Source organism: Isoptericola sp. NPDC056578 (assembly GCF_042793275.1).
In the GTDB taxonomy this organism is placed as follows: Bacteria; Actinomycetota; Actinomycetes; order Actinomycetales; family Cellulomonadaceae; genus Isoptericola.
Genome location: NZ_JBHTVC010000004.1, coordinates 70,300 through 154,345, shown reverse-complemented (window position 1 = coordinate 154,345; position 84,046 = coordinate 70,300). Strand labels below are relative to the sequence as shown.

The window sequence follows — 84,046 nt, the reverse complement described above, 5'->3', positions numbered from 1 at the left end:
ACGTATCCCTCCCGAAGTGGAGGGCGCCCTGGCGCCCGTGAACGCGTCCGCGCGAAGGAAGCATCCCGCCACGCTCGATCTTCGTCAGGCGGTGTCGCATCGCCGCGGCCTCGTCTCACGTCGTCACGGGAACCGTAGGGGGATGTGCTGGTGGCGTGGGCGGGGCGTGATGGGATGGCCTCGTGACTGAGACCTCCGAGCCCGAGCAGCCCGCGCTGCTCGGGCTCGACGACGTCCCGGCCCCGCGTGACGCCGCGACGAAGGGGCGCCGCAAGCCCGGGACGGGCGGCAAGGGCGGCAAGGCTGCCCTGGGGGCCACTCCCGTCGCCGAGGAGCTGCCCGTCGCGCGGGTGGTGCTCGACCTGCAGCCCGCGCACCTGGACCGCCCGTACGACTACCTGGTGCCCGCCCCCATGGCCGACGACGCCCGGCCGGGGGTGCGGGTGCGGGTCCGGTTCGGGCCGCAGGAGGTGGCGGGCTACGTCGTGGAGCGTCGGGAGACGTCCGACCACGAAGGGCGGCTCGTGCCGCTCAAGCGACTGGTCTCGGCCGACCCGGTGCTGTCGGAACCTGTGCTGCGGCTGGCCCGCGCCGTCGCGGACCGGTACGCGGGCACCCTCGCCGACGTGCTGCGCCTCGCGGTGCCGCCCCGGCACGCGCGGGTCGAGAAGGAGGTGCTGGCCTCCCTGGCGGAGCCCGTCGAGGAGGCGGGACGGGACGGCACGGACGGCACGGACGGCACGGACGACGCGGGTGACGCCCGGGACCGCCCCCAGGACGCCTCTGACGGCGCTCAGAGCGACTCCGGGGCGCCCGCCGGGGACCTGGCGGTGCCGCGGCCCGTTCGTCCCGTGGCGGCGGGCTCCGTGGCGGCGTGGGAGTCGTACCTCGGCGGGGAGGCGTTCTGCCGGCACCTGCTGGCCGGGCAGGCGCCGCGGGCCGTCTGGACGCCGCTGCCCGGTCTGGCGCCGCCGACCGACGACGGGCCGGCCCACGTGCCGCACTGGGCGGCCGGCGTCGCGCAGGCGGCCCGCGCCACCGTCGCCGGGGGGCGGCGCGCCCTCGTCGTCGCCCCCGACGCCCGGGACGTCGAGCGCGTCGTCGACGCCCTGGGCGAGGCCGGGCTCGACGACGTCGTGCGCCTCCTCGCCGACGACGGCCCCGCACCCCGCTACCGCGCGTTCCTGCGCGCCCGGCACGGCCTGGCCGACGTCGTGGTCGGGACCCGGGCCGCGATGTTCGCCCCGGTGCCCGACCTCGGCCTCGTCGTGCTGTGGGGGGACGGGGAGGACACGCTCGCGGAGCCGCACGCCCCCTACCCGCACGCCCGCGACGTGCTCGCCCTGCGCAGCGACCTGGAGTCCGCGGCGTACCTGCTGGCGTCGCCGGGCCGGACCGTGCAGGCGCAGGCGCTGCTGGCGTCCGGGTGGGCGCGCGAGATCGCCGCGCCCCGCGACGTGCTGCGCGCCCGCGCACCCCGCGTGCGCGCGCTCACGTCGGTCGAGCTCGCCGCCGAGGGGCCGGGCGCGGCCGCGCGGCTGCCGACCGCCGCCTGGCGGGCCGCCCGCGACGGGCTGACCCGCGGACCCGTCCTCGTGCAGGTGCCGCGCACCGGCTACCTGCCCGTCGTGGCCTGCGCGCGGTGCCGGACCGCCGCCCGGTGCGCCGCGTGCCACGGCCCCCTCGGCATGACCCGCACCGGCAGCGCACCGCAGTGCTCCTGGTGCGGCCGCCTCGCCGGCGGCTGGCGCTGCGAGGAGTGCGGCGACACCCGGCTGCGCGCCGTCCGCGTCGGGTCGGACCGGACCGCGGAGGAGCTCGGCCGGGCGTTCGCGGGCACGCCCGTGCGGGTGTCCGCGTCCTCCGCGCCCGCCGGGGTGCTCGACCGGGTCGGGCCGGAGCCGGCGCTCGTCGTCGCGACGCCCGGGGCGGAGCCCGTCGCCGACGGCGGGTACGCCGTCGCCCTCCTGCTCGACGCCGCCGTGGCCACCGCGGGCACAGGGCTCGCCACTGCCACGGAGGCGCTGCACCGCTGGCTCGCCGCCGCGGCCCTCGTGCACCCCGCCCGCGCCGGCGGGCAGGTGCTCCTCGTCGGGGACGCCGCTCCCGCCCCGACCGGGGCGCTCGTGCGCTACGACCCCGGGGGCCTGGCCGACCGGGAGCTCGCCGAGCGCCGCGAGCTCGCGCTGCCGCCCGCGGTCCGCGTCGCGGCCGTCTCCGGCGACCGGGGGGCGGTGGACGCGGTCGTCGGCCGCGTCGCGCTCGCGGGGCCCGACACCGTCCTCGGCCCCGTCGAGCAGCCTGACGCCGACCCGCGACGCGGAGCCACCCTCGAGCCCCAGGTGCGCACCGTGCTGCGCGTCCCCCTCGCCCAGGGGGGCGAGCTCGCCGCCCAGCTGCGCGCCTCCCTCGCCGTCCGGTCCGCTCGGCGCGAGGGTGGCGTGGTCCGCGTGCAGGTCGACCCGAAGGAGATGCTCTGATGGCCCTCGCCCCCGCCGGGGCCCCCGTCGACACCGTGGTGCTCGACTTCGGCAACGTGCTCGTCGGGTGGGACCCCTACGGGGCGTTCCCCGGCCGGCCGCGCGCCGAGGTGGCCAGCTGGATGGCGGAGATCGACTTCCCGGCGTTCAACCTCGCCCAGGACGCCGGCCGCAGCTGGGCCGACGCCCGCGCGACCCTCGACGACCGTCCCCACCTGCAGCCTCTCCTGGACGAGTACGTGGCGGGCTTCCCCGGGACGCTGACCGGCCCCGTCCCCGGCTCGGCGGAGCTCGTCGAGGAGCTCGGTGCCGCGGGCGTGCGCCTCCTCGGGCTCACGAACTGGTCCGCCGAGCTGTTCCGGCACGCCGCCGGCGCCGCCCCCGCCACGACCCGCCTGGAGCACGTCGTCGTCTCCGGGCGTGTGGGGCTCGCGAAGCCCGACCCGGCGATCTTCCGTCACCTGGCCGCGACGCACGACGTCGATCCCGCCCGCGCCGTCTTCGTGGACGACGGCCCCGCCAACGTCGCCACCGCCCGGCAGCTCGGCTTCCACGCCGTCCGCTTCACCGACACTCCGGCGCTGCGCGCCGCGCTGCGCTCCCTCGGGCTGCCCGTGCGGCGGTAGGCGGGCGCGTCCCGCCCGAGCCACGGCGCGTCGCCGCCCGACTACGATCGGGTGGTGCGCCTGCTCTTCGCCGGAACCCCCGACCCCGCCGTCCCGTCCCTGCGTGCCCTCCTGGCGTCGCGCCACGAGGTCGTGGGCGTCCTGACCCGGGCGGACGCCCCCGCCGGGCGGGGCCGCCGCCTCGTGCCCAGCCCGGTGCGGCTCGCGGCCGAGGAGGCCGGGATCCCGGTCCTCACCGAGCGCCCCCGCGGCGAGGATTTCCTCGCGACGCTGCGCGAGCTCGACGTCGACGCCGCCCCCGTCGTGGCGTACGGGCACCTGCTGCGCCCCGACGTGCTCGCCGTCCCCCGGCTCGGCTGGGTCAACCTGCACTTCTCCGTGCTGCCCGCGTGGCGCGGAGCGGCCCCCGTGCAGCACGCCGTCCTCGCGGGCGACGAGGTCACCGGAGCCACGACCTTCCTGCTGGACGAGGGCATGGACACCGGCCCGGTGCTCGGCACCGCCACGGAGACGATCCGCCCCCGCGACACGTCCGGCGACCTGCTCGGCCGCCTCGCGACCAGCGGCGCGGAGCTGCTGGTCGCCACCCTCGACGCGCTCGAGGACGGCACCCTCGCCCCCCAGGCGCAACCGGCCGACGGCGTCTCCCTCGCACCGAAGGTCACGACCGACGACGCCCGCGTCCGCTGGGACGACCCGGCCCTCGCCGTCGACCGCCGTGTCCGCGCCGTCACGCCCGCCCCGGGGGCCTGGACCACCCTGCCCCCCACCTCGGGGCTCGACGCCGCCCCCGGCGCCCGCCTCGGCCTCGGTCCCGTCACCCCGCGACCCGACGTCACCGACCTCGCCCCGGGCGAGGTGCGCGCCGGCAAGAAGGAGGTCCTCGTCGGGACCGCCACGCACGCCGTCGCCCTCGGGCACGTGCAGCCCGTGGGCAAGAAGCCGATGCCCGCCGCCGACTGGGCCCGCGGCGCACGCGGCCTCTTCACCGCCGACGCCGGGGACACCGCCCCGCGCCTCGGGCAGGACGCCCGATGAGCGCGGACCGCCGGGACGAGCGTCGCGACTCCTCCCGCAACAGCAAGGGCCGCCAGCGCGGCGCCGCCCGCTCGCGCGGCGAGACCCACCGCAGCGCCCAGGCGCCCGGCGAGCGGCGGCGTCGCACCGACCCCGCCCGCACCGCCGCCTACGACGTCCTGCGCCAGGTGGACGGCTCCGACGCCTACGCCAACCTCGTGCTCCCGCCCCTGCTGCGCGAGCGCCGCGTCGCGGGCCGCGACGCCGCCTTCGCCACCGAGCTCGCGTACGGCACCCTGCGCCTGCGCGGTCGCTACGACGCGATCCTCGCCCGCTGCGTGACCCGCCCCCTCGACCAGCTCGACCCCGAGGTGCTCGACGTGCTCCGTCTCGGCGCGCACCAGCTCCTGGGGATGCGGGTGCCGTCCCACGCCGCCGTCTCCGAGACGGTCGCCCTCGCCCGTGACCGCGTGGGCGCCGGGCCCGCCCAGATGGTCAACGCCGTCCTGCGCGCCGTCGGGCGCACGTCCCTCGACGACTGGCTCACCCGCCTCGCCGACGAGGCGCCCGACGCCGTCACCGGCCTCGCCACGGTCGGCTCCCACCCCGTATGGATCGCCCGCGCCCTGCGCGAGGCGCTCGCGGGCCACGGCCGCAGCCCGGACGAGGTCGCCGACCTCCTCGACGCCGACAACACCGCCCCGCGCGTCACCCTCGTCGCCCGCCCCGGCCTCGCTGGCCCCGACACGCTCCAGGAGCAGGCCCACGACGCCGACGTGCGGCTCGAGCCCGGCCGCTGGGCACCGACCGCGCTCGTCCTCGCCGGCGGCAGCGACCCCGCCGCGCTGCCCGCCGTCGCCGACGCGCGCGCGGGGGTGCAGGACGAGGGCTCCCAGCTCGTCACCCTCGCCCTCGCGGACGCCCCGCTCAAGGGACCTGACGCCCGCTGGCTCGACCTGTGCGCCGGTCCGGGCGGCAAGGCCGCGCTCCTCGCGGCGCTCGCGGGGGAGCGGGGCGCCACCCTCGTCGCCAACGAGGTGCAGCCGCACCGAGCGCGGCTCGTCGAGCGGGCCCTGCGCGCCGTGCCCGGCGGCGTCGTGGAGCGCGTGCGCACGGGCGACGGGCGGGAGGTCGGCACCGAGGAGCCCGCCGCCTACGACCGGGTGCTCGTCGACGCCCCCTGCACCGGGCTCGGCGCCCTGCGCCGTCGCCCCGAGTCCCGGTGGCGCCGCACGCCGGCGGACCTCGGCACGCTGACCGTGCTGCAGCGCGAGCTGCTCGGTTCCGCCCTGGACGCGGTGCGTCCCGGCGGCGTCGTCGCGTACGTCACCTGCTCCCCGCACCTGGCGGAGACGCGGCTCGTGGTCGACGACGTGCTCCGCCGCCGCGACGACGCCGAGCGCATCGACTCCCGTGCGGCGCTGCGCGGCGTGCTCGTCCCGGGGGCGCAGCTCGACCTGGGCGCCGACGACGGGGGCGCGCAGGGGCTGGACGCCCAGCTGTGGCCGCACGTGCACGGCACCGACGCGATGCACCTCACGCTGCTGCGAAGGGTCCGCTGAACCGCCGGTCGCTGTCAGGAGATCCTTGCAAACTTTGGGATGCCGGAATATCCTTCCTGAGAGTTCGGGAAGAATAATCCGACAACAGGAGCCTGACATGACGCATCCCAGCCCCTGGACGCCGGCACGCAGCGCACGCGACCTCGGCCGCTTCGCCCGCACCGTCCGCCGCCGACGCGGCATCAGCCAGACGGCGCTCGCGGAGGAGCTGGGGCTGACGCGGCAGTACGTCTCCGAGGTCGAGGCGGGCGTGGACAACCTGTACATCACGCGCCTGTTCGAGATCTTCGACGAGCTCGGCATCGACGTGCGCCTCGCGGAGCGGGGGCGAGACGCGTGACCGAGATCGACGCCTGGCTCTACGGGGCACGGATCGCGCGCTTCGTCGCGCGTGACCTCGGGCGGGGGACGCCGCGGGTCGAGCTCGGGTGGGACGACGACGCGGCGCGGCGCTGGGGCGACGGCGCGCGGATCCTGTCGCACCTGCTCCCGATCGAGCCGGACGAGCGGCCCGCGCCGGCGCGCGTGGCCGCCTGGCTCGACGGCCTCATGCCGGAGGGGCGCGTCCGTGCCCACATGGCCATGGACGCGGGCGTGGACCCCGACGACCCGGTCGCGTTCTTCCGCGCCTACGGCGGCGACACGGTGGGCGCGCTGACGTTCGTCGAGGCGGGCGTCGTGCCGGAGCCGGAGTCGCGCCCCACCCGGCGTCTCGACGAGGCGGGCGTCGCCGCCCTCCTGCGCGAGAGCGTGGCCCGCGCCGGCGGGCAGGGGCGGGCGCAGCACCTCACCAGCTCCCTGCCGGGCATGGAGCCCAAGATCGGCCTCGTGCGCGACGAGCAGGGGTGGCTCCGGGCGTCACCCACCCAGCCCACGACGCACATCCTCAAGGTGGCGCGCGAGGCGGGCTCGCCCACGGCCGACCTCGTCGACACCGAGGCCGCCGCGCTCGACCTGGCCCGCCGCGTGGGCCTCACGTCGATCGACGCCGAGGTGGTCACGTTCGAGGACGTCCGGGCGATCGTCGTCTCCCGCTACGACCGAGTGTCCGACGCGGCCTCGCCGGGCGGCCAGCGGCGCGTGCACCAGGAGGACGCGGCCCAGGCCCTGGGCATCAACACCCGCGACCCGGAGCGCAAGTTCCAGCACGGCCGGACGCTGCCGTCGCTCGCCAGGATCGCCCGCGTGCTGCGCGAGGACGGTGCCCGGCCCGACCCGCTGCTCGCGCTCACCACCCTGAACCTGGCGGTCGGGAACACCGACGCCCACGCGAAGAACGTGTCGCTGCTGCGGCGCGAGGACGGCACCGTGGCGCTCGCCCCGGCCTACGACGTGTCCATGCACCTGCACCACGTGCACGCGTCGCGGGTCTTCGCGATGGACGTGTCCGGGGAGCGCGACATGGACCGCATCACGGCCGAGCACCTCGTCGCGGAGGGGGAGTCGTGGGGGCTGCCGCGCCGCCGCGCGCTGCGTGCCGTGGCGGCCACGCTCGACGGGTTGCGCACCGGCCTCGGGGAGATCGACCGCGACGCCCACCCGGGCGTGGGTCCGGACGCGTGGCGGACCGTGGAGGCCCGCACCGACGCGCTCCGCGCCGGGCTGCCCTCCTGAGGTGCTTCTCCTGAGGCGCTGTCCTGCTGAGGCGCGCGGCGCGCTCGTCAGGCGAGGGTGCGCTGGAGCAGCGTGGTGCTCACGGAGCGGCCGTGCTTGACGCCGACGTCACGCAGCACACCGGCGACCTCGAAGCCGAACCGGCGGTGCAGGGGGAGCGAGCCGGCCGCCGCGGGGTCGTCGGCCACGACCGCCACGACCTGCCGCACGCCGGCGCGCGTGCAGGCCTCCAGCAGCGCGGTCATGAGCAGCGAGCCGACACCCCGGCCCTGGGCCGCGGGGGCGAGGTAGATCGTGTCCTCCACCGTGTAGCGGTAGGCGGCCTTGGGCCGCCAGGGGGCCGCGTACGCGTAGCCGACGACAGTCCCGTCGACCTCGGCCACGAGGAAGGGCAGGCCGCGGGCGTCCAGGTCCACGAGGCGCTGGCGCCAGGCGGCGACGTCGGGGGCCTGCTCGTCGAAGGTCACGGCCGTGCCGGTGACGTACGGCTCGAGGATCGCCGCGACGGCGGGCAGGTCGCCGACGACGGCGGCACGCACGACGGGCGGTGCGGCGACCGTCGACGCGGTCGACGGCGACGGCTCGGCGGGGGAGGGGAGCGGTGGCACGGGGCGAGCGTAGTGGCTGCTCCGCCTACGCTGGGCGCATGCCTGCGCTGATCAACCCGAGCATCCTGTCGGCCGACTTCGCGAACCTCGAGCGGGACCTGGGCGCCATCGCCTCCGCCGACTACGCCCACGTGGACGTCATGGACAACCACTTCGTGCCGAACCTCACGCTCGGCCTGCCGGTCTTCGAGCGGTTGGCGCAGGTCTCTCCTGTGCCGCTCGACGCGCACCTGATGATCGAGGACCCGGACCGCTGGGCGCCGGCGTACGCGGAGGCCGGGGCGGCCTCGGTGACGTTCCACGCGGAGGCCGCCAACGCCCCGGTGCGCCTCGCGCGGGAGCTGCGGCGCCTGGGGGCACGGGCGGGCGTGGCGCTCCGGCCGGCCACGCCGGTGGAGCCGTTCCTCGACCTCCTGCCGGAGATCGACATGATCCTCGTCATGACCGTGGAGCCCGGCTTCGGCGGGCAGTCGTTCATCGACGGGACGCTGCCGAAGATCCGGCGGGCCCGGCAGGCGGTGGGGGAGTCGGGGCTGGACGTGTGGATCCAGGTCGACGGGGGAGTGTCGCGCGACACCATCGAGCGAGCTGCGGACGCGGGGGCGAACGTCTTCGTGGCGGGTTCCGCGGTGTACGGGGCCGCCGACGTCCCGGCGGAGATCGAGGCCCTGCGCGGGCTGGCGTCGGGCCACGCCCACTGAGCACCTCTCGCGGCTCGGCACGCAACCGGCACCTCTCTCGACTCTCGGAAAAATAGTGTGCCAAGCGTCCTGAACACGCGGAGCTCACCGTCCCGAGGACCGGAACCCTGCCCGGAGCCCGGGGTCCCGGCGTCTAGGCTGAGCGGGTGAAGACGTTCGACTCCCTGTTCGCCGAGCTGACCGAGAAGGCCACGACCCGCCCCGCCGGGTCGGGGACCGTGGCCGAGCTGGACGCCGGCGTGCATGCGATCGGCAAGAAGATCGTGGAGGAGGCGGCCGAGGTCTGGATGGCCGCCGAGCACGAGACCGACGAGGCCGCCGCGGAGGAGATCTCGCAGCTGCTGTACCACCTGCAGGTGCTCATGCTGGCCAAGGGACTGACGCTCGAGGACGTGTACGCGCATCTGTGAGCGCCCGGACCGGGGCCGCACCGTCACGGTGCGGCCCCGTCGTCCGTCGCGCGCGCCCTGCCGCCCGACACGTCCCGTCCTGATCAGAACGAGGTAACCGCAGTGCTCCGTATCGCCGTCCCCAACAAGGGCTCCCTCTCCGTCCCGGCCTCCGACATGCTGCGCGAGGCCGGCTACCGCCAGCGTCGAGACACCCGCGAGCTCGTGCTCGCCGACCCCGACAACGGGGCCGAGTTCTTCTTCCTGCGCCCCCGCGACGTCGCGGTGTACGTCGGCTCCGGCACCGTCGACGTCGGTATCACCGGCCGCGACCTGCTGCTCGACTCTGGCGCCGACGCCGTCGAGCACCTGCCGCTCGGCTTCGCCGCGTCGACGTTCCGTTTCGCGGCGCCGGCGGGCACGATCACCGACGTCGACCAGATCGCCGGCCGCCGGGTGGCGTCGTCGTACGACACCCTGGTCCGCTCGTACCTGCGCGAGCGAGGGATCGAGCCGTCGGCCGTGGTGCACCTCGACGGCGCGGTGGAGAGCTCCGTGCGCCTGGGCGTCGCGGACGTCATCGCGGACGTCGTCGAGACGGGCACGACGCTGCGCGCGGCGGGTCTCGAGGTGTTCGGCGAGCCGATCCTGCGTTCCGAGGCGCTGCTCATCCGACGCAGCGACGTGGGGGAGCCGGCCGGGCTCGACGTGCTCACCCGCCGCCTCCAGGGCGTGATCACCGCGCACGAGTACGTGCTCATGGACTACGACGTGCCGATGGAGCTCGTCGACGCCGCGGTGGCGGTGACGCCCGGCTTCGAGTCGCCCACCGTGTCGCCGCTGCACAACGGCGAGTCGGCGGCGGTGCGGTCGATGGTGAAGCGCTCGGAGACCAACCGCGTGATGGACGCGCTGTACGAGGTGGGGGCGCGCGGCATCATCGTGACCTCCATCCACGCCAGCCGGCTGTGACCCGGCGGGTCGGCGCCCGCCGACCTGTCGAGCACGTGCGGGCGGTGGCAGCGTGGTGGGCATGAGCGCGTCACGCTTCCGCACCTTCCGGCCGCTGTGGGGCCAGGTCTCGGCCTGGTTCGTGTGGGTGGTCGCCGCGGTCGGCAGCGTGGTGGTCGGGCTCGGCTCGAACGGGCCGATGGGCGCGGCCGCGGTGAACAAGATCTCGTTCGTGGTCTTCGCGCTGGGCGTCACCTGGCTGCTGTGGCGGCTCGGCGGCGTGCACGCGGTGCCCTCGGAACAAGGGCTGCGGGTGCGCAACCTCGTACGGTCCCGGACGCTCGCGTGGCCGGAGATCGTCGAGGTACGGCTGGGCCCGAACGACCCGTGGGTGCGCCTCGACCTCGCCGACGGCGGCACGATCGCCGTGATGGGCATCCAGCGGGCGGACGGGGAGCGCGGGATGGCGGAGGCGCGGCGCCTGCGGTCCCTGGTCGTGAGCCTCGGCGAGGCACCGGACCGCACCTGACCGCGTCCGCCCCTGCCGGGGGACGACGACGCCCCGCGAGCCGTACGGCTCGCGGGGCGTCGCGGTGTCTCGGGCCGGTGCCCGACGTCGTCAGACCGTGCGGGCCGGACGACGGTCGGTGCGGGGCCGCTCCGTGCGCGGGGCGCGCCGCTCCGGGGCGCCCTTGTCGACGGAGATCCGGAGGGCCTTGCCCGCGACGTGGGCACGCCCGATGCGGTTCATGTCGGCGTCGTCGAGCGGTCGCGAGATGTCGACCAGCGAGAAGTTGCCGAAGATGTCGATCTTGCCGATGTCGCTGCCCGACAGGCCGCCCTCGTGGGTGAGCGCCCCGACGATGCCGCGCGGCTGCGCGCCGTGCGTGTGCCCGACGGAGATGCGGTAGCGCGTGCCGGCGGCGGGACGACGGATGCCGCGGCCACGGTCGTCGCGATCGCGGTCGGAGCGGGGGTGGCGGCCCGTGCGGTCGCCGTCCCGCTCGGTCCGCTCGGCGCGGTGGGTCTCGCGGGTGCGCCCGCCCTTGGCCTCGGCCCGCTCGCGCTCGTGCTCCTCCTGGGCCGCGCGCTGCTGGGGGCCGTCGTCCCCGACCGCGAGCGCCAGGAGGGCGGCCGCGACCTGCAGGGCGTCGTCGTCGGCCTCGACGGGGGCCGTCGTGCCGTCGGTGTCCTCGGCGGAAGCCGCCGCGGTGGCGGCGCGCTCCTGGAGCATCCGGGTGTACAGGTCGAGGCGGCCGGACTCGATGCGGGTGCCGACGGCGTCGAGGAGGCGGCGGGCGCGGTGCTCGGAGACGTCGCGCGGCGAGGGGATCTCGACCTCGGCGAGCGTGGTCCGGATGGTCCGCTCGATGTGCTTGAGCTTGCCGCGCTCGTGGGGCGTGACGAACGACAGGGCGCGGCCGGTGCGCCCCGCGCGGCCGGTGCGGCCGATGCGGTGCACGTAGGCCTCGGGCTCGCGGGGGATGTCGAAGTTGACGACGAGGCCGATGCGGTCGACGTCGAGGCCGCGGGCGGCGACGTCGGTGGCGACGAGCACGTCGAGGGCGCCGGACTTGAGGCGCTCGACGATCTTCTCGCGCTCCTTCTGGGCGACGTCGCCGGAGATGGTGGCGGCGGAGGTGCCGCGCTCGACCAGGGCGGCGCCGACCTCCTCGGCGTCCTTGCGGGTGCGGGTGAAGACGATGGTGGCGTCGGCGTCGGAGGTGGCGAGCACCCGGACCAGGGAGCCGATCTTGTGCCGGAAGGGCACGACGGCGTAGGTCTGCTCGACGGTCGACACGGTGGACGACTGCCGGGAGACCGCGATCGCGACGGGGTCGGTGAGGTGGGTCTCGGCGACGGCGCGGATGGCGGGCGGCATGGTCGCGGAGAACAGGGCGACCTGCCGCTTCGCGGGGGCCTGGCCGAAGATCGTCTCGACGTCCTCGGCGAAGCCCATGCGGAGCATCTCGTCGGCCTCGTCGAGGACGAGGAACTTGACGCCGTCGAGGGAGAGGGTGCCGCGCTCCATGTGGTCCATGACGCGGCCGGGGGTGCCGACGACGACGTGCACGCCGTCGCGCAGGGCGCGCTGCTGGGGCTGGTAGGGGGAGCCGCCGTACACGGAGGTGACGCGCACCCCGGGCAGGTGGGTGGCGAAGGACTCGACGGCCTCGGCGACCTGGAGCGCGAGCTCGCGCGTGGGGGCGAGGACGAGCGCCTGCACGTGCCCGCCGGCGACGTCGGCCTGCGGGTCGAGGGCGGCGAGCAGCGGGATGCCGAAGGCGGCGGTCTTGCCGGTGCCGGTCTGGGCGACGCCGGTGATGTCGCGACCGGCGAGGAGCTCGGGGATGGCGCGCGCCTGGATGGGCGAGGGCGTCGTGAACCCGAGGTCGTCGACGGCGGCCTGCAGCGGTGCGGGGAGGCCGAGGTCGGCGAACGTCGGGTCCTGCCCGGTGTTCTGCTCGGTGGGCAGGGTGGAGTCAGGGGTGCTCAAGAGCGGTCACCGTTCTGTGGGTGGTGGGGGAGGAGTCCTGCACCGCCAGGGGCGGCGGGGCGGTCGCTCGGTCCCGGACACACACCAGCCCCGCTCTGAGCGGGGCACAACGAACACGCGGGAGGCACGACGAACTCCGAAGGTGCCCCCAGTCTACCGGCCGGTGCCGGATGAGGTCCGGCGGGTGCCGGTGAGTTCGGCCACTGGGCGCAGGGCGCGTGCGTAGGATGTGCCCCGTGCAGGAGGGCCAGGAGATCAGCAGCCGGGTCTTCACGATCCCGAACCTGGTGAGCTTGCTGCGCCTGGCGCTGGTGCCGGTGTTCGCGGTGCTGATCGTGGTGGGCGAGGACGTGTGGGCCCTCGCCGTCCTGGCCTTCTCCGGGTTCACGGACTGGCTGGACGGCGTGCTGGCGCGGCGCCTGCACCAGGTGACGCGGCTGGGCCAGATGCTGGACCCGGCGGCGGACCGTCTCTTCATCTTCGTCACGCTGGCGGGCCTCGCCTGGCGGGACGTGGTCCCGCTGTGGTTGCTGGTGCTGATCGTGGCGCGTGACGTGCTGCTGATGTGCCTCCTCCCGGTGCTGGCGCGGCACGGGTACGGCCCGCTGCCGGTGAGCTTCGTGGGCAAGGCCGGGACGTTCGCCCTGCTGTACGCGTTCCCCCTGCTCCTCCTGGCGACGATGCCGGGCGTGGTCGGCGCGGCGGCGCACGTCGTGGGCTGGGCGTTCACCTGGTGGGGCGTCGGCCTGTACTGGGTGGCGGGTGTCCAGTACGTGCGGCAGGCGCGCGTCCTGCTGGGGGCCGCGAGCGCCGGGCCGGACGCCCGGGGTACGGAGGGCGAGGCGTGACGGCGCCGGTGCGCACGCCGGCGCGCCGCCGCCCGGACGAGTCGATGACCCTGCTGGTCGAGGTCATGGAGAAGCCTCTGGACCCGGGGTACGCGGAGGAGGCCGAGCGGCGCGCCGAGGCGGCGCGGGCCGGGCGCCCGGCGGGGCGCCGGGGGCTCTCCGTCGTGCTCCTGCTGGTGCTCGCGGCCCTGCTGGGGTTGCTGACCGTGTCGGCGGCACGGCAGCTGCGAGCGCCCCAGGCCGAGGTGGCGGCGGCGCGCGAGGTGCTGGAGAACCAGATCGTGGACCGGCGCGGGGAGGTGGACGCGCTCCAGGCCCGGTCGGTGGCGCTGAGCGACGAGATCGAGGCGCTGCAGCACACCGCGCTCGCCAGCGAGGACCCGGGACTGTTGCAGACGCTGCAGCGCGACGGCGTGGTGAGCGGGTCGGCGGCCGTCAGCGGCCCCGGTCTGGTGGTCTCCCTGTCGGACGGCGACGCCGCGCAGTCGGAGTCGGATCCCGACGCGAGCGCCCGGGTGCGGGACGCGGACGTGCAGACCGTGGTGAACGCCCTGTGGGCGGCGGGCGCGGAGGCGATCTCGGTGGACGACCAGCGGCTGACGTCGCTGTCGGCGATCCGTAACGCGGGGGACGCCATCCTGGTGGACCTCGTGCCGCTGCCGGGGCCGACCTACGCGATCCGCGCGATCGGCGACCCCGACGACCTGCAGACCGCGTACGCTCGCTCCGGCGCCCCGGCGTACCTGCAGCTGTTGGGGTCGCGCTACGGGATCCAGTCGAGCGTGACCCCGCAGAGCGACCTGTCGCTGCCGGGCGTGGGGAACCAGACCCTGCGGTACGCGTCGACGTCGGGTGCGGGGGAGTCCTCGCAGCCGGGCGACGACGCCCAGGGGGCACCGCAGAGCACACGAGAGAGCACATCGCCGGGGACGTCGCAGGGGACGTCGTCGTCCGACACCGAGGAGGAACGCTCATGATCGCCGCGATCGGGCTCGTGATCGGCGTGATCGCCGGTCTGGTGCTGCAGCCGACCGTGCCGGTGGCGTTGCAGCCCTATCTGCCGATCGCGGTGGTGGCCGCCCTGGACGCCTTGTTCGGGGGCCTGCGCGCCAAGCTCGACGGGCTGTTCGACGACAAGGTGTTCCTGGTGTCGTTCCTGTCGAACGTGGTCGTGGCGGCGTTCATCGTGTTCCTCGGCGACCAGCTGGGCGTGGGTGCGCAGCTGTCGACCGCGGTCGTGGTGGTGCTGGGCATCCGGATCTTCTCGAACGCGGCGGCGATCCGCCGCCACCTGTTCAAGGCGTGAGCGGCGGATGAGCGACCCGAAGGGCGACCGCCCCGACACCCCCGAGTCCGCTGAGACGCCTGAGTCGCCTGAGTCGCCTGACGTCGCGTCCGGCGACGGCGACGAGGACGTGACCGCCGGGGCTCCGTCGTCGGCCGTCGAGGACGACGCCGCGGTGGCTGCCGCGAGCGCCGGGCCCCCGCAGGAGGACCAGGCCTCGCAGGAGGACCAGGCCTCGCAGGAGGAGCCTGTGCCCTCGGAGGCGCCCTCCCACGGCGCCCCGGCCGACGGTGACTCCACCGATCGGGAACTCACGGGCGAGGACTCCCCGCAGGGCGAGGCGGCCACGTCCTTGGAACCTGAGGTGGACGAGGGCGAGGCGGTGGCCCACGCCGAGCCCGCCGCCACCACGGAGGCGACCCGTGCGGGCGACTCGGACGACGAGCTCGAGCCGCCGGGGGAGCCGCTCGCCGTCGAGCCTGCGCCTGCGCCCGCGCCTGCGCCCGGACCGCCGGACGACGCCCCCGGGGACTCCGAGGACTCCGCAGGCACGGACGACCCCCCGGAGTCGGACGCCCCCGAGCCGGCCAGTGGCGAGCCGGCCGGCGCTGAGAACGGTGTCGACGACACGACCGAGCACGCGACCGCGAGCGCCGGGGCGGCGTCCGCCGCGCCGAGCGGGTGGCGCCGGCTCGGGGCGGCGCTGCGTCCCCGGGCGAGCCGATCCCAGGTGCTGGCGGGCGTGCTGTGCGCGGCGCTGGGCTTCGCGCTGGTGGTGCAGGTGCAGCAGTCGGCGTCGGACCAGCTCTCGTCGGCGCGCCAGGAGGACCTGGTGCGCCTGCTCGACGAGGTCACCGACCGGGCGCAGCAGCTCGGGGACGAGGTCTCGGGGCTGGAGGCGACGCGCGACGAGCTGGAGTCCGGCTCCGGGCAGGCGCGGTCGGCGCTCGAGCTCGCGGAGCAGCGTGCGGAGTCGGAGGGCATCCTGTCGGGGCGGCTGCCGGCGCAGGGCCCGGGGGTGCGCGTGACGATCCAGGACCCGGCCGGCGCGCTGAAGGCGTCGCAGATGTTCAACGTGCTGGAGGAGCTGCGCAACGCGGGCGCGGAGGTGGTCGAGCTCAACGGGGTGCGCCTGGTCACGTCCACCTGGTTCGAGGACGAGGGTGGCGCGATCGTGGTCGACGGGACCTCCCTCTCCTCCCCGTACGAGTGGACCGTCATCGGCGACCCGGAGACGATGGACCGCGCGCTGGAGATCCCCGGCGGCGCGCTCGCGACGGTGCGTACGGCGGGGGCGGAGGCGTCGACGGCGCGCGAGGACGAGGTGAAGATCACGGCGGTCACGCCACCGGGGGAGCCCGAGTACGCGCAGCCGGAGCGCGCGCGCGACTGACAGCGCGACCGACAGCCTCGCGAGGCGCGTCGGGACTGGTCCGACGGGCCGGCCGCCGGTGAGCGGGCTTCCCGCCCGTGCCCCGGTCGGGGTAGGTTTGTCGGACGACGGCGCACGTCGGACGCACAGTCGGCCATCCGGGGCCACCGGCTTCCCGGGCCCGGTCGGCAGCGTCGCCCGACCCACCGGCCCGACCTCACAGGAGGACTGATGACGGACCCCCGCCCTCTCCCGCCGCACCAGGCGGCCGCGGACACCACCGCGCACCTGGGGCGCGTGGGCGCGCCCGCGGAGGAGCAGGCGTTCCGGATCCCGCTCACCGCGGAGGAGGCCGCCGCCGTCGCGGCCCTGCCCCGGCACTCGGCGCTCCTCGTGGTGCAGTACGGCTCCGGCGCCGTGGGGGAGCGCTTCCTGCTGGACTCCGACCGCGCGGTCGCCGGCCGCAGCGAGCAGGCGGACATCTTCCTGGACGACGTGACCGTGTCGCGCAAGCACGCGGAGTTCGCCCGCGAGGGCGACCGGTTCGTGGTCCGGGACATCGGCTCCCTCAACGGCACGTACGTCAACCGGGAGCGCATCGACGCGGCGCCGCTGGTGACGGGTGACGAGGTGCAGATCGGCAAGTTCCGCATGTCGTTCCACGCCAGCCCGCAGGCGCCGCGGGACCCGCAGGCGCCCGCGTCGTGACGGCGGCGCAGGCCGCGCAGGGCGAGGAGCCCGCCGGCGCGCCGGAACCCTGGCCGCGGGGCATCTCGCGCCAGGCGACGATGCGGATCTCCGACGTGCTCGCCCAGCTGGGTCCGGAGTTTCCGTCGGTCTCCCACTCCAAGCTGCGGTTCCTCGAGGACCAGGGCCTGATCGACCCGGTGCGCACCCCGTCGGGCTACCGGCAGTACAGCCCCGCCGACGTCGAGCGCCTGCGGTTCGTGCTGACGGAGCAGCGGGACTCGTACCTGCCGCTGAAGGTCATCAAGGAGCGTCTCGCCGAGATGGACGCGGGGGAGCCCGCGCCCGGACCGGCGCCACGGCTCGCCGACGCGGGTGCCGCGGCCGAGGTGTCGCGACGGCGCTGGACCGTGGAGACCGTCGCGGAGGCGACCGGCACGACGGTCCGCTTCGTGCAGGAGCTGGTGTCCGCGGGCGTGCTGCAGTCCCGGGCGGGGAGCCGGTTGGACGACGGCGCCCCCGACGTGGTGCGGATCGCGGCCCGGCTCGCGGAGCACGGCATCGAGCCGCGCCACCTGCGGTCGTTGCGGGCGTCGGCGGACCGGCACGTGGGCCTGGTGGACCAGCTCGTGGCGCCCTACCGCAGCCAGCAGACCCCGTCGGCGCGCGCCCAGGGTGCGGAGCTCGCGGCGGAGGTGGGCGAGCTGCTCGCTCGCCTGCACTCGACGTGGGTGCGGCAGGGTACGGGCGACCTCGTCTGACCGGCCCTTCGCGATCCCTTCGCGTGCGGCCCCAATCCGGCGGGCCCCCCGGGCGACGTGCGGCACCTTGCGGACGTACCGTGGATCGGTGGAACCCGACGACGCGAGCGACGCACCGATGGTCCCGGTGGAGGTCCTCGGGGTGCGGCAGCAGCAGCACGACCAGGAGATCGTCGTGCTGCTGCTGGACGCCGCCGCGAACCTCGCCGTCCCCATCGTCATCGGGGCGCGCGAGGCGTCGGCCATCGCGATGGCGCAGGCGGGTCTCGTGACGCCGCGCCCGATGACGCACGACCTGCTGCGGGACCTTCTCGGCGCGGTGGGCGTGGAGCTCGAGCGGGTCGAGATCGTCGCGCTCGACGGCGGGGTGTTCTTCGCCGAGCTGGTCCTGTCGAACGGCACCCGGCTCGACTCGCGCGCCTCGGACGCGATCGCCCTCTCGGTGCGGACCGGGAGCCCGGTGCTCTGCTCGGCGGAGGTGGTGGCCGTCGCCGGCGTCGAGGTGGTGGACGTTGAGCAGCAGCGCGAGGTGGAGAAGTTCCGCGACTTCCTCGACCACGTGAACGCCGCCGACTTCACGGCCCCCGGGGGGCCGCACGAACCGGGCACGCCCCCGAACGGCGGCGAACGGCCGGACGACGCCCCTCCCTGACGTCGCGGGCCAGGACCGGGGCCGGCGAGCGACGCCCGCCACGCCCGGACGGACCCTCGACCTCCGGTCGAGGGTCAGACTCGGTTACCGTAGGAGCCGAACCCTCAAGTCGTGGTCGACGGTTGAGGGACGGGCGTGAGGTCCCTTCGTGGGGACAGGTTCGTGGGGGCAGGGCGGCGCGACACGCGGTCCCGCTCGGCGCCGACGTCGTTGACGACCCCCCGGGGGCGTCCTAGCGTGGAGTCCAACACCAGGAGGCACAGTGAACAGCAGCGGTGAGGCAAGCGTCCCCACGGGTGCTTCGGTGCCGCACGGCGCCCAGGGGCTCCTCTTCGGTGAGGACCTCACGGAGCAGGACGCCGCCACCGGGTACCGCGGCACCACGGCGTGCCGGGTCGCGGGGATCACCTACCGCCAGCTCGACTACTGGGCCCGCACGGGCCTCGTGGAGCCGTCCATCCGGCCCGCGACCGGCTCCGGGACCCACCGCCTGTACAGCTTCCGCGACATCCTCGTGCTCAAGGTGGTCAAGCGGCTCCTCGACACCGGGGTGTCGCTGCACCAGATCCGCAGCGCCGTCACCCACCTGCGGGAGCGCGGCGTCGAGGACCTGGCGCAGATCACACTCATGAGCGACGGCGCGTCGGTGTACGAGTGCACGTCCCCCGACGAGGTCGTGGACCTCGTCCAGGGCGGCCAGGGAGTGTTCGGCATCGCCGTCGGCCGCGTGTGGCGCGACATCGAGGGCACGTTGTCCGAGATGCCGACCGAGTCCCTCGAGGACGAGGAGCCGGCCACGCACGAGGGCGACGAGCTCGCCGCCCGACGTCGCGCCCGTACCGCCGGCTGACCCCCCTCAGAGGAAGGGGCGCAGCGGCGACATCAGCCGCTCGGCGACCTTCGACAGCGGGTGCCGGCGCTGCCACTCGTCGCGGGTCAGCTCGCGCGAGTTCGACTGGTCCATGCGGAACGCGTCCTCGAGCTGCCCCGCGAGGCCGACGTCCACGACCTCGAGGTTGATCTCGTAGTTGCCCGTGAGGCTCAGCCGGTCGATGTTCGCGGTGCCGACCGTGGTCCAGCGCCCGTCGATGGTCGCGGTCTTGGCGTGGATCATCGCCCCCTGGTAGAGGAAGATCCGCACGCCGCCGCGCAGCAGCGTCGAGTAGTGGCCGCGGGCGAGCCAGTCGGCCACCACGTGGTTCGACCGCTCCGGCACGAGGACCCGCACGTCGACGCCGCGCGCCGCGGCCGCGAGGAGACCTGCCTGGATGTCCTCGTCGGGGATGAAGTACGCCTGGGTGATGTACACGTGCGAGCAGGCGCGGTCGATCGCGTCGAGGTAGATGCCCCGGATGGGGAAGACCAGCTCCGAGGGCGCGTTCCGCGCCGCGCGCAGCTCGGGCAGCCACAGGGGGGAGCCGACGTCCTGCAGGACGGGCAGACGGGGGTCGCGCCACCGGTTCCAGAAGTCGACGAACGCGTTCCGCAGCTCCCACGCGGACGGGCCCGTGAGGCGCAGGTGCGTGTCCCGCCACTGCGTCGCGTAGAGGGAACCGATGTTGTAGCCGCCGACGAACGCCGTCTCGTCGTCGACGACGAGGATCTTGCGGTGGTCGCGGCCCGAGCGTCGGACGTCGAGCATCAGCAGCCCCGGACGCATCGCGGGGAAGCGCAGCACGCGCACGCCCGGCAGGTCGTAGAAGCGCCGGGAGATCACCAGGTTCGCGAAGCCGTCGTAGACGACGTAGACCGCGACGCCGCGGGCGGCCGCCTCCACGAGGGCCTGCTTGAACTGGCGGCCGACCTCGTCGTCCTTCCAGATGTACGTCTCCAGGAAGATCTCCCGCTGCGCACCGCGGATCGCCTCGAGCATCGCGTCGTAGAGGTCCGCGCCGTACGTGTAGAGCGTCGCGGTCGTGTCCTCGATCTCGGTGGACGACGGCGGGGCCGTGGGGAACGGCTCGTCGAGCGGGTACTGGTGCCGACGGAAGCGCTCGAGCCCCATCACCGTGGCGGCAGCAGCCACCGGGACCGCCGCGGCGAGCACCGCGCCCCGGGTCGTGTACCGGCGCAGGGCGGGCCAGTCGATCTGGACACGGACGGGCTTGCGGAGACGGGGGAAGCGAGGCGGCACGAGGCTCACGGTAGCCACGCCCCGTCACCACCGCGCGCCGAACTGTCGGGTACGTCGGTGATGTCACCCGCCGGGGTGGCCGGAGCCTCGGCCGCGGTCGTCGCGGGCGCGGCGAGGCCCGCCGACAGCGGGTGCGACCGGATGGCCGCAGCGAGCTCGCCCTCGATCCGGTCGAGGTACACGCCGGTGGTGGCGATGGACCGGTGCCCGAGCAGCTCCGCGACGACCTTGACGTCCCAGCCCTCGGCCACCAGGAGCGTGGCGGTGGTGTGCCGGAGCGCGTGGGGGGTCGCCGGCCGACGGTAGGGGGCGGGCATCCGCTCGACGGCACGCGCGAGCAGGGCGCGCACCGCCTGCGTGTCGACGCGGCGGCCGCGCCAGGTGAGCAGCAGGGCACGCTGCGCGTCCGGGTCGTCGGGCCGCCGGGCGGCGAGCCGGGGCCGCAGCTCGGTCAGGTACTCCTCGAGCGCCGCCGCCAGGGGTGCGGAGAGCGCGACCGTGCGGATCGACCCGCCCTTGCCGACGATCCGCCACCGCGTCTCCTCGGGCTCGCGCGTGAAGTCCGCGACGTCGGCGCGGGCCAGCTCCGAGACGCGCGGACCGAGGACCAGGAGCAGCGCGACGACCAGGCGGTCGCGCAGCGCCAGCGCCTGGTCCGACCGTGCGGCGCGTGCCCCGGCCCCCGCGGTGGCCGCGGGGGCGTCGGCCACCGCGGACGCCTGCAGCAGCGCGCCCGCCGCCGACGCCGACAACGCCGTCCGCTCCACCCGCAGGCGGCCCCGCGAACGGGCGGGGGGCGCCGCCCACTGCATCGGGTCCGCCTGGACCCAGCACTGCCGGGCCGCATGCGCGAAGAACCGGCTCACCGACTGCCGGAACCGGTTGACCGTGGCGACCGACCGCCCGGGTGCGCCCTTGCGTCCCGGGTCGCTGTACCGCCCGTCGGGGCTCGCCTGGTAGCGCACGAGCGCGTCGTCGACGTCCTCGCCGGTCACGTCGTCGAGCACGCGGTCGTCGCCGACCAGGGCCGCGAACTCCCGCACGTCCCGCTCGTAGCTGCGCGCCGTGGCAGGGGACAGGACTCCGCGCACGCTCTCCACCTGCACCGATGCGAGGTAGCGGTCGGCGGCCGCGGCCACGGTGAGGCGGTTCAGGCGGGGAGGGGCGACCACGGGGACAGGCTAGGCGGGCGCACCGACACGACCGTCAGGCGGCGACCGCCGCGCGTGCCCGCACGGCGCCGAGCAGGGCCGCGAGCGCCGAGGGGTCGTCGGGCAGCACGTCGCCGCGCCAGGCGACGTGCTGGTCCTGGCGTGCGATGGCGTAGCGCGTGACGTACGACGCGGGCACGAGGTCGTCGGGCACGACCACCAGCTCGATCGGCAGCCCGGCGGACCGGGCGGCGGCCACCCAGTGGTCCCACCCGGCGTCGGGCGCGCCGGTGCGCCCTGCCACGACGAGCGTGTACCAGGGGCCGAGCCGGTCGTAGAGGGAGACGCCGTCGCCCAGCCAGACGTGCGGCAGGCGGCAGCCCGGGACGGTCGAGGGGGTGTAGCTGCCCATCGTGTAGTCGGGCGCGTCACCGTCGGGGACGATGATCGGGGACCCGGTGTAGGAGTACCCGAAGTTGAGCCCTGCGGCGGCGAACTGCTGGACGTTCAGGCGGTACGCCAGCTCGCCGAGCTCGCGGCGCGCGGCCTCGCCCGCGGCGTCGTCGGACTCGAGGTGGGCCGGGAGGTCGGTGGCGCCGATCTTGCGCAGGTGCCCCATGGCGAGGCGCGACACCTGGTCGGTGATCGGCTGCCGCTCGGCCGCGTAGGCGTCGAGGACCGCGTCGTCGGCCCACCCGGTCACGACGGCGCCGAGGAGCCACGCCAGGTTGAGCCCGTCGGCGATCCCGGCGTTCATGCCGTACCCGCCGTACGGCACCCACAGGTGTGCGGCGTCCCCGGCGAGGAACACGCGACGGTCGCGGAAGGTGTCCGCGACGAGGCGGCGGGCGACCCAGTCCTCCTTCGAGAGGACCTCGTACGCGACGTCGTCGCCCAGCCCGAGGATGTCGCGGACGGCGCGGTCGCGGTCGACGGAGTCGTCTGCTGCCTCCTCGGGGGTCAGGTACGTGTGCACGAGGAAGACGTCCCGCCCGTCGATCGCGTAGACGTGCCCCTGCCGGCGAGGGTTGAAGACGTACACCCCCCACGCCGGGTCGGCGTCGACCTGGTCCGCCAGCCCGGGGACGCGGACGCACGTCGACTGGACGTGCTGGAGCACCGGGTCGCCGTGCAGGCGCGCCCCGATGGACTTGCGCACGAGGGAGCGGCCGCCGTCGGCCCCGACGAGGTAGCGCGCGCGCACGGTGACCTCCGTCCCGCCGTTCGGGCCCCGGAGCGTCGCCGTCACGCCGTCGTCGTCCTGGGCCACGCCCGTGCAGCGCGTGTCGTTGCGCAGGTCAACGTGGGGGAGCGCGGCGACGTGACGCTCGAGGATCGGCTCCAGGTAGCGCTGGTTGACCCGGTGCGGGGGCTCGGCCGTCTCCCACGTCGTGTCGGGGCCGGTTCCGTCGCCCCGGCGCCGGGCGGCCGCCGACGGGATCTCGATCCGCCCGAACTCGATCCCGGTCGCGCTGGTGCGGAACGCCACGTCCTGCGGGTGGTCGGCGGGCAGGCCCGCGGAGCGGACGGCGTCGGCGAGCCCCAGGCGGCGGAACGCCTCCATCGTGCGGGCGGAGACGTGGTTGCACTTGACGTTCGGCGGCTCCAGGAAGGGGCGGTCCTCGACGACGACCGTCGAGACGCCGCGGGAGTCCAGGTCGGCCGCCACCAGCAGGCCGACGGGCCCGCCGCCGACGATGACGACGTCCACGTCGTAGGGCTCGGGGAGCTCGGGGGAGCGGGTCATTCTCGTCCTCACTTTCCGGCGGCCGCGTCGATGGCCGACAGGTCGCGCTTGCTTCCTTCAGGGGCGAGCAGCAGGGCGCCCGCGCACACGGCCAGCACGGCGATCCAGACGCCGGCGAGCAGGGGGAGCCCGCCGGCGGACGATGCGAGCGCCCCCGCGATGATCGGGGTGAAGCCGGCGCCGATCGCCGACGCGCCCTGGAACGCGAGCGACGAGCCGGTGAAGCGCACCGACGTCGGGAACAGCTCGGCCAGGAACGCCGCCAGCGGGCCGAGGATGACGCCCTGGATCGCCTGGCCGCCCACCACGGCGACCGCGAAGCTGACGTTGTCCCCCGTCGCCACGAGCATCACGAGCGGGTAGGCGAACAGGGCCGCGGCGACGATGCCGACCGCGATCACCGGGCGCCGGCCGAACCGGTCGCTGAGCCGCGCCGACAGGACCGTGCAGACGAACAGCGCCACCGCCGAGAGCACCTTGGCGTTGAGCGCGAACGTCGGGTCCGCGCCGTGCGCCGTCGCGTAGCTCAGGCCCCAGACGCTGGCCATCCCGGAGATCGTCAGCTGCGACATGGCGACCAGCAGGCCCAGCACCAGCACCCACGGCGACCTCGTCAGCACCTGCACCAGCGGCACCCGGCGGTCCTCCGCCTCCTGGTCGAAGCGGAGGAACAGCGGGCTCTCCACCACCTTGAGGCGCACGAACAGGCCGATGAGCACGAGGACGACGCTCAGCAGGAAGGGCACCCGCCAGCCCCAGGCGAGGAACTGGTCCTCCGGCAGGAGGGTGAACAGGCCGAGCATCCCCGCCGAGAGGACCGACCCCGCGGGCGCGCCGAGGTTCGCGAACGAGGCCGCGAAGCCCCGCTTCCCGCCGGGCGCGTGCTCGAGGGCGATGAGCATCGCCCCGCCCCACTCGCCGCCCACCGCGAACCCCTGGACCAGGCGCAGCGCCACGAGCAGGAACGGTGCGGCGACACCGATCTGCGCGTACCCGGGGAGCACCCCGATGAGAGCGGTCGCGGTGCCCATCAGGAGCATCGTCGTGACCAGCACGCCCTTGCGGCCGAGACGGTCGCCGAAGTGGCCGAAGACGATCCCGCCGAGAGGCCGGGCGACATACCCCGCGGCGAGCGTCCCGAACGACGCGACGGTCGCCAGCGCCGGGTCCAGGCCGGCGAAGAACACCTGGCCGAAGACGATCGCCGAGGCGCTCGCGTACAGCATGAAGTCGTAGAACTCGATCGCGCTCCCGAGGAAGCTCGACGCGAGGATGCGCCGCATCTGCGGGGTCCGGAGCGATTCGCTCGGGCCGGTCCCGGTGGGCTGTCGAGAGGTGGTGGCGCTCATCCTTGAACTCCCTGGGCGGACTGTCGGAGCGCGGTCCTCGCGATCCGTGCCCGCCGGCGGTGGCGGACGCGGACGAGCCTGCCCTCCGGCCCGCTGTCAAAGCAATGACAAGTAATTGACGTTGTTGTTTAACCTTGCTCACATGGGTGTCGAGATGTCCGTCCGTCAGCTCGAGATGTTCAGCGCCGTGGTGGACCACGGCTCGATCACCGAGGCCGCCAGGGCGCTCATCGTGTCGCCCGGCGCCGTCTCGCTCGCCATCACCCAGCTCGAGGCCTCGCTCGGCGTCCAGGTGGCGATCCGCACCCGAGGGCGAGGGGTCCAGGTCACCGCCGCTGGCAGGGACGTGTACGAGCACGCGCGGGAGATCGCCGAGAGCCTGCAGGAGATCCGGAAGGTCGCGGCCGCCACGCGGGGCGGCCTCACCGGAGCGCTGCGCCTCGGCCTGTTCACCACGCTGTCCCCCTGGCTCTTCCCGCCCCTCGCCGAGCACTTCGACCGGTCCTTCCCCGACGTCGACCTCCAGCTCGTCGAGGGCGGCTCGGCCGAGCTCCAGGACCAGCTCGCAGAAGGACGGCTCGACGCCGCCCTCCTGTACGAGAACCACGTGAGCACACCCCTGGAGACGCGCCGCCTCGCCGCCGTACGGCTGCAGCTGGCGCTCGCGGCCGCGCACCCGCTCGCGGCGTACGACGCCGTGCCGCTCGCGGCCCTCCGCGACGAGGACGCGGTGCTCCTGGCGATGCGCCCGGCGAGCGACCACGTCGAGGAGATCCTGCGCGTCGCAGGCATGACGCCGCGCGTCCGCTGGCGCAGCACCAACGTCGAGACGATCCGCTCGCTGGTCGCGCGCGGCCTCGGCTACACGATCATCATGGGGCGGCCGTACGGGGACCTGACGTACGAGGGGATGCCCGTGGTCTACCGGCCGATCGCCGACGACCTGCCCGCGAACGCGCTGGTGCTCGTGACGCCCAAGGGCGGGCGGCCCACCGCCAAGCTCCGCGAGCTGGCCGCGTTCTGCGACGGGGCGTTCGGGGAGGACGTGGAGCCCGGCGTCCCCACCAGCCGGATGGGGAGGCTCTCCTGACCGTCGCGGGGGAGGGAAGGGCTCAGAGCTCGAAGAGGGTCGGGTGCTCGAGGTGCACGCCCTCGACCTCCAGCATGCGCAGCTTGGTCCGCCGTCCGCCGCGCGCGGAGAACCCGCCGACCTGACGGCCCGCGGCGAGCACCCGGTGGCACGGCACGATCGGCGGGAACGGGTTGCGACCGAGGGCCTGGCCCACCGCCTGCGCCGCGCCGGGTGCTCCGAGCCGGGTGGCCACGTCGCCGTAGCTGAGGGTGGCCCCGGCCGGGATGGCGCGCACCACCTCGTACACGCGGCGGTCGAACTCCGGGACGGTGGCGAGATCGAGGTCGATCCCGGACAGGTCGCCCGCCCCGGTCTCGAGCAGGGTCGTGACACCGTCCACGGCGGCGCTGATCGCGGCGTCAGGGGCAGCCTCGCGGGCGGACGGGTACCACGCCACGACGGCGTCGCGAGTGTCCTGCGGCGAGCCGTGGGGGAGGGCGGAGCCCACGACGACGCCCGGCTCGCGCCACACGAGGGCGCAGTGCCCGATCGTGGTGGGGAAGACGCAGAAGGCGAGCCCGCCGGGGGGAGTGGCCATGTCGTCCACGGTAGTCACGCGGTCCGACAGCGCCCCGGGGGCGCGGACTCGTGCGCGGAGACCCGGTAACCGAGGTCATGACGCCAGGAGCGAGCGGGCTCGCGGCCGTTCGTCCGAGACCACTGTGTTGTGTCATACACAATGGTTTGTCACGTATGTCCGAATCAGCCTATCGCGAGCCGGCGCGGATGGCGAGGCGTCGTCCGGAGCTCGCCGCCCGCCGTCCGGTCCGTCGAGTCGTGCCGGACGGGCGGCCTCGCGACCTCGGTGGGCGACTGCCCACGGGGGACCGGGCGAAGGCCGCGGGGCCGACCCGGGTCGTACGAGGCTCAGACGGGGCCCGGGCGCGGCGAGATCAGGCGTGCGCGGGTTTCTGCGCACGCCGACGGCGGCCACGTGGTGACACGTCGTGCGACACGTTGCTGCGACATCGGCGTCAGGCGGCACGGACGGTCGTCGTCACCAGATTCGTGAGGCGACATTCGTGCGGCGGCGTCCTGTCGTGCGACGGCATCGTCGAGCCAGCACGGCTGACGACGCGCGTCCCTGCAGGAATGCAGCGCGGGGGCGCCAGGCGACAGTGCGCGACCGCGCGACGACGCCCGTCTCGAGACCTTGCGGTACCGCGTCGAGGGAGGGGCTCCCAGGCGCTCCCTGATCGCGTAATGACATAATGTGCATTATCGGTTGACGGGTGAGACGTCCTCGAGACCCCGATCGATGCCCAGGAAACGGCGCAGCGCGTCGGCGCCCTCGACCGCGATGTCGTCGCTCGGACGGACGAACGTCGCCGGCGTCACGACGACGCGTTGCTCGTCGACCCCGGCGACACCCTGCCGGGTGCGCTGCACGATCCGGTGCAGGCCGTTGTCCGAGTACCCGACCTTGCGGCTGACGGCCGCCGAGGCGTGATTCCCCACGACGTACCCCGACTCGCACCTGCTCGCCCCGAGCTCGTCGAACGCGAACCCGACGGCGAGCTGGCGCATCAGCGTGCCGGTGCCGATCCCCTGGTGCGCTCGCCCCAGCCACGAGCCGGTGGCGACGACCCCGGTCTCCGCGAGTCCCCTGGCGTGCAGGTCCTGCATGCCGACGAGCCCTCCGTCGCGACGGACCGCCAGGGCGAGGCGCCACTCGCCGGGCGCGAACGTCGCTCGTTGGGTCCACCACCACGCCAGCGACGTGGTCGGGAACCCGTGCGGCGCGCCGAGGGAGAACGGCTGTGCGTGCCAGTCCAGGAGGAACGGCATGGGCAGGTCGGGGTCCTCGATGCCACCGCGGACCAGCTCGACGAGCTCGGGCAGGTCGTCGTCGCGCAGGACGCGAAGCTCCACCGGCCCGCAGGCGATCCGCAGGGCGAACGGCGGAAAGATCTCTTCCAGGGTGAGCATGGTGGATTGTCTCGGATGACCCCGCCTGCCGGCAGCGGATTTCCTGGCTCTGTTGCCCCGGGCGCGCCCGCCAGTGCCCGGCGACGGGACGGCTGGCGAGGATCACGGGCTCCCCTCCCCCGCCGGCGCGCCGTCCGTGACGAGATGTCGACGGACGCCGACATCCGGCGCGATGTGAACGCTGAGCAACATCTCGGGAGATGTCACCGATCGGTGACATCAGGGCGGCGGTCTCCCCCGCCCCCGAGGCTCTCGAACCGCGCGAGCGGGCCGACGAGGATGCCGCCGTCGACGGGCAGCGTGACACCGGTGATCCAGGCGGCGTCGTCGGAGGCGAGGAACGCGATCGCGGCGGCGACGTCCTCGGGCTCCCCGATGCGGCCGAGCGGGTACAGGGCCGCGAGCCGGTCGGGGTCGGACCTCTGGTCCCACGAGCGGGTGCGGACGGTGCCGGGCGCGACGACGTTGATCCGCACTCCCCTGCTGCCGAGGCGCACCGCGAGGTTCTGCGCGAGCGACACGAGCCCGGCCTTCGCGGCCGAGTAGTCCTCGTCCCCGAAGGCCTGCAGGCCGTTCACGGAGCCGACCAGCACGATCGATCCCCCGCGCTCCAGGTGCGGGGCCGCGGCCCGGACGCAGCGGGCCGGCCCGGCCAGGTTGAGGTCGACACCGGCCGCCCAGGTGGCGTCGTCCATGCCGTCCAGGAGTCCCGGGTGCACGCTGGTGCCGCCCGCCACGCCGACGAGCACGTCGAGCCGGCCGTGCCGCTCCAGGCTCGCCGCCACGGCGGCGTCCACCGACGCCGTGTCCGTGATGTCGCACGCGACGGCCGAGGCGGACGCCGCGCCGTCGGGCAGGTCGTCGACGGTGCGCCGCGCCGCGTCCTCGTCGAGGTCGGCGACCACGACGGTGGCGCCCTCCGCGTGCAGGCGTCGCACCGCGGCCGCACCGATCCCGTGCGCGCCGCCCGTGACCAGCGCCACGCGGCCGTCGAAGCGTCCTGTCGAAGGTCCTGTCACGTCCGTCCTCCTCGTCGAGCGTTGATCGTCGATGCTCCCGTCAGCACGCGTCGGTGCACGTGTCAGAGCGTGAGCCGGTAGTAGCGCTCCTCGCCGTACCGCTCGAACCCCGCCCGGCGCAGGAGCCGGGCGGAGGTGCTGACCCGGCCCTTGACGAGGGCGAGCGACGCGCCCGCGGCGACCGACAGGCGCAGGCGTTCCTCCAGCACCGCGCGGTAGGCGCCGCGACCGCGGCGGTCGGGCACGGTGCCGGCGCCCCACAGCCGGGCGACGGTGCCCAGCTCGGGTCGTGGTGCCGCCGCGAGCGTGACGCCGGCGGACGCCACGGGCTCGCCGTCCTGGTACGCCACGACACGGATCTCCCGGCTGTCGGCCGCGAGCAGCGTGCGCGCGGCGTCGGCGAGCCGGTCGTCGTCCAGGGGCTGCTGGTCCCACACCGCGGTGTCGACGCGGTCGGCGTCGCGCAGCCCGTCCACGTCGGTCACCCGCCGCACGACGAGGCGCCCGTCGCGCTCCGGCGTCGGCGGGAGGCCTGGCCCGAGGCCGCGGGCGAGGACGTCCACGGTGTCCTCGAGCCGGGCGCCGCGGCCGAGCAGCAGGTCGGTGAGGTCGGGGGTGCTGCTGGCCGAGACCCAGACTCCGAGGGTGTCGCTGCCCCAGGCCCGCGCCTGCTCGACGGCGTCCCGCAGGACGTCCTGGGGCGCGCGGGCCGACGCGAGCCCCGTGAGCACGACGCGCCCGTGCGCCCACGCGGGCCACCGGGTGAGGGTGACGTCGGTGACGACGCACTCCGCGTCCGGCGGCACCCACGACCACTCGGTGGCGGCGCGCAGCACGGTCGGCGGGTCCCAGGCGGCGCTCATGACGGCAACGTAGCGAACCGGCGAGCGGTCGCGGCGGTGCCGCGCGCGGGCGTCACAGGTCGGCGGCGAGGGCGCGGACGACGTCGGCCGCGGGCCCGGTGGCGGCGCTGCGGTGTCCGGTCCCGGCCCACAGGTGCAGCCGCTCGGCGTCTCCGGCGGCAGCCGCGCGGCGGCGCAGCTCACGGGTGAGGTGGTGCACCTGCGGGTAGGCGACCGGGGCGTACGGGTCGTGCCGGGTCAGGAAGCCGTTGACGAGCGCGCGGGCGGGGCGGCCCGTGAAGGCGCGGGTCACCGCCGTCGTCGCGTACCGGGGGTCGGCGAGAGCGTCGCGGTGGGTGCGGGAGGTGCCGGCCTCGTCGGTGCGCAGCAGCAGCGTGCCGACGGCGACGGTCTGCGCCCCGGCCCGCAGCAGCCGGGCGACGGCGGCCGCGCCGTCCACTCCCCCGGCGGCGACCACCGGGAGCCGCGTCCGTGCGACGACGGCGGCGACCGCGTCGGCCGTCTCTGCGTCGGCGACCGACCGGCGCGGGTCCCACGTACCGCTGTGCCCGCCCGCGCGCGGACCCTGCACGACGAGGCCGTCGGCACCGAGCTCCTCGGCGGCGAGAGCCTCCTGCGGGGTCGTGACGGTGACGAGGACGACGGAGCCCGCCGCGCGCAGGGCCGCGACGTCCGCCGCGGGCGGGGGCCCGAACGTGAACGACACGACGGGCACGGGGTCGCGGCGCAGCAGGTCGACCTTCGCGGCCCAGTGGTCGTCGTCGGTCGCGGGGACGGCCGTGAGCGCGGCGTCGAGGTCGACGTCGTGCGCCGCGGCGTCCGGCGCGATCCGCCGCGCGTAGGCCGCGAGCGCCGCGGGGTCGGGGCCGGGCGCGGTGGCGGGGACGAAGAGGTTGACGCCGAAGGGGCGGGCCTGCTGGTGGGCGCGGTGGATCTGGTCGGCGAGGGTGTCGGGGGCCTGGTAGCCGCCGGCGAGGAAGGCGAACGCGCCGGCGCCGGTCGTGGCGGCGAGGAGGTCGAGCGTGGTGGCGCCTCCGGCCATGGGGGCGGCGACGAGGGGCAGGTCGGTGCCGAGGAGGGTGGTGCGGGCCATGTCTCGCATCGTGCCACCGGGCTGGACCGTGCGCGGGGTCTGCAGGACGGTCTCATCTGGCGCTCATGCGGGCCTGGCACGCTGGGCGCCCCGCCGGTCGGCGGTGCGGAGCTCGGTACGGGGATCGGTGCGGAGAGGGGTGGGTGCGCGGGATGACGGTGGCGGTGCGGGAGCGTGCGACGGTGCGGGGCGCCGGGGCGGGGACGTTCGTGCTGGTGGGCGGTGTGCCGGGTGCGGGCAAGAGCACGGCGCTCGCCCGGGTGGCGGGGTTGCGACCCCGGGTGCGGGTGCTGGACAGCGAGACGGCGCGTCGTGACCTGCGGGGGCGGGTGCCGCGCGGGGTCCCGTACGCGGTGTACCGGCCGGTGGTGCACGTGCGGCACCTGGCGGGGGTGGTGCGGGCGGTGCTGGGTGGCCCGCGGGACGGCACGGAGCTGCTCGTGGTGCACGACCCGGCGACGTCGCGGGTGCGGCGGTGGTGGTGGGCGTGCCTGGCGCGGCGGGCGGGGTGGAGTCCGGTGCTGGTGATGGTCGACGTGGAGCGCGGTGAGGCGTTGTCGGGGCAGGAGATGCGGGGTCGGAGGGTGCGGGCGCGGGCGTTCGCGCGGCACTGGCGGCGGTGGGCGGCGCAGCGTGCGGGGCTGGTCGCGGCGGCGGGCGGTGCGGCGGGTGGATGGTCGCAGGTGCACGTGGTGGGCCGGCGGCAGGTCGTGGGGCTGCTGGTGGGGGTGGTGGACGCGGCGGTGCCGGTCCGGGTGCGTGGTGCCCGCTAGGGTCGCGCTCGTGACGTCGTCGGGTCTGTCAGGTGGTGCGCTGGAGCGGCTGGTCGGGCACGTGCGTGCGGTGGGCGACGGGGTGGTGTCGACGGTGGGCCCGGACGGTGCCCCGCAGGCGGCGTACCTGACGTTGGCGGTGACGGCGTCGGGCGAGCTGGTCTTCGACGCGCGGGTGGGCTCGCGCAAGGTGGCGAACCTGCGGCGGGACCCGCGGGTGGCGGTGGTGGTGGGCGGCCCTGGCGGGACGACGCTACAGGTGCAGGGCGTGGCGGACGTCCCGTCGGGGGACGACGCCGCCCGGTGCGCGGACGCGTACCGGGCGGCTTTCCCGCGGTTCGCGGCGTCGTTGGACGACCCGGGGATCGTGGTGGTGCGGGTGGTGGCGCGGTGGGCGCGCTGGGGCGACTACCGCTCCTCTCCCCCGGTGGTGGAGGACCTGGTGGGCGGGGCGGGCTGAGCCTCACCGCCAGCCGAGGGCGGGTGCCACGTGCCGGACGACGTTCTCGATGACGTGGGCGTTGTACTCGACGCCGAGCTGGTTGGGCACGGTGAGCAGGAGGGTGTCGGCGGCGGCGACGGCCTCGTCCTCGGCGAGGTCCGCGACGACGTCGTCGACCTCTCCGGCGTAGGTCTTGCCGAAGCGGGCGCGGACGCCCTCGAGGACGCCGACCTGGTCGGTGCTGGCCGTCTCGAGGCCGAAGTAGGCGCGGTCGCGGTCGTCGGTGATCGGGAAGATGCTGCGCGACACGGACACGCGGGGCTCCCACCCGTGGCCGGCGGCGGCCCACGCGTCGCGGAAGCGTTGGATCTGCTCGGCCTGGAGGCGGTGGAACGGGACGCCCGTGTCCTCGGACAGCAGGGTGGAGCTCATGAGGTTCATCCCCTGGGCGGCGGTCCACTCGGCGGTGGCGCGGGTGCCGGCTCCCCACCAGATCCGCCGGCGCAGGCCCTCGGAGTAGGGCTCGACGCGCAGCAGGCCGGGCGGGTTGGGGAACATGGGGCGCGGGTTCGGCTCGGCGAAGCCCTTGCCGTCGAGCACCTCGAGGAACCGGGCGGTGTGGCGGCGGGCCATGTCGGCGTCGGACTCCCCCGCCCGGGGCTCGTGCCCGAAGTGGCGGAACCCGTCGATCACCTGCTCGGGCGATCCGCGGCTGATGCCGAGCTGCAGCCGCCCGCCGGCGATGAGGTCGGCCGCGCCGGCGTCCTCCGCCAGGTACAGGGGGTTCTCGTAGCGCATGTCGATGACGGCGGTGCCGATCTCGATGCGGCTCGTGCGGGCGCCGACGGCGGCGAGCAGCGGGAACGGGGACGCGAGCTGGCGCGCGAAGTGGTGCACGCGGAAGTACGCCCCGTCGGCGCCGAGCTCCTCCGCCGCGACGGCGAGGTCGATCGACTGCAGCAGCGCGTCGGAGGCCGAGCGGGTGGCCGACTGCGGGTGCGGCGTCCAGTGGCCGAAGGACAGGAATCCGAGGTGCTTCACGCCCTCAGTCAAGCCCACGGGTCGCGGACCCGCCCGTCGCGGCGCCGACGTCGGCCCACAGGTCGCACCGGTGGTCGGCCGCGAAGGGCGTCGCGCCGATCCCGCGGGTGGAGAGCTCGACGACCGTCTGCCCGGGGCCGAACCGGGGCCAGTGCGGGCGCCCGGGCCCGTTGACGTCGCCGGTGCGCGCGAACGCCGCCCAGTAGTCGATCATCGTCGCAGACAGCCGCTCCTGGGCCGGGTCGAGCGGCGGAGGCTGGTGGCCCCCGACGAGGGTCCACAGGTATCCGAGCTCGAGGCCGTGGTAGGCGCCTTGGGGGAACCCGTCGTCGGGGTCGGGCCCGGCGTCCTCGGCGAACTCGTACACGTGCACGGGCTGGTGCGGTGCGGCGGCTTGCGCGGTGCGCAGCACGGGGCACGCGCCGATCTGGGCGCCCCAGTCGCCGAGGACGGCCGCGAGCGCCAGGGCCGGGCTGTCGTGGTCGCTGAGCGGGTAGGCGTCCAGGACGGTCCCGGCGTCGGAGCCGAAGGCCTCCGTCAGCGTCGTGCGGTAGCCCTCGGCGGTGACGCCGGGAGCCTGCCAGCGGACGAAGCTGCGCATCTCGTCGCGCGTGCCGCCCACCAGCAGCGGTACCCGTGCGGCGCTGCCCCGGCGCAGGGCGTCGATCGGCTGTCGCGGGAGGAACGGCGTGCCGGCGACGGGGTTCCACGGACGGTCGCCGGAGCGCTCCGTGAGGCCGAACCCGACGCCCGAGTGCGTGCCGACGAGGTCGGGCAGACCGGCGCGGCGCAGGCAGGCGGCGACGCCCGCCGGGCCGCCCTCGCCGGCGCACCCGAGGTGCTCGACGGCGCGGTCGCCGAACGCCTGCCCCTGGGCGCGGTCGGGGACGGGGTTGGCGCAGGCGCCGCTCTGCACGATCGCCCGGTCGAACAGCATCCTCGACGTGGGTGCGGCGAGCTGCGCGCAGACGGACCGCGCCCCGCCCGACTGTCCCGCGAGGGTGACGTTGCGGGGGTCGCCGCCGAAGCTCGCGGCGTTGCGCTGCACCCATCGCAGCGCGGCGGCCTGGTCCATGAGCCCGTAGTTGCCGCGGTGGGGGCCGAGCGCCGACGTCGACAGGAAGCCGAGCGCACCGAGGCGGTAGTTCGCGGTGACCACGACCAGGCCGCCCCGGGTCGCGAGGCGGGCGCCGTCGAAGCGGGCCGCACCGCCGGAGTCGAGGCCGCCGCCGTGCAGCCACACGAGCACGGGCAGGCGGTCGCCGCGGCGGGCGTGGGCGGGCGCGACGACGTCGAGCGTCAGGCAGTCCTCCTGCCCGAGGACGTCGTCCTCGGCCTCACCGCGCTGCGGGCACAGCGGGCTCGGGGCGGTCGCGTCCCGGATGCCGGCCCAGTCGCGCGGGGGTGCCGGTGGTCGCCAGCGGCGCTCGCCGACGGGCGGGGCCGCGTACGGGACGCCGGAGTAGGTGACGTGGCCGGTGTCGGCGTGCCCGCGCAGCCACCCGGAGTCGACGCGCAGGACGGCGCCGCCGTCAGACCGTGCCACCGCTGCGGCCGGATCGGGTGCGGGTTCGGTCGCGGGCCTGGCACCGGCCCCGGGTGCCGCGGCGGCGAGCAGGGCGAGTACCGCGACGAGTGTGGCGACGAGTGTGGCGACGGCCCGCCGCCAGGATCCGGGACGGACGGCGGTCGTGTCGTCGGTGCTGGCGGCGTTCATGGCATTCCTCCGCGGTCGGTCGGCGCGCGCCGCACGAGGGCGCGCAGGTGCCCGGCGAGGACGTCGGGCCGGTCGAGGGGCACGAGGGTCGCCGACTCCGGGACGTGCGCCAGCTCGGCGTCGGGCAGCAGGCGGGCGAGGCGGGGGCCGTGCTCGGCCGGCATCATCCGGTCGTCGTCCGCCCAGGCGACGAGCGCGGGCCCGGTGAAGGCGCCGAGCCCGGCGGACCAGTCCCGGTCGGCCGGGACGGGGAAGCGGGCGCTGAACCGGCGCAGGTCGGCGCGCACGAGCGGGTCCCGGAAGGGCTCGAACCAGCGCCGCAGGAGCGCGTCGGGCACGGCGCGGGCGGCCATCGCGGAGGCGAGGCGGCGACGCACCGCGGGCAGCCGCGTCAGCTGCGCCTGGAGGGCGAGCGCCCCGGGGACGCGGGCGGCCCGGGCGAGCAGCCGTCCGGGCCGCCCGGCGGGGACGTTGTCGAACGCCTCGCAGGCCACGAGCGCCAGCCGCGCGACGCGGGAGTCGAGCCCCAGCTCGACGAGCACCTGCGCGCCGCCCCAGTCGTTGAGGACGAGCGTGACGTCGCGCAGGTCGAGGGCGGCCATCAGCTCGGCGACCATCCGCGCGAGGGAGGCGTTGGTAAGCTCGTCGCGCGGCGCCGGGTGCCGGTGGGCGCCCAGCGGCAGCGTCGGCGCGACGCACCGCAGCCCCGGCAGGCGCGCGACGACGGCGTCCCACACGGCGTGGTCGAGGAGCGGGCCGTGCAGGAGCAGCAGGGCCGGTCCGGTGCCCCCGGTGTCCGAGTAGTCGATCGTCGCGGTGCTCAGCTCGATCGTGCGCACCGCCGGCACGGTCCCCTCGTGGGTGCTCACGGTCCGGTCCTCAGCGCGCCCGCCGGTGGACCGTGACGAGCACGCCGTCCCCGTAGGTCGTGGCCTCGACCAGGCGCCACGCGGACTTGTCCGGGGTCGGGGGCCACAGGGTGCGACCGTGCCCGAGGACGAGGGGGAACGTCATCAGGTGGATCTCGTCGACGAGGTCGTGCGCGAGCAGGCCCTGCACCAGGCTGATGCTGCCGGGCACGGAGATCTCGCCGTCGACGTCCCGCCGGAGCCGGGCGACCGAGTCGACCAGGTCGCCCGGCAGGACGGTGGTCCCGGACCACCGAGGGTCGGTCAGCGTGCCCGAGACGACGTACTTCGGCATGCCGTTGTACTTGTCGGCGAGCTCGCCCTCGTACTGCGGCCACGCGTCGGCGAACCCCTCGTAGGTGCGGCGCCCCAGCAGGAGGGCGGACGCCCCCAGCGCCTCGGTCTCCTTGAAGCGTTCGCCCTCGGGCCCGCGGTCGACCTCGAAGCTCCAGTCCGGGTAGCGGAAGTCCTCGCCGCCGGGCGCCTCGACGACGCCGTCCAGCGAGATGAACTCGGTGACCACGATCGATCCCATGTCAGCGCTCCTCGAGCCGGAGCTGCTCGTGCCGGGGCTGCTCGTGCGGGGTCTGCGGGTGCGAGGGCTGGCCGGCGAACGCGCGCAGCTCGGCGGCGAGCACCTCGGGCGTGGTCGTGTGGTCCTCCCCCGGCACGGGCCGCAGGGTGGCGGTCGGCAGGTGCGCGCTGATCGCGCGGGCCGCGGACGCGAGGAACGGCCAGGTGCCGGTGCCGTGCATGACCAGCACGGGGACGTCGACCCGGTCCCACAGGTCCGGGCGCAGCGGCCGGCCCGACATCGCGTCGCCGACCTGCCGGCCGTCGTAGGCGATGGTGGGCGCGACCGCCTCCAGCGCGGACCACGTCTCCGGGTCCTGCCGCACCTCGGCCACCATGTCCGGCGGCAGGCCCACGGCGGCGGTGAGGAACAGCGCGACGGCGTCCCCGGGCCGCCCGGCGGCGACGGCGTCGTCCAGCCGCGCGACGTAGTCCGCGGGCAGCGGCGGCCGGTCGTCGTCGACCACCGCGTTGGGCTCGAACAGCGCGAGACGCGCCACCCGCACGCCCGCCTGGGCGGCGTTCAGCGCGAGGTTGCCGCCGGAGGACCACGCGAAGACGGTGGTCGCCGGGCTGCCACCGGCGACCTGGTCGATCACCGCCGCGAGGTCCTCGAGCTCCCGCTCGGGGGCGTAGGGAGCGGTGTCCCCGCTCTGCCCGCGGCCCCGGCGGTCGTAGTTGACCACGAGGAACTCGTCGGCCAGCAGCTCGGCCGTCGCGGCGTTCTCCGGGGTGGTGGCGCGATGGGCGGTCGCGCCGTCGATGATGACGATCGGGTCGCCGGAGCCCCACGTCGAGCAGGCGATCGGCGTGCCGTCGGCGGACCTGACGGTGGTCGTGGTCGTGCTGGTGGACGTCCTGCTGGTCCTGTCGGTGGACACTGCGGTGCCTCCCTGGCGGTCGCTCGCGGCGGGATCCGCGACACGGCCACGCTAGGAAGACGCGGGCTGCTCCGGCTTGTACAGGAGCGACATGGTGTCGGCCGGCGACTCGGCGCGCGCCACCCGCAGCTGCGTCGCGGTGCGGCCGATGAATCGCCGCAGCGACCGGGCGAGGTGGGGCTGGTCGAAGTAGCCGAGCGCGTGCACGACGTCGAGCGGCGCCGCGCCGTCCCGGAGCAGCACGGCGGCCGTGCGGGCCCGGTCGATCTGCCGGATGGCGCCCTGCGTGAGCCCGGTGGTCGCGGCGACGCGGCGCTGCACCGACCTCGTGCCCACGCGGGCGGCCCCGCCCCGCACGACGTCGTCGACGAGCGGGTCCCGCACGAGCACGCCGGCCCGCACCAGCCGGTCGACGAACGCCTCGGCGTCGTCCGGCCGCGGGATCGGCCACTCCTCGCCGCGCAGGACGAAGCCGTCGGCCGTGACGTGCGGGCTCTCCAGCTCGCCGTCGACGAGGGCCGACGCGGGCAGGTGCGGCATCGTCGCGCCGTGCGCGAACGTGATGCCGAACGAGTCCGAGTCGCCCGCGATCCGGGCCGCCGTGGCCACGGTCTCGGGGCCGCGGACCGCGGCATGCGTCCGGCGACCGTCGCGCCAGAACACCAGCTCCCAGTGCGACGTCGCGACCGAGGTCATGGTCCCGTCGCCCGACGCGCGGCCGCGCCAGACGCGCGCGACGTAGCGCGAGTCCGAACCGCGGTGGACGCTCTCGACCGGCATGCCGCTCCTTCGACGGGGCCGACCCCGTCCCGCCCCTCAATGTAGCGACGCGCGGGTCGCCACGCGCAGGTGCATGGGGCGACCGCCTGCGAGAATGTCCCGGTGAACGCCACCGCCGGGGACTCCCCGCGCCCGCTGCCGCCCCTGGCCCACGACGTCGCCGGCGACCCCGGAGCTCCCGCCGTCGTCCTCCTGCACGCCGGGGTGGCCGACCGTCGCATGTGGGACGCCGTCGTGCCCGCCCTGGCGCACACGTTCCGCGTGGTGCGACCGGACCTGCGGGGCTTCGGCGACTCCCCGCTGCCCACCGGCGGCGCCCCGTACACGAACGCGGGCGACGTCGCCGCCCTGCTGGACCGGCTCGGCGTCCCCGACGCCGCCGTCGTCGGGTCGTCCTTCGGCGGGAAGGTCGCGCTCGAGCTCACGACGGCGCACCCCGGCCGGGTGCGCGAGCTCGTGCTGCTGTGCCCCGCCGCCCCCGGCGTGCCCGACACCGACACGTCCGACGCGTTCGACGCCGAGGAGGCCAGGCTCCTGACCGCGGGGGACGTCGAGGGCGCGGTGCGGCTGAACGTCACGACGTGGCTCGGCCCGGACGCCGACGACGCCGCCGCCGAGACCCTCGCCGTCATGCAGCGGCGTGCGTTCGAGGTGCAGCTCGCCGCCGACGCGGCCGCGAGCGCCGCCGGCCTGCCCGAGCCCGGCCCGGACGGCGTGGACGTGGACCTCGCGGGGATCCGGGTGCCCACGTTCGTCGTCGAGGGGGCGCACGACATGGACGCGCTGCGGGCGTGCGCGCAGCACGTGGCGGCGTCGGTGCCGGGGGCCGAGCTGTCGCTGCTGGAGTGGGCGGGGCACCTGCCGGTGCTGGAGCGGCCCGACGCGATCCTGGCGCTGCTGCTCGACGTGCTGCGCGACGACCCCGCGGTGCACGCTCCCTGACCTGCGGTCGACGGCCCGGGCGCCGCGGGTCAGGCGGCGAGCCACTGGTCGTGGGTGATCTTGGCGACGAGGGCGACGACGACGAGCAGCAGGACGGCGCGCACGAACCCCGCGCCGCGGGACAGGGCCGTACGTGCCCCGACGATGCCGCCCGCGACGTTGGCGACGGCCATGCCGGCGCCGAGCAGCCACAGCACGTGCCCGAGCGCGCCGAACAGGGCGAGGGCGCCGAGGTCGCTGCCGATGCTGACCACCTTGGCCATCGCGGAGCCGCGCAGGAAGTCGGTGCCGAGCGCGGTGACGCACAGGGCGACGAGCAGCACGCCCGTGCCGGAGCCGACCACGCCGCTGTAGAACCCGACGCCGCTCGCCCCCACGGCGAGCACGAGCGTGGGCCGCGAGACCGGCCCGCGGCCGGCCGGGGCGGCGGCGTCGGGGGCGTCGGGGGAACGGCTGGGGCGCGCGACGGCGGCCCACACGCCCACGCCGACGAGGGTGGCCGCCACGACGAGGGTGATGGCCGCGCGCGGCAGGTGGGAGGCGGTGGCGGCGCCGACCATCGCGGTGGGCAGCCCGAGTGCGGCGGCCGCGAGCGCCCGGCGACGGTCGAGGCCGACACGGCGGACGTAGGTGACGGCGGCGCCCGACGTGCCGGTGATCGCGACGAGCTTGTTCGTGCCGAGCACGGTGGCGACGGGCAGCGACGGCAGCGCGAGCATGAGGGCGGGCACCTGCACCAGTCCCCCACCGCCGACGACGGCGTCGAGCCAGCCCGCGGCGAACGCGACGGCGATCAGCAGGCAGGCGGCGGTGGGGTCGACGTGCAGGCCCATGGCTGCTCCTCGGGTGGGGGGCGGCTTTGGCGTCCCGGCGATGCCGGGGGTCGCGCCGCCGTACAGGGCAGGCAGAGGGGCGCGACGGGGGCGGCGAGACGGCGCGCGCGGACATTGCGCCTGGACGCAAACAGGGGGTGAACCCGGGTGGCGGGTGCCGGGGGCGACTAGCGTGGGCGGTGGACGACCCCGAGTCGACCCCCGAGGTGGTGGCCCGTGCTCACGATCGACCTGTCGGCGGAGGACCTCACGCGCCTGCGCGCTCCCGGGCGCCCGGACCCGCTGTGGGACACGGTGCTGAGCCTGCACCTGCTGCAGAACCGGCAGGCGGCGCTGGCGTTCGACCCGTGGCGGCGGCAGGTGCGCGCCCGGATCGTGGAGGCGGGCCTGACGACGACGGTCGCGGCGCTCGCGCGCCTGGCGCCGTTCGCGTCGTACTTCCCGGACTTCCTCACCCCGACCCCGGTGGACGGGCCGCGTCCCGACGGCGGCCGCGGGGACGCGGGCATCGAGGCGGCCGCGGACCGGGTGGCGAGCACCCCGCGGCCCCGGCTCGCGCGCGAGCTGGCGATGACGTTCCGCTCGGGGGCGGCGCCCTGGGTGCGGCGCATCGCGGCCGGCGAGGCGGAGGCGATGCGCTGGCTCGCGGGCGCGCTGTGCCGCTATCACGCGCTGGCCGTCGCCCCGTACGCGCCGGTGACCCGCGCGGCGCTCGCGGCCGACCAGGAGGCGCGGGACGCGGCGTTGCGGCGGGGCGGGATGCAGGGGCTGATGGGCAGCTTCGACCCGCTGCTGCGCCGCGAGGGCGGCCGATGGACCGCCTGGTACCCCGTGACGCGGACGCTGCCGCTGCGGGGGCGTCCGCTCACGATGGTGCCGTCGGTGTTCTGCGTGCTGGCGCCGGTGGTGCTCGAGGACGACACGCTGGACCCGGTGCTGGTGTACCCGGTGGACCCGGCGCCGGGGTGGCTGGCCCGCGGGGGCGACGCGGCGGACGAGGGGGTGCAGGTCGCGCACCTCATCGGCCCCACGCGGGCGCGGGTCCTGGAGGTGCTGGACACGAGCCGCACGACGACGGAGCTGGCGCGGGTGCTGGACCTCACGCCGGCGACGGCGAGCCGGCACGCGACCGTGCTGCGGGAGGCGGGCCTGGTGTTCTCGGAGCGGCAGGGCAACCGGGTGCTGCACACCCGCACCCGGTTGGGGGACGCGCTGCTGGCCGGCCACGTGGGCTGACGCCCAGGCCTGGTGTGAAACGTCCGCGTCACACGCCGGCGCGAGGATGCGGGGGTGATCATCGCCCCGGAGTCCCCCGCCGCCGCCGACGTGCGCGCGCTGCTGGAGGAGCACCTCGCCGACATGTACGCCACCTCCCCTGCCGAGTCGGTGCACGCGCTCGACCTGAGCGGGCTGCTCGCCCCGTCGGTGACGTTCCTGACGGCGCGCGAGGACGACGGGACGCTGCTGGGGTGCGGTGCGTTGAGCGAGCTCGAGCCGACCACCGCGGCGTCCGGCGGTCGGGGCGAGGTGAAGTCGATGCGCACGGCCCGTCCCGCGCGGGGGCGCGGCGTGGCGGGCGCCGTCCTGGACCGGCTGGTGGCCCTCGCCCGCGAGCGCGGGTACGCGGCGGTGAGCCTGGAGACCGGGCCGCAGGCGTACTTCGCGCCCGCCCGGAGCCTGTACGCGCGGCACGGTTTCGTGCCCTGCGGGCCGTTCGGCGGCTACTCCCCCGACCCGTGCAGCGTGTTTCGCACCCTGGACCTCACCGGCGGGCGCACGGACCAGGTCACGGACCAGGTCACGGACGCGCGGGTGGGCCCCGCCGCGTAGCCTCGCGGGATGGCCGACCCCACCTCGACCCGCGACGCGACGGGCACGGAACCCCTGCTGGACCGGCGGTTCGCGTGGCGGGGCCGTGAGGTCGCGTGGACGGCGTTCGGCTCCGGCCCGCCGCTGGTGCTCTGCCACGGCACGCCGTGGTCGTCGTGGCTGTGGGAGCCGTACGCCCGCGCCCTGGCCGCCGAGTTCACCGTGCACCTGTGGGACATGCCGGGCTACGGGGCGTCGTCCAAGGACCCCGCGCACGACGTCGACCTCGGGACGCAGGGCGAGCTGTTCGCCGACCTGCTGGAGCACTGGCGGCCCGCCTGGTCCGACGGTGCCGACGGTGCCGACGGTGCCGACGGGTCCAGCGCTGCCGGCGGGGGCGTGCCGCTGCCGCACGTCGTCGCGCACGACTACGGCGGCGCGGTGAGCCTGCGTGCCGCGCTGCTGCACGGCGCCCGGTACGCGTCGCTGTGCCTCGTGGACGTGGTGGCGCTGCGCCCGTGGGGCTCGCCGTACTTCTCCCTGGTGCGCGAGCACGCCGACGTCTTCGCGGCCGCCCCCGCCGCCGTGCACCGCGGCGCGCTGGAGGCGTACGTGCGCACGGCCGCGCACCGGCCGCTGCGCGAGGAGCACCTGGCCGCGCTCGTCGGCCCGTGGACGGGCCAGGCCGGGCAGGCCGCGTTCTACCGGCAGATCGCCCAGGCCGACGAGCTGTACACCGCCGAGCTCGAGCCGCTGCTGAGCGGCCTCGACGTCCCGGTGCGCGTGCTGTGGGGCGAGGAGGACACGTGGATCCCGCCGGACCGGGCGCGGCGGCTGGCGGACGCGATCCCCGGCGCCGACGCGCGGCTGCTCCCGGGCGCCGGGCACCTGGTGCAGCTCGACGCTCCCGTCGCGCTGGCCGTCGAGCTGCAACGCTGGTTGTCCGCGAACCGCTGACCATCGGTACCAGGCTGACCGTCAGTACCAGCTCGCCCGCGCGTGCTGGAAGATGAGGTTGGTCTCGGTGAGCGCGACGTCCGGGTCGGTGGACAGGTGCTCGATGACGAACTCGTTCAGGGCGTCGGAGTCCGCCGCGGCGACGTGCACGAAGAAGTCGTGCGCGCCGCCCAGCAGGAAGACGTTCAGCACGCCGGGCAGCTCGGCGAGGCGCTGCAGGTAGCCGCTGAGGCGGGTGCGGGCCGCGCCGCGCATCTGCACCGCGATCATCGCCTGCAGGGGGTGCCCGGTGCGCGCCGGGTCGACGTCCGCGTGGAAGCCGCGGATCACGCCGCGCTCGCGCAGCTGCCGCACCCGCGTCAGGCAGGTGGAGGGGGCGATCCCGGCCCGCGCCGCGAGCGCGTTGTTCGGCAGGCGCGCGTCGTCCGCGAGCGCCGCGAGGAGCCGCTGGTCGACGTCGTCCAGCCGCGCGGGCGCGGGGCCACGCCGCTCCAGGCCCCACGACGGGTCTGGCCGGACCTCCTGCGTGCGGCCGTCCTGGCCGCGCCGGTCCGTGGATCGAACATCCTTCGCTCGAGGCTGCTGTGCGCCGGGCCGAGCCGGGCGTCGTGTCGACATCATGGCAATCTACCGAAGGATGTACGGATTCGTGGCGCGGGACCGAATCGTCCCGTCAGACTGGGACGTGAGCGGGGTCACACGTCCCGCGCCACGCACCCACCGTTCCCCCGGCCACGAGCCGGGGAACGGTGCCGAGCCACGAAGGCGGGCCCACCCATGCGCATCGGCGTCCCGAAGGAAGTCAAGAACCACGAGTACCGGGTGGCCATCACGCCGGCCGGAGTGCACGAGCTCGTCGCCCGCGGGCACGACGTCGTCGTGGAGGCGGGCGCCGGGGCGGGGTCCGCGATCACCGACGACGAGTACCGCACCGCCGGTGCGGGCGTCGTCGCGGACGCCGACGAGGTGTGGGCCGGCGCCGACACGGTGCTCAAGGTCAAGGAACCGGTCGCGCAGGAGTACCACCGGCTGCGGCCGGGGCTGGTGCTGTTCACCTACCTGCACCTCGCGGCCGACAAGGCGCTCACCGAGGAGCTGCTGGCCCGCGACGTGACGGCCGTCGCGTACGAGACGGTGCAGACCCCCGACGGGCGGCTGCCGCTGCTGGCCCCCATGTCGGAGGTCGCGGGGCGGCTCGCCCCGCAGGTCGGGGCCGCGACCCTGCTGCGGGCCGCGGGCGGGCGCGGCGTCCTGCTCGGCGGGGTGCCCGGCGTGCCCGCCGGGCACGTGGTGGTCATCGGCGCGGGCGTCTCGGGCATGAACGCCGCCCGGATCGCGGTCGGGCTCGGCGCGCGCGTCACCCTCCTGGACACCAGCGCGGACGCGCTCAAGGCCGCCGACCGGGAGCTCGGCGGACGCGTGCAGACCCTCGCCTCGAACAAGCTCACCCTCACCGAGGCCGTGCTCGAGGCGGACCTGGTGGTCGGGGCCGTCCTGGTCCCCGGCGCGAAGGCGCCCGTGCTGGTGGCGAACGACGTCGTGGCACGCATGCGGCCGGGCGCCGTCCTCGTGGACATCGCGATCGACCAGGGCGGCTGCTTCGAGGACTCCCGCCCCACGACGCACGCCGACCCCACCTTCCGGGTGCACGACACGGTCTTCTACTGCGTGGCGAACATGCCCGGCGCCGTGCCGCGCACCTCCACGTACGCGCTGACGAACGTGACGCTGCCGTACGCCGTGGCGCTCGCGGACCACGGCTGGCGCGAGGCCCTGCGCCGCGACCCTGTGCTCGCCCACGGCCTCAACGTGCACGCCGGCGCCGTCACCAACGCGGGGGTCGCGGAGGCGCACTCCCTCGACCACGTGGACGTCGCCGCCGTCCTCTGAGCCTCCCGCGCCGGTCCGACCGTGGTGGGCGCAGCGTCGGGGCCGAGGTCAGGGGCGGTGGCGCGGCGGGAGCGGGACGCGGTCGAGGTCGGCCGCGACGGTGAGGCCGCCGTCGAACACCTCGCGAGCCTCGCGCTCGAACGCGGCGGGCAGCTCGTCGGGCACCCGGTAGCGCTGGGAGAAGTGCGTGAGCACGAGGTGGCGCACGCCGGCGCGGGCGGCGACGATCGCGGCCTGCCGGCAGGTGAGGTGCGCCCAGCGGGCGGCCAGGTCGGCGTCGCGATGCAGGAACGTCGACTCGACGACCAGCAGGTCCACGCCGTCGGCGAGCTCCCCCACCGCGTCGCACAGCCGGGTGTCCATGACGAACGCGACCGACTGCCCGCGCCGCGGCGCGGACACCGCCTGGCAGCGCACGGTGCGGCCGTCGTCGAGGACCAGGACGCCGTCGCGCAGCAGCCGCCCCACCGCCGGGCCCGGCGGGACGCCCGCGGCCGCGAGCGCCGCCGGGTCCAGGGAGACGCCGTCCGGCTCGTCCAGGCGGTAGCCGACGGTGTCGACGCGGTGGTCCAGCGGGCGGGCGGTGAGCGTCGGGGCGTCGGGACCGGCGCCGCGTTCGCCGTCCACGCGGGGCAGGGTCACGACCTGGTCGTCGCCCCGGCGGGCACCGGAGGTGGCGGGGAAGGCCACGGGCTGCAGGGCGACCCGTTCGTGGTGGTCGTAGGCGCTCGCGTCGAGCAGGTGGCGCACCCACGGCTCGCCGGAGGCGGGGAACGAGATCGGCACGGTGTGGCGCACCTGGTCCCCCGACAGGCGCTGCGTGACGCCGGCCAGGCCGAGGGAGTGGTCGCCGTGCAGGTGGGTGATCGCGATGCGGGTGAGGTCGGTGGCGGACACGCCCGCGAACGTCATCTGCCGCTGCGTGCCCTCGCCCGGGTCGAACAGCACCGCCGCCTCGTCGAAGAACAGGACGTACCCGTTGTGGTTGCGCGTGCGGGTGGGCACCATGCTCGCCGTGCCGAGCACGACCAGCTCACGTCGTGACACGTCGGGACGCGCCGGCGCTCAGCAGCCCAGGGCGCGCCCGACCACGCGCACCAGGCCCGTGGTCACGTGCTGCACGGGCCGCCACAGGTCGCGGTCGAACACCGCCGTGCGAGTCACCGGGCCGCGGCGCAGCCGCCCCGCGAGCCGGTGCGCCGACGGGGTGCTCGGCGCCGGCGCGGCGGGCGCGGGCTTCAGCGACGGCAGGCCCGCGAGCACCGAGGGCCGGTAGCGGGCACCCGGGTCCCACCGCAGGTCGGTCCGCTCGCTCGCGTCGTCGGGCATGGGGTCATCCTCGCCCGCCCCCGGGGGACCCGCAAGAGTGCGCCGGGGAGGTGCCGACGGGCGAGGTGGAGGTGGGCCGGGTCAGGCGTCGGGGAAGCCGCGGGGGTTCTCGGACTGCCAGCGCCAGGTGTCGGCGCACATGTCATCGATCGTCTTGACCGCGCGCCACCCGAGCTCGGTCTGCGCCCGCGTCGGGTCGGCCCAGAAGGCGGCGAGGTCGCCCGCACGGCGCGGCCCGACCTCGTAGGGCAGCTCGCGGCCCACGGCCCGCTCGAACGCGTGCAGCATCTGCAGCACGGACGTGCCGGTCCCGGTGCCGAGGTTGAAGGCGCGCACGGGCTCGGCCATCGCGTCCAGGTGGTCCAGCGCGGCCACGTGCCCCGCGGCGAGGTCCTCGACGTGCAGGTAGTCGCGCTCGCACGTGCCGTCGGCCGTCGGGTAGTCGTCGCCGAACACGACGAGCTTGTCGCGCTTGCCGACGGCGACCTGCGCGAGGAACGGCATGAGGTTGTTCGGGATGCCCTGCGGGTCCTCCCCGATCTGCCCCGACGGGTGCGCGCCCACCGGGTTGAAGTACCGCAGCAGCGCGACCTTGAGCCCGCCGACGGCGACCGCGGCGTCGGCCATGATGCGCTCGATCATCACCTTCGTCTGCCCGTACGGGGACGACGACGACAGGTACTCGTAGTCCTCGCGGTAGGGCACGGGCGCCTTCTCCCCGTACACGGTCGCCGAGGAGGAGAACACCAGGCGCGGGACGTCGTGGCGGCGCATCGCCTCCAGCAGCGACAGCGTGGAGTCGAGGTTGTTGCGGTAGTACTCCAGCGGCTTGGCCACGGACTCGCCCACCGCCTTGAAGCCGGCGAAGTGCACGACGGCGTCGAACTTCTCGTGCGCGAACAGCCGCTCGGTCTTCTCCGCGTCCGTGAGGTCGATCGCGTGCACCGGCACGTGCGCCCCGGACAGCGACTCCAGGCGGCCCATCACCGTGGGCTTGCTGTTGGAGAAGTCGTCCACCACGACGACGTCGTGCCCGGAGGCCACGAGGGACAGGACGGTGTGGGAGCCGATGTACCCGGCGCCGCCGGAGACGAGAACGCGCATGGGCCCAGCCTAGGGCGTCGGGCACCGTCGTCGGACGGGCGTCCGCACCCCGGGCCGGGCCCGTGCGCGCTCCCGATCAGCCTGGTCGGGTCAGCTGCCGCCGAGGAGCTCCGTGAAGCTCGGCGTCGCGGCGAACGGGTCGACCGGGCCGTCGTTCTCGCGGCGCGCCACCCGCTGCGCCAGGTCGCGCCCGGCGCGGGCGATCCGCTTCGGCAGGCCGGCGCCCGGGTCGTCGGCGCTCGCGGCCCAGTCGTCGGTGGCGGCGAACACGCTGGTCGGCACGACGTCCGCGCGCAGGTAGGTGAACAGCGGCCGCATCGTGTACTCCAGCGCCAGGGAGTGGCGGGCGGTGCCGCCCGTGGCGCCGAGCAGGACCGGCATGCCGGTCACCGAGTCGGGGTCGACGACGTCCCAGAAGGACTTGAACAGCCCCGAGTAGCTCGTGGTGAACACGGGCGAGACGGCGATGAGCCCGTCCGCGCCGGTCACGGTCTCCAGCGCCCGGGCCAGGTCGCCGGTCGGGAACCGGGTGAGCATCGCGTCGACGACGGCGTGCGCGAGGTCGCGCAGCTCGATCGTCTCCACCCGGACCGTGTGACCGGCGTCCTCCAGCTCCCGCACGGTGGCGTCCGCGAGCCGGTCGGCCAGCAGGCGCGTCGACGACGGCTGGGACAGGCCCGCCGAGACGACGGCGAGCGTGCGCTCGCCGGCCGCGCCGGGCAGCGACCCGGCGGGGGTGAACGGGGTGGTCATGCGCGTGCCTCCTGCGATCCGGCGGGCTGGGTGCCCTCGGCAACGGTACCGGTGTACGGGTCCGAGGTGTCGCCGACGTGGGTGGCGCCGGCCTCGCCCGCCGCGCGGGCGGCGGCCACGCGCTCGGCGTGCGTCGGCGGGTTCAGCGGGACGTCGTCGGCGGGGCGCTTGGCCTCGACGATCTTGCGCAGCTCGGGCACGACCTCCTCGCCGAGCAGGTCGATCTGCTCGAGCACGGTCTTCAGCGGCAGGCCCGCGTGGTCCACGAGGAACAGCTGGCGCTGGTAGTAGCCCACCTCGTCGACGAACGACGCGTACCGGTCGATGACCTGCTGCGGCGAGCCGACCGTCAGCGGCGTCTCGCGAGTGAAGTCCTCCATCGACGGGCCGTGCCCGTACACGGGGGCCTCGTCGAAGTAGGGCCGGAACTCGTTCCACGCGTCCTGCGACCGCTTGCGCATGAACACCTGCCCGCCGAGCCCGACGATCGCCTGGTCGGCGCGCCCGTGCCCGTAGTGCTCGAACCGCTGCCGGTAGAAGCGCACCATCTGCCGGGTGTGGTGCATCGGCCAGAAGATGTTGTTGTGCAGGAACCCGTCGCCGTAGAACGCGGCCTGCTCGGCGATCTCGGGGCTGCGGATCGAGCCGTGCCACACGAACGGCGGCACGCCGTCCAGCGGCCGCGGGGTGGAGGTGAAGCCCTGCAGCGGGGTGCGGAACTTGCCCTCCCAGTCCACGACGTCCTCGGTCCACAGGCGGCGCAGCAGCGCGTAGTTCTCGATCGCGAGCGGGATGCCCTGGCGGATGTCCTGCCCGAACCACGGGTACACGGGGCCGGTGTTGCCGCGGCCCATCATGAGGTCCATGCGCCCGTCGGAGATGACCTGGAGCATCGCGTACTCCTCGGCGAGACGCACCGGGTCGTTCGTCGTGATCAGCGTGGTCGCCGTCGACAGGGTGATGTGCTTCGTGACGCCGGCCAGGTAGCCGAGCATCGTCGTGGGCGACGACGCCACGAACGGCGGGTTGTGGTGCTCGCCGGTGGCGAAGACGTCCAGGCCCGCCTCGTCGGCGTGCCGCGCGATGGTGAGCATGTCGCGCACCCGCTCGGTGTCGTCCGGGGTGTGGCCCGTCGTGGGGTCGGTGGTGACGTCGCTGACGGAGAAGATTCCGAACTGCACGGCTGCGCTCCCTGCTCGTGGACTCTGCGGTGGAGCCTGGACCGAGGTCCAGGTCCATGCATTTGCATGTACATGCCGGTGAACCGCGGCCCTGGCCCGGTTGTTCCCGGCCCCGACCCCGGGGGGCGCGTGACGTCGCGCACAAAGGGTGCCCGCAGGGCGGTCTCGAGTTGCGCACGGCGCGCCGACTGGCCAGCCTGGGTGCAACCGTCACGTCCACCGCCATCCTGTCCGACCGTTCTCCCGGTCCGCGGCACCCGGGTGTGGACCGTGCTTCACGGGACCTTCACGGCCCGCCGGAACATCCCCCGGCAGGGCCGCGTTGGAACCTCAGGCCCCTTCCCACCGACCTCCAGGAGGACGACATGCCCGACCGGTCCCTGCGCGGCATGAGCATCGGCAGCAAGAGCATGGAGTCCGACGAGGGCGTGGACTTCGCCCCGCGGTTCCAGGCCCACTACGACTGCCCCAACGGTCACACCATCATCCTCCCCTTCTCCACCGAGGCCGAGGTGCCGCCGGTGTGGGAGTGCCGGTGCGGCGAGGAGGCGCTCCTGCGCGACGCCGAGCGCCCCGAGGTGAAGCCCGGCAAGCCGCAGCGCACCCACTGGGACATGCTGCTCGAGCGCCGCACCGTCGCCGAGCTGGAGGAGCTCCTCGACGAGCGCCTCGAGCTGCTGCGCGCCGGCAAGCTGCGCCGCAGCGCCTGACGCGGACGATCACGAAGGGCGGGCACCCCACCGGGTGCCCGCCCTTCGTCGTTCCCTCGTCGTCCCCCGCCGTCAGCCGCGCCGTCAGCCGCGCCGCGCCCGGGCCGCGGACACGATCCCCCCGACGACGAGGACGACCGCCGCCGCACCCACGGCCCAGCCGGGCCAATAGCCCGCCCGCACCGCCGGCGTCAGCTCCGTGCGCAGCGGCAGGTCCGCCACCCAGTGGTCGGGCGTGAACAGCTGCGTGCGCGCCACGAGCGTCCCGTCCGGCGCGACGACGCCGCTCACCCCCACCGTGGAGACCTGCACCGCCGCCCGGCCCGTCGTGATCGCCTGCAGCCGCGTCATCGCGAGCTGCTGCGTGGACTCCGCCGTGTAGCCGAACGACGCGTTGTTCGTCGGCACCACCAGCACCTGCGCGCCCCGCTGCACCGCGTCCCGCACGATCTCGTCGTACGCCACCTCGAAGCAGATCACGGTCGCCATCGGCACCGTCGCCTCCCCCGTGCCGTGCCCGATCGCCGCGCCGTCGACCGGCAGGTCGACCACCGCAGGCTCCGTGCCGGGGATCATGTCCGTCGTCACGCGGTCCACCTGCGAGCTGAACAGGCGCACGAACCCGCGGATCGGGATGTACTCCCCGAACGGCGCCGGGTGCTGCTTCGCGTACCGCTGGGTGACCCCCTCGCCCGGCTCCCACAGCAGCGCCACGTTGTACCGCCCGCCGGTGTCCGGCCACTCCTGCGCGCCCACGAGGATCGGCGCGCCCACCGCCGTCGCCGCGTCGTCGATCGCCGCGCCCACCTCCGGCGTCGTCTGCGGGTCCAGGTCCGAGCCGTTCTCCGGCCACAGCACCACGTCGACGGCGTCGCCCGGCTCGTCGCCGAACGCGCCCGCCGCCTGCTCGTCCGCGATCGCGTACGTGCCGTCCAGGTGGTTGTTCAGCACCTCCGCGCGGTTCGCGAACGACCCCTCCCCCGGCTCGGACACGTTGCCCTGCACCGCCCCGGCGCGCAGCACGCCCGCCTCGGCCGTGCCCGTGCCCGCGTCGACGACCGTGCCCGCGCGGCCCGGGTCGTCGGCGTCCGTCACCTCGCGCGTGCCCGGGTCGTGCGCCAGCGGCAGCAGCAGCGGCGCGACGACGAGGGCGGCCGCGGCGACGACGAACGCGCCGGCGCTCGCGGCCGACCGTGCCCGCCGTCGAGCGTCCCGCCACGGCGTGCGCAGCAGGCGCCCGACCGCGAGCGCGAGCAGCACGCCCGCCACCGCGACGAGCAGGGACACGAGGGTGGTGCCGCCCAGCCAGGCGGCGCGCCCGGTCGGCGCGCCGGCCATCGCCCACGCGAGGCGGCCCCACGGGAAGCCGCCGAACGGGATCTCGGAGCGCCACTGCTCCACCGCGACGAAGACGACCGCGAACACGGCGGCCTGCGCGACGGCGTGCCGGAGCACCCAGCGCCACCGGCGCGCCCACGTCCACAGCGCCCCGAACGCGGCGAGGAACAGGGTCTCCAGCACGGACAGCGCCACCCAGGGCACCGTGTCCGTGGCGAAGTTCGCCCACCAGATGTGCGGGAGCCAGAACGTCAGTCCGGCGACGAGGCCGACGAGGAAGTTCCAGCCGGCCGCGCGGCGGCCGTCACGGCGCAGCGCGGCGAACAGCAGCGCGACGCCGACGAACGCGAGCGGCCACGCCCCGACGTCCGGGAACGACGCCCACAGCGCGGCCCCGGACGCCACCGCGAGCAGCAGGGTCGCGGGGCGGCTCGCCCACCGGTCGGCCGGCGTCGTCGCGCGCGGCACGGCGCCCTCGTCACGGCTCTCGTCACGGCCGTCCTCGACGCCGGGGGCGGCTCCCCCGTCGGAGGGCTCTTCGACCGGCCTGGGGCTCACGTGCGACACCCCCGCAGGGTACGTGACCGCGGGCCGTCGTCAGGCCGCCCGGCACCCTTCGAGCACGCGATCGGCTTCGGGAACCGGCCGGTTGCCGCGACGGATCGCGTGCTCGACGGCATCTCCCGGTCCGGGTCAGTCGAAGGTGTCGTGCAGGACGACGCCGTCGCGCACGGTCTGCAGGCACACGGGGTCGGGCTCACCCTCGGACAGGTCGGGCAGGAGCGGCTGACCGGCGCGCGCCTCCGGGTTCCACGCCGACAGGCGGTCGCCGGGCGCCTGGACGGACAGGGTGTCCGCGCGCCAGACCGCCAGGTGTGCGGGCGCGCCGACGCGCAGCTCGCCCGCGCCGGTGTGGTCCAGCCCGGCGAGCCGCCACCCGCCGCGGGTGTGGGCGCGGAACGCGGCCCGCGCGGAGATGCGCTGCATGGTGTCCTCGTGGGTGAGGGTGGCGCGCACCGCCTGCCACGGGTCGAGCGGGGTGACGGGGGTGTCGGAGCCGAACGCGAGCGGCACGCCCGCCCCGGCGAGGTCCGCGAACGGGGACAGGGTCGACGCGCGCCCCGGCCCGAGCCGCGTCGCGTACATGCCGAGGCTGCCGCCCCAGGCGGCGTCGAACGCGGGCTGCACGGACAGCGCCACCCCGTACAGCAGCAGCGCGGCGAGGGCGGACGCGTCCACGAACAGGGCGTGCTCGAGGCGGTGGTGGCCGGAGCGCAGCAGGCTCGCGCCGTGCTCGGTGGCGGCGAGCTCCAGCCCGCGCACCACCTCGTCCATGGCACGGTCGCCGATGACGTGGAACCCGCCCTGCGTGCCCGCGGTCGAGCAGGCGGCCAGGTGCGCGGCGATGTCCTCGCCCGTGAGGAAGAGGCGGCCCGTGGGCTCGGCGGCGCCCGGCGCGGCGAGCAGGTCGCTGTACGGGTGGCGCAGCGCCGCGGTGCGCGAGCCGATCGACCCGTCCGCGCACAGGTCACCGGCGATGCCGGTGAGGAACGGCAGCTCAGCGAGCATCTGGCGCGCGTCGTCGGCCGTCGCGCACAGCTCGCCCCGGTACGCGACGACGTGCGGCAGCCCGCCCGCCGGGTCCGCGGTGAGCGCCACGAGCTCCGCGAGCCCCTCGCGGGTGTCCATGGTGGGCTCGCTCATCTCGTGCACGCCGACGATGCCGCGGGCGGCGGCGTCCGCGAGGGCGCGCCGGTACGCGCGGGTGCGGCGCGCGGGCGAGACCTGCCGCACGGCGGCGGCCGCGGCGTGGTGGGCGTCGGAGGTGACCATCCCGGACGCCTCCCAGCCGAGGGTCCGGTCGAGGCCCACCGCGCGGGCGAACGACCCGGACACGACGGCGGAGTGGCCGTCGACCCGTGCCGCGTACACGCGCCGCCCGCCGCAGGCGGCGTCGACCTCGTCGGCCGTGGGGGCGCGCCGCTCGGGCCAGGTCTGCTCGTCCCACCCGAACGCGAGGAGCACCTCCTCGCCGCCCGGGTCGGCGGCGTCCAGCTCGCGCGCGCCCCGGGCAAGGGCGTCGAGCGCCGCGGCGAGCGACGTCACCCCGCCGGCGGCGGTGAGGTCGACGGACCCGGCCGCCAGGCCGGTCTCCAGCAGGTGGACGTGCGCGTCGACGAACCCGGGGGCCACGAGCGCGCCGTCCAGGTCGATCACGCGGTCCGCGCGGGCCGCGAGGCCGGCGGCGGTGTCCTCGGCGCCGAGCCAGGTCACGACGCCGTCGTCGACGAGCAGGGCCTCGGCGAACGGGTCGGCGGGCGAGTGGACGACTCCGTTGCGGTACAGGGTGGACGTCACGGCCTGCACTCTATGGCACCGCCGCGGGCGGGCGCCCACCGCACCCCCACACCGGCCGCACGGATTCCTCACATCCGCACGGGCCGGCAGCGGGTCGCCGCCGCCGACCCGCTGCCGTCACACGCTGGAGTAGGCGACGACGCCGCGCAGCACGGCGGTCTGCGCCTTGCGCGCCGTGGCCCGCAGCGCGGGACGCGGGGCGGCCTTCGCCAGCTGGTCCAGCACGTCGAGCACCTGCTTGCACCAGCGCACGAAGTCCCCCGCCGCCACGTCCGTGCCGCGCAGCACCGCGTCGAGGTTCTTCCCGGACGCCCACCGGTGCACCGGGGCGACCAGGCCCAGGTCCAGGGGGCCCGTCGCCTCCAGGCGGTGCGCTGCCTCGAGGTCGGTCACCTCGGACCAGGCCCGGGTGGTGGCGTCCAGCGCGAGGGCGAGCCGCCCGTGCGGCCCGCCCGGCACGAACGGCTCGGACGCCTCCTCGCGGCGCCCCGAGTACACGACCGTCGACACCGCGGCCGCCAGCCCGGGCGCGTCCAGCTCGTCCCAGATGCCGCGGCGCAGGCACTCCGCGAGGAGCAGGTCGTCCTCCGCGTACAGGCGGCCCAGCCACCGCCCGTCGTCCGTGACCGCCAGGGTCCCCCGCTCCCCGCCGTCGTGGTCCGGCGAGGAGGCGTCCTCGCCGGTGCGGGCCAGGTAGCCCAGCCGCGTCAGCACGTCGCAGGTGCGGTCGAACGTGCGGGCGATCGACCCGGTGCGCCCCTCGACGCGGCGCACCAGCTGCTCGTGCTCGGCGCGCAGCCGCTCCCACCGTTCCGCCCAGCGGGCGTGGTCGTCGCGGTCCGGGCAGCCGTGGCACGGGTGGGCGCGCAGTGCCGCGCGCAGGCGCTGCAGCTCGGCGTCGGACGCCGCGTCACCGCGTCGTCCGGCCTGCCCACCGTCGCGCCGCCCGGGGTGCCGGCCGGAGCCGCCGTCGCCCGAGAACGCGCCGAGCGCGTTGCGCATGTTCGAGGCCAGGTCGCGCCGCTGGTCGGGGCGGCGCGGGTTGAACCCCTTCGGGATGCGCACCACGCCGACCACCTCCACGCCGCCCGGCGCGTCCGCGAGGGTGAGCTTCTTGACCTGCTTCTCCTGGGTGAGCACGGTGGGCCGCGGCCCGTCGAAGCCCCGGTCGTCGCGGCCCGCGTCCAGGATGACGACGTACCCGCGCCGCCGCCCGGACGGCACCTCGACCACGTCGCCCCGACGCAGCTTCTCGAACGACGCGACCGCGTCGGCGCGCCGGGCCCCCGACGCGGCGCGCGACAGCTCCTTCTCGCGGTCCTTGATGGCGCGCCGCAGCCCCATGTACTCGGCGAAGTCGCCCCGGTCGCACGCCATCGCCTCGGCGTACCCCTCCATGGCCTCCGCGTGCGCCTGCGCCTGCTTCGCCAGGCCGACCACGCCCCGGTCGGCCTGGAACTGCGCGAAGCTCGTCTCCAGCACGTCGCGCGCCCGCTCACGGCCCACCTGGCCCACCAGGTTGACCGCCATGTTGTACGTGGGCCGGAAGCTGGACCGCAGCGGGTACAGCCGCTTGGACGCGAGCCCCGCCAGCGCCACCGGGTCGAGGCCGGTGTGGTCGACGACGACGGCGTGCCCCTCGACGTCGATCCCGCGCCGCCCCGCCCGGCCGGTGAGCTGCGTGTACTCCCCCGGCGTCACCGGCTGGTGCGCGGTGCCGTCCCACTTCACCAGCTTCTCCAGCACCACCGACCGGGCGGGCATGTTGATGCCCAGCGCCAGCGTCTCGGTGGCGAACACGACCTTCACCAGGCCGCGGGAGAACAGCTCCTCCACGGTCTCCTTGAACACCGGCAGCATGCCCGCGTGGTGCGCGGCGATGCCGCGCGACAGGGACTCGGCCCACGACCAGTACCCGAGCACGTCGAGGTCCTCGGTCGGGATCGTGGCGGTGCGCTCCTCCACCACCCGCCGGATCCGCGCCTCCTCCTCCGCGTTCGTCAGCCGCAGGCCCGCGCGCAGGCACTGCTGCACCGCCCCGTCGCAGCCCGCGCGGGAGAAGATGAAGTAGATGGCGGGCAGCAGCGCGTCCGCGTCGAGGGAGTCCACGACGGCGAACCGCGGCGGCGTGCGGCGGTGCGCCACGGGCCCGCCGGCGCCCGGCCGGTTCCCGCCCCGGCCCCGGTACCCGCGGTCGCCGCGCCCCCGGTGCCCGTGCCGGCCGTGGCCCGACTCCGCCCGCGCCGACACGCGGAACATCGCCTGCAGGTCCGGGTTGATCGGCGGGTTCGTGCCGGGATCGGTCGGGTCCACGTGCCCCGCGTACAGGTCCATGAGGCGCGGCACGCCGCGCGGCTCCGGCGCCGAGACGACCACGTGCTGCCACAGCGGCACGGGCCGGCGCTCGCTGACGACCACGGCCGTGTCGCCGCGCACGGTGGCGAGCCAGTCGCCGAACTCCTCCGCGTTCGACACCGTCGCGGACAGGGACACGAGCTGCACGTGGTCGGGCAGGTGGATGATGACCTCCTCCCACACCGGGCCGCGGAACCGGTCGGCGAGGTAGTGCACCTCGTCCATGACGACGTACGCCAGCCCGTCGAGGGCGGACGACCCCGCGTAGAGCATGTTGCGCAGCACCTCGGTGGTCATGACGACCACGGGCGCGCCCGCGTTGATGGACGTGTCCCCGGTGAGCAGTCCCACGTTCGCGGCGCCGTGCCGGGCGACGAGGTCGGTGTACTTCTGGTTGCTCAGCGCCTTGATCGGCGTCGTGTAGAACGCCTTGCCGCCGCGCGCGAGGGCGAGGTGGACGGCGAACTCCCCGACCACCGTCTTGCCGGCGCCGGTGGGTGCGGCGACCAGCACCCCGCGGCCTTCCTCGAGCGCGACGCACGCGTCCACCTGGAACGGGTCGAGCTCGAACCCGACCTCCTGGCGGAACAGCCGCAGCTCGCCCTCGGCGTCGGCCTTGTCGCGCGCGCTGCGCTCCCGCGACGCGGCGTACCGCTCCGCGGGGGTGAGGGTGCCGGTGCCGTCGGGCGTGCCGGCGCGCGAGCCGGAGCCGGGACGGGAACGAGGGGTCATGCCATCAGCCTAGGCGTCGCCGCCCCGGGGTCCGTGCGGCGCCCCGGGGCGATTCGTGGCGCGCCCTCAGCGTGGTTCGACCAGCACCTGCAGGGCGCGGGCCCGCACCTCGACGCGCAGCGGCAGCGCGCCGAGCCGCTCGCCGTCCGCGTGCGCGACCGGCAGGGGACGCTCGCCCGCGACCCAGGCCTCCGGCCCGGGCTCGATCGTCACCGCTCGCGCCCGCACGACGTGCACCTTGCGACGCCGCACGTGCCCGCCGGTGAACATGCTCGGGAAGACGGCGAGCGCGCCCGCCTTCGACAGGTCGGTGGCGACCAGCACGTCCAGCAGGCCGTCGTCGAGGGAGGCCGACGGGGCGACGCGGATGCCCCCGCCGATCTGCGGCCCGTTCGCCGCGGTGACGAGCGCGGCGCGGCCCGTCCACGTCGCCGTCCCCGCCGGTCCGGGCCGCAGGCGCAGACCGGGGCCCTCGACGACGCCGTCGAACGTCAGCCGGTACGACCAGGGGCGGTAGCGCACGAGCTCGAGCGCGGCGGCCACGGTGTACCGGGCGCTGCCGCGCGGGTGGCGCAGCCGGTTCGCGCGGGCGTTCACGGCGGCGTCGAGGCCGGCCGAGACCGCGCCCGCCAGCCAGCGCGGGCCGCCGGCGAGGCCGGGGCCCGTCGCGAGCGCGGCGTCGACGGGGCGACGGCCCGCGGGGCCGGCGTCCAGCGCCCGGCACAGCGCGGCGCCCGCCGCCGCGGGGTCGCGCACGGGCAGCCCGAGGGTGGCGGCGAAGTCGTTCCCGGTGCCGACCGGCACGATCCCCAGCGGGACCCCGGTGCCGGCGACGGCCTGCGCCCCCAGGTGCACCATGCCGTCGCCGCCCACCACGACGAGCGCGTCCACGGGCAGGCCCGTCCCGTCGACGGCGGCACGGGCCCGCGCCAGCGCGGCGTCCGCGTCGGGACCGGACAGGTCGACGACGTCGTGCCCCGCCCGGCGCAGCCCGGCCAGCACGCCCTCCCCGGCGTACGCGGCACGCCCCTTGCCCGCGGTCGGGTTCACGACCACGCCCAGGCGACGCGCGCGCGTGCTCCCCCCGTGCGGGTCCGGCTCAGACAGTGGGGGCGACCCTGCGCTTGTCGACGCGCCGGTCGTGCAGCACGCAGATCCCGAGGGCCCCGAAGTACAGCACGCAGATCGGCAGGGCCACGAAGATCATCGTCAGCGCGTCGGGCGTCGGCGTCATCACGGCCGCGAACACGAACGCGACGAGCACCGCCCACCGCCAGCCCTTGGCGAGCGTCTCGTGCCGCAGCACCCCGGCCATGTTGAGGCCGACGAGGAACACCGGCGACACGAACGCGATGCCGAACGCCAGCACGAGGCGCATGACGAAGCTGAGGTACCCCTGCGCGTCGGTGAAGTTCACCGCCCCGTCGGGCACGAACCCGGCCAGGATGTCCACGGCGTGCGGGAGCACCCACCAGGCCAGCGCGGCGCCGCCGAGGAAGAGGGGCACCGCGGCGCCGAGGAACCCGTAGGCGTACCCCTTCTCCCGCCTCGTCAGCCCGGGGGTCACGAAGGCCCACAGCTGGTAGAGCCACCACGGGCACGTCACGATGACGCCGAGGAAGAGCGAGACCTTGATCTTCATGTCGAGCGCCGACGCCATGCCCGTGAAGTTGAGCGCGATCGTCTTGCCCTGCTCGAGCGCGGCGACCTCGAGGGGCGCCTGCAGCGCGGAGAGCAGCGGTTCGTACAGGACCCATCCGGCGACCGCACCCACGACGAGGCCGCACGCGGCGAGGAAGAGCCGCTTGCGCAGCTCCAGCAGGTGCTCGCGCAGGGGCATGCGCCCCTCGGGGTCCCGGGTGTCTCCGGGCACCGACTACGCCCGCGGCTGCTTCGGGTCGATGAGACCCGGGATCTGCTCCTGGCCGCCCGCGGAGGCGGGGGGCGCCTGCGTGGCGGAGGTGGCAGGACCGGAGGTCGACGGCGACGTCGTCGTCGAGTCGTCGGACGGCTCGTTCGAGTCGTTGAGCTTGCCGTCGTCCGTGAGGTCCTTGACCTCCTTCTTGAAGATCTTCAGCGACTGGCCGACGCTGCGCGCCAGGTCAGGGAGCCTGCGCGCCCCGAACAGCAGCAGGATCACGACCACCAGCACGATGATGTGCCAGGGCTTGAGCATGCCCATGAGAATGGCTCCTCGTTCTCGTCCGCCCGTGGGCGGGGTGTGTCGGGGTCAACCCTAGTGGGTCCCCGCGGCGGCGAAGGTGACGTTCGGGTGACGACACGTCCCCATCATCGCTCCGAACAACGTTCCGGTCGCAGTTCCGGTCGCAGTACCGGTCAGAACGGGTAGCCCTGCAGGACGCCGCGGCCGCCACGTCGACGTCGGGCAGCACGCCGTCCCGACCGCCCGGTCGAGGTCGGTCGGGGACGCGCCCCCCACGGTGGCGAGCGTGGCCCCCGTCGCCGGCGACACGACGGGCCGCGTCCCGGCCAGGCGGGTCCAGCCACCGACGTACGCGGTGCCGTCCCAGGTCTGCGGTGCGAAGAACGTCATCGTGCCCTCCCGGTGTGCGTGCACGGGTGCCGCTCCACGTCACGCCACGTCGCTCGACGGGGCGCGGCGGTGATGCGGAGGCTAGCGCCTCCGCGCAGGGGTGCGGGACCTCAGGTCGGCGTGCGCCGCCTTGTCGGCGTTCCGCGCGGCCAGCCAGCTCTCGGACTCCCACCGGCGCCACGTCGCCGTCCGGCGCTCGCGGCGGGCCGCGACCCGCTCGGCCTTGAGCCGGCGCCGCTCGGCGACGCGCTCGCGCAGCACGACGGGGTCGTCGAACAGGGTGGGCGACGTGTCGACGCGGTGCGCCTCGGCCTCGGCGACGGCGGCGGAGATGCGGTCCGTCGCGGACCCGAGCACCTCTCCCGCGCGGGACGCCTCACGCAGGGCGCGCATCCCCGCGCGCCACAGGTGACGGCCCAGGAAGAACGCGCCCACGAGGGTCGCGACGACGAGCCCCGCCCAGATCCAGCCCCACATGCCGGTCAGCCTACGGTCTCGTCGGCGGTCGTCGCCGCGTACGCGGCGAGGGCGGTCCGGGCGGAGTGCGCGACGTCGTGCGCCACGTCGGGCGGGTCGACGGCGACGACGTCGGGCGCGTTGGCGAGCAGCAGGCGCCGCAGCCACGCCGGGTTCGTGACCCGCAGCCGCACCTCGACGGTGCCGTCGGGCAGGTCGCGCACGGACTCGGCGGGCACCTCCTCCGCGACCCACCGCGCCGCGGACGCGAGCCGCAACGTCGCCGCCGGGGCGCCCCGGTGCGCGACGGACGCCCACACGTCGGCGCCCAGGTCGCCCGCCACGGCGACGTCACGCTCGGCGACCGGCTCGTCGAGCACCCGGGCGTCGAGGATGCGGTCCACCCGGAACGTGCGACGCCCGTCCACCCGCAGGCACCACCCCACCAGGTACATGGCGCCGTCCTGGGTGAGCAGGCGCAGCGGGTCGACGTCGCGCTCGGAGGTGACGTCGGCCGCGTTCACGTACCGCAGGTGCAGGCGACGGCCCTCGGCGAGCGCGGTCGTGACGGCCGCGACCACCCGCGGGTCGCCCTCGCCCTCGAGCTGCACGTCGACGGCGCCCGCGGCCTCGCCGGTCGCGGCGGTCAGCTTGTCCAGGGCGGAGGCGACGACGGCTGCCCGCCGCCGGTCCGCCTGCACCGCGGGCGACGCGTGCATCGCGCGCAGCGCGGCGACGAGCGCCACCGCCTCCCGCGTGCCGAGCCGCAGCGGCCGCGTCATGCCGCGCGCCTGCGTCAGGGTCACGACGCCGTCCTCCAGCGAGAACGCGTCGAAGTCGATGAGGTCGTCCGGCATGTACCCGGGGGTGCCGGACACCCACAGGGCGTCCACGTCCTCGCGCACCTGCCGCGGCGTCACCCCGAACCGGTCCGCGAGCTCCTCCACCCGCACCGGGCCCGCGCCGTCGAGGAACGCCACCAGACCCAGCAGCCGCACCAGCCTGTCGTCGGCCCGCTCAGCCATCCGTCGCCTCCCTTGCCGTGCCCGCATCCCCGGCGTCGAGCCCCGCGGCCGCCTCCAGGCGGCGCAGCACGTCCGCGCGCAGCTGGGGCGGCGCCAGCACCACCACCGCCGGCCCGTACCCCGCCACCTCGTCCGCGAACGCCGACAGGCTGCGGAACTGCACCTCCAGCAGGTCGCGCCCGTCGTGGCGGCCGGCACGACGCGCGTCCTGGCCGCCGTTCCCGTGGCTCCCGTCGTCGCCGTCGGCCACGGGCACCGCGCGCGCCCGCAGCGCCTGCGCCCGCTCCGGCACCACCGCCAGCCGCGCCCGCTGCGGCACCCCGACCCGCTCGCCGAGCATGGCGTCCACGTCCACCTCGTCGGGCACGTCGAACGCGCCCGCCTGCGACCCCACGCGCACCTTGCCCGCGATCCGCGACAGCCGGAACACCCGCGCCGCGCCGCGCGCCCGGTCGAAGCCCACCAGGTACCAGCCGCTGCCCCGCGCTGCGATGCGCCACGGCTCCACGTGCCGCGTCAGCTCCTGCCCCGTGCTCGCCGCCCGGTACCGGAACGACACGTCCCGCCGCTCCGAGACCGCCTCCAGCAGCGGCACGTACGCGTCGCCCGCCGCCCGCACCCGCGGTGCCAGCCCGGCCACCGCGTCCCCCGCGACCTCCCCCGCGCCCGCCGCCCGCAGCTTCGTCATCGCGCGCGACATGTCCGTGCGCAGCGTCTTGTCCGACCACAGCTGCGCCGCCAGCGCCACCACGCCCAGCTCCGCCGGCGTCAGGTCCACCGCGCCCAGCGCGTACGCGTCGTTGTCGATGCGGTACCCGACCTCGTCGCTGTGCCCGCCCCCGTCCACCGTGACGATCGGGATGCCCAGCGCCCGCAACGTGTCCTTGTCCCGCTCGAACATCCGCTCGAACGCCTCCGTCGACGGCGCGTCGCCGTACCCCGCCACCCCCGCGCGCACCTGCTGCTTCGTCATGGACGCGCTCGTGTTCACGAGCGCGATGACGAGGTTGAGCAGGCGCTCGGCCGGCGGGGTGCCCCGCGACGACGGCGCAGGGTCGGACGGCGCGGCGACGGGCGGGCCGGAGGCCGGGTCCACGGGGTTCGCAGGCATCGGCACCAACCTAGTCGCCGGTAGCCTCTCGTGGGTGACGACAGTGCCGAACCAACCCCAGCCCCGCACGCCCCGCGACGCCCGCGACGACGCGCCCACCGGGCACGTCACCTCGCACGTGACCTCGCACGTGACGTGGCGCACCGGCACCGTCACCACCCGCGGCGCCACCTGGACCGGTGCCCGCGAGGTCACCCTCCGCCTCGACACCCCCCTGCCGTCGCGCGACCTCACCACCGCACCCTGGGAGGTCCGCGGCCTCGCCTACACCGCCCTCGTCGGCGACCCGGACGTCGGCGACCGCCTCCTCCTCAACGTCTCCGCCCTCGCCCGCGGCCTCGGCACCGGCGGGTACGCCCTCGTCGTCGGCCCCGCCGGAGACGCCACCGCCCTGCCCGCCGACCCCCACGCCGGACCCGGCCACCTCGTCAAGGCCCGCTACACCCCCCTGCAGGCCATGGTCCTCGGCGTCGACGAGCAGGAGTCCACCCACCACGACACGCTCCGCGACGCCGACGACCTCACCGGCCTGCCCGTCGTCGTCGCCGACCTGCACTCCGCCCTGCCCGCCGTCGTCGCCGGCGCCCGCCACGCCGCAGACCTCGCCGGACGACCCCACCCCCGCGTCGCCTACGTGATGACCGACGGCGGCGCCCTGCCCGCCGCCTTCTCCCGCACCGTCGCCACCCTCCGCGACACCGGGTGGCTCGACACCACCGTCACCGTCGGACAGGCCTTCGGCGGCGACCTCGAGGCCGTCACCGTGCACACCGGCCTCCTCGCCGCCCGCCACGTCGCGGGCGCCGACCTCGTCGTCCTCACCCAGGGCCCCGGCAACCTCGGCACCGGCACCCGGTGGGGCTTCTCCGGCGTCGCCGCCGGAGAAGCCGTCAACGCCGCCGCCACCCTCGGCGGACGCCCCGTCGCCTCCCTGCGCGTCTCCGGCGCCGACCCCCGCGACCGCCACCGCGGCGTCTCCCACCACAGCCTCACCGCCTACGGCCGCGTGGCGCTCGCGGCCGCCGACGTCCCCGTCCCGGCCCCCACCGCCGACCTCGAGGCCCTGCCCACCTGGGGCGCCGAGCTCACCCGCCAGATCCACGACCAGGCCGCCACCCTCGCCGACGCCCCCGCCCACCACCGCGTCCTCGACGTCGCCGCCGACACCGCCCTCCTCCACGCCCTGCGCGGCTCCCCCGCCCGCCTGTCCACCATGGGACGATCCCTCGACGGCGACCCCTCCGCGTTCGTCGCCGCCGCCGTCGCCGGCGTGCACGCCGAGCACCTCAGCCGCGAGCACCGCACCCACGAGGACCCCACCACCCGATAGCGTCGGCGCATGGCCCCACCGACGCGGACCCGGCACGCAGCACGCCGCGCCCTCGCGCCCCTCGCCGGGGCCGCCCTCGCCCTCCTCGTCGTGCTCGGCGCCGCCACCGCCACCCCCTGGCGCTTCCGCCTCCCCGACGTCGCCCTCCCCGGGCCCGAGGCCTCCGACCCCGTCCAGCCCCAGATGCCCGGCGACATCGTCCCCGGGGACCAGCCCCCGCCCTCCTACGACGTCATCACCTGGATCGTCGTCGCCCTCTCCGTCGCCGGAGCCGTTCTCGTCGCCGCCCTCCTGTGGCTCCTCGCCCGCCGCGTCGTCCGCGCCCTCGCCACCCCCGAGGACGACGACGGCGACGGCCTCACCCCCGGCCACGCCACCACCGCCACCGTGACCGACCTCCCCCTGCCCGAGCTCCAGGACGCCGTCGCCACCGCGCTCGCCCGCATCGACGACGCCGCCACCCCGCACGACGCCGTCGTCGCCGCCTGGGTCGCCCTCGAGGACGCCGCCGCCGAGCACGGCACCCGTCGCGACCCCGCCCAGACGCCGACCGAGTTCACCGCCCGCCTCCTCACCGCGCGCCGCGACGACGGCCACGCCGTCCCCGCCTCCGACGTGGACACCCTCCGCCGCCTCTACCAGCACGCCCGCTTCACCGACCGCCCCGTGCACCCCGACGACGTGCACGCCGCCCGCACCGCCCTGTCCCGCATCGCCCGCGCCCTCGACCCCGCCCCGCACCCATGACCCGCACCCGACCACCGCGCCCCGCACCCCTGCGCGCCCTGCTCACCGTCGCACTCCCGGCGCTCGCGGCCTGCGCGGCGCTCACCCTGACCGGTGTGCTCGACCCGCTGCACGCCGCCCTGCTCGTCGTCGTGGTCACGACGGCGGTCGTGCTGTGGCGGTGCCTCGACGACGGGGACGAGGCCCCGTGGCCGGACGTCGTCCACGACCGTCGCGACGGCGCGCGCAACGACGTCAGCGAGCTGGGCTGGGCCACGTTCACCCGCAGCGGCGCCGTGGGCGACCGCGTGCTGCGCCGGGTCCGGGACCTCGCGGCGGCACGGCTCGCCGAGCGGGGCGTCGACCTCGCCGCGCCCGGCGGCCCGGAGGCGGCCGCGCACCTCCTCGGAACGGACGTCGTCGACGGGCTCGTCTCCCGCCGCCCCGTGAGCCGGGTCGAGGTGCACCGCTGGCTCGACGCGATCGACACGGTGCCGACGAGCGTGCCGATCCCGGTGCCGACGACACGACCGGCCGCGGCGCCGGCACCTCCCACGCCCCCCGACCGACCCGCAGGAAGGCCCCCGAGATGACCGTCGACCCGCCCGCCGACCCGCCCGCCGACCTCGGGTCGAGCAGCCCGGAGCACCCCCTCCCCGTCACGGAGGTCGCGGCCCTGGGCCGACGCGTCCTCGACGAGGTCGGCACGGCCGTCGTCGGCATGCGCGACACCCTCGAGCTCGCCCTGGCCACCGTGCTCGCGGGCGGCCACGTGCTCTTCGAGGACGTGCCCGGGCTCGGCAAGACGCTCGCCGCCCGCTCGCTGGCCACCGCCCTCGGCCTCGACTTCGCGCGCCTCCAGTGCACCCCGGACCTGCTGCCCAGCGACATCACCGGCTCGTCGGTGTTCGACCCGGCGAGCCGCGAGTTCGTCTTCCGCCCCGGCCCGGTGTTCACGGGGCTCTTCCTCGCCGACGAGATCAACCGCACCCCGCCGAAGACGCAGTCCGCGCTGCTCGAGGCGATGGCGGAGCGGCAGGTCTCGGTGGACGGCGCCAGCCGGCCGCTGCCGCGCCCGTTCCACGTCATGGCCACCTCCAACCCCGTGGAGTACGAGGGCACCTACCCGCTCCCGGAGGCACAGCTCGACCGGTTCATGGTCCGGCTCGAGGTGGGCTACCCGGACCGGGCCCAGGAGCGGGACGTGCTGCTGCGCCGCGTCGCGCGGCGCCAGGAGGCGGCCCCCGTGCGCCCCGTCGTCGACGCCGCCGCCGTCCTCGCCATGCAGGCCGGCGTCGAGACGACCGAGGTGGACCCGGACGTCGCCGGCTACTGCGTCGACCTCGCGGCCGCCACGCGCACCCACGGGGCGCTCGAGGTGGGTGCCTCGCCCCGCGGCTCGCAGAACCTCCTGCTGTTGGCCCGCGCGGTCGCCGTCCTCGACGGCCGCGACTTCGTGCTGCCGGAGGACGTCAAGCGGGTGGCGGTCCCGGTGCTCGCGCACCGCCTCACCCTCACGCCGACGGCATGGGCGTCGGCGGTCCGGGCCCAGGACGTCGTGTCGGAGCTCCTCGCCTCCGTGCCCGGGCCCGCCACGGTGGGCCGGCGGGGATGACCGGCGGCACGCCCCGCACGATGTGGCGGCGCAGCCCGCAGGCCGCGGCCGGCCTCGGCGCCGGGGTGCTCGTGCTCGGCCTGGGCCTGCTCGCCGGCCGGGCCGACGTCGCCCTGCTCGGCGTCGCCCCGCTCCTCGGCGCGCTGTGGGCCGGCCGTCCCGGGGCGTGGCGCGCCGGCGCGCCGCGGCGGGGCACCGGCGTCGCGATCGACCCGTCCTCGGTCGCCGCCGCGCCCGGTGAGCTCACCGCCGCCCTGCGCCTCGACCCGGCACCCGGGACGGAGCTGCTGCACGCCCGCGTCTCCGCGCCCGGGCACCGCACGGCCGGGGTCGTGGTGGCGGCCGGCCCGCGCGACCTGCCCCTCACGCTGAGCACCGTGCGCACCGGCCCGCAGCGCACCTTCCACGTCGACGCGCGCGGGTACGGCGCCGGCGGCACGACGACCGAGGACCCCGTCGCCGTCACCGCGCCCGACCGGCTCGTGCTCCCCACCGCGATGCCGCTCGGACGCGTGCCCGTGCCCCGGCGCCTGCGGGGGCTCACGGGCCCGCACACGTCCCGGCGGCTCGGGGACGGCGACGAGCTGCGCGACGTGCACGCCTTCGCACCCGGCGACCGTCTGCGCCGCATCGACTGGCACACCACCGCCCGGCGGTCCCCCGACCTCGCGACGCTGTACGTCCGGCGCACCTACGCCACGGCCGAGGCGACCGCCGTGCTCGTCGTGGACTCGCGCGACGACGTCGGCCCCGACCTGCGGACCTGGCGCGGCACCGGGCCGCAGCGCGTCGACGAGCCGACGTCCCTCGACCTCGCCCGGCACGCCGCCGCGTCCGTGGCCGCGTCGCTCGTCGCCGCCGGCGACCGGGTCGGCGTGGACGACCTCGGCCGCCGCCGGCGACCGCTCGTCCCCGCCGCGGGCCGCCGACACCTGCGCCGCGTGCTGCACGCGCTCGCGCTGAGCAGCCCGGTCGGCGTCCCCGCGCGTCGGCTGCGTGCGCCGCAGGTCCCCGCGGACGCCGTCGTGTACCTGTTCAGCACGGTGCTCGACGACGAGCCGCTCGCGCTCGTGCGGGCGTGGCGCGCCGTCGGGCACCCCGTCGTGCTCGTCGACACGCTGCCCGAGGTGCGCGGGGCGCGCGAGGAGCACATGCGCCTCGCCTGGCGCGTCACCCGGGCCGAGCGGGACGACCGGCTGCGGCGCATGGCGGCCGAGGGGGTGCCCGTCGTGCGCTGGGCCGGCGACGCGCGTCAGGAGGCCGCCCTCCGGTTCGAGGCCCTCGTCCGTGCCGACGAACGGCACCGGCGCCCGGCGGTGGGAGCACGATGAGGCGCACCCTGCCCGCCCGGGTCCGTGCCTGGTGGCGGTCGCGGTACGAGACGGGGCGCCCGCTGCCCGTCGTCCGCGTCCAGGTCGGGCGCAGCCTGCCCGGCCTGGTGCTCCGCACCGCGTTCGTCGTCGCCGTGGGCGCGCTCGTGGTGGCGGCCGGGGTCCGGACGGACCTGATCACCGAGCTGGTCCTCGTGCTCGCCGGTGTCGTCGCCGTCTGGGCCGCGGTCCGCCCGGGGCCGGCCCCGGCGCACGTCGCCCTCGTGACGGCGGCCCTCGAGCTGCTCGGGTCGAACGCCGCGCCGTTCGACCCGGCGGTGCTGTGGCTCGCCCCGCTCGGCTACGTCGTGACGCGGCTCGGGTGGTGGGCGTCGCACGTGGCCGCGACGGATCGCGTCGAGCTCGCGGCGCTGCGCCACGGCCTGGCGCGGGACGGCGTCGTCGTCGCGGTCGCCCTCGCCGTCGGGTGCGCCGCCTGGGCGCTCTCGGGTCGCCAGGTGTCCTGGCTCGTGGCCCTCGGGGTCGTGGCCCTGGCCGCGCTCGCGTGGATCGTCGTCCGGCGCGACGATGGCGAGGCGCGCTGACCCCACGGCCGCGCCGACCCGACGAGGACGGAGACCTCCGATGGCTGACCGCAACACCCCCCGCTACACGGTGCCCTCGCTCACGCCCCAGCAGGGAGCGAAGGTGGCGACCATCCTGCAGGAACGGCTCAACTCCCTGACCGACCTGCACCTGACCCTCAAGCACGTGCACTGGAACGTCGTGGGCCCGCACTTCATCGCGGTGCACGAGATGCTCGACCCCCAGGTCGACGCCGTGCGCGCCATGACCGACGCCGTCGCGGAGCGCATCGCGACGCTCGGCTCCTCGCCCGTCGGGACCCCCGGCGCGCTCGTCGCCGCGCGCACCTGGGACGACTACGCGCTCCGCCGTGCCTCCGCGATCGAGCACCTGGGCGCCCTCGACGAGGTCTACGAGGGCGTGATCACCGCGCACCGCAAGGCCGCGAAGGACACCGAGTCCCTGGACGACGTGACGAACGACCTCCTCATCGGCCATCTGCACGAGCTCGAGCTCTTCCACTGGTTCGTCCGAGCCCACCTCGAGAGCGCCGGCGGCGAGCTCTCGACCGCGGGTGCCAGCACGGAGACGGGCGCCGCGCAGAAGGCGGCAGCCGGCGCCCGGTCGGCGTCGACCCGCAGCGCGAGCGCGAAGGCCGCCCCGAAGACGACGTCGAAGACTGCGTCGAAGGCGCCCGCGAAGACGGCCGCGGCCAGGACGTCGTCCGCCAGGACCACGACCGCACGGAAGAAGAAGTAGGCACGGCACCCGGCCGTCGTGCCCGTGCCCGCAGGGGGTGTCGTCCGCTCCGGCGGACGGCACCCCCTGCGGCATGATGACCCCGTGATCCGCCCCTACCGCGACACCGACCGGGCCGCCGTCGCAGAGGTCTGCGTCCGCACCGCCGCCGCCGGCTCCGACGCCCGTGGCCTCTACTCCGACGACCGCCTCATGCCCGAGGTGTTCGCGCTCCCGTACCTGGAGTACGCACCGGAGCTCGCGTTCGTCGTCGTGCGCGCCGACGAGGAGCCGGCGCGCGACGCCGCCCTCGCGGACCCCGCGGACGACGTCCTGCGCGTCGACGAGGGCCGCCTCACCGGGTACGTCATCGGCGTCGCCGACACCCGCGACTTCGTGGCGTGGTGGGAGCGGGCCTGGGGCCCTGGGTTCGCCGCGCGCCACCCGGAGGCCGGCGCCCCGCCGTCGGGGCGCGAGCCCGGGTTCTCGGAGGCGGCCCTGCTCGACGCCGGGAAGGATCCCGGCCGCATGGTGCGCGGCATCACCGCCGGCGAGCTCGACCGGTACCCCGCGCACCTGCACATCGACCTGCTGCCCGAGAGCCAGGGCCGCGGGCTCGGTCGCGCGCTCATGGACACCCTGCGCGCGGCGCTCGCCACGCGCAGGGTCCCCGGCGTGCACCTCGGCATGGACCCGGGCAACACGCGCGCCCGCGCGTTCTACGACCGGTACGGCTTCCAGGAGCTGCCGTCGCACTCCCCCGGCGCGCCCCTGCTGGGCATCGACACCGCCTGACCGACCCGCCCTTCCCTGCCCGGGTGAGGCGATCGGGGGAGCACCCCGGGTCTCATGGCGCTTGGCACACTATTTTTCCTCGGAATCGGGCAGCTCGGAGGGTGGCGCCACCTCCCTGCCGAGGTCCGGCACACCCGCGTCCACCCAGGCCCGCCGCACCTGCTCGAACCGGGTGGGCAGCGGCGCCCGCACCGCTCCGTAGCGTGCGTTCGTCCGGTGGGCGAAGCGCCGCCACGACAGCACCAGCCCCTGCCGCGTGATCGGCAGCCCGCTCGCCACCGTCGTGCCGTGGTCGTGCGTGTGGTGCACGGTGAGCAGCAGCGCACGGGGCACCGAGCCCTCCAGCTCGGCGGCGAGCTCGGTGCGCACCACCATCCAGTGCCGCAGCAGCAGCACGACCTCGGGCGGCAGGCGGTGCTCCCGCAGGGTCCGGTGCTTGCCGTGCCGCAGCAGCACCCTCCCCTCCCCCGGGTCCCGCGTGCCCCCGACGCGGCCCCGGCGCGCGGCGGCGTCCGGCTCCGGCCCCAGGTCGAGGTCCTCCGCCCGCACGCGCAGCAGGTCGCCGTAGCGCGCCCCGGTCGCCCGCGTCAGCCCGGCGATCACGGCCAGGCGCACCACCTCCGGCTTCCCGCCGGGGCGCAGCGCCTCCACGGACAGCTCGCGCCACACCCACTCCGCCTCGTCCAGCGTGACCGTCGGTCGCGGGTACCGGGTGGCGGGCGGCGCGGCGGGTCCGTCGGTTCCGGCGGCGGGGTTCTCCCCCGTGCTCTGCGTCATGGGGCCCATCCTGGCGCTTGGCACACTTTTTCTTCGGAGGTGGTCCGGCGTGTCTCCCCCCGTCGTAGCCTCGTGCGGTGAGCCGACGCGACAGCCCCGCCCCCTCGACGCTCCATGGTGGGCCACAGGGTGGGCCCCGGGGCGGGCTCCCGGGCACGCTCGCCGCCCCCGTCGACCACGAGCTCGTGGTGAAGAAGTCGCGGTTCCTGGCCCACGTGTCCCCGGCCCGGACCATCGAGGAGGCCGACGCCGTCGTCGCCCGGCTGCGCAAGGAGCACTGGGACGCCCGGCACCACTGCGTGGCGCTCGTCGTCGGCACGCACGCCGACCAGCAGCGCTCCTCCGACGACGGCGAACCCTCCGGCACCGCCGGCGTGCCCATGCTGGAGGTGCTGCGGCGCCGCGAGCTGACCGACGTGGTGGCGGTCGTGACGCGGTACTTCGGCGGCGTCCTCCTCGGCGCCGGCGGCCTGGTGCGCGCCTACTCCGGCGCCGTCGCCGAGGCCCTGGACGTCGCCGCGGCCGACGGGCTGCTGCGCCGGCGCGAGGTGCTCACGGAGATCACCGTCGACGTGCCGCACGCCGACGCCGGCCGCGTCGACCACCTGCTGCGCGACTGGGCGCAGGCCCACGACGCCGTGCTCGAGGAGCCGACGTACGCCGCCGTGGCCCGGCTCGCCCTGCTCGTGCCGCCGGCCGCGCTCCCCCGCCTGCGCGAGGACCTCGCCGCCGCCTCCGCCGGCGCCCTCACGCCGGTCCCGGGCGCCGACCGCGTCGTCGACCTCCCCGCCTGACTCACGACGCCGGGGGCGGTCAGGGGGTGACGCCGTCCGCGGTGACGGTCGCGCCGTCGGGCACGGTGGCGGGCTCGCCCGCGTCGGCCAGGGCGGCGTCGCCCTCGGCCCGCACACGGGCGCCGAAGGTCCAGTCCCCCTCGACCGTGAGCGACGACGCCGTCCGCAGCGACGGCGCGCCCTGGGCGAACCGCGCGTCGAAGCCCGCGATCTGCTTGTAGGTCTTCGAGAGCTTCACCAGCGGGACGTCGACCTGGGCGACCAGGCGGTAGTCGTCCGTGAGCTCGTAGACGTCCGAGCGCATGAGCAGCAGGTCGCTCGTCGTCTTCACCGGCAGGAAGCGCTCGCGCCCCACCTCGATCGCCGTCGCGCCCTCGAAGACCGCGACGGCCGCGCCCATCGCGGACTCGATCTGGACGACGGCGGGCGACGACGGGTCCGTCGGGTCCACGGTCTTCTCGTTCCGGATCAGCGGCAGCTCCAGCACGCCGCCGGTGCGGTCCAGCTCGGCCGCGAGCGCCTCCAGGTCGAACCAGAGATTGTTGGTGTGGAAGTAGCGGTGCACGGTCGGGTCGAGCGAGACGTCGACGTCGTCCGGGTGGGTCTGCGCCGTCTCGCGCTGCACGATGCGACCGTCGCTCCTGCGCACCACGAGCTGGCCGCCCTTGACGTCGGCGGGCGACTTGAGGCACATCTCCGCGGCGTACGGGGCCCCGGACGCCGCGAACCAGGCGGCGATCGCGCCGTCGGGGGCGGCACCGAGGTTGTCGGAGTTGGAGACGCTGGCGTAGCGGAAGCCCGCGTCCAGGAGCGCCCGCACGACGCCGGACGCGTGCAGCGCCGGGTACAGGTCGCCGTGCCCGGGCGGGCACCACTCGAGCGTCGGGTCGGCGGGCCACTCGACGGGTTCGAGGGTGTCGGCGCGCAGCTTGGGCTCGCGGTTCTGGAGGAAGTCCAGCGGCAACCCGTCGACGGCCAGGTCGTCGTACGGCGCCAGCGCGGCGAGCGTGTCGTCGCGGGTGCGGAAAGAGTTCATCAGCACCAGCGGCAGGCGGGCGCCCGTCGCCTCCCGGGCGGCGCGCACCTGCCGGACGATGACGTCGAGGAACGTGAGCGCACCGTCCCGCCCGCCGGTGCCGTCGGCGTCCTCCGCGGGCGCGTCGTCCCGCACGGTGAGCAGCGACTTCGCCCTGTCCATGCCCATCGAGGTGCCGAGCCCGCCGTTGAGCTTGATGATCGCGGTCCGTGCGAGGGCGGCCTGGGCGTCGTCGCCCGTGACCTCGAGGTCGGCGTGCCGCGGCAGGTCGGTCAGCGGCTCGACGTCGGCCTCGCGCACGAGCCCGCTCTCCCCCGACTCCAGCAGGTGGTAGAAGCGGGTGAAGGTCTCGATCGCGGCGGGGGCGACGCCCTCCGCCTGCATCTTGGATCGGGCCAGGGCAAGTCCGCGGTCGCTCATGGGCGCCACCCTAGCCGCGTGCGGGAGGGCCCGCGGAGGGCGTCCGGCGGGTCGGGCCGCCGGGTCGAGACCGTCGGGTCGAACCGCCTACTCGAAGCGGGACGGGTCGCCGGCGCCGACGCGGACGACCTCGGGGTACCCCTCGGACCAGTCGACGACGGTCGTGGGCTCGGCCAGCACCTCGCCGGCGTCGACGACGGCGTCGATCACGTGGTCGAGCTCCTCCTTGACCTGCCAGCCGTCGGTGAGGGGCCGGTCGGCACCCGGGAGGATGAGGGTGGACGACAGCAGCGGCTCCTCCAGCTCGCGCAGCAGCGCCTGCACCACCCGGGAGTCGGGGATGCGCACGCCGATGGTCTTCTTCTTGGGGTGCGCGAGACGCCGCGGGACCTCCGGCGTGGCCGGGAGGATGAAGGTGTAGGGCCCCGGGGTGGCCGCCTTGATGGCGCGGAAGGCGCTGTTGTCGAGGCGCACGAGCTGGCCGAGCTGGGCGAAGTCCGCGCACACGAGGGTGAAGTGGTGACCGGCGTCCAGGTGCCGGATCTGGCGGATCCGCTCCGTGCCGTCGTGCTGGCCGACGCGGCAGCCGAGCGCGTACCCGGAGTCGGTCGGGTAGGCGATGAGCCCCCCGTCGTTCAGCAGCGCGACGACCTGCCCGATCGCCCGGGGCTGCGGGTCGACGGGGTGGACGTCGAAGTAGCGGGCCATGCCCGGCAGCGTATCCCCGCCCCGTGCCGCGCCACCCGACGAACGCCCCGCGGCGCGGCGGGCGGATCAGGCCGCGAGGGCGCGGCGGAGCTCCGCCTCGCTCGCGTTGCCCCCGGAGCAGACGACGCCCACGCGGCGGCCGGCGAACGCGGCGGGGTGCGTGAGGACGGCCGCGAGGGCCGCGGCGCCGGCGCCCTCGGCGACGGTGCGCGCGCCGGTGAGGTAGAGCCGCTGGGCGGCGGCGATCGCGTCGTCGTCGACGAGCAGGAAGTCCGCCAGCCGCTCGCGCAGCACGGCCTGGGTGAGCGCGAAGCCGCACCCGACGGCGAGCCCCTCCGCGCGCGTCGCGTTGGCGGCGGTCCGCAGCTCGCCCGCGCGCCAGGAGTCGTGGGCGGCCGGGGACGCCGCGGCCTGCACGGCCACCACCCGCAGCCCGGGGGCGAGCGCGGCCGCGACGAGACAGGCGGCCGCGGCGCCGGACCCCCCGCCCACCGGGACGACGAGCACCTCGAGGTCGGGCGCCTGCTCCAGGAGCTCGAGCGTCGCGGTGGCCACGCCGGCGACGAGGACCGGCTCGTTCGCCGCGCCCACGAGGCGCGCCCCGCTGTCGCCGGCCACCTCGCCGGCGCGGGCCCGGGCGTCGTCGAACGTCGCCCCGTGCAGCACGACGTCGGCGCCGAGGTCGCGCACGGCCTGCTCCTTGAGCGGGTTCGGGCCCTCGGGCATGACGATCGTGCACCCGGTGCCGGTGCGGCGGGCGGCGTGAGCGAGCGCCTGGGCGTGGTTGCCGGTCGAGTAGGCGACGATGCCTCGCCGGCGCGCCTCGTCGTCGAACCCGAGCAGGAGGTTCAGCGCCCCACGCACCTTGAACGCGCCCGTGTGCTGCAGGTTCTCGTGCTTGACGACGAGGCTCGCGCCGGTGGCGCCCGCCGCCGCGGCGGCGCGGTCCAGCTCCGGGTGCGACAGCGCCGGCGTGCGGACCACGAGCCCCTCGATCCGCCGGGCGGCGGCCAGCACGTCGCGCATCGTCGGAGGCGCGGGCACCTCGGGAGCGGGCTGCGGGGTCGTCGTCGTCATCACAGCAGGATCGCCGCCCGCCGACCGATAGGTCCAATGCCTGTTCCGACTGCTCGCCATCGATACGGCCGATGATTGGCCGTAGGCTGGCGTCGTGTCCGTCGAGCCCGCTCCCCCGCCCCACCTGGACCTCACGCGCCTGCGCGTCCTGGCCGCCGTCGCGCGCACCGGGTCGGTGACGGCGGCGGCTCGCGAGCTGCACTACGCCCAGCCGTCGGTGAGCCACCACCTGGCCCGCCTCGAGGCCGAGGCGGGGATCGCCCTGCTGCAGCGCGCGGGCCGCGGCGTCCGCCTCACCGAGGCGGGCCGCCTGCTCGCCGCCCGCGCGGAGGAGATCCTCGGCCGCGTCGAGGGCGCCCGGCGCGAGCTCGACGCCCTGGTCGGCCTCCGCGCCGGCCGCGCCCGCCTCGCCGCGTTCCCCTCCGCCCTCGCCACCCTGGTGCCCGCCGCCGTCGCGGGCCTGCGGGCCGCGCACCCCGGGCTCGGCGTCGGGCTGGTCGAGGCCGAGCCGCCCGAGGCCGTCGCGGCGCTCCAGGCCGGCGACGTCGACGTGGCCCTCGTCTTCCGGCACACCGACGCCCCGCACGCCCGCCCGGCCATGGACCTCTCGCGCTTCGAGGTCACGGAGGTGCACTCCGAGCCGATCACCCTGGTCCGCCGGGCGGCGGACGGGACCGGCGGCTCCCAGGACGGCCCGCCGCCGCTGGCCGACCTGCGTGACGCGGCCTGGATCGCGGGGTGCGAGCGGTGCCGCGCCGACCTGGTCGCGCGCTGCGCCACCGCAGGCTTCGACCCGCGCATCGCGTTCGAGACGGACGACTACGTGGCCGTGCAGGCGCTCGTCGCGTCCGGCGCCGGGGTGAGCCTGCTGCCGTCACTCTGCCTGCGCGCGCATCGCAACCCCGACGTCGTGGCGCAGCCGCTGCCCGGCGCCACCCGCGAGGTGCTCGCGCTCACCGTCGGCGCGCCGACCCCGGCGGCGCGCGCTCTCGTGCAGCGCCTGGTCGAGGCGGGCGACGCCGCCCGCGACTAGCGTGGAGGCGTGCCCGGGCAGCTGGCGTGGCAGCCGGACCAGCTCAGCGGCTGGTGGGCCACCGCCGACTACGACGTCGCCCGCGAGGTGCTGCAGCGCGGCGTCGGCGCGCTGCTGTGCCTGGCCTTCCTCCAGGCCCTGGGGCAGTTCCGCCCCCTCCTCGGCGACCGCGGGCTGCTGCCCGTGCGACGGTTCACGGCGCGGGTGCGGTTCCGCGACGCGCCGTCGCTGTTCCACCTGCACTACTCCGACCGGCTGCTGGTCGCGGTGGGCGTGCTCGGGACCGCGGGGGGCGCCGCCGTGGTGGCGGGCCTGCCGCAGACCGGGCCGTGGTGGGTCACGACCGTCGTCCTCCTGGCGCTGTGGGCGGGCTATCTCTCCATCGTGTCCGTGGGCCAGCGGTTCTACGCGTTCGGCTGGGAGACGCTGCTGTGCGAGCTGGCGTTCCTGGCCGCCTGGTTCGGCTCCCCCGCCGTGCCCGTGCCGTTCCTGCTCGTGCTCGCCGCCCGCTGGCTGCTGTTCCGGCTCGAGCTGGGCGCGGGGCTCATCAAGTGGCGCGGCGACCCGGCGTGGCGCAACCTCACCGCCCTCGACGTCCACCACGAGACTCAGCCGATGCCCGGCCCGTTCAGCTGGCACGCCCACCACCTGCCGCGCTGGTGGCACCGTACGGAGGTGGTCGGCAACCACGTCACGCAGCTGCTCGTGCCGTGGCTGCTGTGGCTGCCGCAGCCGCTGCCGAGCGTCGCGGGCGGCGTCGTCGTCCTGACCCAGGGCTGGCTGGTGCTGACCGGCAACTTCGCCTGGCTGAACTGGGCGGCGATCGTGCTCGGCGCGGCCATGGTGTCCGACGGCGTGTGGCGCGCCCTGCTGGGCGCCCTGCCCGGTGACCTCGGGGGCGTCGCCCCGGCGGCCGCCGGCACGCCCGGCGTGCCGCTCGGCTACCTCGTGACCGTGTCGCTCGTCGTCGCGCTCCTCGTGGTGCTCTCGGTACGGCCGGCGCTCAACCTCGTGTCGCGGCACCAGAAGATGAACGCGAGCTTCGAGCCGCTGCGCCTCGTCAACGCGTACGGCGCGTTCGGCAGCGTGACGCGCAGGCGCGACGAGGTGATCGTCGAGGGCACGCTCGCCGCCATTCCCGGGCCCGACGACTGGCGCGAGTACGGGTTCCGCGGCAAGCCCGGCGACGTCCACCGCCGCCCGCCGCAGGTCGCGCCGTACCACCTGCGGCTGGACTGGGTGCTGTGGTTCGTGCCGCTCGGCGCGCCCGTGCCGTGGCTCCCGGTGCTGTGCCGGCGCCTGCTCGAGGCGGACCCGGCGACGCTCCGCCTCCTGCGCGACGACCCGTTCGACGGCGCCCGGCCGCGGTGGGTGCGGATGCGCCTGTTCCGCTACCGGTACACGACGCCGGACGAACGGCGCCGGACGGGCGACTGGTGGGTGCGGGACGAGCTCGAGACGATCGTCGACCCGGTGAACCTCGCCCTCCTGTCGCGCCCCGGGCGGTCGTGAAGCCCAGGCCGCCGCGCACACGCGCGGCATCCTCCCTCTCCGGCGACGACGGCTGAGCTCCCCTGCACTCCCTGGTCCCGCCGCACCACCTCGACATGCGCCGAGCTACCTCGGCACGTTCGGAACTACCTCGGCACGTTCGGAACTACCTGGCCGAAGGACGCTCGCACACGGCCGTGAGCCGACAGCGGACGGGGCGGCCGAGAGGTTCTTTCGCGGGGACGTATCCCTCCCGAAGTGGAGGGCGCCCCGGCGCCCGTGAACGCGTCCCCGCGAAGAACCTCTCGGCCGGCTCGTCCCCCCACCGAGGTCTCGGCCGGACCCGGGACTACACGAGCGAGTCCTGCCAGGCCGCGTTGAGCTTGGCGTAGTGCCCGTCCCCCGCCGCCAGCTCGTCCGGCGTGCCGTCCTCGATCACGCGGCCGTGCTCCATGACGAGCACCCGGTCGGCGATCGCGACGGTCGACAGCCGGTGGGCGATGATGATCGCCGTGCGGTCGGCCAGCAGCGTCTGCAGACCGTGCTGCACCAGCCGTTCGCCGGGGATGTCGAGCGACGACGTCGCCTCGTCGAGCACCAGCACCGCCGGGTCGGCGAGGAACGCCCGCGCGAACGACAGCAGCTGCCGCTGCCCCGCCGAGACGCGGCCGCCGCGCTTGTTGACGTCGGTGTCGTACCCGTCGGGCATGTCCATGATGAACTCGTGCGCCCCGACCGCCCGTGCGGCGGCCTCGATGTCCGCCTGCGGGGCGCCCGGCCGCCCGAGCGCGATGTTCTCGCGCACGGACCCGCTGAACAGGTACGCCTCCTGCGTCACCATGACCACGGCGCGCCGCAGGTCCGTCGTCGACAGGTCGCGCACGTCGACGCCGTCGAGCAGCACGCGCCCCTCGCTCGCGTCGTAGAACCGGGTCACGAGCTTGGCGAGCGTGGACTTGCCCGCGCCCGTCGTGCCGACCAGCGCGACCGTCTGCCCCGCGGGGAGCGTGAGGTCGAGGTCGGGCAGCACGACGGGGCCGTCCCCGTACCGGAAGGTGACGTGGTCCAGCCGCAGGGCGCCCCGCGCGTGCGGCAGCGCCACGGGACGGCGCGGCTCCACGACGGTCGGCTCCTCCGCCAGCAGACCGGACACCTTCTCGAGCGCCGCCGTGGCGGACTGGAACGAGTTGTAGAAGTTCCCGAGCTGCTGGATCGGCTGGAAGAACCGCTTCACGTACAGCAGGGCCGCCACCAGCACGCCGACGTCCAGCCCACCGGAGTAGACCCGCCAGCCGCCGATCGCGAGCGCGACCGCGACGGCCACGTTCCCGATGAGCACGAGCCCCGGCTGGTAGCGGCCGTTGAGCCCCATGGTGTTGAGGTTCGCGTCGCGGTACTGCTCGCTGAGCCGGCCGTACTCCGCCTCGGTGGTCGACTCCCGGCGGAACGCGTGCACGGCCCGCATGCCGGTCATCGTCTCGACGAACTTCACGATGAGCCGCGCGGACGTGGTGCGCTGCTCGCGGTAGAACACCTGCGAGTGCTTCTGGAACCACCGCGTGAGCAGCCAGGCCGGCACGAGCGCCACCGCGAGCGCGAGGCCCGAGCGCCAGTCGAGCAGGAACAGGCTCAGCCCGGTGAAGACCATGAGCATGAGCGACGAGACGACACCCGTCAGCCCGCCGTCGAGCAGCTCGCGCAGCGCCTCGAGGTCGGACGTCTGACGGCTGATGATGCGGCCCGACGTGTACGACTCGTGGAACTCCAGGCTCAGCAGCTGCGTGTGCCGGAAGACGCGGCGGCGCAGGTCCAGGAGCACGCCCTGGGCGATGCGCGCGGCCTGGCGGACGTAGGCGCCGGCGCACAGGCCGCCCACGACCGCGGCGACCAGGTAGGCCGCGCCGACCAGCACGAGGGTGCCGGCGTCGCCGTCCCTGAGGTCGGGCACGGCGGAGTCGATGGCGAGGGACACGAGCCAGGGGCCCGCCACCTGGCCGAGGGTCGAGACCACGACGAGGAGGCCGGCGAGGGCGAGGGCGCCGCGCCGCGGCCGCAGCAGCTCGCCCAGCAGCCGCAGCGACCGGGACCTGACGTCGCGGGATGCCTGGGCGTCGAGCTGGGTGGCGTCGTCCGCCGTCGCGTCGGTGGGCCGGCGGTGGTCGTCCGGGTCCGGCCCGGACGTCGCGGGCCGGGACGGTTCCGGAGTGCTGGGGCGGCTCACCGCTGGACCTCCTCGTTCTGGGCCTGCTCGGGTTCCTCCTGGTCGGAGTGCTCGGCGCACTCCTCCCAGTCCTGCTCCAGGCTGGAGATGACGTGCCGGTAGTGGGCGTCGGTGGCGAGCAGGTCGCGGTGGGTGCCCACGGCCGTGATCCGGCCGTCCTGGAGCACGGCGACGCGGTCCGCGAGCGCCACCGTGGACGGCCGGTGCGCGATGACGAGGCTCGTCGTGCCGTGCAGGACGTCGCGCAGGCGCGTGGTGACGGCCTCCTCGGTGGCGACGTCGAGCGCGGACAGCGGGTCGTCGAGCACGAGCACGGCGGGTCGTGCCGCGATGGCACGGGCGAGCGCGAGTCTCTGCCGCTGCCCGCCGGACAGGGACAGGCCCTCCTCCCCGATCCGGGTCTCGACGCCCTGCGGCAGGTCGGCGACGAAGCCCGCCTGCGCCACCTCGAGCGCCTCGTGCAGGCGCCGCTCACGCTCCTCCTCCGGCACGGCGTCGGGGCCGGCCTCGGGGACGCCGAGCAGCACGTTGTCGCGGACCGACGCGGAGAACAGCGTGGGGTCCTCGAACGCGACCGCGACCGCACGACGCACGTCGTGCCGCCGCATGCGCCGCACGTCGACGCCGTCGAGCAGCACCTGGCCGGCGGTGACGTCGACGATGCGCGGCACCACCATCGCGAGGGTGGACTTGCCCGAGCCCGTGAGGCCGACGAGCGCCGTCGTGGTGCCGACGGGGAGCTCGAGGTCGACGTGCTCGAGGACCGGGCGCGACGCGTCCTCGTACCGGAACGAGACGTCGCGGAGCTCGACGTGGCCGCGCGCCGGACCGACCTCCACCGGGTCGGCGGGGTCGGCCAACGGGTTCGGGGTCTCCATGACCTCGAAGAAGCGGTCGACGGCCGTGCGGGCGTTGAGCGTCATCGACAGGGTCATGCCGAGGTCGACCACGGGGCCGTTGATCACGGCGGTCGTCAGGAAGAAGGCCACGAGGCTGCCGACGGTGATCTGACCCTGGGCGGCGAGCACCGTGCCGAGCACGAGGCAGACGGCCAGCGTGACCTCGGGGATGAGCTGCAGCGACGTGGTGACGGTGGCCTGGTTGCCCGCCTTGCGGATCTCCGTGCGGCGCAGCTCCTCCGCCTGGTCGGTGAACGAGTCGAGGGCGTCGCGCCCGCGGCCGAACGCCTTGAGCACACGGATGCCGTGCACGGACTCCTCGACGGTGGTGGCGAGGTCGCCCGACTGGTCCTGGGACAGGCGCGCGATGACGCGGTACCGCCTCGAGAAGCGGAACGCGATGACCGTCACCGGGATCGCGCCCGCGAGGTAGACGAGGCCGAGCCAGCCGGCGGTGGCCAGCAGGATGCCCACCCCGACGACGATCGTCACGATGCTGACGACGAGCTGCAGGAGGCCGAAGACCAGCCAGCGTCGCAGCAGGCCGAGGTCGCCCATGATCCGGCTCAGCAGCTGGCCGCCGGGCCACCGGTCGTGGAACGCGACGGGCAGGTCCTGCAGGTGGCGGAACAGCGCCATCCGCAGCTCGGCCTCGACCCGCGTGCCGGGGTACATCACGAGGTTGCGGCGCAGCAGGACGAGCCCGGCCTCCGCGACGCCCAGGACGAGCACGAGGAGGACGGGCACCACGAGGGCCCCGAGGTCGTGGGCGGCGGCACCCTCGGCGAGCGGGCCCTCGACCAGGGTCTGCAGCACGCGCGGGATCGCCAGCGCGGCGAGGCTCGCACCGATCGCGGAGAAGAGCCCGCCGACCATGCGCGGCACCGCCGGCCGGACGTACGGGTAGAGCCGGCGCACCGACGCGAACGTGGAGAGCTCGGAGCCCGCGGGGGCGACGGCGGGCCCGGCGGCGGCGGCGCCCGTGCGGCCGGGCGGCCCCGCGGCGCGGCCCGGCGGGGTGCCGGTCGCGACGGGACGGCGGGGAGCGGAGGAGGCGGTGCTCCTCCTGGGACTTTCGGAGGGATCGGCGCGGCGGGCGCCTCGGCTGCGGCTGCGCGAAGTGCGCTTCGTGTCGGGCATCACACCTATTCTGTCACTCGCCTCCGACACACTTGCCCCGGTCATGCGGTGCGCCCCGAGCTCGGGACACCGCTTACCGCCGCGGGATCCCGCCGTCGCGCACGACGGCGGGACCCGGACGGGCCGCGGTGGACCGGGTCAGCCCACCGCGACGCGCCCGACCGTGGGCTCGACCGTGGGTGCCCCGGTCTGGTCGAAGAACGCCAGCTCGTGCTCGCACGCCGCGTGGAACGTCGCCGCCATCCGGTCCCGGGTGACCGGGTCGGCCGCCGCGGCGGCGCGGCGCAGGATCGCGACGGCCTCGCGCGTCGCGTCCGCGAACGCGTCGTCCGCGTACGTGCCCAGCCACGCCCCGTACGGGTGACCCGGGTGGTCGCGGGCGGCCAGCCGCTCCCCCACGTCCTGGTAGATCCAGTAGCAGGGCAGGACGGCGGCGACGAGGGTCGCGTAGTCGTCGCCGGCCGCGCGCAGGTGGTCGAGGTACGCGGCCGTCGTGGGGCTGGCGGGCACGTCCTGCGGCTCCCCGCCCAGCCAGCGGGTGTGCAGGTCGAGCTCGGTCACCAGCGCGCCGTGCGCGCCGCCGGCCCAGAACGCCTGCTCGGCCCGCGTGGGAGCCAGCTCGCTCGCCCGCGCGAGGCAGCGCGCGTAGTCGCGCAGGTAGAGCGCGTCCTGCTCCAGGTACGTGCGGAAGTGGTCGGCGTCGAGCGTCCCGTCGCCCAGCGACCGGACGAACGCCAGGTCGTCGATCGCGGCGCGCACGCCCGCGGCGTCGTCCCACCAGCGGGCGACGACGTCCTCCGCCCCGTCCTGACTTGATGCCCCGCCCACACCGGACGCACCGGACGGCGCGAGCGGCTCCGCGCCGCCGGCGCGCAGCCCCACCAGGTGGTCGACCGGCCCGTTCCCGCCGCCGACGCGCAGGGCCGCCCCCGCCCGGATCGCCGCGGTCAGCCAGGCCTTCGTGCCGCGCAGCGCCTCGGTCCAGTCCCTCGTGCGCGCGTACCGCGCGGCCAGGCCGCTGGACAACGAGCAGCCGGTGCCGTGGGTGGAGGTGCTGGTCAGGCGCGGCCCGGGGAGCTCCGCCAGCACGCCCTGCGGCCCGACGAGCGCGTCCGGGGCCCCCGCCCCCGTCGCGCCCGTCCCCGAGGCGCCCAGGTGGCCGCCCTTCGCCACCACCAGGACCCCGTGCCGGGAGGCCAGGCGTCGCGCCTGCTCGAGCGCGGCGGGCCAGTCCGCGGCCGACGGTTCCTGCGCGAGGACCGCGAGCTCGGGCAGGTTCGGCGTCACGACGTCCACCCGGGACAGCAGGTCCCGCACGGCGTCCTCGGCCGCCGGGTCGAGCAGGCGGTCCCCGCTCGTGGCGACCATCACCGGGTCCAGGACGACGGCGGGTCGCGCGCCCGTCGCGCCGGGCGGCAGGGCGTCGAGCCAGGCGGCCACGGCGTGGGCCACGGGGGCCGAGGCGAGCATCCCGATCTTCACGGCGTCGACGGCCACGTCGTCGGTGACGGCGTCGAGCTGCGCGGCCAGGAACGCGGCGGGCGGCACGTGCACGTCGCGCACCCCCCGCGTGTTCTGCACGGTCAGGGCCGTGACGGCCGCCATCCCGTAGCCGCCCGCGGCCGCGATCGACTTGAGGTCCGCCTGGATCCCGGCGCCCCCGGACGGGTCGGACCCGGCGACGGCCAGGACGCGGGGGCGACTGCCCCTCGTCGGCGCCGGGGCCGCGGGAGCAGGGGCGGTGGAGCCGGCGCTGCCGGCGGAGCTGTCTTCAGGTGCACGCGCACTCATGTCGACATCCCTTCGCTAGTACGAGCTAGATCAGGTTCGACGGGTGTGTTCTCAGCGCCCGCCGGCCGGGTCGCGACGTCGTCGTGACGATGTCGCGGCGATGACCGGTCGGGACGCACCCCGTGTCGTGCCGCCCACCGTAGCCCAGGCCCGCGCGGGGGCGGGCGGCGTCCCGCGGCGCGTGTCGGCGTCCCGCGACACTTCGCCAGGCCTTGCGCCGCAGGCCCGCGGCCTGTTCGCGGCACGGTAGGGTGCGGGGGTGCCCGTGGTCGTCCGTCGTGCGCGCGAGCTCCTCGTCGCCGGCACGACGCTCAGCATCGCGGCCGCCGCCCACCTCCTGGCCGGCGGCGCGCTCCCCGGGGCACCCCTCGCCTGGCTCGTCGTCGTGGCGCTCACGGCACCGCTCGCGGTGTGGACCGCCCGCCGCCGGCTGACGCTCCCCCGCCTGCTGCCCGCGATGGTCGCGCTCCAGCTCGTGCAGCACACGACCCTGTCCGTGCTCGGCGCGGCGGGCACCGGCGCCTCACCCGCGACCCTGCTCACGACCCTGCCCTCGACGCCGGGGGCCGCGCCGGACGGGCACGCCCTGCACGCGCTGGGCCCGGGCTCCCTCGGGCCCGCGACCGGCGGCGGGCTGCACCTGCACCACGCGGACGACCCCGGGACGACGTCCTGGATGCTCGCCGCGCACGCTGCCGCGGTGCTGCTCACCGCCCTGCTGCTCGCGGCGGGCGACCGAGCGGCCGTCAACGTCGCGGGCCAGCTGCGGCTCGTCGCGGTCCTCGTGCTGGGCCCGGCGGCGCCGCCCGTCGTCCGCGAGCCCGCCGTCGTCGTCGGGCGCACCTGGCACCCCCTCCGGGCCCGCGCCGTCCGGCGCACCCCGCCACGAGGCCCCCCGCTGCTCCCGGGCGCCCTCGTGCGCGCCGCCTGACCCTGCCCTGGTCCGTCGTCGGACGGGGGCGGGTCCCTCGTCGTCCGACGACCCCTGACCACCCCTGAGCACCAGGAGCAGCACACCCATGTCCAGGACCATCCCTGCCCTCACCCCTGCCCTCCGCGCGCGCCGCCTCGCCGGCGCCGCCGCCCTCACCGTGCCGGCCCTCGTCCTCGGCGCGGCCGCCGCCTCCGCGCACGTGACCGTGACCCCCGACGCGGCCGAGGCCGGGTCGTACGCCACCCTCACCTTCAAGGTCCCGAACGAGTCCGCCGAGGCCTCGACCACCGCCGTGAAGGTCGACCTCCCCACCGACACCCCGTTCACCAGCGTGTCCGTGGAGCCCGTGCCGGGCTGGACGGCGAAGGTCACCCAGGCGCCCCTGCCCGAGCCCGTCGAGGTGCACGGCACCACCGTGACCGAGGCGCCGGCGAGCATCGAGTGGACCGCCGACGACGCCGACGCCGGCATCGCTCCGGGCGAGTTCCTCCGGTTCACCGTGTCCGCCGGTGCTGTCCCGGACGGCGTCGAGGAGATCGCCCTGCCCGCCACGCAGACGTACTCCGACGGCGAGGTCGTCGCCTGGGACCAGGAGGCGACCGGCGACGCGGAGCCCGACCTCCCGGCACCCGTCCTGCAGGTCCTCCCGGCGGCCGAGGACGGCGGCCACGGCACGCCGTCGGCAGCCGGCGCCACGGACTCGGCCGCCGACGCCGGCGCAGACGCGGGTACAGACGCGGGCACGGAGGCGGCGGCCGACGACGACGCCTCCGGCACCCTCCCGCTGGCGCTCGGCGCGGCGGGCCTCGGTCTCGGGCTGGTCGGCGCCGTCACGGGTGTCGCCGCCCTGGCGCGGACCCGCGCCACCGGCACCGGCACCGGCACCGAGCAGCGATGAGCGCGCGACGCGCCCTCGCCGCAGCCGGGTCGCTCGCCCTCGCCCTCGGCCTCGGGGCCGCGGGGGTCGCCGGCGCGGCGCCCGCGAGCGCCCACAACGTCGTCGTCGGCACGTCGCCGGCCTCGGGGTCCGAGGTGACGGAACCGCCCGGGTCCGTCGACGTGACGTTCGACGACGTCGTGCTCGACCTGTCCGCGGAGGGCTCCAGCACGGTGATCACCGTGACGGACGCCGACGGCACCGACTACGCGACCGGATGCCCGACGATGCAGGACCGCACCGTGTCGGTGCCCGTCGCCCTCGGCGAGGGCGGCGAGTACACGGTGGACTGGCGGATCGTGTCGGCCGACGGGCACCCGACCAGCGGCGCGTTCTCCTTCACCTACGACCCGCCCGCCGGGGCCGAGGCCGCCACCCCGGCGACGGACGCCCCGCCGTGCGCCCCGGCCGGGGCCGCGGGCGCGGACGAGGCGTCCTCCGGAACCGCTGACGGCGCGTCGGCCGCCGAGGACGGGGGCGGCGACGCCTCCGAGCTGGTCGTGGTGCTCGGCATCGCGGGGGGCGTCGTCGTGCTCGCCGGCGCGGCGGTGCTCGTGGCGCTGCGGCTCGCGCGACGTCGCGGCTGACGCACCGCACCCTGCGACGTGTCAGGGCGAGGGCCGCGGGCACAAACCCCACCCCCCCACACAGCACCCACCAGAATAGAGGT

At 75.8% G+C, this 84,046-nt stretch carries 80 protein-coding genes, 1 pseudogene and 1 riboswitch; of the genes and pseudogenes, 41 read left to right on the top strand and 40 right to left on the bottom strand.

Features of this window, described 5'->3' with window-relative positions; genetic code table 11:
* Positions 1 to 182: 182 nt before the first annotated feature.
* The 6 genes from ACFQ80_RS03245 (at position 183) to ACFQ80_RS03220 (ending at position 7,299) form a co-directional block, all read left to right on the top strand.
* Entirely contained in the window at positions 183 to 2,480 is a 2,298-nt protein-coding gene (locus tag ACFQ80_RS03245; protein WP_430562528.1) for a primosomal protein N', read from the top strand.
* A complete protein-coding gene (locus ACFQ80_RS03240; protein ID WP_430562527.1) occupies positions 2,480 to 3,106 on the top strand; it encodes an HAD family hydrolase in 627 nt (208 codons plus the stop codon). Before ACFQ80_RS03245 ends, ACFQ80_RS03240 begins: the two co-directional genes overlap by 1 nt.
* Positions 3,107 to 3,160: 54 nt before the next feature.
* Positions 3,161 to 4,144, top strand: coding sequence for a methionyl-tRNA formyltransferase (gene fmt, locus ACFQ80_RS03235; RefSeq protein WP_430562526.1), 984 nt, complete (start codon positions 3,161 to 3,163; stop codon positions 4,142 to 4,144).
* Positions 4,141 to 5,685, top strand: coding sequence for an RsmB/NOP family class I SAM-dependent RNA methyltransferase (locus tag ACFQ80_RS03230; RefSeq protein WP_430562525.1), 1,545 nt, complete (start codon positions 4,141 to 4,143; stop codon positions 5,683 to 5,685). The genes fmt and ACFQ80_RS03230 overlap by 4 nt, the downstream gene beginning before the upstream one ends.
* A 97-nt stretch (positions 5,686 to 5,782) precedes the next feature.
* Positions 5,783 to 6,025: a helix-turn-helix transcriptional regulator gene (locus ACFQ80_RS03225; protein ID WP_430562524.1), complete on the top strand. Its 243-nt coding sequence runs from the start codon at positions 5,783 to 5,785 to the stop codon at positions 6,023 to 6,025.
* Positions 6,022 to 7,299, top strand: a complete 1,278-nt coding sequence (locus tag ACFQ80_RS03220; protein ID WP_430562523.1) for a type II toxin-antitoxin system HipA family toxin — start codon at positions 6,022 to 6,024, stop codon at positions 7,297 to 7,299. The genes ACFQ80_RS03225 and ACFQ80_RS03220 overlap by 4 nt, the downstream gene beginning before the upstream one ends.
* A 47-nt stretch (positions 7,300 to 7,346) precedes the next feature.
* Here ACFQ80_RS03220 and ACFQ80_RS03215 read toward each other — a convergent pair whose 3' ends face one another.
* On the bottom strand, positions 7,347 to 7,907 hold the full coding sequence (locus tag ACFQ80_RS03215) for a GNAT family N-acetyltransferase (protein WP_430562522.1): 561 nt from the start codon (positions 7,905 to 7,907) through the stop codon (positions 7,347 to 7,349).
* A 38-nt stretch (positions 7,908 to 7,945) separates the two neighbouring features.
* Here ACFQ80_RS03215 and rpe point away from each other — a divergent pair, with 38 nt between their 5' ends.
* The 4 genes from rpe to ACFQ80_RS03195 all read left to right on the top strand — a co-directional run bounded on the left by rpe (position 7,946) and on the right by ACFQ80_RS03195 (position 10,477).
* Positions 7,946 to 8,608, top strand: coding sequence for a ribulose-phosphate 3-epimerase (gene rpe, locus ACFQ80_RS03210; RefSeq protein WP_430562521.1), 663 nt, complete (start codon positions 7,946 to 7,948; stop codon positions 8,606 to 8,608).
* A gap of 146 nt (positions 8,609 to 8,754) precedes the next feature.
* Positions 8,755 to 9,018, top strand: coding sequence for a phosphoribosyl-ATP diphosphatase (locus ACFQ80_RS03205; protein WP_079575216.1), 264 nt, complete (start codon positions 8,755 to 8,757; stop codon positions 9,016 to 9,018).
* A 102-nt stretch (positions 9,019 to 9,120) separates the two neighbouring features.
* Positions 9,121 to 9,969: an ATP phosphoribosyltransferase gene (gene hisG, locus ACFQ80_RS03200; RefSeq protein ID WP_430551880.1), complete on the top strand. Its 849-nt coding sequence runs from the start codon at positions 9,121 to 9,123 to the stop codon at positions 9,967 to 9,969.
* Positions 9,970 to 10,030: 61 nt separating this feature from the next.
* Positions 10,031 to 10,477 carry a PH domain-containing protein gene (locus ACFQ80_RS03195; RefSeq protein WP_430551881.1) on the top strand — a complete coding sequence of 149 codons (447 nt, stop codon included), beginning with the start codon at positions 10,031 to 10,033 and terminating at the stop codon, positions 10,475 to 10,477.
* A 90-nt stretch (positions 10,478 to 10,567) separates the two neighbouring features.
* On the opposite strand, the gene ACFQ80_RS03190 is transcribed toward ACFQ80_RS03195, so the two are convergent.
* Entirely contained in the window at positions 10,568 to 12,445 is a 1,878-nt protein-coding gene (locus ACFQ80_RS03190; protein WP_430562520.1) for a DEAD/DEAH box helicase, read from the bottom strand.
* Positions 12,446 to 12,681: 236 nt separating this feature from the next.
* Here ACFQ80_RS03190 and ACFQ80_RS03185 point away from each other — a divergent pair, with 236 nt between their 5' ends.
* The 8 genes from ACFQ80_RS03185 to ACFQ80_RS03150 all read left to right on the top strand — a co-directional run bounded on the left by ACFQ80_RS03185 (position 12,682) and on the right by ACFQ80_RS03150 (position 18,900).
* Positions 12,682 to 13,293 (top strand): CDP-alcohol phosphatidyltransferase family protein, encoded by a 612-nt coding sequence (locus tag ACFQ80_RS03185; RefSeq protein WP_430562519.1) that lies wholly within the window; start codon positions 12,682 to 12,684, stop codon positions 13,291 to 13,293.
* Positions 13,290 to 14,270, top strand: coding sequence for a DUF881 domain-containing protein (locus ACFQ80_RS03180; RefSeq protein ID WP_430551884.1), 981 nt, complete (start codon positions 13,290 to 13,292; stop codon positions 14,268 to 14,270). The genes ACFQ80_RS03185 and ACFQ80_RS03180 overlap by 4 nt, the downstream gene beginning before the upstream one ends.
* A complete protein-coding gene (locus ACFQ80_RS03175) occupies positions 14,267 to 14,599 on the top strand; it encodes a small basic family protein (protein ID WP_079575212.1) in 333 nt (110 codons plus the stop codon). The genes ACFQ80_RS03180 and ACFQ80_RS03175 overlap by 4 nt, the downstream gene beginning before the upstream one ends.
* A gap of 7 nt (positions 14,600 to 14,606) precedes the next feature.
* Positions 14,607 to 15,971 carry a DUF881 domain-containing protein gene (locus tag ACFQ80_RS03170; protein WP_430562518.1) on the top strand — a complete coding sequence of 455 codons (1,365 nt, stop codon included), beginning with the start codon at positions 14,607 to 14,609 and terminating at the stop codon, positions 15,969 to 15,971.
* 210 nt (positions 15,972 to 16,181) lie between these two features.
* Positions 16,182 to 16,658: an FHA domain-containing protein gene (locus tag ACFQ80_RS03165; protein ID WP_430551886.1), complete on the top strand. Its 477-nt coding sequence runs from the start codon at positions 16,182 to 16,184 to the stop codon at positions 16,656 to 16,658.
* Positions 16,655 to 17,398 carry a MerR family transcriptional regulator gene (locus ACFQ80_RS03160; protein ID WP_430551887.1) on the top strand — a complete coding sequence of 248 codons (744 nt, stop codon included), beginning with the start codon at positions 16,655 to 16,657 and terminating at the stop codon, positions 17,396 to 17,398. The genes ACFQ80_RS03165 and ACFQ80_RS03160 overlap by 4 nt, the downstream gene beginning before the upstream one ends.
* A gap of 118 nt (positions 17,399 to 17,516) precedes the next feature.
* On the top strand, positions 17,517 to 18,050 hold the full coding sequence (locus ACFQ80_RS03155) for a bifunctional nuclease family protein (RefSeq protein ID WP_430552014.1): 534 nt from the start codon (positions 17,517 to 17,519) through the stop codon (positions 18,048 to 18,050).
* Between the two features lie 262 nt (positions 18,051 to 18,312).
* Positions 18,313 to 18,900, top strand: coding sequence for a MerR family transcriptional regulator (locus ACFQ80_RS03150; protein ID WP_430551888.1), 588 nt, complete (start codon positions 18,313 to 18,315; stop codon positions 18,898 to 18,900).
* Between the two features lie 6 nt (positions 18,901 to 18,906).
* Here ACFQ80_RS03150 and ACFQ80_RS03145 read toward each other — a convergent pair whose 3' ends face one another.
* The 4 genes from ACFQ80_RS03145 to ACFQ80_RS03130 are packed head-to-tail and all read right to left on the bottom strand — an operon-like array spanning position 18,907 to position 24,431.
* Entirely contained in the window at positions 18,907 to 20,184 is a 1,278-nt protein-coding gene (locus tag ACFQ80_RS03145; RefSeq protein WP_430562517.1) for a phosphatidylserine/phosphatidylglycerophosphate/cardiolipin synthase family protein, read from the bottom strand.
* A gap of 5 nt (positions 20,185 to 20,189) precedes the next feature.
* Complete coding sequence (locus ACFQ80_RS03140; protein WP_430562516.1) at positions 20,190 to 21,356, bottom strand: tyrosine-type recombinase/integrase; 1,167 nt, start codon at positions 21,354 to 21,356, stop codon at positions 20,190 to 20,192.
* A 34-nt stretch (positions 21,357 to 21,390) separates the two neighbouring features.
* On the bottom strand, positions 21,391 to 23,082 hold the full coding sequence (locus ACFQ80_RS03135; RefSeq protein ID WP_430562515.1) for an FAD-dependent monooxygenase: 1,692 nt from the start codon (positions 23,080 to 23,082) through the stop codon (positions 21,391 to 21,393).
* 8 nt (positions 23,083 to 23,090) lie between these two features.
* A complete protein-coding gene (locus ACFQ80_RS03130; protein ID WP_430551892.1) occupies positions 23,091 to 24,431 on the bottom strand; it encodes an MFS transporter in 1,341 nt (446 codons plus the stop codon).
* Positions 24,432 to 24,573: 142 nt separating this feature from the next.
* Here ACFQ80_RS03130 and ACFQ80_RS03125 point away from each other — a divergent pair, with 142 nt between their 5' ends.
* The gene (locus ACFQ80_RS03125; RefSeq protein ID WP_430562514.1) at positions 24,574 to 25,521 is read left to right on the top strand and encodes a LysR family transcriptional regulator; all 948 of its coding nucleotides are present in this window, start codon (positions 24,574 to 24,576) and stop codon (positions 25,519 to 25,521) included.
* A gap of 22 nt (positions 25,522 to 25,543) precedes the next feature.
* Here the strand turns inward: ACFQ80_RS03125 and ACFQ80_RS03120 are convergent, their stop codons facing one another.
* The 5 genes from ACFQ80_RS03120 to ACFQ80_RS03100 all read right to left on the bottom strand — a co-directional run bounded on the left by ACFQ80_RS03120 (position 25,544) and on the right by ACFQ80_RS03100 (position 30,467).
* Positions 25,544 to 26,101: a methylated-DNA--[protein]-cysteine S-methyltransferase gene (locus ACFQ80_RS03120; protein ID WP_430562513.1), complete on the bottom strand. Its 558-nt coding sequence runs from the start codon at positions 26,099 to 26,101 to the stop codon at positions 25,544 to 25,546.
* A 680-nt stretch (positions 26,102 to 26,781) separates the two neighbouring features.
* Positions 26,782 to 27,492 carry a GNAT family N-acetyltransferase gene (locus tag ACFQ80_RS03115; RefSeq protein ID WP_430562512.1) on the bottom strand — a complete coding sequence of 237 codons (711 nt, stop codon included), beginning with the start codon at positions 27,490 to 27,492 and terminating at the stop codon, positions 26,782 to 26,784.
* Between the two features lie 203 nt (positions 27,493 to 27,695).
* Positions 27,696 to 28,511 (bottom strand): SDR family NAD(P)-dependent oxidoreductase, encoded by an 816-nt coding sequence (locus ACFQ80_RS03110; protein ID WP_430562511.1) that lies wholly within the window; start codon positions 28,509 to 28,511, stop codon positions 27,696 to 27,698.
* 62 nt (positions 28,512 to 28,573) lie between these two features.
* On the bottom strand, positions 28,574 to 29,374 hold the full coding sequence (locus ACFQ80_RS03105; protein ID WP_430562510.1) for a hypothetical protein: 801 nt from the start codon (positions 29,372 to 29,374) through the stop codon (positions 28,574 to 28,576).
* 52 nt (positions 29,375 to 29,426) lie between these two features.
* A complete protein-coding gene (locus ACFQ80_RS03100) occupies positions 29,427 to 30,467 on the bottom strand; it encodes a nitronate monooxygenase (RefSeq protein ID WP_430562509.1) in 1,041 nt (346 codons plus the stop codon).
* Positions 30,468 to 30,619: 152 nt separating this feature from the next.
* On the opposite strand from ACFQ80_RS03100, the gene ACFQ80_RS03095 reads away from it, so the two are divergent.
* Both ACFQ80_RS03095 and ACFQ80_RS03090 read left to right on the top strand, forming a co-directional pair.
* Positions 30,620 to 31,240 (top strand): AAA family ATPase, encoded by a 621-nt coding sequence (locus ACFQ80_RS03095; RefSeq protein WP_430562508.1) that lies wholly within the window; start codon positions 30,620 to 30,622, stop codon positions 31,238 to 31,240.
* 10 nt (positions 31,241 to 31,250) lie between these two features.
* Positions 31,251 to 31,700 (top strand): pyridoxamine 5'-phosphate oxidase family protein, encoded by a 450-nt coding sequence (locus ACFQ80_RS03090; RefSeq protein ID WP_430562507.1) that lies wholly within the window; start codon positions 31,251 to 31,253, stop codon positions 31,698 to 31,700.
* 3 nt (positions 31,701 to 31,703) lie between these two features.
* Here ACFQ80_RS03090 and ACFQ80_RS03085 read toward each other — a convergent pair whose 3' ends face one another.
* Genes ACFQ80_RS03085 through ACFQ80_RS03060 form a run of 6 tightly spaced genes read right to left on the bottom strand, consistent with a single transcriptional unit; the run spans position 31,704 to position 37,582 of the window.
* Positions 31,704 to 32,723: an LLM class flavin-dependent oxidoreductase gene (locus tag ACFQ80_RS03085; RefSeq protein ID WP_430562506.1), complete on the bottom strand. Its 1,020-nt coding sequence runs from the start codon at positions 32,721 to 32,723 to the stop codon at positions 31,704 to 31,706.
* 4 nt (positions 32,724 to 32,727) lie between these two features.
* Complete coding sequence (locus ACFQ80_RS03080; RefSeq protein WP_430562505.1) at positions 32,728 to 34,440, bottom strand: carboxylesterase/lipase family protein; 1,713 nt, start codon at positions 34,438 to 34,440, stop codon at positions 32,728 to 32,730.
* Positions 34,437 to 35,309, bottom strand: coding sequence for an alpha/beta fold hydrolase (locus ACFQ80_RS03075; protein WP_430562504.1), 873 nt, complete (start codon positions 35,307 to 35,309; stop codon positions 34,437 to 34,439). Before ACFQ80_RS03075 ends, ACFQ80_RS03080 begins: the two co-directional genes overlap by 4 nt.
* A 10-nt stretch (positions 35,310 to 35,319) precedes the next feature.
* Entirely contained in the window at positions 35,320 to 35,883 is a 564-nt protein-coding gene (locus tag ACFQ80_RS03070) for a dihydrofolate reductase family protein (protein WP_430551903.1), read from the bottom strand.
* A gap of 1 nt (position 35,884) precedes the next feature.
* Entirely contained in the window at positions 35,885 to 36,802 is a 918-nt protein-coding gene (locus ACFQ80_RS03065; RefSeq protein WP_430562503.1) for an alpha/beta fold hydrolase, read from the bottom strand.
* Positions 36,803 to 36,853: 51 nt separating this feature from the next.
* Positions 36,854 to 37,582 carry a helix-turn-helix domain-containing protein gene (locus ACFQ80_RS03060; RefSeq protein ID WP_430562502.1) on the bottom strand — a complete coding sequence of 243 codons (729 nt, stop codon included), beginning with the start codon at positions 37,580 to 37,582 and terminating at the stop codon, positions 36,854 to 36,856.
* A 102-nt stretch (positions 37,583 to 37,684) separates the two neighbouring features.
* Between ACFQ80_RS03060 and ACFQ80_RS03055 the strand changes: the two genes are divergently transcribed.
* Positions 37,685 to 38,524 (top strand): alpha/beta fold hydrolase, encoded by an 840-nt coding sequence (locus tag ACFQ80_RS03055; RefSeq protein WP_430562501.1) that lies wholly within the window; start codon positions 37,685 to 37,687, stop codon positions 38,522 to 38,524.
* A 29-nt stretch (positions 38,525 to 38,553) separates the two neighbouring features.
* Here the strand turns inward: ACFQ80_RS03055 and ACFQ80_RS03050 are convergent, their stop codons facing one another.
* Positions 38,554 to 39,357: a sulfite exporter TauE/SafE family protein gene (locus ACFQ80_RS03050; RefSeq protein WP_430562500.1), complete on the bottom strand. Its 804-nt coding sequence runs from the start codon at positions 39,355 to 39,357 to the stop codon at positions 38,554 to 38,556.
* A gap of 216 nt (positions 39,358 to 39,573) precedes the next feature.
* Between ACFQ80_RS03050 and ACFQ80_RS03045 the strand changes: the two genes are divergently transcribed.
* The 3 genes from ACFQ80_RS03045 to ACFQ80_RS03035 are packed head-to-tail and all read left to right on the top strand — an operon-like array spanning position 39,574 to position 42,123.
* Positions 39,574 to 40,593, top strand: coding sequence for an ArsR/SmtB family transcription factor (locus ACFQ80_RS03045; RefSeq protein WP_430562499.1), 1,020 nt, complete (start codon positions 39,574 to 39,576; stop codon positions 40,591 to 40,593).
* A gap of 54 nt (positions 40,594 to 40,647) precedes the next feature.
* Positions 40,648 to 41,187: a GNAT family N-acetyltransferase gene (locus ACFQ80_RS03040; protein WP_430562498.1), complete on the top strand. Its 540-nt coding sequence runs from the start codon at positions 40,648 to 40,650 to the stop codon at positions 41,185 to 41,187.
* A 9-nt stretch (positions 41,188 to 41,196) separates the two neighbouring features.
* Complete coding sequence (locus ACFQ80_RS03035) at positions 41,197 to 42,123, top strand: alpha/beta fold hydrolase (RefSeq protein ID WP_430562497.1); 927 nt, start codon at positions 41,197 to 41,199, stop codon at positions 42,121 to 42,123.
* Positions 42,124 to 42,144: 21 nt separating this feature from the next.
* Here the strand turns inward: ACFQ80_RS03035 and ACFQ80_RS03030 are convergent, their stop codons facing one another.
* Complete coding sequence (locus ACFQ80_RS03030; protein ID WP_430562496.1) at positions 42,145 to 42,741, bottom strand: Lrp/AsnC family transcriptional regulator; 597 nt, start codon at positions 42,739 to 42,741, stop codon at positions 42,145 to 42,147.
* 159 nt (positions 42,742 to 42,900) lie between these two features.
* Here ACFQ80_RS03030 and ald point away from each other — a divergent pair, with 159 nt between their 5' ends.
* The gene (ald, locus tag ACFQ80_RS03025) at positions 42,901 to 44,013 is read left to right on the top strand and encodes an alanine dehydrogenase (protein ID WP_430562495.1); all 1,113 of its coding nucleotides are present in this window, start codon (positions 42,901 to 42,903) and stop codon (positions 44,011 to 44,013) included.
* Between the two features lie 48 nt (positions 44,014 to 44,061).
* Here ald and ACFQ80_RS03020 read toward each other — a convergent pair whose 3' ends face one another.
* From ACFQ80_RS03020 to ACFQ80_RS03000, 5 genes are all read right to left on the bottom strand, one after another.
* Positions 44,062 to 45,060: a ribonuclease Z gene (locus ACFQ80_RS03020; RefSeq protein ID WP_430562494.1), complete on the bottom strand. Its 999-nt coding sequence runs from the start codon at positions 45,058 to 45,060 to the stop codon at positions 44,062 to 44,064.
* A gap of 18 nt (positions 45,061 to 45,078) precedes the next feature.
* Entirely contained in the window at positions 45,079 to 45,342 is a 264-nt protein-coding gene (locus ACFQ80_RS03015) for a hypothetical protein (RefSeq protein ID WP_430562493.1), read from the bottom strand.
* Positions 45,343 to 45,423: 81 nt separating this feature from the next.
* Positions 45,424 to 46,446, bottom strand: coding sequence for a UDP-glucose 4-epimerase GalE (gene galE / locus ACFQ80_RS03010; RefSeq protein WP_430562492.1), 1,023 nt, complete (start codon positions 46,444 to 46,446; stop codon positions 45,424 to 45,426).
* A 90-nt stretch (positions 46,447 to 46,536) separates the two neighbouring features.
* Positions 46,537 to 47,199, bottom strand: a complete 663-nt coding sequence (locus ACFQ80_RS03005) for an FMN reductase (RefSeq protein WP_430562491.1) — start codon at positions 47,197 to 47,199, stop codon at positions 46,537 to 46,539.
* A complete protein-coding gene (locus ACFQ80_RS03000) occupies positions 47,196 to 48,380 on the bottom strand; it encodes an LLM class flavin-dependent oxidoreductase (RefSeq protein WP_430551917.1) in 1,185 nt (394 codons plus the stop codon). The genes ACFQ80_RS03005 and ACFQ80_RS03000 overlap by 4 nt, the downstream gene beginning before the upstream one ends.
* 365 nt (positions 48,381 to 48,745) lie before the next feature.
* Between ACFQ80_RS03000 and ACFQ80_RS02995 the strand changes: the two genes are divergently transcribed.
* The gene (locus ACFQ80_RS02995) at positions 48,746 to 49,090 is read left to right on the top strand and encodes an RNA polymerase-binding protein RbpA (protein ID WP_079575180.1); all 345 of its coding nucleotides are present in this window, start codon (positions 48,746 to 48,748) and stop codon (positions 49,088 to 49,090) included.
* An 84-nt stretch (positions 49,091 to 49,174) separates the two neighbouring features.
* On the opposite strand, the gene lnt is transcribed toward ACFQ80_RS02995, so the two are convergent.
* From lnt to ACFQ80_RS02950, 9 genes are all read right to left on the bottom strand, one after another.
* Positions 49,175 to 50,995: an apolipoprotein N-acyltransferase gene (gene lnt / locus ACFQ80_RS02990; RefSeq protein WP_430562490.1), complete on the bottom strand. Its 1,821-nt coding sequence runs from the start codon at positions 50,993 to 50,995 to the stop codon at positions 49,175 to 49,177.
* A gap of 126 nt (positions 50,996 to 51,121) precedes the next feature.
* Positions 51,122 to 52,786: an amidohydrolase gene (locus ACFQ80_RS02985; protein ID WP_430562489.1), complete on the bottom strand. Its 1,665-nt coding sequence runs from the start codon at positions 52,784 to 52,786 to the stop codon at positions 51,122 to 51,124.
* A 117-nt stretch (positions 52,787 to 52,903) separates the two neighbouring features.
* Positions 52,904 to 55,873, bottom strand: a complete 2,970-nt coding sequence (locus tag ACFQ80_RS02980) for a DEAD/DEAH box helicase (protein ID WP_430562488.1) — start codon at positions 55,871 to 55,873, stop codon at positions 52,904 to 52,906.
* A 66-nt stretch (positions 55,874 to 55,939) separates the two neighbouring features.
* Positions 55,940 to 56,923, bottom strand: coding sequence for a diacylglycerol/lipid kinase family protein (locus ACFQ80_RS02975; RefSeq protein WP_430551921.1), 984 nt, complete (start codon positions 56,921 to 56,923; stop codon positions 55,940 to 55,942).
* Between the two features lie 49 nt (positions 56,924 to 56,972).
* Positions 56,973 to 57,713, bottom strand: a complete 741-nt coding sequence (gene tatC / locus ACFQ80_RS02970) for a twin-arginine translocase subunit TatC (protein WP_430552016.1) — start codon at positions 57,711 to 57,713, stop codon at positions 56,973 to 56,975.
* A 36-nt stretch (positions 57,714 to 57,749) separates the two neighbouring features.
* Positions 57,750 to 58,055, bottom strand: a complete 306-nt coding sequence (gene tatA / locus ACFQ80_RS02965) for a Sec-independent protein translocase subunit TatA (RefSeq protein ID WP_430551922.1) — start codon at positions 58,053 to 58,055, stop codon at positions 57,750 to 57,752.
* Positions 58,056 to 58,508: 453 nt separating this feature from the next.
* Complete coding sequence (locus ACFQ80_RS02960) at positions 58,509 to 58,904, bottom strand: hypothetical protein (protein WP_430562487.1); 396 nt, start codon at positions 58,902 to 58,904, stop codon at positions 58,509 to 58,511.
* Positions 58,905 to 58,909: 5 nt separating this feature from the next.
* Positions 58,910 to 59,908: a helix-turn-helix transcriptional regulator gene (locus tag ACFQ80_RS02955; RefSeq protein ID WP_430562486.1), complete on the bottom strand. Its 999-nt coding sequence runs from the start codon at positions 59,906 to 59,908 to the stop codon at positions 58,910 to 58,912.
* Positions 59,901 to 61,019, bottom strand: coding sequence for a helix-turn-helix transcriptional regulator (locus ACFQ80_RS02950; RefSeq protein ID WP_430562485.1), 1,119 nt, complete (start codon positions 61,017 to 61,019; stop codon positions 59,901 to 59,903). The genes ACFQ80_RS02955 and ACFQ80_RS02950 overlap by 8 nt, the downstream gene beginning before the upstream one ends.
* Positions 61,020 to 61,149: 130 nt before the next feature.
* Between ACFQ80_RS02950 and ACFQ80_RS02945 the strand changes: the two genes are divergently transcribed.
* From ACFQ80_RS02945 to ACFQ80_RS02910, 8 genes and pseudogenes are all read left to right on the top strand, one after another.
* The gene (locus ACFQ80_RS02945) at positions 61,150 to 62,349 is read left to right on the top strand and encodes a DUF3866 family protein (RefSeq protein ID WP_430562532.1); all 1,200 of its coding nucleotides are present in this window, start codon (positions 61,150 to 61,152) and stop codon (positions 62,347 to 62,349) included.
* Positions 62,350 to 62,358: 9 nt separating this feature from the next.
* A complete protein-coding gene (locus ACFQ80_RS02940; protein WP_430562484.1) occupies positions 62,359 to 63,096 on the top strand; it encodes a DUF4129 domain-containing protein in 738 nt (245 codons plus the stop codon).
* The gene (locus ACFQ80_RS02935; RefSeq protein ID WP_430562483.1) at positions 63,093 to 63,668 is read left to right on the top strand and encodes a hypothetical protein; all 576 of its coding nucleotides are present in this window, start codon (positions 63,093 to 63,095) and stop codon (positions 63,666 to 63,668) included. Before ACFQ80_RS02940 ends, ACFQ80_RS02935 begins: the two co-directional genes overlap by 4 nt.
* Complete coding sequence (locus ACFQ80_RS02930; RefSeq protein ID WP_430551928.1) at positions 63,665 to 64,690, top strand: AAA family ATPase; 1,026 nt, start codon at positions 63,665 to 63,667, stop codon at positions 64,688 to 64,690. The genes ACFQ80_RS02935 and ACFQ80_RS02930 overlap by 4 nt, the downstream gene beginning before the upstream one ends.
* Complete coding sequence (locus ACFQ80_RS02925) at positions 64,687 to 66,021, top strand: DUF58 domain-containing protein (RefSeq protein WP_430562482.1); 1,335 nt, start codon at positions 64,687 to 64,689, stop codon at positions 66,019 to 66,021. Before ACFQ80_RS02930 ends, ACFQ80_RS02925 begins: the two co-directional genes overlap by 4 nt.
* Entirely contained in the window at positions 66,018 to 66,605 is a 588-nt protein-coding gene (locus ACFQ80_RS02920; protein WP_430562481.1) for a hypothetical protein, read from the top strand. The genes ACFQ80_RS02925 and ACFQ80_RS02920 overlap by 4 nt, the downstream gene beginning before the upstream one ends.
* Before the next feature lie 40 nt (positions 66,606 to 66,645).
* Positions 66,646 to 67,218 (top strand): annotated as a pseudogene (locus ACFQ80_RS02915) (Dps family protein); the annotation flags it as partial.
* A 210-nt stretch (positions 67,219 to 67,428) separates the two neighbouring features.
* Positions 67,429 to 68,118, top strand: coding sequence for a GNAT family N-acetyltransferase (locus ACFQ80_RS02910; protein ID WP_430562480.1), 690 nt, complete (start codon positions 67,429 to 67,431; stop codon positions 68,116 to 68,118).
* Between the two features lie 69 nt (positions 68,119 to 68,187).
* On the opposite strand, the gene ACFQ80_RS02905 is transcribed toward ACFQ80_RS02910, so the two are convergent.
* Positions 68,188 to 68,895 carry a hypothetical protein gene (locus ACFQ80_RS02905; RefSeq protein ID WP_430562479.1) on the bottom strand — a complete coding sequence of 236 codons (708 nt, stop codon included), beginning with the start codon at positions 68,893 to 68,895 and terminating at the stop codon, positions 68,188 to 68,190.
* A gap of 185 nt (positions 68,896 to 69,080) precedes the next feature.
* On the opposite strand from ACFQ80_RS02905, the gene ACFQ80_RS02900 reads away from it, so the two are divergent.
* The gene (locus ACFQ80_RS02900) at positions 69,081 to 69,689 is read left to right on the top strand and encodes an IMPACT family protein (RefSeq protein WP_430562531.1); all 609 of its coding nucleotides are present in this window, start codon (positions 69,081 to 69,083) and stop codon (positions 69,687 to 69,689) included.
* 19 nt (positions 69,690 to 69,708) lie between these two features.
* Here the strand turns inward: ACFQ80_RS02900 and ACFQ80_RS02895 are convergent, their stop codons facing one another.
* The 3 genes from ACFQ80_RS02895 to ACFQ80_RS02885 all read right to left on the bottom strand — a co-directional run bounded on the left by ACFQ80_RS02895 (position 69,709) and on the right by ACFQ80_RS02885 (position 72,930).
* A complete protein-coding gene (locus ACFQ80_RS02895; protein ID WP_430562478.1) occupies positions 69,709 to 71,145 on the bottom strand; it encodes a UTP--glucose-1-phosphate uridylyltransferase in 1,437 nt (478 codons plus the stop codon).
* An 87-nt stretch (positions 71,146 to 71,232) separates the two neighbouring features.
* Positions 71,233 to 71,853 carry an L-threonylcarbamoyladenylate synthase gene (locus ACFQ80_RS02890; protein ID WP_430562477.1) on the bottom strand — a complete coding sequence of 207 codons (621 nt, stop codon included), beginning with the start codon at positions 71,851 to 71,853 and terminating at the stop codon, positions 71,233 to 71,235.
* A 66-nt stretch (positions 71,854 to 71,919) separates the two neighbouring features.
* Positions 71,920 to 72,930 carry a threonine/serine dehydratase gene (locus ACFQ80_RS02885; RefSeq protein WP_430551935.1) on the bottom strand — a complete coding sequence of 337 codons (1,011 nt, stop codon included), beginning with the start codon at positions 72,928 to 72,930 and terminating at the stop codon, positions 71,920 to 71,922.
* Positions 72,931 to 73,024: 94 nt separating this feature from the next.
* Here ACFQ80_RS02885 and ACFQ80_RS02880 point away from each other — a divergent pair, with 94 nt between their 5' ends.
* Positions 73,025 to 73,963 (top strand): LysR family transcriptional regulator, encoded by a 939-nt coding sequence (locus ACFQ80_RS02880; RefSeq protein WP_430551936.1) that lies wholly within the window; start codon positions 73,025 to 73,027, stop codon positions 73,961 to 73,963.
* Positions 73,964 to 73,972: 9 nt separating this feature from the next.
* Complete coding sequence (locus tag ACFQ80_RS02875; protein ID WP_430562476.1) at positions 73,973 to 75,475, top strand: lipase maturation factor family protein; 1,503 nt, start codon at positions 73,973 to 73,975, stop codon at positions 75,473 to 75,475.
* Between the two features lie 328 nt (positions 75,476 to 75,803).
* Here the strand turns inward: ACFQ80_RS02875 and ACFQ80_RS02870 are convergent, their stop codons facing one another.
* The 3 genes from ACFQ80_RS02870 to ACFQ80_RS02860 form a co-directional block, all read right to left on the bottom strand.
* A complete protein-coding gene (locus tag ACFQ80_RS02870) occupies positions 75,804 to 77,675 on the bottom strand; it encodes an ABC transporter ATP-binding protein (protein ID WP_430562475.1) in 1,872 nt (623 codons plus the stop codon).
* Positions 77,672 to 79,450: an ABC transporter ATP-binding protein gene (locus ACFQ80_RS02865; RefSeq protein ID WP_430562530.1), complete on the bottom strand. Its 1,779-nt coding sequence runs from the start codon at positions 79,448 to 79,450 to the stop codon at positions 77,672 to 77,674. The genes ACFQ80_RS02870 and ACFQ80_RS02865 overlap by 4 nt, the downstream gene beginning before the upstream one ends.
* A gap of 402 nt (positions 79,451 to 79,852) precedes the next feature.
* A complete protein-coding gene (locus tag ACFQ80_RS02860) occupies positions 79,853 to 81,505 on the bottom strand; it encodes a bifunctional hydroxymethylpyrimidine kinase/phosphomethylpyrimidine kinase (protein WP_430562474.1) in 1,653 nt (550 codons plus the stop codon).
* A riboswitch (TPP riboswitch) is annotated at positions 81,496 to 81,638 on the bottom strand. It overlaps the preceding gene by 10 nt.
* 126 nt (positions 81,639 to 81,764) lie before the next feature.
* Here ACFQ80_RS02860 and ACFQ80_RS02855 point away from each other — a divergent pair.
* The 3 genes from ACFQ80_RS02855 to ACFQ80_RS02845 all read left to right on the top strand — a co-directional run bounded on the left by ACFQ80_RS02855 (position 81,765) and on the right by ACFQ80_RS02845 (position 83,963).
* Positions 81,765 to 82,436 carry a hypothetical protein gene (locus ACFQ80_RS02855; RefSeq protein ID WP_430562473.1) on the top strand — a complete coding sequence of 224 codons (672 nt, stop codon included), beginning with the start codon at positions 81,765 to 81,767 and terminating at the stop codon, positions 82,434 to 82,436.
* A gap of 88 nt (positions 82,437 to 82,524) precedes the next feature.
* The gene (locus tag ACFQ80_RS02850; RefSeq protein ID WP_430562472.1) at positions 82,525 to 83,337 is read left to right on the top strand and encodes a YcnI family protein; all 813 of its coding nucleotides are present in this window, start codon (positions 82,525 to 82,527) and stop codon (positions 83,335 to 83,337) included.
* A complete protein-coding gene (locus ACFQ80_RS02845) occupies positions 83,334 to 83,963 on the top strand; it encodes a copper resistance protein CopC (protein ID WP_430551942.1) in 630 nt (209 codons plus the stop codon). Before ACFQ80_RS02850 ends, ACFQ80_RS02845 begins: the two co-directional genes overlap by 4 nt.
* Positions 83,964 to 84,046 lie beyond the last annotated feature (83 nt).

Bases quoted from the DNA above. Each gene is read 5' to 3' on its own strand.
- ACFQ80_RS03130 (WP_430551892.1), bottom strand. From the start codon at position 24,431: ATGAGCGCCACCACCTCTCGACAGCCCACCGGGACCGGCCCGAGCGAA.
- ACFQ80_RS02925 (WP_430562482.1), top strand. From the start codon at position 64,687: ATGACCGGCGGCACGCCCCGCACGATGTGGCGGCGCAGCCCGCAGGCC.
- ACFQ80_RS03035 (WP_430562497.1), top strand. From the start codon at position 41,197: ATGGCCGACCCCACCTCGACCCGCGACGCGACGGGCACGGAACCCCTG.
- ACFQ80_RS03115 (WP_430562512.1), bottom strand. From the start codon at position 27,492: ATGCTCACCCTGGAAGAGATCTTTCCGCCGTTCGCCCTGCGGATCGCC.
- ACFQ80_RS03175 (WP_079575212.1), top strand. From the start codon at position 14,267: ATGATCGCCGCGATCGGGCTCGTGATCGGCGTGATCGCCGGTCTGGTG.
- tatC (WP_430552016.1), bottom strand. From the start codon at position 57,713: ATGCCCCTGCGCGAGCACCTGCTGGAGCTGCGCAAGCGGCTCTTCCTC.
- ACFQ80_RS03155 (WP_430552014.1), top strand. From the start codon at position 17,517: ATGGTCCCGGTGGAGGTCCTCGGGGTGCGGCAGCAGCAGCACGACCAG.
- ACFQ80_RS02940 (WP_430562484.1), top strand. From the start codon at position 62,359: ATGGCCCCACCGACGCGGACCCGGCACGCAGCACGCCGCGCCCTCGCG.
- ACFQ80_RS02950 (WP_430562485.1), bottom strand. From the start codon at position 61,019: ATGCCTGCGAACCCCGTGGACCCGGCCTCCGGCCCGCCCGTCGCCGCG.
- ACFQ80_RS03135 (WP_430562515.1), bottom strand. From the start codon at position 23,082: ATGACCCGCTCCCCCGAGCTCCCCGAGCCCTACGACGTGGACGTCGTC.
- ACFQ80_RS03095 (WP_430562508.1), top strand. From the start codon at position 30,620: ATGACGGTGGCGGTGCGGGAGCGTGCGACGGTGCGGGGCGCCGGGGCG.
- ACFQ80_RS03230 (WP_430562525.1), top strand. From the start codon at position 4,141: ATGAGCGCGGACCGCCGGGACGAGCGTCGCGACTCCTCCCGCAACAGC.
- ACFQ80_RS03060 (WP_430562502.1), bottom strand. From the start codon at position 37,582: ATGCCGGTCGAGAGCGTCCACCGCGGTTCGGACTCGCGCTACGTCGCG.
- ACFQ80_RS03005 (WP_430562491.1), bottom strand. From the start codon at position 47,199: ATGACCACCCCGTTCACCCCCGCCGGGTCGCTGCCCGGCGCGGCCGGC.
- ACFQ80_RS02920 (WP_430562481.1), top strand. From the start codon at position 66,018: ATGAGGCGCACCCTGCCCGCCCGGGTCCGTGCCTGGTGGCGGTCGCGG.
- ACFQ80_RS02885 (WP_430551935.1), bottom strand. From the start codon at position 72,930: ATGACGACGACGACCCCGCAGCCCGCTCCCGAGGTGCCCGCGCCTCCG.
- ACFQ80_RS03225 (WP_430562524.1), top strand. From the start codon at position 5,783: ATGACGCATCCCAGCCCCTGGACGCCGGCACGCAGCGCACGCGACCTC.
- ACFQ80_RS02935 (WP_430562483.1), top strand. From the start codon at position 63,093: ATGACCCGCACCCGACCACCGCGCCCCGCACCCCTGCGCGCCCTGCTC.
- ACFQ80_RS02845 (WP_430551942.1), top strand. From the start codon at position 83,334: ATGAGCGCGCGACGCGCCCTCGCCGCAGCCGGGTCGCTCGCCCTCGCC.
- ACFQ80_RS03195 (WP_430551881.1), top strand. From the start codon at position 10,031: ATGAGCGCGTCACGCTTCCGCACCTTCCGGCCGCTGTGGGGCCAGGTC.
- ACFQ80_RS03165 (WP_430551886.1), top strand. From the start codon at position 16,182: ATGACGGACCCCCGCCCTCTCCCGCCGCACCAGGCGGCCGCGGACACC.
- ACFQ80_RS02930 (WP_430551928.1), top strand. From the start codon at position 63,665: ATGACCGTCGACCCGCCCGCCGACCCGCCCGCCGACCTCGGGTCGAGC.
- rpe (WP_430562521.1), top strand. From the start codon at position 7,946: ATGCCTGCGCTGATCAACCCGAGCATCCTGTCGGCCGACTTCGCGAAC.
- ACFQ80_RS03050 (WP_430562500.1), bottom strand. From the start codon at position 39,357: ATGGGCCTGCACGTCGACCCCACCGCCGCCTGCCTGCTGATCGCCGTC.
- ACFQ80_RS02955 (WP_430562486.1), bottom strand. From the start codon at position 59,908: ATGGCTGAGCGGGCCGACGACAGGCTGGTGCGGCTGCTGGGTCTGGTG.
- ACFQ80_RS03120 (WP_430562513.1), bottom strand. From the start codon at position 26,101: ATGGCCACTCCCCCCGGCGGGCTCGCCTTCTGCGTCTTCCCCACCACG.
- ACFQ80_RS03105 (WP_430562510.1), bottom strand. From the start codon at position 29,374: ATGAGCGCCGCCTGGGACCCGCCGACCGTGCTGCGCGCCGCCACCGAG.
- ACFQ80_RS02860 (WP_430562474.1), bottom strand. From the start codon at position 81,505: ATGAGTGCGCGTGCACCTGAAGACAGCTCCGCCGGCAGCGCCGGCTCC.
- ald (WP_430562495.1), top strand. From the start codon at position 42,901: ATGCGCATCGGCGTCCCGAAGGAAGTCAAGAACCACGAGTACCGGGTG.
- ACFQ80_RS03100 (WP_430562509.1), bottom strand. From the start codon at position 30,467: ATGGCCCGCACCACCCTCCTCGGCACCGACCTGCCCCTCGTCGCCGCC.
- tatA (WP_430551922.1), bottom strand. From the start codon at position 58,055: ATGGGCATGCTCAAGCCCTGGCACATCATCGTGCTGGTGGTCGTGATC.
- ACFQ80_RS03080 (WP_430562505.1), bottom strand. From the start codon at position 34,440: ATGAACGCCGCCAGCACCGACGACACGACCGCCGTCCGTCCCGGATCC.
- galE (WP_430562492.1), bottom strand. From the start codon at position 46,446: ATGCGCGTTCTCGTCTCCGGCGGCGCCGGGTACATCGGCTCCCACACC.
- ACFQ80_RS02890 (WP_430562477.1), bottom strand. From the start codon at position 71,853: ATGGCCCGCTACTTCGACGTCCACCCCGTCGACCCGCAGCCCCGGGCG.
- ACFQ80_RS02980 (WP_430562488.1), bottom strand. From the start codon at position 55,873: ATGACCCCTCGTTCCCGTCCCGGCTCCGGCTCGCGCGCCGGCACGCCC.
- ACFQ80_RS02960 (WP_430562487.1), bottom strand. From the start codon at position 58,904: ATGTGGGGCTGGATCTGGGCGGGGCTCGTCGTCGCGACCCTCGTGGGC.
- ACFQ80_RS02865 (WP_430562530.1), bottom strand. From the start codon at position 79,450: ATGGTCGGCGGGCTCTTCTCCGCGATCGGTGCGAGCCTCGCCGCGCTG.
- ACFQ80_RS02850 (WP_430562472.1), top strand. From the start codon at position 82,525: ATGTCCAGGACCATCCCTGCCCTCACCCCTGCCCTCCGCGCGCGCCGC.
- ACFQ80_RS03170 (WP_430562518.1), top strand. From the start codon at position 14,607: ATGAGCGACCCGAAGGGCGACCGCCCCGACACCCCCGAGTCCGCTGAG.
- ACFQ80_RS02995 (WP_079575180.1), top strand. From the start codon at position 48,746: ATGCCCGACCGGTCCCTGCGCGGCATGAGCATCGGCAGCAAGAGCATG.
- ACFQ80_RS03070 (WP_430551903.1), bottom strand. From the start codon at position 35,883: ATGGGATCGATCGTGGTCACCGAGTTCATCTCGCTGGACGGCGTCGTC.
- ACFQ80_RS03125 (WP_430562514.1), top strand. From the start codon at position 24,574: ATGGGTGTCGAGATGTCCGTCCGTCAGCTCGAGATGTTCAGCGCCGTG.
- ACFQ80_RS02895 (WP_430562478.1), bottom strand. From the start codon at position 71,145: ATGAGCGACCGCGGACTTGCCCTGGCCCGATCCAAGATGCAGGCGGAG.
- ACFQ80_RS03015 (WP_430562493.1), bottom strand. From the start codon at position 45,342: ATGCCCGACGACGCGAGCGAGCGGACCGACCTGCGGTGGGACCCGGGT.
- ACFQ80_RS03240 (WP_430562527.1), top strand. From the start codon at position 2,480: ATGGCCCTCGCCCCCGCCGGGGCCCCCGTCGACACCGTGGTGCTCGAC.
- ACFQ80_RS03030 (WP_430562496.1), bottom strand. From the start codon at position 42,741: ATGTCGACACGACGCCCGGCTCGGCCCGGCGCACAGCAGCCTCGAGCG.
- ACFQ80_RS02905 (WP_430562479.1), bottom strand. From the start codon at position 68,895: ATGACGCAGAGCACGGGGGAGAACCCCGCCGCCGGAACCGACGGACCC.